At 60.8% G+C, this 115,343-nt stretch carries 85 protein-coding genes and 3 pseudogenes (2 of these 88 cut by a window edge); 40 read left to right on the top strand and 48 right to left on the bottom strand.

The window, feature by feature from the left end; translation table 11 throughout:
* From AABM54_RS07685 to AABM54_RS07675, 3 genes are all read left to right on the top strand, one after another.
* On the top strand, window positions 1–1,278 hold the 3' portion of the coding sequence (locus AABM54_RS07685; protein WP_347904676.1) for a TolC family outer membrane protein. The gene continues 81 nt to the left of window position 1, outside the view; 1,278 of the gene's 1,359 nt are visible here — the last part of the coding sequence; its start codon lies off the left edge, out of view; it ends in the stop codon at window positions 1,276–1,278.
* Window positions 1,279–1,296: 18 nt separating this feature from the next.
* Window positions 1,297–3,456: a type I secretion system permease/ATPase gene (locus tag AABM54_RS07680; protein WP_347904675.1), complete on the top strand. Its 2,160-nt coding sequence runs from the start codon at window positions 1,297–1,299 to the stop codon at window positions 3,454–3,456.
* Window positions 3,457–3,611: 155 nt separating this feature from the next.
* Window positions 3,612–4,970 (top strand): HlyD family type I secretion periplasmic adaptor subunit, encoded by a 1,359-nt coding sequence (locus AABM54_RS07675; protein ID WP_347904674.1) that lies wholly within the window; start codon window positions 3,612–3,614, stop codon window positions 4,968–4,970.
* A gap of 153 nt (window positions 4,971–5,123) precedes the next feature.
* On the opposite strand, the gene AABM54_RS07670 is transcribed toward AABM54_RS07675, so the two are convergent.
* On the bottom strand, window positions 5,124–5,717 hold the full coding sequence (locus AABM54_RS07670) for a DTW domain-containing protein (protein ID WP_347904673.1): 594 nt from the start codon (window positions 5,715–5,717) through the stop codon (window positions 5,124–5,126).
* A gap of 4 nt (window positions 5,718–5,721) precedes the next feature.
* Window positions 5,722–6,615 (bottom strand): LysR family transcriptional regulator, encoded by an 894-nt coding sequence (locus tag AABM54_RS07665; protein ID WP_347904672.1) that lies wholly within the window; start codon window positions 6,613–6,615, stop codon window positions 5,722–5,724.
* 345 nt (window positions 6,616–6,960) lie between these two features.
* Between AABM54_RS07665 and speB the strand changes: the two genes are divergently transcribed.
* From speB to AABM54_RS07650, 3 genes are all read left to right on the top strand, one after another.
* A complete protein-coding gene (gene speB, locus AABM54_RS07660) occupies window positions 6,961–7,911 on the top strand; it encodes an agmatinase (protein WP_347904671.1) in 951 nt (316 codons plus the stop codon).
* A 270-nt stretch (window positions 7,912–8,181) separates the two neighbouring features.
* On the top strand, window positions 8,182–9,561 hold the full coding sequence (locus AABM54_RS07655; RefSeq protein WP_347904670.1) for a sodium:solute symporter: 1,380 nt from the start codon (window positions 8,182–8,184) through the stop codon (window positions 9,559–9,561).
* Between the two features lie 84 nt (window positions 9,562–9,645).
* Window positions 9,646–10,371, top strand: coding sequence for an MBL fold metallo-hydrolase (locus tag AABM54_RS07650; RefSeq protein ID WP_347904669.1), 726 nt, complete (start codon window positions 9,646–9,648; stop codon window positions 10,369–10,371).
* A gap of 113 nt (window positions 10,372–10,484) precedes the next feature.
* Here the strand turns inward: AABM54_RS07650 and AABM54_RS07645 are convergent, their stop codons facing one another.
* The 3 genes from AABM54_RS07645 to AABM54_RS07635 all read right to left on the bottom strand — a co-directional run bounded on the left by AABM54_RS07645 (window position 10,485) and on the right by AABM54_RS07635 (window position 12,852).
* Window positions 10,485–10,613: a PA1414 family protein gene (locus AABM54_RS07645; protein ID WP_009042667.1), complete on the bottom strand. Its 129-nt coding sequence runs from the start codon at window positions 10,611–10,613 to the stop codon at window positions 10,485–10,487.
* 268 nt (window positions 10,614–10,881) lie between these two features.
* Window positions 10,882–11,811, bottom strand: coding sequence for a DMT family transporter (locus AABM54_RS07640; RefSeq protein ID WP_347904668.1), 930 nt, complete (start codon window positions 11,809–11,811; stop codon window positions 10,882–10,884).
* A 204-nt stretch (window positions 11,812–12,015) separates the two neighbouring features.
* The gene (locus tag AABM54_RS07635; RefSeq protein WP_347904667.1) at window positions 12,016–12,852 is read right to left on the bottom strand and encodes a S1-like domain-containing RNA-binding protein; all 837 of its coding nucleotides are present in this window, start codon (window positions 12,850–12,852) and stop codon (window positions 12,016–12,018) included.
* A gap of 349 nt (window positions 12,853–13,201) precedes the next feature.
* Here AABM54_RS07635 and AABM54_RS07630 point away from each other — a divergent pair, with 349 nt between their 5' ends.
* Complete coding sequence (locus tag AABM54_RS07630) at window positions 13,202–13,390, top strand: hypothetical protein (protein ID WP_030131898.1); 189 nt, start codon at window positions 13,202–13,204, stop codon at window positions 13,388–13,390.
* Between the two features lie 197 nt (window positions 13,391–13,587).
* Window positions 13,588–14,457, top strand: a complete 870-nt coding sequence (locus tag AABM54_RS07625; RefSeq protein ID WP_347904666.1) for a DUF6279 family lipoprotein — start codon at window positions 13,588–13,590, stop codon at window positions 14,455–14,457.
* A 13-nt stretch (window positions 14,458–14,470) separates the two neighbouring features.
* Here the strand turns inward: AABM54_RS07625 and AABM54_RS07620 are convergent, their stop codons facing one another.
* Window positions 14,471–14,863 carry a transcriptional regulator gene (locus AABM54_RS07620; RefSeq protein WP_347904665.1) on the bottom strand — a complete coding sequence of 131 codons (393 nt, stop codon included), beginning with the start codon at window positions 14,861–14,863 and terminating at the stop codon, window positions 14,471–14,473.
* Window positions 14,864–15,041: 178 nt separating this feature from the next.
* Between AABM54_RS07620 and AABM54_RS07615 the strand changes: the two genes are divergently transcribed.
* Window positions 15,042–15,779, top strand: coding sequence for a thioredoxin family protein (locus tag AABM54_RS07615; RefSeq protein WP_347904664.1), 738 nt, complete (start codon window positions 15,042–15,044; stop codon window positions 15,777–15,779).
* A 79-nt stretch (window positions 15,780–15,858) separates the two neighbouring features.
* Here the strand turns inward: AABM54_RS07615 and AABM54_RS07610 are convergent, their stop codons facing one another.
* Window positions 15,859–17,565 carry a ShlB/FhaC/HecB family hemolysin secretion/activation protein gene (locus AABM54_RS07610; protein WP_347904663.1) on the bottom strand — a complete coding sequence of 569 codons (1,707 nt, stop codon included), beginning with the start codon at window positions 17,563–17,565 and terminating at the stop codon, window positions 15,859–15,861.
* 235 nt (window positions 17,566–17,800) lie between these two features.
* Here AABM54_RS07610 and AABM54_RS07605 point away from each other — a divergent pair, with 235 nt between their 5' ends.
* Complete coding sequence (locus tag AABM54_RS07605; protein ID WP_347904662.1) at window positions 17,801–18,370, top strand: nucleotidyltransferase family protein; 570 nt, start codon at window positions 17,801–17,803, stop codon at window positions 18,368–18,370.
* Window positions 18,371–18,883: 513 nt separating this feature from the next.
* Entirely contained in the window at window positions 18,884–19,156 is a 273-nt protein-coding gene (locus AABM54_RS07600; protein WP_347904661.1) for a hypothetical protein, read from the top strand.
* A 69-nt stretch (window positions 19,157–19,225) separates the two neighbouring features.
* Here AABM54_RS07600 and AABM54_RS07595 read toward each other — a convergent pair whose 3' ends face one another.
* The 4 genes from AABM54_RS07595 to AABM54_RS07580 all read right to left on the bottom strand — a co-directional run bounded on the left by AABM54_RS07595 (window position 19,226) and on the right by AABM54_RS07580 (window position 44,396).
* Complete coding sequence (locus AABM54_RS07595; RefSeq protein WP_347904660.1) at window positions 19,226–19,780, bottom strand: hypothetical protein; 555 nt, start codon at window positions 19,778–19,780, stop codon at window positions 19,226–19,228.
* A gap of 173 nt (window positions 19,781–19,953) precedes the next feature.
* Window positions 19,954–20,406, bottom strand: a complete 453-nt coding sequence (locus tag AABM54_RS07590; RefSeq protein WP_347904659.1) for a hypothetical protein — start codon at window positions 20,404–20,406, stop codon at window positions 19,954–19,956.
* Window positions 20,403–32,219 carry a filamentous hemagglutinin N-terminal domain-containing protein gene (locus AABM54_RS07585; RefSeq protein ID WP_347904658.1) on the bottom strand — a complete coding sequence of 3,939 codons (11,817 nt, stop codon included), beginning with the start codon at window positions 32,217–32,219 and terminating at the stop codon, window positions 20,403–20,405. The genes AABM54_RS07590 and AABM54_RS07585 overlap by 4 nt, the downstream gene beginning before the upstream one ends.
* A gap of 330 nt (window positions 32,220–32,549) precedes the next feature.
* Window positions 32,550–44,396, bottom strand: coding sequence for a filamentous hemagglutinin N-terminal domain-containing protein (locus AABM54_RS07580; protein ID WP_347904657.1), 11,847 nt, complete (start codon window positions 44,394–44,396; stop codon window positions 32,550–32,552).
* A gap of 627 nt (window positions 44,397–45,023) precedes the next feature.
* On the opposite strand from AABM54_RS07580, the gene AABM54_RS07575 reads away from it, so the two are divergent.
* Together AABM54_RS07575 and AABM54_RS07570 are read left to right on the top strand one after the other, a co-directional pair.
* Window positions 45,024–45,623: a papain-like cysteine protease family protein gene (locus AABM54_RS07575; RefSeq protein ID WP_347904656.1), complete on the top strand. Its 600-nt coding sequence runs from the start codon at window positions 45,024–45,026 to the stop codon at window positions 45,621–45,623.
* 9 nt (window positions 45,624–45,632) lie between these two features.
* Complete coding sequence (locus AABM54_RS07570; RefSeq protein ID WP_347904655.1) at window positions 45,633–46,241, top strand: hypothetical protein; 609 nt, start codon at window positions 45,633–45,635, stop codon at window positions 46,239–46,241.
* Between the two features lie 62 nt (window positions 46,242–46,303).
* Here AABM54_RS07570 and AABM54_RS07565 read toward each other — a convergent pair whose 3' ends face one another.
* Window positions 46,304–47,650 (bottom strand): DEAD/DEAH box helicase, encoded by a 1,347-nt coding sequence (locus tag AABM54_RS07565; RefSeq protein ID WP_347904654.1) that lies wholly within the window; start codon window positions 47,648–47,650, stop codon window positions 46,304–46,306.
* Between the two features lie 193 nt (window positions 47,651–47,843).
* On the opposite strand from AABM54_RS07565, the gene AABM54_RS07560 reads away from it, so the two are divergent.
* Window positions 47,844–49,142, top strand: a complete 1,299-nt coding sequence (locus AABM54_RS07560) for a mechanosensitive ion channel family protein (protein ID WP_347904653.1) — start codon at window positions 47,844–47,846, stop codon at window positions 49,140–49,142.
* Window positions 49,143–49,184: 42 nt separating this feature from the next.
* On the opposite strand, the gene AABM54_RS07555 is transcribed toward AABM54_RS07560, so the two are convergent.
* The 3 genes from AABM54_RS07555 to AABM54_RS07545 form a co-directional block, all read right to left on the bottom strand.
* Window positions 49,185–50,051 (bottom strand): carboxylate/amino acid/amine transporter, encoded by an 867-nt coding sequence (locus tag AABM54_RS07555; protein ID WP_347904652.1) that lies wholly within the window; start codon window positions 50,049–50,051, stop codon window positions 49,185–49,187.
* Between the two features lie 337 nt (window positions 50,052–50,388).
* Entirely contained in the window at window positions 50,389–50,988 is a 600-nt protein-coding gene (locus AABM54_RS07550; RefSeq protein ID WP_347904651.1) for an FMN-dependent NADH-azoreductase, read from the bottom strand.
* Window positions 50,989–51,170: 182 nt separating this feature from the next.
* Window positions 51,171–51,500, bottom strand: a complete 330-nt coding sequence (locus AABM54_RS07545; RefSeq protein ID WP_347904650.1) for a 3-phosphoglycerate kinase — start codon at window positions 51,498–51,500, stop codon at window positions 51,171–51,173.
* A gap of 49 nt (window positions 51,501–51,549) precedes the next feature.
* Here AABM54_RS07545 and AABM54_RS07540 point away from each other — a divergent pair, with 49 nt between their 5' ends.
* From AABM54_RS07540 to aqpZ, 5 genes are all read left to right on the top strand, one after another.
* The gene (locus AABM54_RS07540) at window positions 51,550–52,473 is read left to right on the top strand and encodes a LysR family transcriptional regulator (RefSeq protein ID WP_347904649.1); all 924 of its coding nucleotides are present in this window, start codon (window positions 51,550–51,552) and stop codon (window positions 52,471–52,473) included.
* A gap of 27 nt (window positions 52,474–52,500) precedes the next feature.
* Window positions 52,501–53,304, top strand: a complete 804-nt coding sequence (locus tag AABM54_RS07535; protein ID WP_347904648.1) for an alpha/beta hydrolase — start codon at window positions 52,501–52,503, stop codon at window positions 53,302–53,304.
* A 3-nt stretch (window positions 53,305–53,307) separates the two neighbouring features.
* Window positions 53,308–53,871 (top strand): peptidylprolyl isomerase, encoded by a 564-nt coding sequence (locus tag AABM54_RS07530; RefSeq protein ID WP_347904647.1) that lies wholly within the window; start codon window positions 53,308–53,310, stop codon window positions 53,869–53,871.
* A gap of 80 nt (window positions 53,872–53,951) precedes the next feature.
* Window positions 53,952–55,784 carry an ABC transporter ATP-binding protein gene (locus tag AABM54_RS07525; protein WP_347904646.1) on the top strand — a complete coding sequence of 611 codons (1,833 nt, stop codon included), beginning with the start codon at window positions 53,952–53,954 and terminating at the stop codon, window positions 55,782–55,784.
* Window positions 55,785–55,966: 182 nt separating this feature from the next.
* Entirely contained in the window at window positions 55,967–56,665 is a 699-nt protein-coding gene (aqpZ, locus tag AABM54_RS07520) for an aquaporin Z (RefSeq protein WP_347904645.1), read from the top strand.
* Window positions 56,666–56,683: 18 nt separating this feature from the next.
* Here the strand turns inward: aqpZ and AABM54_RS07515 are convergent, their stop codons facing one another.
* The 7 genes and pseudogenes from AABM54_RS07515 to aceK form a co-directional block, all read right to left on the bottom strand.
* Entirely contained in the window at window positions 56,684–57,808 is a 1,125-nt protein-coding gene (locus tag AABM54_RS07515) for a GNAT family N-acetyltransferase (protein WP_347904644.1), read from the bottom strand.
* 149 nt (window positions 57,809–57,957) lie between these two features.
* Window positions 57,958–59,301, bottom strand: coding sequence for a porin (locus tag AABM54_RS07510; RefSeq protein ID WP_347904643.1), 1,344 nt, complete (start codon window positions 59,299–59,301; stop codon window positions 57,958–57,960).
* A gap of 236 nt (window positions 59,302–59,537) precedes the next feature.
* Window positions 59,538–59,774, bottom strand: a complete 237-nt coding sequence (locus tag AABM54_RS07505; RefSeq protein WP_347904642.1) for a zf-HC2 domain-containing protein — start codon at window positions 59,772–59,774, stop codon at window positions 59,538–59,540.
* Complete coding sequence (locus AABM54_RS07500; protein WP_347904641.1) at window positions 59,768–60,376, bottom strand: RNA polymerase sigma factor; 609 nt, start codon at window positions 60,374–60,376, stop codon at window positions 59,768–59,770. The genes AABM54_RS07505 and AABM54_RS07500 overlap by 7 nt, the downstream gene beginning before the upstream one ends.
* A 162-nt stretch (window positions 60,377–60,538) precedes the next feature.
* Window positions 60,539–61,661: pseudogene (locus AABM54_RS07495) on the bottom strand (beta-ketoacyl-ACP synthase III).
* Between the two features lie 226 nt (window positions 61,662–61,887).
* Window positions 61,888–65,799: an ATP-dependent RNA helicase HrpA gene (hrpA, locus tag AABM54_RS07490; protein ID WP_347904640.1), complete on the bottom strand. Its 3,912-nt coding sequence runs from the start codon at window positions 65,797–65,799 to the stop codon at window positions 61,888–61,890.
* A 221-nt stretch (window positions 65,800–66,020) separates the two neighbouring features.
* Complete coding sequence (gene aceK, locus AABM54_RS07485; RefSeq protein ID WP_347904639.1) at window positions 66,021–67,742, bottom strand: bifunctional isocitrate dehydrogenase kinase/phosphatase; 1,722 nt, start codon at window positions 67,740–67,742, stop codon at window positions 66,021–66,023.
* 129 nt (window positions 67,743–67,871) lie between these two features.
* Here aceK and AABM54_RS07480 point away from each other — a divergent pair, with 129 nt between their 5' ends.
* Window positions 67,872–68,780: a DMT family transporter gene (locus AABM54_RS07480; protein WP_347904638.1), complete on the top strand. Its 909-nt coding sequence runs from the start codon at window positions 67,872–67,874 to the stop codon at window positions 68,778–68,780.
* A 194-nt stretch (window positions 68,781–68,974) separates the two neighbouring features.
* Here the strand turns inward: AABM54_RS07480 and AABM54_RS07475 are convergent, their stop codons facing one another.
* Together AABM54_RS07475 and cysK are read right to left on the bottom strand one after the other, a co-directional pair.
* Window positions 68,975–69,910, bottom strand: a complete 936-nt coding sequence (locus AABM54_RS07475) for an aspartyl/asparaginyl beta-hydroxylase domain-containing protein (protein ID WP_347904637.1) — start codon at window positions 69,908–69,910, stop codon at window positions 68,975–68,977.
* Window positions 69,911–70,191: 281 nt separating this feature from the next.
* Window positions 70,192–71,167: pseudogene (gene cysK / locus AABM54_RS07470) on the bottom strand (cysteine synthase A).
* Between the two features lie 233 nt (window positions 71,168–71,400).
* Here cysK and AABM54_RS07465 point away from each other — a divergent pair.
* A complete protein-coding gene (locus AABM54_RS07465; protein ID WP_347904636.1) occupies window positions 71,401–72,246 on the top strand; it encodes a MoxR family ATPase in 846 nt (281 codons plus the stop codon).
* A 164-nt stretch (window positions 72,247–72,410) separates the two neighbouring features.
* On the top strand, window positions 72,411–73,589 hold the full coding sequence (locus AABM54_RS07460; RefSeq protein WP_347904635.1) for a VWA domain-containing protein: 1,179 nt from the start codon (window positions 72,411–72,413) through the stop codon (window positions 73,587–73,589).
* 120 nt (window positions 73,590–73,709) lie between these two features.
* Here the strand turns inward: AABM54_RS07460 and AABM54_RS07455 are convergent, their stop codons facing one another.
* The 3 genes from AABM54_RS07455 to AABM54_RS07445 are packed head-to-tail and all read right to left on the bottom strand — an operon-like array spanning window position 73,710 to window position 76,083.
* Window positions 73,710–74,633 (bottom strand): biotin-dependent carboxyltransferase family protein, encoded by a 924-nt coding sequence (locus AABM54_RS07455; protein ID WP_347904634.1) that lies wholly within the window; start codon window positions 74,631–74,633, stop codon window positions 73,710–73,712.
* Window positions 74,630–75,334 (bottom strand): 5-oxoprolinase subunit PxpB, encoded by a 705-nt coding sequence (pxpB, locus tag AABM54_RS07450; RefSeq protein WP_347904633.1) that lies wholly within the window; start codon window positions 75,332–75,334, stop codon window positions 74,630–74,632. The genes AABM54_RS07455 and pxpB overlap by 4 nt, the downstream gene beginning before the upstream one ends.
* Complete coding sequence (locus tag AABM54_RS07445; RefSeq protein ID WP_347904632.1) at window positions 75,331–76,083, bottom strand: 5-oxoprolinase subunit PxpA; 753 nt, start codon at window positions 76,081–76,083, stop codon at window positions 75,331–75,333. Before AABM54_RS07445 ends, pxpB begins: the two co-directional genes overlap by 4 nt.
* A 310-nt stretch (window positions 76,084–76,393) precedes the next feature.
* Here AABM54_RS07445 and AABM54_RS07440 point away from each other — a divergent pair, with 310 nt between their 5' ends.
* The 3 genes from AABM54_RS07440 (at window position 76,394) to AABM54_RS07430 (ending at window position 80,984) form a co-directional block, all read left to right on the top strand.
* Complete coding sequence (locus AABM54_RS07440) at window positions 76,394–77,323, top strand: LysR family transcriptional regulator (protein ID WP_347904631.1); 930 nt, start codon at window positions 76,394–76,396, stop codon at window positions 77,321–77,323.
* Between the two features lie 296 nt (window positions 77,324–77,619).
* Window positions 77,620–78,858, top strand: a complete 1,239-nt coding sequence (locus tag AABM54_RS07435) for an MFS transporter (protein WP_347904630.1) — start codon at window positions 77,620–77,622, stop codon at window positions 78,856–78,858.
* 14 nt (window positions 78,859–78,872) lie between these two features.
* Window positions 78,873–80,984, top strand: a complete 2,112-nt coding sequence (locus tag AABM54_RS07430; RefSeq protein WP_347904629.1) for a TonB-dependent receptor — start codon at window positions 78,873–78,875, stop codon at window positions 80,982–80,984.
* A gap of 83 nt (window positions 80,985–81,067) precedes the next feature.
* Here AABM54_RS07430 and AABM54_RS07425 read toward each other — a convergent pair whose 3' ends face one another.
* The 3 genes from AABM54_RS07425 to AABM54_RS07415 are packed head-to-tail and all read right to left on the bottom strand — an operon-like array spanning window position 81,068 to window position 82,929.
* A complete protein-coding gene (locus tag AABM54_RS07425) occupies window positions 81,068–81,610 on the bottom strand; it encodes a DUF2937 family protein (protein WP_347904628.1) in 543 nt (180 codons plus the stop codon).
* Between the two features lie 12 nt (window positions 81,611–81,622).
* The gene (locus AABM54_RS07420) at window positions 81,623–82,399 is read right to left on the bottom strand and encodes a class II glutamine amidotransferase (protein ID WP_347904627.1); all 777 of its coding nucleotides are present in this window, start codon (window positions 82,397–82,399) and stop codon (window positions 81,623–81,625) included.
* Window positions 82,400–82,431: 32 nt separating this feature from the next.
* On the bottom strand, window positions 82,432–82,929 hold the full coding sequence (locus tag AABM54_RS07415; protein WP_347904626.1) for an MFS transporter: 498 nt from the start codon (window positions 82,927–82,929) through the stop codon (window positions 82,432–82,434).
* Between the two features lie 100 nt (window positions 82,930–83,029).
* On the opposite strand from AABM54_RS07415, the gene AABM54_RS07410 reads away from it, so the two are divergent.
* Together AABM54_RS07410 and AABM54_RS07405 are read left to right on the top strand one after the other, a co-directional pair.
* Entirely contained in the window at window positions 83,030–85,084 is a 2,055-nt protein-coding gene (locus AABM54_RS07410) for a S9 family peptidase (protein ID WP_347904625.1), read from the top strand.
* Between the two features lie 130 nt (window positions 85,085–85,214).
* Window positions 85,215–85,688, top strand: coding sequence for a cyclic nucleotide-binding domain-containing protein (locus tag AABM54_RS07405; protein ID WP_347904624.1), 474 nt, complete (start codon window positions 85,215–85,217; stop codon window positions 85,686–85,688).
* Here AABM54_RS07405 and AABM54_RS07400 read toward each other — a convergent pair.
* Window positions 85,685–85,963, bottom strand: coding sequence for a hypothetical protein (locus tag AABM54_RS07400; protein ID WP_347904623.1), 279 nt, complete (start codon window positions 85,961–85,963; stop codon window positions 85,685–85,687). The two genes, AABM54_RS07405 and AABM54_RS07400, sit on opposite strands and share 4 nt — an antisense overlap.
* Window positions 85,964–86,038: 75 nt before the next feature.
* Here AABM54_RS07400 and AABM54_RS07395 point away from each other — a divergent pair, with 75 nt between their 5' ends.
* The 4 genes from AABM54_RS07395 (at window position 86,039) to AABM54_RS07380 (ending at window position 88,310) form a co-directional block, all read left to right on the top strand.
* Entirely contained in the window at window positions 86,039–86,725 is a 687-nt protein-coding gene (locus AABM54_RS07395) for a spermidine synthase (RefSeq protein ID WP_007898703.1), read from the top strand.
* 48 nt (window positions 86,726–86,773) lie between these two features.
* Entirely contained in the window at window positions 86,774–87,148 is a 375-nt protein-coding gene (locus tag AABM54_RS07390; protein WP_347904622.1) for a YajD family HNH nuclease, read from the top strand.
* A gap of 235 nt (window positions 87,149–87,383) precedes the next feature.
* Window positions 87,384–87,854 (top strand): RNA methyltransferase, encoded by a 471-nt coding sequence (locus tag AABM54_RS07385; RefSeq protein WP_123721923.1) that lies wholly within the window; start codon window positions 87,384–87,386, stop codon window positions 87,852–87,854.
* A gap of 78 nt (window positions 87,855–87,932) precedes the next feature.
* Window positions 87,933–88,310 (top strand): DUF2892 domain-containing protein, encoded by a 378-nt coding sequence (locus AABM54_RS07380; RefSeq protein ID WP_347904621.1) that lies wholly within the window; start codon window positions 87,933–87,935, stop codon window positions 88,308–88,310.
* Window positions 88,311–88,454: 144 nt separating this feature from the next.
* Here AABM54_RS07380 and AABM54_RS07375 read toward each other — a convergent pair whose 3' ends face one another.
* Both AABM54_RS07375 and AABM54_RS07370 read right to left on the bottom strand, forming a co-directional pair.
* Window positions 88,455–89,684 carry a hypothetical protein gene (locus tag AABM54_RS07375; protein WP_347904620.1) on the bottom strand — a complete coding sequence of 410 codons (1,230 nt, stop codon included), beginning with the start codon at window positions 89,682–89,684 and terminating at the stop codon, window positions 88,455–88,457.
* Between the two features lie 46 nt (window positions 89,685–89,730).
* Window positions 89,731–90,180: a YcgN family cysteine cluster protein gene (locus AABM54_RS07370; protein ID WP_347904619.1), complete on the bottom strand. Its 450-nt coding sequence runs from the start codon at window positions 90,178–90,180 to the stop codon at window positions 89,731–89,733.
* 273 nt (window positions 90,181–90,453) lie between these two features.
* Here AABM54_RS07370 and AABM54_RS07365 point away from each other — a divergent pair, with 273 nt between their 5' ends.
* Window positions 90,454–91,047 (top strand): nitroreductase family protein, encoded by a 594-nt coding sequence (locus AABM54_RS07365; RefSeq protein ID WP_347904618.1) that lies wholly within the window; start codon window positions 90,454–90,456, stop codon window positions 91,045–91,047.
* A gap of 180 nt (window positions 91,048–91,227) precedes the next feature.
* On the opposite strand, the gene AABM54_RS07360 is transcribed toward AABM54_RS07365, so the two are convergent.
* From AABM54_RS07360 to cynR, 7 genes are all read right to left on the bottom strand, one after another.
* Complete coding sequence (locus tag AABM54_RS07360; protein ID WP_347904617.1) at window positions 91,228–92,160, bottom strand: D-2-hydroxyacid dehydrogenase; 933 nt, start codon at window positions 92,158–92,160, stop codon at window positions 91,228–91,230.
* Between the two features lie 129 nt (window positions 92,161–92,289).
* Window positions 92,290–92,583 (bottom strand): YcgL domain-containing protein, encoded by a 294-nt coding sequence (locus AABM54_RS07355; RefSeq protein WP_347904616.1) that lies wholly within the window; start codon window positions 92,581–92,583, stop codon window positions 92,290–92,292.
* On the bottom strand, window positions 92,580–93,713 hold the full coding sequence (gene rnd, locus AABM54_RS07350) for a ribonuclease D (RefSeq protein WP_347904615.1): 1,134 nt from the start codon (window positions 93,711–93,713) through the stop codon (window positions 92,580–92,582). Before rnd ends, AABM54_RS07355 begins: the two co-directional genes overlap by 4 nt.
* A 122-nt stretch (window positions 93,714–93,835) precedes the next feature.
* Window positions 93,836–94,516, bottom strand: a complete 681-nt coding sequence (locus tag AABM54_RS07345; RefSeq protein WP_347904614.1) for a class I SAM-dependent methyltransferase — start codon at window positions 94,514–94,516, stop codon at window positions 93,836–93,838.
* A gap of 83 nt (window positions 94,517–94,599) precedes the next feature.
* Window positions 94,600–96,249: a phosphoethanolamine--lipid A transferase gene (locus AABM54_RS07340; protein WP_347904613.1), complete on the bottom strand. Its 1,650-nt coding sequence runs from the start codon at window positions 96,247–96,249 to the stop codon at window positions 94,600–94,602.
* 164 nt (window positions 96,250–96,413) lie between these two features.
* Entirely contained in the window at window positions 96,414–97,796 is a 1,383-nt protein-coding gene (locus AABM54_RS07335; protein WP_347904612.1) for a glutamine synthetase family protein, read from the bottom strand.
* A gap of 352 nt (window positions 97,797–98,148) precedes the next feature.
* On the bottom strand, window positions 98,149–99,030 hold the full coding sequence (gene cynR, locus AABM54_RS07330) for a transcriptional regulator CynR (protein WP_347904611.1): 882 nt from the start codon (window positions 99,028–99,030) through the stop codon (window positions 98,149–98,151).
* 109 nt (window positions 99,031–99,139) lie between these two features.
* Here cynR and AABM54_RS07325 point away from each other — a divergent pair, with 109 nt between their 5' ends.
* From AABM54_RS07325 to AABM54_RS07305, 5 genes and pseudogenes are all read left to right on the top strand, one after another.
* The gene (locus AABM54_RS07325) at window positions 99,140–99,799 is read left to right on the top strand and encodes a carbonic anhydrase (protein ID WP_347904610.1); all 660 of its coding nucleotides are present in this window, start codon (window positions 99,140–99,142) and stop codon (window positions 99,797–99,799) included.
* 36 nt (window positions 99,800–99,835) lie between these two features.
* A complete protein-coding gene (cynS, locus tag AABM54_RS07320; protein ID WP_347904609.1) occupies window positions 99,836–100,306 on the top strand; it encodes a cyanase in 471 nt (156 codons plus the stop codon).
* Between the two features lie 206 nt (window positions 100,307–100,512).
* Window positions 100,513–101,699 (top strand): annotated as a pseudogene (locus AABM54_RS07315) (cyanate transporter).
* 13 nt (window positions 101,700–101,712) lie between these two features.
* The gene (locus AABM54_RS07310) at window positions 101,713–102,624 is read left to right on the top strand and encodes a DMT family transporter (RefSeq protein WP_347904608.1); all 912 of its coding nucleotides are present in this window, start codon (window positions 101,713–101,715) and stop codon (window positions 102,622–102,624) included.
* A 153-nt stretch (window positions 102,625–102,777) separates the two neighbouring features.
* Window positions 102,778–103,713 carry a LysR family transcriptional regulator gene (locus AABM54_RS07305; protein WP_347904607.1) on the top strand — a complete coding sequence of 312 codons (936 nt, stop codon included), beginning with the start codon at window positions 102,778–102,780 and terminating at the stop codon, window positions 103,711–103,713.
* An 11-nt stretch (window positions 103,714–103,724) separates the two neighbouring features.
* Here AABM54_RS07305 and AABM54_RS07300 read toward each other — a convergent pair whose 3' ends face one another.
* From AABM54_RS07300 to AABM54_RS07265, 8 genes are all read right to left on the bottom strand, one after another.
* Window positions 103,725–104,090, bottom strand: coding sequence for a 5-carboxymethyl-2-hydroxymuconate Delta-isomerase (locus tag AABM54_RS07300; protein WP_347904606.1), 366 nt, complete (start codon window positions 104,088–104,090; stop codon window positions 103,725–103,727).
* Window positions 104,091–104,164: 74 nt separating this feature from the next.
* Entirely contained in the window at window positions 104,165–105,355 is a 1,191-nt protein-coding gene (locus AABM54_RS07295; protein ID WP_347904605.1) for a low temperature requirement protein A, read from the bottom strand.
* 65 nt (window positions 105,356–105,420) lie between these two features.
* Entirely contained in the window at window positions 105,421–106,356 is a 936-nt protein-coding gene (locus AABM54_RS07290; RefSeq protein WP_347904604.1) for a LysR substrate-binding domain-containing protein, read from the bottom strand.
* Between the two features lie 75 nt (window positions 106,357–106,431).
* Window positions 106,432–108,528 (bottom strand): DUF6311 domain-containing protein, encoded by a 2,097-nt coding sequence (locus AABM54_RS07285; RefSeq protein ID WP_347904603.1) that lies wholly within the window; start codon window positions 108,526–108,528, stop codon window positions 106,432–106,434.
* A gap of 80 nt (window positions 108,529–108,608) precedes the next feature.
* Window positions 108,609–110,714 (bottom strand): DUF6311 domain-containing protein, encoded by a 2,106-nt coding sequence (locus tag AABM54_RS07280; RefSeq protein WP_347904602.1) that lies wholly within the window; start codon window positions 110,712–110,714, stop codon window positions 108,609–108,611.
* Entirely contained in the window at window positions 110,711–111,106 is a 396-nt protein-coding gene (locus tag AABM54_RS07275) for a GtrA family protein (RefSeq protein WP_347904601.1), read from the bottom strand. The genes AABM54_RS07280 and AABM54_RS07275 overlap by 4 nt, the downstream gene beginning before the upstream one ends.
* A gap of 40 nt (window positions 111,107–111,146) precedes the next feature.
* Window positions 111,147–111,857 carry a methyltransferase domain-containing protein gene (locus AABM54_RS07270; RefSeq protein ID WP_347904600.1) on the bottom strand — a complete coding sequence of 237 codons (711 nt, stop codon included), beginning with the start codon at window positions 111,855–111,857 and terminating at the stop codon, window positions 111,147–111,149.
* A 3-nt stretch (window positions 111,858–111,860) separates the two neighbouring features.
* Window positions 111,861–112,811 carry a glycosyltransferase family 2 protein gene (locus AABM54_RS07265; RefSeq protein ID WP_347904599.1) on the bottom strand — a complete coding sequence of 317 codons (951 nt, stop codon included), beginning with the start codon at window positions 112,809–112,811 and terminating at the stop codon, window positions 111,861–111,863.
* Between the two features lie 402 nt (window positions 112,812–113,213).
* On the opposite strand from AABM54_RS07265, the gene AABM54_RS07260 reads away from it, so the two are divergent.
* The 3 genes from AABM54_RS07260 to AABM54_RS07250 form a co-directional block, all read left to right on the top strand.
* Window positions 113,214–113,405 (top strand): DUF1508 domain-containing protein, encoded by a 192-nt coding sequence (locus tag AABM54_RS07260; protein ID WP_347904598.1) that lies wholly within the window; start codon window positions 113,214–113,216, stop codon window positions 113,403–113,405.
* A 167-nt stretch (window positions 113,406–113,572) separates the two neighbouring features.
* Window positions 113,573–115,078, top strand: a complete 1,506-nt coding sequence (locus AABM54_RS07255; RefSeq protein WP_347904597.1) for a toxin-antitoxin system YwqK family antitoxin — start codon at window positions 113,573–113,575, stop codon at window positions 115,076–115,078.
* Window positions 115,079–115,147: 69 nt separating this feature from the next.
* Window positions 115,148–115,343 carry the beginning of a toxin-antitoxin system YwqK family antitoxin gene (locus tag AABM54_RS07250; RefSeq protein WP_347904596.1) on the top strand. It continues 1,133 nt past the right edge of the window, so 196 of the gene's 1,329 nt are visible here — the first part of the coding sequence; it begins with the start codon at window positions 115,148–115,150; its stop codon lies beyond the right edge, outside the window.

The raw sequence follows: 115,343 nt of genomic DNA, 5'->3' as shown, positions 1-115,343 counted from the left end.
GAGGCAATCCAAAGCACCCTGGATAACCACCCGGAGTTGCGCGCAAGCCAGAACAATCGCCTGTCCGCCGATGAAGACGTGAAAGTGGCCAAGGGTGGTTTTTATCCGACCCTTGATTTGAATGCTGGCTACGGCCGTGGCTACAGCGACAACACCACCACCCGCGCGCTGGGCAATCACCACACGGAAACCCAGTGGTACACCCAATCGGAGCTGCGCCTGCGGCAAATGCTCTTCGACGGTTTCAACACGGCCAACGAGGTCGGGCGTACCAAATCGGTTTCCAACTCGCGGGCCTATTACACCCGTGGTACCGCTGAAAGCCTGGCCCTGCGTACTATCGAGGTCTACCTCGAAGTGCTCAAGCGCCGTGAACTGGTGACCCTGGCCACCAATAACCTGCAAGCGCACTTGCGGGTCAACGATCAGATCGGCCTGCGCACCCAGCGTGGCGTGGGCAGCAATGCCGACCTCGATCAATCCAAGGCTCGCCGGGCACTGGCCGAAAACAACCTCGACACCGCCCAGGTCGATCTGGCCGATGCCGAGGCGAATTTCTTCAGCGCCGTAGGCCGCATGCCCGACGAACTGGAAACCCTGCCGTCGATCAAGGGGGAAGTGCCGCCCAGCCTGCCGGATGCCCGCCAGAGCATGCTGGAAAACAACCCCTACCTGAAATCCGCCCAGGCGGACGTGAACGCGGCCGAGAGTCAGTACGAAATTGCCAAATCACCCTTCTACCCTCGCTTCGACGCCGAGGCCGCGGTGGGCGCCAACGACAACGTGCAAGGCGACCTGGGCCACGACAACGAATGGCGCGTGGGCGTGATCATGAACTACAACCTGTTCAAGGGCGGCAGCGACAAGGCGCGCCTGCAATCGGACGCACACAAGATCAACCAGGCGATGGACATCCGCAACAACGCCCTGCGCATGCTCAACGAGAACATCACCCTGGCCTGGAACGCGATGGTCAACGCCAAGAAACAAACCCCGACCGCCCGTGAGTACGCCGAAACCACCACCCGGGTACGCGCCGCCTACCAGGACCAGTTCGGCCTGGGCCAACGGACCCTGCTCGACCTGCTGGACAGCGAAAACGAGCTGTACAACGCCAACCGCCGCTACACCGAAGTGCGCTACACCGAAGAGTTTTCCATGTACCGCGTACTGGCCAACATGGGTGAATTGCTGAACAAGGAAAAAGTCGTCGTGCCGGCCGAAGCCATCGCCCAGACCGAGGTGAAAAGCGAAGCCCGCTTGCCAGATATGAGATAGGCCACTGGAGCGATCAATTTGACCAGCATGGAACCCGGCAATACAGGCGCCGACCCGCGCCTGAGCTTCGATGATCCGCTGTTGGATGGTTTGTTGATCCTCTGCAAGCTGCACGACTGCACCGTCAGCCGCGCCAGCCTGAGCGCCGGGTTACCGCTGGCGCAACAACGCCTGAGCCTGGAACTGCTGCCCCGTGCAGCGGCCCGGGCCAGCCTGCAAGCACGCGTGCTGCGCCGGGACCTGGCGTCGATCTCCGCGCTCAACCTGCCCGTGATGCTGATCCTCAAGCATGGCCGCTGCGCGGTCTTGCGGCGCTGGGGCGACGACGGCAAGGCCCTGATCCTGCCGAGCGAAGCCGAGGGCGGCGAGCAATGGGTCAGTCGCGAAGAACTGGCCGAGGAATACAGCGGCCAGGCCTTGTTCGCCCGGCCACGGCATGAACTCGAAGACTTGCGCTCACCGCTGGTGCCCCGCGTCGAGGCGTGGTTTCGCGACACCTTGAAGCTGTCGCGCTGGCTCTACAGCGACGCGATCCTGGCAAGTTTCCTGATCAACCTGCTGGGGCTGATGGTCCCGCTGTTCGTGATGCAGACCTATGACCGGGTGGTGCCGAACCAAGCCACCTCGACCTTGTGGGTGCTGTCCATCGGGCTGCTGATCGGCACCGGTTTCGAGCTGGTGTTGCGGGTGGTCCGCGCGCACTTGCTGGACACTGCCGGGAAGAAAACCGACGTGATCCTCTCTGCCACGCTGTTCGAGCGCATCACCGGCATGGCGATGAAAGCCCGCCCCGCCACCATCGGCGGTTTTGCCCAGAGCATTCACGACTTCCAGGGGCTGCGCGAATTTCTCACCGCCGTAACCCTGACCAGCCTGATCGACCTGCCGTTCGCCGCGCTGATGCTGGTGGTGATCGGTTTGCTGGGGGGCTGGCTGGTGGTGATTCCGCTGCTGGCGTTCCCGATCACCATTCTCTTCGCGATGATGATCCAGATCCGCCTGCGCGATACCGTGCAAAAAAGCCTGAGCCTGGGCGCCGAACGCCAGGCCCTGCTGATCGAAACCCTTGGCGGCCTGGAAACCCTCAAGGCCTGTAGCGCCGAAAGCGAACGCCAGCACAAATGGGAAAGCACCCACGGCGCCCTCACCCGCCTCGACAGCCATGCGCGCAACCTCTCGGCGCTGGCCACCAACGGCACGTTGTTCATCCAGCAGTTCTCCGGCATGGCAACCATCGTCGCCGGGGTCTACAGCATCATCGCCGGCAACCTCAGCGTCGGCGCGCTGGTGGCGACCTACATGCTCGGCAGCCGCGTGCTCGCGCCGCTGGGGCAAATCGCCGGGCTGATCACGCGCTACCAGCAAGCCCAACTGACCATGCGCAGCACCGATGCCCTGATGAGCCTGCCGCAGGAGCGCGATACCAAGCAGCGGCCGCTGGAACGCACCCAATTGCAGGGCGCGCTGGACGTCAGCGGCGTGACCTTCCACTACGCCGGGCAAAACGCCCCGGCCCTGGCCAACGTCAGTTTCAGCATGAAACCCGGCGAGCGGATCGGCATCATCGGCCGCAGCGGCTCGGGCAAAAGCACCCTGGCCCGACTGCTCATGGGGTTTTACGCGCCGCAAGAAGGCCAACTGCTGCTGGATGGCCTGGACCTGCGGCAACTGGATGTCGCCGACCTGCGCCAACAGATCGGTTACGTGGCCCATGACCTGCCGCTGCTGGCCGGCAGCCTGCGTGACAACCTGACCCTCGGCGCACGCTACATCAGCGACTCGCGCATGCTTGAAGTGGCCGAACTGACCGGTGTCACTGAACTGGCCCGCCAGCACCCGCACGGCTTCGACCGGCCAGTGGGCGAACGCGGCCAACTGCTGTCCGGCGGCCAGCGTCAGGCGGTGCTGCTGGCCCGCGCCTTGCTGCTCGACCCACCGATCATGCTGCTGGACGAACCCACCAGCGCCATGGACAACAGCAGCGAAGACGTCCTGCGCCAGAAGCTGCATGACTGGGTCCAGGGCAAGACCTTGCTGCTGGTGACCCACCGCACCTCGATGCTCAGCCTGGTAGACCGGCTGGTGGTGCTGGACAACGGACGGATCGTCGCCGACGGGCCGAAAGAAGCGGTCATCGATGCACTGCGCAAGGGCCGTGTCGGCTCTGCGACCGTCTAGATGCGTACACATACCCTGTGGCGAGGGAGCTTGCTCCCGCTTGGGTGCGTAGCGCCCACAGAATCTTTGAGGCTGCTTCGCAGCCCAGCGGGAGCAAGCTCCCTCGCCACAAGGTTGTGTTGGCTTGGTTTCTCTTGATTGAGGGGTATCGCCGCATGTCAGCTTCATCTACGAAAGAGCGCGGCTACTTCGGCAGTTTTCGCAAAAGTGCCGAAAGCGAATTCATGCCCGAAACGGCCGGCGCGTCCTTGCAGGACTCGCCGCGTTGGTCGCGGATCACCGTGTGGCTGGCCGCCGGGCTGATTATCAGCGCCCTGCTCTGGGCCAAATTCGCGGTGTTGCAGGAAGTCACCATGGGCGAAGGCAAGGCCATTCCGTCCAGCAAGGTGCAGGTGATCCAGAACCTTGAGGGCGGGATCGTCACCGAGATTTTCGTGCGTGAAGGGCAAATGGTGAACAAGGGCGATACCCTGCTGCGCCTGGATGACACACGGTTTCTGTCGAACAAGGGGGAAAGCGAGGCAGACCGATACGCCTTGACAGCCCAGGTCGAACGCCTGTCCGCCGAGGCGGAAGGGCGACCGTTCAAGCTCTCCGACGAAGTCATCGCCAAGGCGCCGCAAGTGGCTGAAGACGAGCGTTCACTGTACGAACAACGCCAGCGTCGGCTGGCCAGCGAGCAACGAACGCTTACCGAGCAACTTCGACAAAAAACCCAGGAACTGGCGGAGTTCCGCTCCAAACAGGGCCAATACAGTTCAAGCCTGGCGTTGCTGAATCAGGAAATGAACATGTCGGCGCCGCTGGTGGGCACCGGGGCCGTGTCGCCGGTGGAAATCCTGCGACTCAAACGCAGCGCGGTGGAAATTCGCGGTTCGCTGGACGCCACCACCCTGGCCATTCCCCGAGCGGAATCGGCGATCAACGAGATCAAAAGCAAGATTGATGAATCAGTGCAGGGTTTTCGCTCGGACGCCGCCAAGGAGCTCAACGAGAAGCGCACCGACCTGTCGAAGATCACCGCGTCCAGCATTGCCATCGACGATCGGGTCACCCGCACCACCGTGGTGTCGCCGGTTCACGGCATTATCAAAGTGCTGAAGGTCAACACCATCGGCGGCGTGGTTCAACCGGGCAGCGACATGGTGGAAATCGTGCCGCTGGAAGACAACCTGCTGATCGAAGCCAAGGTTCGTCCGCAAGACGTGGCGTTCCTGCATCCGGGCCAGAAAGCCATGGTCAAGTTCAGCGCCTACGACTACACGATCTACGGCGGCCTGAGCGCCAAACTTGAGCTGATCGGCGCCGACACCATCACCGACGACAAGGGCAACAGCTTCTACCTGATCCAGGTGCGCACCGACAAAAACCATTTGGGCGGCGACGTGAAACCGCTGCTGATCATCCCGGGGATGGTCGCCACGGTGGACATCATCACCGGCGAGAAAAGCGTGCTGGATTACCTGCTCAAACCGGTGCTCAAGGCCCGGACCGAAGCGATGCGCGAGCGGTAGTCTTCACTCAACCCCTGTGGCGAGGGAGCTTGCTCGCGCTGGAGTGCGAAGCACTCCCAAAACCGGCCAACGCGACACCCCTGATCCACCGGGGCGAATGGTTTTGGGTCTGCTACGCAGCCCAGCGCGAGCAAGCGCCCTCGCCACAGGTGATCATCCGCCGTGATTCTTCTGGTACGTCTCCTCCCCCATTGCCGCAATCTGCCCCTCGATCAGCGCCTCGAACGGCCGCAATAACGGCTCGAACGAGGTCGGCGCTTCAAGGGTTTGCAACGCCTGCGCAATCGCCTCCACCGTCGACAACGCTCCTGGCCCCGGCGCCTTGCGCAAGCGATAACGCGACACCGCGCCTTCGGCCAGCGTCACGCGGGGCAACGCCGCCAGCAGCGGGTTGAGGTGCAGCATTTTTTTCGCCTTGCGCCAGGTGCCGTCCGGCACCACCAGCAACAGCGGCTCGTCTGACGCAGCGTAAGCCTGCAACGGCTGCGCATCGTCCGCCGGAAACAACAACCGCGCCTGATACCCCGGCTGATTCAACAGCGCCGGCAAATCCTCGAACACCTCGCCCACGATCAACTCGGCATTCTTCAACCCCAACGCCGCCAGCCGGGCCGTGTTCAGTGCATGGTTCACTTCGCTGGGGTGCTGCAACAGCAACACCCGGGTGCGGCTATCGAGGCTCGGGATCAGCGCACACAGGCAGTGGGTTTGTGGGCGCAGGCAGCGCGGGCATTGGGTTCTGGACATGGTCTTAAGCCTGATTGAGCTGTGCTTTGAGCAAATCGCGGAAGGTCTGGATCAGCGGTTCACGGCTGCGGCCACGGCGCACGATCATCGAGAACGGTGCCTGATAGCCGAACGTCGCCGGCAGCAATACGCGCAGGTCGCCCTTGTCGGCCCAGGCCTGGGCGTAATGCTCGGGCAAGTAACCGATGTAGGCGCCGGACAGCACCAGAATCAGCTGGGCTTCCATACTTTCCACGGTGGCGGCGCTGTGTTTGAAACCGTGACGGGCGAGTTCGGCCTGGCTCCAGTAACCACGACCGACCATGCGCTGCTGGGTGATGACTTGCTCTGGGATCCGCCGTTCACTGAACAACGGATGACGGTTGCTGCAATACAGCCAGTGCTGTTCGCGGTACAGCGGCATGTACACCAGACCGCTCATACGCGTGGAAAACGCCCCGATGGCCAGGTCGAGGCGGTTGTCCTGCACGCCCAGTTGCAGCTCGTACGGGCTCATCACCGACAGGTGCAAATGCACCGCCGGGTGTTCCTGACTGTAGGCGCCGATGGCTTCGGCGAACGGCAGGGCCTTGTCGCTGACGGTCGAGTCGATCACCCCCAGGTTCAGCGTGCCGCGCAGTTCGCCCTTGAGGGCAGCGGCGTACTGCTCGAAGCCTTCGAGTTCAGCGAGCAGGCGCAACGTCTCCTGATGGAACAGCTCACCCTTGCTGGTCAGGCTGAAACCACCCCGCCCCCGATGGCAGAGCACCAGCCCCAGCGCCGCTTCGAGCTGGCTCATGTAGGTGCTGATGGCCGACGTCGACAGGTTGAGTTCGTGCTGCGCATTGGCGAACCCCTGATGGCGCACCACGCTGACGAAGATGCGCAACAGTTTCAGGTCGGGTAAAGCGTTGGCCATGAGGCCCCTCCGTGTGTCGCTTTTGTGGCGAGGAAGCTTGCTCCCGCTGGGCTGCAAAGCGGCCCCAAAACCATTTACCTTGCTGTATCAGATGGACCGCATCAGCAGGTTTTACGACTGCTGCGCAGCCGAGCGGGTGCAAGCGCCCTCGCCACAGGGGTTCTGTGCATGTCGGCAAGTCTATCCTCGCCAAATCCATTAGTTCAGAAAAATCTGAACTAAGTATTTGCCCGCAGCGATTCTTCCCGCCGACGACATTTCGCAGAATCGGCCCCAACGGAGCCCGTGCATTCTCGATGCCTGCGCAACCGACATAACTAAAACAATGATGATGAGGCCCTACCCGTGGACAAGATTCTGCACCAACCACTGGGCGGCAATGAAATGCCGCGCTTCGGCGGCATCGCCACCATGATGCGACTTCCCCATTTGCAATCCGCTGCCGGCCTGGACGCTGCGTTCGTCGGCGTGCCGCTGGACATCGGCACCTCGCTGCGGGCCGGCACCCGCTTCGGGCCGCGTGAAATTCGCGCCGAGTCCGTGATGATCCGCCCGTACAACATGGCCACCGGCGCGGCACCGTTCGACTCGCTGTCGGTTGCCGACATCGGTGACGTGGCGATCAACACCTTCAACTTGCTGGACGCCGTGCGGATCATCGAAGAGTCGTACCACGAGATTCTCGAACACGACGTGATCCCCCTGACCCTCGGCGGCGACCACACCATCACCCTGCCGATCCTGCGGGCCATCCATAAAAAGCACGGCAAGGTTGGCCTCGTGCACATCGACGCCCATGCCGATGTGAACGACCACATGTTCGGCGAGAAAATCGCCCACGGCACCACCTTCCGTCGCGCCGTCGAAGAAGGCCTTCTGGACTGCGACCGCGTGGTGCAAATTGGCCTGCGCGCGCAGGGCTACACAGCAGAAGATTTCAACTGGAGCCGCAAACAGGGGTTCCGCGTGGTTCAGGCCGAAGAGTGCTGGCACCAGTCGCTGACGCCGCTGATGGCGCAAGTGCGCGAGAAAGTCGGCGGCGGCCCGGTGTACCTGAGCTTTGACATCGACGGCATCGACCCGGCCTGGGCGCCAGGCACCGGCACTCCGGAAATCGGTGGCCTGACGACCATTCAGGCGATTGAAATCGTCCGTGGCTGCCAGGGCCTCGACCTCGTGGGTTGCGACCTTGTAGAAGTTTCGCCGCCGTACGACACCACCGGCAACACCTCGCTGCTGGGTGCCAATCTGCTTTACGAAATGCTTTGCGTATTGCCGGGCGTGGCCCACCGCTGAGGGTTAAGCATGAGCGCATGTGATCAGGTCCTGAAAACCGCCGCGTCCGCCGAGCTCTACACCCTCAAGCAGCCGTAGCCGCCGGCCTGAGACTGTTTTCCCAGTGGGAGCGAGCCTGCTCGCAAAAACGGCGGCACATCCAACAGCGATGTGACTGACACACCGCTTCCCTCGGTACGCCGCCCAGAACCGGCTCGCCCCCGCAGAAAGCTTCGCTCCAAAGAACCACCCTTGTTTCACCATAAAAAAGACAATCGGAGAAACGCCACCATGGCTTGGGATTTATTCGTCGTCCTCATCTACGCCGCCGGCATGCTGGTGCTCGGCTACTACGGCATGCGCCGGGCCAAGACCCATGAAGACTATCTGGTCGCCGGGCGCAACCTCGGCCCGACCCTGTACATGGGCACCATGGCCGCCACCGTGCTGGGCGGTGCGTCCACCGTCGGCACCGTGCGCCTGGGCTACGTCCACGGGATTTCCGGGTTCTGGCTCTGTGCGGCGCTGGGGTTCGGCATCATTGCGCTGAACCTGTTCCTCGCCAAACCGCTGCTGAAGCTGAAGATCTTCACCGTTACGCAGGTCCTGGAAAAGCGCTACAACCCCATGGCCCGCCAGGCCAGCGCGGTGATCATGCTGGCCTATGCGCTGATGATCGGCGTGACCTCGATCCTGGCCATCGGCACCGTGCTGCAAGTGCTGTTCGGCCTGCCGTTCTGGATCTCGGTGCTGCTGGGCGGTGGCGTGGTGGTGGTCTACTCGACCATCGGCGGCATGTGGTCGCTGACCCTGACCGACATCGTGCAGTTCGTGATCAAGACCGTCGGCCTGATGTTCATCCTCCTGCCGATCTGCCTGTACCGCGTGGGCGGCTGGGATGAGCTGGTGAGCAAGCTGCCGGCCGCGAGCTTCAGCTTCACCACCCTCGGCTGGGACACGATCATCACCTACTTCATGATCTACTTCTTCGGCATCCTGATCGGCCAGGACATCTGGCAACGGGTGTTCACCGCTCGCGATGAAAAAGTCGCCAAATACGCGGGCACCGTCGCCGGGGTCTATTGCATCCTCTACGGCCTGGCCTGCGCCCTGATCGGCATGGCTGCCCATGTGCTGATCCCGGACTTGGCCAACGTCAACAATGCGTTCGCCGCGATCGTCAAAATGTCCCTGCCGGACGGCATTCGTGGCCTGGTCATCGCTGCCGCGCTGGCCGCCATGATGTCCACCGCCAGCGCCGGCCTGCTCGCGGCCTCCACCGTTCTGGCCGAAGACCTGTTGCCGAAACTGCGGGGCGGCAAACAGTCGAGCCTGAACATCAACCGCTTGTTCACCCTGCTCACCGGTATCGCCGTGCTCGGCATCGCGCTGGTGGTCAACGACGTGATCAGCGCCCTGACGCTGGCCTACAACCTGTTGGTGGGCGGCATGCTGATCCCGCTGATCGGCGCGATTTACTGGAAACGGGCGACCACCTCCGGGGCGATCACCAGCATGGCGCTGGGCTTCGTCACGGCGCTGGTGTTCATGTTCAAGGACGGCCTGGATGCCAACACGCCGATCTACTACAGCCTCGGTGTCGGCCTGGTGAGCTTTGTGCTGGTCAGCCTGCTGTCCCGTCGCCCGACGACGGTGGCGAGCGCGATCTAAGCTCAACGCAACGGTTCAACTTTTTCTTCGACGGGTGCGGCGTCGGTTGCCGTACCCGTTTTTTTTCGTCTGGAGAAAACCTGCATGAAGATCGTCAGCCGCGATCAGTGGTTCGAGGTCAAACAGCTGAGTGACGGCATCCGACTGATTCACGAACCGTACATCCGCCCTTTCTACCGCTGCAACCTGTGGCACATTCAGGGTCGCGACAAGGACCTGCTGCTGGACAGCGGTTCCGGGCTGGTCAGCCTACGCGAGCAGTTGCCGTGGCTCACCGAACGCCCGTTGCTGGCGGTGGCCAGTCATTGCCATTTCGATCACATTGCCGGGCATCACGAGTTCCCCGTGCGGCTGGTGCATCCAGCCGAAGCGCAGATCCTCGCCAAACCTGATGGCGACAACACCTTGTCGGCAGCCTGTGTCGGCGACGACATGTTCGAAGCCCACCCGGACTGCCCGCTGTGCTACGCCGAGTATCGGGTCAAGGCTGCACCGGCCACCGGTCTGATCGAGGACGGCGATGTGCTCGACCTGGGTAACCGAGTGTTGCAGGTGCTGCACACACCCGGCCATTCACCGGGCGGCATCAGCCTGTTTGAAGCGGTCACCGGGACGTTGTTCAGCGGCGACATCATCTATGACGGGCCGTTGGTCGAAGACGCCTACCACTCCAACCTCGAGGATTACGCCACCAGCCTGCAACGCTTGCGCACGCTGCCGATCCGCACGGTGCACGGTGGGCATTTCGGAAGTTTTTCGGGGGAATACTTGAGGGCGATGATTGATGCTTGGATGGCTCGGCATCCATGACGCACGTGCTGTCGGGGCGAACACACCGGCAAAAGACACGTTCACAACCGGGCTGCGGGAATGGACCAGAGACGTTGTACCTGGCCGTACACATGAACGGCCAGGGTCATCGCTTAGCGACGGCGTTGCTGCCGGCGACGCTGCTCGTCGTCAGTGCGAATCGGCACAGGCTGCAGAGGCGGTTCGATCAAACCAAGCGCGACACCGAGGTCATGAAGCCAGTTTTGGAGTTTCTCTTTCATGGTGCCCCCTTCAGGGTAATGCTGAGCGACCGGGTTCTGTAGACGCTTCATACAGATAGTAGTCCGAAGTCCTACTCAATGCTCGCTTGAGTTAGCAATGATCTGTTACCGAATCAAACCAAATCCACCCGGCCATTCACACCGCCACCGGGTGCGCCGCCTGTTGCAGCTCGATCCAGGGGGCGTGCTATACGGCACGCCCTTCCTGGCCTGCATGCAACTGGTGATGCAACGCTCGCGGGAGCGGGTGCCCTGTTGCTGCGCCCAGTCAACGCTCCAGGACGTTGCGCAAACGACGGCGCAGCCACTGCTCCGCGCTGACGAACGTGATCCCCAGCAACACCAGCACCGCGCCGACAATGAAGTTGATCGTCAGCGTTTCATTGAGCAGCAACACGCCAAACGTGACGCCGAACAACGGCGTCATGAAGGAGAACACGGCCAGGTTTGCCGCCAAGTAGCGACGCAGCAGCCAGAACCAGATCAGGTAACTGCAGAACGACACCACCAGCCCTTGAAACAGCACGCTGGCCACCGCGACCGGCGTCAGGCTGACATGGGTGATTTGCCCGCTCAGCGCGGCGATCAGCAGCAGCCCGACGAAGCCGACGATCAGTTGGTAAAACAGGGTCAGGGTCACCGGCGCTTCAGACAGACGCGAGGCACGCACCACCACCGTGGTCGCGCCCCACGCCGCGCCGGCCAGCACCCCGAAGGCATCACCGAGCAACATGCGTCGGTCTAGGTTGTCCCACGACACGCCCCCGGCGAACGCCGTCGCGATCCCGATAAACGCCAGGACAATTCCCAACCATTGCAGCGGTCGCAAACGCTCGCTCGGCAACAGCCAATGCACCCCCAACGCGGTGAAGATCGGCGCGGTGTAGAGAAACACCGACATGTGCGCCGCCGTGGTCAGTTGCAGACCCTCGGCGATAAACAGGAACTCGATGGCGAACAGGCTGCCGGCCAGCAAACCGCCGCGCCACGTGTGGCCGACCTGCCCCCAGCCGCCCTTCCAGCAGATCAGCAAGCCGACCAGCAACGCCGAAATACCCGAGCGCCCCGCCGCTTGCATGACCGGCGCGATGTCCGCCGCCGCCCACTTGATCATCACCTGCTGCACGCCCCAGACCAGACACAGGCCGAGCATCACTTGCAGGGCAAAACCATCGGCGCTGCGCCGCGTGGCGCTCACGGCGACACCTCATGAATCGGTAAACACATGGCAGTTTCTCGACAACCTGAAAAAGCCCCGGACGAGGCAAAAATAGGGGTGGCGATTAATCATCATACGGCCGGATGCGTCGGCGCCAGCCAAAGACCGTCCGGCCGTAAAAACGCGAGCCATGTCAGGCAACACGCGTTTTTTCATGCCGGCCGGTCCTTGTGGGAAGCGAAGTCAGCTCAGTTCAATGCGGTCGGCATGAATGACAATCTGGCCGTTCTTGTAGAGCGCGCCGATGGCCTTCTTGAAGTTGCCCTTACTGACGCCGAACATACTGCTGATCAGCGCCGGATCGCTCTTGTCGCTGATCGGCAGGGTGCCGTTGTTATCACGCAACTTGGCGAGGATCTTCGAGTTCAGGCTGGAGGACGCTTCTTCACCCACCGGTTGCAGGCTCAGGCTGATCTTGCCGTCGGCACGCACTTCCTTGATGAAGCCTTTCTCTTCCTTGCCGGCGCGCATGAACTTGAAGATTTCGTTCTTGTGGATCAGGCCCCAGTGCTTGTTGTTGATGATCGCCTTGAAGCCCATGTCGGTCGCTTCGGCCACCAGCAAATCCACTTCCTGGCCAGGCTTGTAGTTGGCCGGAGTCTTGTCCAGGTAACGGTCCAGACGTGCGGTCGCGGTGATACGGCGGGTGTGCTTGTCGAGGTAGACGTGCACCACGCAGTATTCACCGGCGGTCATCTGGCGCTTTTCTTCGGAATACGGCAACAGCAGGTCTTTTGGCAGGCCCCAATCGAGGAACACGCCGATGCTGTTGACTTCAACGACTTTAAGGCTGGCGAATTCACCGACCTGAACTTTTGGTTTTTCGGTAGTTGCGATGAGTTTGTCATCGCTGTCCAAATAAACAAAAACGTTCAGCCAGTCTTCATCTTCACTGGGAATATCTTTTGGAATATATCGGTTAGGCAGCAGAATTTCGCCATCCGCACCGCCATCCAGATACAAACCAAAGTTAGTGTGTTTAACCACTTGCAAACTGTTGTAACGCCCGACTAAAGCCATTTCCAATACCCTCATTGCGTGGGCGGCATTCTACCCGTTTTTACCGACGCCGTTGGGTCACCGGCCAGGTGGCGCGGGAAAATCCACTGCGAGGCTCATTTTCCGTGGGTTTTGACCGCACAGCGCCCCGCTCGTCAGACCAATCCGGGCATTTGCCCTGAGATCATTCGCCCGTCCGGGAAACTATTGATGCCCAGGTTCTTATTTAAAACAGCAGGTTAGACGGTTATTTCAAACAACAATCCAGAATTAACCAGCCCCCGCACCGATAATTTCAGGGGGATATTTACCAAGCAATTGTCAAGTAATTCCTGTACGATGCCTGGCCAAGTTAATTTTCTACAGGTTAATGGCCGCCATGCGTGTAAAAGCATCCAACAGCAAAGCAAAGCCAGCTCCAGCCGTTGAAACCAGCGAATCGATCAACGACCAGATTGCTGCTTTCCTCAAGTCCGGCGGCGAGATCCAGCAAATTGCCAAAGGCGTCAGCGGCCAGACATTCGGCCCGTCCAAGCAGATCACGCTGGGCAAAAAGTAACACCCCTCGCGTCACCCTGGTCCCTAAGCGTTTCGTGCCTCGAAACGCTAGGACTGGAACCCTCCCGCACCACCCTCGCTTACCCTCTTGCATCACGTTCGACAAAAGCCCCCTATCCTTCAAGACCGAGATCGTCTGAACCGTCAGGCTCTTCCTGCGTTCAGATTCAGGACCTACGCCTTCGGAAGGACTTGTCCATGTCGCGCCGGTTGAAACGCCTCGTCTTCCTCGCCACGCTCAGCCTCACACTGTGCGCGTGCAACCGCGTCGGCCTGGCCTACCGCAACCTCGACGTCATCATCCCGTGGTCGCTCAGTGACTACCTGGACATGACCCGCGAGCAAAAAGGCTGGTTCAACGACCGCCTCAAGGAACACCTCAGTTGGCACTGCACCACTCAACTCCCCGGTTACCTCGCCTGGCTGGATCGCTTGCAGCACATGGTCGAAACCCACCAGATCAACGACGCCGCCCTGCAATTGCGCACCCAGGAAGCCAAACAGGCGATTGCCCAGACCGCCCGGCAGATCACGCCGTCCACCGTCGAGTTGCTGCAAGGGCTCAACGATCAGCAAGTCGATGAGATGAACCAGGCGTTTGCCAAAGACCTGCAAGAACGCCAGGACCAGTACGTCAAACCGCCACTCGCGCAGCAAATCGCGCAACGGGGTGAGCGCATGGAAAAGCGCCTGAGCGACTGGCTGGGTCCATTGTCTGCATCCCAACGCGAACGCGTGGTGACATGGTCCAACGCCCTCGGCGACCAGAATCAGCAATGGATCGCCAACCGCGCCCACTGGCAGGCGCAGTTCAGCGCAGCCGTGGCGCAACGCCAGGCCAGCGACTTCCCGCAGCGCATCGAAACCCTGCTGGTGAACCGCGAAACCCTGTGGACGCCGGCCTATCGCCAAGCCTATGCCAACACCGAAACCCAGGCTCGCAGCCTGATAGTGGACGTGATGGCCGACAGCACGCCGGTGCAGCGCCAACGGTTGCTGAAGAAAATCGACAAAGTGCGCAGCGACTTCAGCGCCTTGAAGTGCCTCAAGACGGCCCAACGCACCTGATCAATCTCCCGACTCAAGCGATCTGCACGGTCGACGCCACTTCATCAAACGTCGCTTCATCCAGCGCATCCACCTGCTCGTCCAGCACTTGCCGCGGGTGATCGTGGCCCGGAATGCTGCTGTCCAGCAGGCTCAGCAAACTGGCCCCACGGGGCGTCAGGACAAAATTCTCGCCATTGCCGCCCTCATCCTCGGGTCGCGGGGCAATGAAACCACGGTCCAGCAAAAGCTTTTCGTACTCGGTGGCCGTGACTTTCAAGTCGTCCAGATTGCCGATCGGTTCACCCTCAGCCGCCATCGCCGCCGCGTGTTGCTCGGCATAGGGACGCGGGGTAAAGCTGTGACCGGCGCCGTTCTGCACTTCGTGCAGCAGTCGCTCAATCAAATCCCAGTTGTAAGTCGTCATCCTGATTCAACCTCCACACAGAATGAGATGCCTTCATAGGGTGTGACAGGGACTGTGGACAGGCGTTCAGCGAAGTTTTCGGGGGCGCCGTGACCGACCAGCGGCGTGTCGATTGGCCGCCCGGCCAAACGACTAGGCTGTGTAGACACTCATGGCAACCATCGCAGGAGGGAACATCATGAACAGCGCCGAACAGCACCCGGTCGTGTCCCGAGAGGAATGGCTCGCGGCCCGCCAGCAGCATTTGCTCCACGAAAAGGCCTTCACCCGGGAACGGGACAAACTCAGCGCCGAACGTCGCGCATTGCCCTGGGTAAAAATCGACAAGCCCTACCGCTTCCAGGGCCCGAACGGTGTGTTGTCGCTGGCCGACCTGTTTGGCGGCAACAGCCAACTGATCGTCTATCACTTCATGTTTGGTGAAGGCTGGGACGAAGGCTGCCCTGGCTGCTCATTCCTGTCCGACCACATCGACGGCGCCAACCAGCATCTGGCCCATCACGACATCGCGCTGGTGGCGGTTTCCCACGCGCCGTTCGAACAGTTCCAGGCCTTCAAACGGCGCATGGGCTGGCAGTTTGAATGGGTGTCATCGGCCGGGGACGACTTCAACCACGACTTCGGCGTGCTGGCCTCGGCGGCTGAAGTCGCCGCCGGCACCGCCACCTACAACTACGAAAAAACCGACGGCGCCGAAGAAGAACTCCCCGGCCTCAGCGTGTTTTCTCGCAACCCTGCCGGCGAAATTTTCCACACTTATTCCACGTACGCCCGAGGCCTGGACCTGCTGGTCGGCGCCTATAACTTCCTGGACCTGACGCCCAAGGGCCGCAACGAAGAACAGATCATGGAATGGGTGCGGCACCACGACCGCTACGACGCCCAACCGGCTGACAAACAATGCGGCTGTGAATGAGGCACACCGTGAAAGTGCTTTAACGCAAAAGGCCAGCCCTCGATAAATCATCGAGGGCTGGCCTTTTTTTGTTCGCAACCTAGATCAGCAGATCCAGACGGAAGTAGATCGGGGTTTCGCGCTCGGGCAGCGCATCCGGGCGCTCCAGAGAATGAGCAAACGTCACACTGGCGGTCACGTGCTCGCCACGGGCAAACAGCTCCAGCGAGTTGCTGGAGACGCGCCCATGTTGATCATCGTTGTAGCGGTTGTTACGAATCACGCCTTGGTCGTAACCCAGGCTGGTGCCATATTCCGCGAACACCGGGCGCAGCCATTCCAGGGTCACCGGACGGCTCCAGCGCAGATCGTTGCGCCAGTATCCACCGCTGTCACCCGACAGCGACTGATCCTTGTAACCCCGAATCGACGACTGCCCGCCGAGGCTCATGCGCTGCGGACTGAACAACACGTCCTCGCTGCGCTGACCGGTCATCAGGCTGCTGAAACTCAAGGACTCGCCCCACAGCTTGAACGGCTGCAAGTAGCTGAGGGTGGCCGTGTATTTGCGGTAGCGTGCGTCGGATTTGCCAGGTTTTGGATGACCGTTGCCCTGAGCATCGAACGCGCCAATGCCGTTCTGCGTGCCAAGATCAAGGTTGACGAACGCCCCGCCGATGCGTCGCCCGTGGTTAATGCCGAACTGCGATTCACTCAGCCGGTTGCTGCTCAGGTCGAGCTTGCTGTCTTCGACAAAGTTGTTGGTGCGCAGGTACGTCAGGCCGGTGCTCAACGACGTCTTGCTGACAGCATCGCGGTGGATGACCCGCTCGGCACGTAACGAATGGATTTCGCTGTCGCCGGTCAGCTTGAAGTTGTAACCGTTGGACGGCGTCTGGGAGCGGTATTCGCTCTGGTTGTAGCTGTAACTGAAATTCCACCAGCCCCACGGCACGTTGTAGGCGAGCATCGCGTTGTTGGAGGTGTGCTGGTGATCGGTCATCGCATCGTGACCGCCGCGCAGCGACAACTGATCCGCCAGCCCCAACGGGCTGTCCCAGTCCAGGGTGGTGCCCCACTGCTGCTCGCCGGTGCTGCGCTGGCCATCGTTGTTGCGCGACAGGCTGGCGCGCCAGGGCTTTTGCGGGGTGTTCTTGACCAGCACTTCGCTGCCACCCACATTCTTGCCCGGCGACAACTCCATCTGCGCCTGATTGGACGGCAAGCGGTTCAACTGGTCCACAAGCTGCTCGATTTCCCGCAGGTTGACCAACTCACCGGTTTTGCCGGGAAACGCCATGGCCAACTCCCGGTCCGAGAGCTTGCTGCCCTCGACACCCTTAAGGCCTTCGAGCTTGCCCTCGACCACCATCACACTCAAATGCCCCGAGGACAGGTCCTGCTGTGGCAAGTACGCACGGCTGGTGACCAGGCCCTTTTCGAGGTAGTAATCGGTGATGACCTTGAGCAAATCATTGAGCTGGGTCACGCCCAGGCACTGACCGATGTAAGGCTTGATCAGCCGCTCGCGCTCACCGGCCGACAAGCTGTCGGCACCCTTGAGTTCGATGTCCGTGATCGGAAAACAACGCGTATCGGCAGGCCCCGCAGGCTCCGTGGGCACCGCCTGTTTGCCAGGCAATTCCTTGAGTTCTTCGAGCCGTCGACGCTGCTCTTCGAGCAAGCGGTCCTGGCGGTCACGAATCAGATCCTGCTCGCCAGGCGTCGGTGCGGCGTAGGCCTGCAAGGCAAGCAACAGACAGGGTAAAGCGACACACAGCCTCTTCCCGAGGGTGAGTAAATACATGTTCGATCCCTCGAGACGACAAGTGATATCAATATAGTGGCGCGATGGTATGTTGCCGTCATATTGGCGTCAATAAGCTGTTTTGGCGCCGGGGGATGGAAGGCTCTGGGGCGGGGTTTACGGCAAGTTGGCCAAGCCGTACATGAGACAAAACAACCGCCTGAAACGATGCCCTGGCATCAGTCGCCCCCCATCAGGCCTGTTGCCTTAAGCACCCGGGCTCTTAGAATGAGGGATGAACGAGATTTCACGCATCCAGGCCCTTCTCTTGATTGACCCGGTGAGGTGGCCCCTTCTGGAGGTGGTCCGCGCCTTGAACCTCCCCGATTGCTGGGTCGGTGCCGGGTTTGTCAGGAACGCCGTGTGGGACCACCTGCATGGCCGCGCGGTGTCGCCGCTGACGGGCGACGTCGATGTCCTGTGGTTTGATCCCGCCCGAGCCACCCCCGACGAAGACCGCCGACTCGAAGCCATCCTCCACACCTTGCACCCAGCAGTTAAATGGTCGGTAAAAAACCAGGCCAGGATGCACACCCGCAACGGCAACGCCCCCTACCGCTCGGCCACTGACGCCATGCGCCACTGGCCCGAAACCGCCACCGCCGTCGCCGTCAGGCGCACCGCACAAGACACCTGTGAAGTCAGCGCACCGCTGGGCCTTGAAGACCTGTTCGACCTGATCCTCAGACCGACCCCACGCTTCGAAGTGGAAAAACGCGACATCTATGAGTCTCGCATCGCCTCCAAACACTGGCTCACGACCTGGCCGTTGTTGAGGTGCGAGAAGGGAAGTGGTTGTACTTGATACAAACGCGGCAAAACGAAATCTGCCCAACTCATCGAACACTACTGACTGGAGATCCGGTAATTACCCAGCCTCACCCGTTGTTGGCCTAGACCATGCGGAACACCGGCACCAGGACTTTTTCGCCGCTGACCACGGCTTCTTCGAGCCAGACGATGGGCCAAGGTCGCGACTTTATGTGGACTATCCGTCGTTCGGCAGGCTCCTACGCAAACTTAGGAAACCGAACCTCAACCATGCCTTGCACCGCTAGAACCATGAGGCTTATAGTCCGCCCGTCGCCCACATGGCGACCGGGTTTGGCGACCTGATTAACGAGTGCGAGAGCTGTCTGCTTATTTGCAGGCGCCTCCGCATCTGCAAAGCTGCTTCTATCATGGCGGCTGTGCGCGGGAGACCTTCGGGTCTGCCGGTTACTCGTTTCCGGTTCGCCAACCTGCGTACAGCTGCCACCCTAATTTCGTTTGGCGACGATCTGCTGGCAGTCTCAGCAAACTAAACGAGGCTTCAACTATGGATAGATACATGCCCCTCACCGGAATCGACCTGATCCCGGCATCTCTGCTTATTGATACCCAAGCGCCACTTGACGTCCTGCAAGCGATGGCGGATTACCGCATTCGCACGGTCACTCAAGTGCTGGAGAACATCGCCTTTCGTGCCGAGATTGATTGCGACACGGTGGTGCTTTCTGACTTCTCCAAATTGCTAGTCATACCGTTGCGCGATGGCTGTGATTTGATGGATGTGATTGGTCGGCGGTTGCGGGCACAGGCTGCGGAGTGAATGAAAATGGGCGACCTGTGGGTCGCCCGTTTCACATTGCACATTCAACTAAAACTCCCCATCACACCTTCACTTAGGAATGATGATTGGAATGATCATCGGTGTCGCAGGCGCGGGCGGGTTCATCATGCCTTCGCTTTTTACCACGAGAACCCCCTTGCGCTTGATCGCGTCGAACAAACGCTCAGTGGCCGAAGTATCGACATACCCGCCCTCATCAATGGTGGCACTCAACGCCATCTGACGTCGATCCTCTGTTAACTGGAGCTGGTTGGTCCGTAAGAACGAGTAAAGGGAGATTTTTTTGAGCCTCGACAAATCAACGTGCACGATCTCGACATACTGCAGCGCCTTAGCATCCCACCCCTGCACATAAAGCCCGTTCGCCGTCAGCGCATAGGTACAGAAATAGTAAGTTCCAGTGTTCGAACCGGGCGTAGCAATAATCAGCGAGCAACGTCCGTGCTGAAGAATGGGATCACTCAATGACGGATAGTCTTTGACGATTTGCGCGGGGAACTGCGCTCGATCGTAGTAAATCGTCGCCTTGTCGTAGGGGGTTGTATTGCAGCCTGATAGCAGTGCCACTAAGCCCAAAAGGAGCCAGAAAAAAGAGAAACGCATCGAAAAGTCCCTTACCGTAGAAAAGCTAAGTATTAAGTGACAGCGTTTATCTATTCACTCAAAAAGCCTGCCAGATTTACATGAACAGTTAAAACTACAGCACGAAAAGACTTTTAATTTGTACTCGAAATCGGCTAATGGGAGTCCCTTTCCGCTCTAACAGCTTCAACATTTCATTCAGGCAAGAAAAAGCGCGCTGCCAACCAGCAGGTAGCGGTTGATGCTACAAAAACCATGAACATTTCAATAATATAATCTGAGAACTGAGCACCCTCCACACTGCGCACTACAACTGTAATAAACAACAATGCCCACAATGTGGTAAGGCAGCCCCCCACCAAGGAAAGAACCACACAGTTGCGCGGACTCCTGTTGACTTTCAGCCACGCGACCACCAGTGCAAACCCCAGAAATGGCAGGAAAAACGCCACCTGTGCAATGAGCGGAGCCACTACCGGCATCAACAGTAGTTCCGCCCCCCTTACCTCGCCCAATAGCCGTGGGTTACTCGCCAAATGGGCGATCAGTGTAACGAATTTGAAAATACCAGCAAAAAAACCCAGCACCAAGGGGCAAAGGAAGAAAGCCATAAAAACTTTACGACGTGGGTAATTTATTTCACTCATGGTGTACAGCCCTGACCTTTGGAGTATCCCAGCAACTTACAACCAAACTCCACTCTAGACTTATAATCCAAAACATTCACTCCACCAACAACACCTTGTTTTCTTTCAAACATAGAATTTGGCCAAGCCGAAACATTAGTCATGACTTTGGAAATCGACAGAAAGCCGCGACGCCCCTCCAAGTACTGTTGATGAATGGGCTGCAAGATAGCCTGTTCATCCTTCAATTGTTTGATATCCCAGGCAACAGGATCAGTGACAGTCTTATTGTATAGATTCTTGAAGTTATTAAAACCGCCAGTAATCAGCGCATCCCCAGCAGCTTTACGCCAGTCATAAACCGGAGCTAAGAACCAGCCTAAACCAAAGGATACATAAGACGCGTTACCGTCGGCTCCCAACCCAGTCCCAAATGCTCTGGAAACCATCTCTGCACCACCAAACCACCTGCTACCGATACCCATTTTTTGTTCGTACATGTTGCTAGCCCCGAAGAAATTGGCTCGATTGTCGATGGTGTTCATATAGGTTACCAGACGTTCGGACGCACCGTCCGTATTGTAGAGATAGTTGAACGTATTTTGCGAAGAACGCGCCAAATCCTTATGCATTACATTCCAAGCATCCTGCATGGCAACATATTTTATCGCTGTGTTAACCGCCACTCGGCAGCCGTCACTCTGCGGGGCTTTGTCACAGATGCTATGCATCTGCGAGTCCAGCCATTCGCTGGTCTCCTCCGCCTTCGCTATCGCCGCGTCTTTCTGCTCCTGAGTGGAGCAAGTTTTGCCCGACAGGCAATTATCGACCTCATCAAACGCTTGGTGAGTCAGGTAATTATACTGCGTTGCATTCGCAGCTACCGCAGCGCCAACGCCGACATCTCCACCGGAAACTGCTGCGCCTAATACACCGACAACTTGCGAAAGCGCGAGCAGATTAGCCTGGGCCTGGTTATATTCCGCAGAGCCCGGCACTAGGTTTGGGGGTAAAAGTTTGTCGCCCAGCAATCCGACCAACACTTCATTGGCGCCGCCTGCGAGCGCTCCGCTGCGAAAATCACCACCCATTGCTTCAGCCAGCAAGCCTCCCAAGCCCGCATGCAGGGCGATTTTCTGCCAACTACCTTCCGGAATGGTCAGATCGCCAATGGCTCCTGCTCCGACGGCACCGCCCACTGCAACGGCTTCCCCGACGGCAGCGCTGGCGAGATGGCTGGTAAAGCTCCCCCCGTAAACCGCAGTTTTGATAGCCGCATCGGCGGTGACCTTGACTGCCACGGTGCCAATGCTTTTTGCATCAAAACCCAACTTACCCGGGTTGTAGTTGAGCTGGTGCGCGACACCTGCTGTTGCGGCAGCGACTACGTAGCCCTTGATGCTTTCCTTGGACGTTACGTCCTTCATAACCGCGCCGAGATTTCCTCGATTGTTAACAAAACTAACGGCGGCATTCGTCGCCGCACTGGTCGCTATAGCACTAGCAGCGCCAGCGACAAGCGTCCCACCGCCACTCGCAGCAGCCAGTGCCGCTGGGCCTACGAACGCCGCCATCAGGATTGCAATAATCAACTGAGCCGCCGGCCCTAACCCCGAGTTTTGATATTTGAAGGACTTGTGAATCTCCTTCACCTGCCGCCAATCCACATCGCCGCGTTTCTCGGCTTCTTTGAGCCAGGCCAGTTGTGGGTCGGCCTGGACCATCGCGTCGATGGTCTCGCTGACGGTTTTCTTGTTGATGTGTTTGATGTCGATGTTCAAACCATCGACGGCTTTTATGACCAGATTGCCCTTGGCGACCAACTGGCTCTGGCGCAGGGTTTCGTCAGTCTTGCCTTTGCCTTTGGAGGAGTTCCAGAACGCGTCGTTATCGCTTTTGGTATGGCTCTCATCATGCAGATCCTTCACCCCTTCAAAGGTGATCGCTCCACCGCTGTCCAGCGTCAGGTCCTTGCCGCTTTCCAGTTTCGCCACCTGGTACTTCTGGTCTCCACCGCTGGCCAGCAGCAGGTCGCCGCCAGTTTTGATTTCGGTGCCGACGTTGGTGACCTGGGTGACTTCGTCGCGTTGGGTTTTCTTGGCACCCCAGCCGCCCTTTTTCTTCATATCGTACAACGAGTAGTCGTTGTCTTGCGCAGCGAGCAGTTCCAGTTGTTCGCCCGCGACCAGGTAGGCGTCCTGGCCGGCGTCCAGTTTGCTGGCGACCAGCGTGAGGTTTTCGCCCGCAGCGATGTTCAGGCCGTTGCCGGCGCGCAGCACGGAGGCCTGTTGTTCGACGTGGTCGGTCTGGCGTTTGGCGACGTGGCCTTTCTCGTAGAAGTGGTTTTCGTTGGCCGCCGCCGTGATCAGCACGTTGGCGCCTGCCGACAGGTCCATGCCCAGGCCCGCGCTCAGGTCGCTGGCGGCCACCAGCAGGTTGCGGGCCGTGTCGATGCGCAGGTCGCGGCCGGCCGTGAGTTGTGAGCTGAGCTGTTCGATGGACGAACTGCGGTGGTCGCGGCCGTCGGTTATGCTGTTCAGGGATTCAACCGCGCCGATGTTCACGTCACGACCGGCGTTGATGGTCAGGTCCGCCCGGCTGCTCATCACGCCGCCCAGGCTGTTGACGTCGCGCCCGGCCTGAATGTTCAGGTTGTTCGCGGACTCAATGCGCGCGGCGTTGTCGACAAAGCTGTCGGTCCAGGTCCACTTGCCGTTCTTACCGTCGACATGGGTGACATTGCGCTGGTTGACGACGTCGCCCATCACGGCCGACAGGTTCACGTCGGCGGCGTTAATGATCCCGCCATTGCGGTTGACGATGTCGTTGCCGGCCAGCACGTCGAGGCGGTTACCGGCTTCCATCAGCCCGGTGTTAACCACGTCGTTCACCGCGTTGACGGTGAGGTTTCGAGTGGCGCGCAGGGTGCCCGAGTTGTTCAGGTCCTTGCCGGCAATGATCGAGACGTCCTGCCCCAGAATCAGTGCCCCGATCGGGCCCAAACGGTTGTTGGCCTGGGCCATGTAGAACACCGGCACCAGGACTTTTTCACCGCTGACCACGGCTTCTTCGAGCCAGACGATGTCATGGGTCAGGGCCGCGACCTGCTGGGAAGTGAGGTTCACGCCGACCGAAAGGTTGAGTTCGTTTTTGCTGGCGATGGCGTTGTCCATCAGGTGCCGCAGCATGTCCTCGTTGTTGGTCATGCCGTCGAGGAAACGCTGGCCCGTGCGGGCAACCACCGCTTGTTGCACCAGGCGCTGTTCGAAGAAACCGTCGCCCAGGCGTTTGACGGCTTTGTCCGGGTCGTAGCCGAGGTTGGACAGCAGGTAGTCCGAACCCATGAACTGCTTGAGGTCGGTGATGACCGGGTTGGTTTCGATCAGGTAGTTGTGGGATTTGACCGGCACGTGAGTGTCGGGCAAACCGGTGACGCGGGCGATGCTCTGATCGTGCGGCGGCAGGGTCACGCCCACAGTGGGCTGGCCGGTGGTGTCGGCAGCGCGGGGGTGGGTGGGCAACACCGGGCCGGTCGAGGGCAGATCGGGCGCGACCGGGGTGAGCACCGACGGGGCCGCGTCGATGCCGGCAGCCGTACGAATGGTCGGGGTCAGTTGCCGATCACTGGCCGCTACGGTTGCGACCTTATCGATCTCGATAGGCCGCACCAGCGTGGCGGGCAGGTCCTGCTGGCGCTGGATCGGGCCCAGCGTTGCACTGCCGAGGGTCCAGTTTTGCGGAACCGTGGTGGTCGCCGTTGCGGAGCCGGTGTTGGCGGTTTTTTCGCTGAGGCGGAACAGGCCGTTCTGGCCTTGCGGAATGACGAAGCCTGGCAGTGTCAGGGGGTCGACGCGCTGGTGGGCCCGGTCAGGGGGGAGCTGGCTGTTGATCACGAAAGCAACAGGCGTTATCGCGCGGGTGACACCCGTCGCATCGACCTGACGGTTACGGCTGACGATCTTGACTTTCTCTGTCTTGAGGCCCGTGTTGAGCACCGTTGTCGCAGCAATGCTGATGTTGCCACCGGCTTGCATGACAGCGGCGATGTTGCTCCCTGTGGTCCCTGTATACTTGTATGGCTTGAACAAACCATATTTGGTTACAGCTCTTGGCGCCGGAAGGATCTGCGCCGGGTTGTAATTCGGGTTGAGCTCCCCGGTCCTGAGGCCCGGATTGTTATGGAAAGGTTCGCCATTAGCCATGCGCTCTTGCGTGAGGTATTTCGAGTTGTACTTGTTGTACTCGTAGACCGCGCCCCCCGGAGCCGTCAGGTTCAGGTAAATACGACCAGGCTCTCGATTATCCGGGTTTTTGTAGTGATTGACGTACTCCGTCATGAGGAGGTTCGCCCCCTCATTGCTGAACGAGTCGACGGCAACATTGATGTTCTTCACCGCAGACACAGAACCGTAGCGATTCAGGAAGCTACTTCCCTTGACCTCCAGATTGCCGCCCGCCGTCAGAAAGGCGATAGGCGAATCGGTGTCGACGGCCTGCCTATGAATTTCGTGGATGTAATACCAAACATTCCACTCATCCTCGCAATGGGTGCACTGGTGGTCGATGTAGCTGTCTACTGGCTCGTCCTTCAGTGTCAGCACATCCTTGCGATTGGTAATCGAGGTGGCCAACAAACGCATATCCCCGGCACTCTCAATCGTGCCGGATATGTTTTCGACTACATCCGCCCTTGCACCTGCTGCATTTTGAGCGACCGTTAAACCACCGAAACTGTATATGTCGCCAAAACGGTTGGTCATCCGGTTGGTGCTCAACTGCATGTCGGCGCCGCTGAAGATCAGGCCGTTCTGATTGAGCAGTTCAGGGGTATTGAGAGTAAGTTTCTCGCCGCTGCCAACGGTGCCGAAGTTGCTCAGCGAGGCGCTGGTGATCTGCAGGTTGTCGTCTGAAGTGATACGGCCGTAGTTGATGATCGGGCCGTTGATGTTGAGGCTGCTCGGGCCACCGCCCGCAATGGCAGCGTCTTTGGTGAGGTTCAGGCTAGCGGCGCTGAAGGTCAGTTTGTCGACGCTGTTGACCCGACCGTTACCGCTATAGGCACCGCTGAGGTTGATGCGCAGGTCACCGTCACTGGCGAGCAAACCATCGTTGGTCCAGTTCACGCCACGGCCTTCGAACAAGGTCGAAGCCAGCAGTTGCCCGGTGGACGTCTGGACAAAGTTGTCGACGTTGACGTACAGGCGCCCGGCCTGGATGACGCTGGTGTTGGTCCAGCTGTCGGCGTTGAGGGTCAGGCCACCACGGGTGACGATACTGCCGCCAGCCCCCGTGACATTCGCCAGGGAAAGGCCAAAGTTACCTTCGCCCAAGTGCAGCAGCTGCCCCCCTGCGTTAATAAAACCACCCACCGCCAGCGTCAAGTCGCTGTTGCCCGTTTCCAACGAGCCGTTCCGGTTATCAAACACCCCACCAATCTGAAACTCGGTTTTGCCCGTCGCCCCCAGAGAACGCAGTGTGCCGTCCTGGTTATCGACGCTCGCCGCGTTGACCGCCAAGGTGCCGTCGCTTTCGATCAGGCCGTTGCGGTTGTTGAGGGCACCGCTCAGGCCCAGTTCGATGCGGTTGCCGCCGACCTGGCCGTCGCGGTTGTCGAACGTGCCCGCAGTAACCTTGGTCAGGCCCGTGGCGTAGAGGCTGCCGTTGCGGTTGTCGACGTCAGCGCTGCTGATGACGCTGTCGCCGGCCTGCGCCGAGAGGCGCCCGCCTGCGTTGTCCAGACGGGTCAGGGCTTGCAGGCTCAGGCGCTGGGCTTGAATGAGGCCGCCCTGGCGGGTGTTGGTTTCATAGCCGTTACGCAACACGCCGACGGTGCGCGCCTCAAGGGCACCCTTGAGGCTGGTGAGCACCCCGCCGCGGTTGTCGATGTTGGCGGCTTTGACGCTGACGTCGCCGGCTTGAGCGATCACCTTGCCGAGCTGGTTGTTGAAGTCGCCGCTGATGTCGAGGGTCAGGCCACTTTGGCTCTGGATCGCGCCGCCGTTGTTGAGCAGGCTGGCCGCTTCGATGCTGACGTCTGCGTTTTGGCTGTGGATCAGGCCTTTGGCGCTGTTCTGCACAGTGCCCGAGGCCTTGAGAATCAGGGCATCGTTTGCCGCGAGGGTGCCGCCGCTGTTGTCCAGGCTGAGGGTGCGCAGGGTCAGTGCTTTTTTACTGCCCAGTTCGCCAATGCGGTTTTTGACCTCGGTTGCGCCGCTGATCAGCAGCGGACCTTCGCTGGCAACTTTGCCTTCGTTGTTGTCGAGCGCGCCGTGCAGCGCCAGGGTCATGGCGCCATTGCCGAGCAGTTTGCCGAGGCTGTTGTCCAGGTCGCCGGCATTGAGGGTGATCGCCTGCTGGGCGTTGATTGTGGCGTTGGCGTTGGTCAGGGTGTGGGTGTTGATGACCAGCCCCGCGCCACTGCTGATCAGGCCTTCCTGGCTGTTGTTGATGCCTGTGCTCAGGTCGAACTTCTGTCCACCGCCGCTGCTCAGGACGCCTTTGTTACTGTTGTCCAGTAACGCGCCAGAGACGTTGAGGTTGCCTTGAGCGGCCAAGCCGCCACCATCGTTGTTGAGCAGGTTGCCGCTCAGGTCCACGCCCAGGTTGCCGTTGCGGCTGGAGAGCGAACCGCTGTAGCTGTTGTCGAGGCTGGCGCCGGTTACCGTCAGCCCTTTCAAGCCGGACATCAGTCCGCCCCGGTTGATCAACTGCGTACCGTTGAGGGTCAGTTGCTCGTTGCTGATCAGCGAGCCGCCCGTGTTGTCCAGCATCTGGCCAGCCACGGTGAAGCTCTGCTGGCTGGAGATTTCGCCGCCCTGATTACGCAGGTCATGCAGGCGCTTGAGGGTCAGCGGGCCTTTGGCGTTGAGCAGGCCGTTGCGGTTGTCGAAGTCGTTGTCGGCGAGGTCCAGGGTGACGGCTTTTTCACCGAGCACGCGGCCACCGTTTTGCACCAGCGACTTGAGGTCCAGACGAATGTCGCCCTTGGCCGACACTTCGCCGCGGTCGCTGGAGTCCAGTCCATTGGCCGTGATGTTCAACGTGCCCAGGCTGTTGATCAGGCCCTGGGTGCTGTTGTCGACGTGGGACGCGTTCAGGGTCAGGTTGTTGCCCGCCAGCACGCGGCTGTTGTGGTTGTTCAGCCGCAATGCGTTGAGGGTGAGGTCTTGCGCGGCGCTGATCTGGCCCTGATTGAGGTTGTTCAGTTCCTGGACGACGCCCACGTCCAGGTCGCTGCGGCTGGTCAGGGTGCCGCCATCGTTGTTCAGGTTGGCGGCGTGAATGTCCAGTTTGGCGGCGCCGATCAGGCCTTTGGTGTTGGTCAGCAGTTCGGCAATGCGCAGGGTCAGGCCCTGATTGTTCAGCAGTTTGCCGTTGCTGTTGTCGAAGTTTTTGGCGGCCAGGGTGAAGGCCTCGGCACTGGAGATTTCACCGCCGTCGTTGTTCACACCGTTGAGGTTGGTCAGCAGCAGGCTGCCGGGGGCGTTGATCAAACCGTTCTGGTTGTTCAACTGGCCATGATTCAAATCCAGGCTCAGGGTGCTCAGGCTGAACAGCTTGCCGCCCTGTTGATCGAGGCCGGAAACCTTGGCGGTCAACGTGCCATCGCTGCCGATCCGCCCGCCGTCCTGGTTAGTCACCTGAGCGGCGTTGAGGTCCAGGGTGTTGCTGCTGTTGAGTTGACCTTTCTGGCTGTTGTCGAACGCGCCGGTGGTGACGATGACCGGGCCTTTGCCGCTGATGCTGCCTTGCTGACGGTTGTCGAGGCTGGCGCTGTCGAGTTTCAACATGCCGTTGGTGACCAGTTCGCCGCCCTGGTTATCGACACGCCCCACGCTGTTGAGCGTCAGGTCACCGGCGCTGGAGAGGCTGCCCTTGGCGTTGAACAGTTGCGCGGCGTCGACCTTCAATGTGCCTTCGCTGCTGAGCCGTCCTTCACGGTTGTCCAGCTCACCACTGAGTTGAACGCGCGTGTTCTTCAAGCTGGAGAGGTGGCCCGCACGGTTGTCGAAGGTCTTGCCGATGACGTTCAGGTCGGCATGGCTGGAGAGCTCACCACCACGGTTGTCGAGCGCATCAACGTTCAGGGTCAGCGCCTGGGTTGCCCCCAACAGACCACCCTGACGGTTGTCCACAGAAGCCGCCGTCAGGTTGAATGCGCCGGTGCTGATAAGTTTGCCGTGCTGGTTGTCCAGGTGTTTGAGGGTGGCGATGATGTCAGCCTGGCTGGAAATATCGCCACTACTGTTATCCAGAGTGCCTGTGTTCAACAGCAAGGCGCCGTCGCCGATGAGGCTGCCGCGCTGGTTGGTGAGGGCGTTGTCGACCACCAGTTCGAGGCGGCCGTGGCTGCTGATCAGGCCGTCCGTGTTGTCCAGCGTCTGGCTGCGACTGTCCAGTGCGGCCGCGCTGATCACACCCTTGAGGTTGTCCAGTTTCTGGTTGATGCGCAGAGTCAGGGCGTGATCGCTGAGCAGTGTGCCACCGCTGTTGTCGAGCTGTTGCGCGGCCAGGGTAAAGGCCTGCTGGCTGGAGATTTCACCCTTCTGGTTGTTCACACCGTTAAGGTTTTTCAGCAGCAGGTTGCCCGAGGCGTTGATCAAACCGCCTTGGGTGTTCAACTGGCCGTGGTTCAAGTCCAGGCTCAACCCGGACTTGCTGAACAGCTCCCCACCCTGCTGATCCAGCCCCGTCACCGAGGCCGTCAACGCCAGATCGCTGGCGATGCGGCCGGTGGCGTTGTCGACCTGGCCTGCGATGAGGTTGAGAGTCCCGGTACTGGTAAGACGCCCTTCGTGGCTGTTGTCGAAATGTCCGGTGGTGACCTGATTCGCGGTTTTGCCCGAGATCAGGCCTTTCTGGCGGTTATCGAGGCTGGCGCTGTTGAGCGTCAGTACGCCATTGGTGCTGATCGAACCACTCTGATTGAGCACCACGCCACGGCTGGTGAGCGACAACGCGCCCGCGCTGCTCAAACGACCGGCGTTGTTGTTCAGGCTGCTGGCATTGACAGTCAGCAGGCCTTCGCTGCTGATCAGGCCTTGGCCGTTGTCCAGCGCGTCGTCGAGGGTGATGTCCAGTGCACTCAGGCTGTCGAACTTGCCGCCGAGGTTGTCCAGCCGGGTGCCCTTGAGGCTGGCAATGCCGTTGGCGTGGATCAGGCCTTTGCTCTGGTTGATCACCTGCGCGACCTTCAGCTCCAGGTCGGTGGTGCCGAGCACCTTGCCGCCGTCGCTGTTGTCCAGGCGCTGGCCTTTCACGTTCAGGCCAAGGCTGGAGGAGATTTCGCCGCCCCGGTTGTCGATGTCACCGACGGTGAGTTTCAGCGCTTTTGTGGCGCCTACCAAACCGCCCTTGCCGTTATCCAGGCTGGCGCCGGTCAGCGTCAGGTTGCCGCTGGCAAACAGCGAGCCGCCCTGTTGTTTCAGGGCGGTGATTTCAGCGTTCAGGTCGCTCAGGCTGGAGATGCGGCCCTGGCCGTTGTTGACTTCGGCCGCGTTGAGGGTCATCAGCCCGGCGCCGGTGAACTGCCCCTGCTGGTTATCCAGACGCTTGCCGATGAAGTCGACGCGCGCCTTGCCGCTGACCAGACCTTTGTCAGCGTTGTTCAGGTGCCCGACCGCCAGGTGCAAGTCCTTGTCGGCGCGGATCTCGCCGCCACGGTTGTCCACCGAGTCGCTGGTGAGGGTCAGCAGGTCCTTGCCGGTCAATTGACCGCCACGGTTGTCGACGCTGCCGGCGTGCAGGTCGACGACGCCCTTGGCGATCACTTCGCCCTTGTTGCGGTTATCCAGCAGGCCACTGATGTGCGTGGTCAGGCGGTTGTCGCTGACCAGGCTGGCGCCGTCGCGGTTGTCGAGGCTGGCGGCGGTGATGTCCACCTGTTTGCCAGACCCGAGCAGCCCGTTGCGGTTGTCCAGTGCGCCGCTGAGGTTGATGTTCAGTGCGTTATCGCCGCTCACCTGGCCATCGCGGTTGTTCAGCGTGCTGCCGGTGAGCCGGGTAGTGCCAGCGCTGGAAATGTTGCCGTCGACGTTGGTCAAGGCGCCTGAGACCTTCAACGTCAGGTCGGTGTCGCTGCCCAGCGTGGCGTCGCTGTTGTCGAGGCTGCCTGCGGTGATCTGCGACGCGCCTTTGGCTTCCAGGCGACCCTTTTGCTGGTTGTTCAGGTGACCGCTGACGGTGACGTCCAGCGCGCCCTGGCTCTTGATCGAACCTCGCTGGCGGTTGTCCAGGTGTGCGGCATTGAGCCGGATGCGCGGGGCGGTCAGTTGTCCGCTCTGGTTGTTCAGCAGGCCGCTGGCGGTGATGTCCAGCAACTCACCAGCATTGATCAGACCCGCAACGTTATCCAGCGAGGCCACGCGCAACGTGGCAGTGGTCAGGCTGTTGAGCTCGCCGCTGTTGTTGTTCAAGTGGCCGAGGGTCGCATTGAGCGCGCCGTTGCTGGTGATCTGGCCCTGGTTATTGAGCAGTTGATTGGCGTTGATCGCCAGGCCGGCGGCGCTGAGCACCCGGCCTTTGTTCTGGTTGTTGAGGGTTGCGGCCGTGAGGTTGAGGTGCTCTTGCGCGCTCAGGGTGCCGCCCTGGTTATCCAGGGTTTGCGCGGTGTTGACCGTCAGGTTGCGGCTGGCGAGCACGCTGTTGCGGTTGCTCAGGTTTTGCGTGTCGAGGCTGACATCGCCGCTGGCGTTGCGGCTGGTGTCGGCGTTCACACCGGCTTCGATGACGCCGTTGTTGGTCAGTTGTCCGCCGCTGCTCAGCGTGATGCTGTCACGGGCCGCGAGGGTGTTGTGGTTGGTCACATCGCCGTGGGCCGTGACGTCCAGCGCGGTGCCGTAGACCCGTCCCTTAACCTCAAGGCTGGCGGCGTTCACCTTGACCGCCGCGCTGGCCGAGGTGTCGGCCATGCGCAAGTGACCGTTGGCATCGAGCTGGATGTCACCGCCGCTGGCGATCAATTTGCCGTCGAGCTTCACGCCCACGCCGGCCTCGGTGCCGACCAGTTTGATCGCCCCCGCGTACATGCCACCCAGTGCCGAGGAGTCGATGGCCAGTTGCGGTTTCGCGCTGCCGTCATTGGCCCGCGCCGTCGCCTTGAGGGTTTGGTCATCGACGTCGTTGCGACCGGCAATGATGCTCAGGTCTTTGGCCTGGATCTCGGCGTTGATTTTGGCGCTGCGGGTGATGATTTCAAAACGGTCGACATTGGTGGCGTTCAGCATCGGACCATCAACGGTGACACTGCCCTGATCGACCTGGAAATGATCGAGGCGGCCGCCGTCCAGCACCGGTTTGCCGGTGGTCAGCGTGACGCGCGGGGTGTTGATGAAACCGCAACCGTTGCAGCTGATACCGTACGGGTTGGCGACGATGACGCGGGCCGATTTCCCGGCTACTTCGGTGTAGCCGCGCAACTGGCTGGGGCTGCCGCCGTTGACTTCGTTGAGGATGGTTTGCGCCGCGCCGCTATGCTTGAGGTTCGGGTTGCCAACGATGATTCCGCCCAGTTGGGTTGACTGGGTCTGGGTCGAGGCGTTGTTGAGAATGAGCCCGTTGGCGCCAACGTTGTAGTCATGGAACTTGTTGTGCGAAAGACCACTGGCATTCGGTGTGGCGATGTTGACGATCGGCACGCCGTTGCCCGACTGCCCCACGCTGGTCCCCGGCGCGCTGACCACGATTCCGCCCGCCTGGGCCCATGTCGGCTGCCAGAACATGACGTTGGCCAGCAAGAATGCCAGCCCCCGCTTGGGCATGCCCAGAAAGCGTTCACGGTTTTTCACGGCCGCAGCAGGTTGACCGGCCAGAAAGGTCAGGTGGCGCACATCCATGTTCAAGGTCTCGAAATCGCGGAAATCAGAAGAAAAAATCCGCGCACGAGCAAAGGGCTGCTAAGCCTGCGCGGTCAGCACGTCCGGTCTTTCAGGTAATGGCATAGGGCACGCTGGCGGCCAGGGAAGGGCCAGAGTCGTACGACAGCACGAGAGGCAGGAGGTGATATCAAAATAGTGGCGCAATATTAAGTTGCCACTATTCTGACGTCAATCTTTGAGTGTGGTTTTGTTCGGAAACGAACAGGTTTTCCTGAAAGTTGAGAACCGGCCGAGGTGACACCCCCACGCTCCCGCTCAAGGGGTCTTGAGCAGGAGCGTGAGTCGCCGTCAGTTTCTCGCTTCGCGTTTGGTCTGTTCGATCAGTGGCCGGAACTTGTCATACAGCGCACCGTAGTTGACCACCAGCGCCGGCGGCATGGTGCCGAGGTTTTCGAACAGGGTCATGTCGGGCTTCAGACCAATAGAACCTGCAGCCTTCCATTCCACCAACTTGTTGAGAATGACCTTGTTCATCCAGGTGTCATGCAGCGTGGCAAAAGCGTTCATGCCTGGCACCTGGTTGGCGATATCGCTGATCAACGTCCCGTGACACACCGCCAGCATCGCTTCGCAGACTTTGTTCAGGCCAATGTTCTTGCCCTCGCGCAGCACACCGTCAATCCATTCCCTGGGGACCAACCCGCCAAGAAGTTCGGTAAACTCAGCACCACCCGCACGGTCCACACCCGGCCGAATGTCCGGACCGCGCCCCGTCGAGTACTCATAGAATTCCCCCAGCGCACCGGTACCCGCGATGGTCAGCCACGACTTGGCGCCGTCATCACCCGTGAGCAACCCCTTGAGGGCGGTGTTGACCGCGTAGGCCTTGAGTCGGTCGTTGACGCTGGTAGTGACCCAATTGCCTTCCGCCGTCAGGGTCCGGCCCCAGTCGCTGGTGTAGGAACCGGCGCCAGCAAGAACCGCCGAGGTGATGTAGCCCTTGAGGTTTTCCGGGGAGAGAACCTCCTTGAGCACATCGCCCAGGTTGCCTTTGTTGTTGATCGCGCTGACCGCTGCGGTACTGGCCATGGACGTGATCGCTGCGGTGAGCGCCAGGTTAGCGAAGCCGGCGCTCACCCCGGCCGTTGCCGTGCCTGCGACTCCGGCTGCCGCCATCGCCGAACCCGAGCCTGCCGTCGCGCTCGCCATGCCACCCACCCACGCGCTCGCGGCACCCGCAGTCAACACCGTGACGACAACCGCCACTACAATCGCCGCGCCCATCCCCATGCCAGAGCTTTCATAGTTGAACTGGTCATGCACCTCCTTGACCATGCGCCAGTCGATGTCGCCCCTGGCCTGCATGTCCTTGAGCCACGCCAGTTGCGGGTCGGCCTTGACCATGGCATCAATGCTCTGGGCGACCGTTTGCTGATTGACCTCCTTCACGTCGATCTGAATCTTGCCGGCGGCCTTGATGACCATGTCGCCCGCTGCCACCAGATGACTCTGGCGCACGGTCTCATCGGTCGTGCCAGCGCCCTTGGCCTCATTCCAGGCCAGGCTGCTTTTGCTCTTCTCGTGGCTTTCCTGACGCAGGTCGGTGACGCTTTCAAACGTCAGGTCGCCACCGCTGCTGATGGTCAGGTCCTTGCCGGCGTTGAGGTTGGCGACCTGATAACGCTGATCACCCCCGCTGACCAGCGTCAGGTCGCCGCCACTGCTGATGCTGCTGCCGATGTGGGTGATTTTGGTGACCTCGTCGCGACGGGTTTCCTTGCGCCCCAGGCTGCCCTTTTTCTTCTTGTCGTAGAGTGAGTAGTCATAGTCTTCGGCCGCCAGTACGTTCAGGTCATCGCCTGCCACCAGATAGGCTTCATCGCCCGCACTGATACGGCTCGACACCACCGTCAGATCGTTGCCCGAGGTGAACCCGGCCTTGCCGCCTGCGGTGATCGAACTGCCGACCTGCTTGATGTGATCTTCCTGGGCCGTGACTTTCTTCGACTTGTAGTAGGAGTGGCTTTCATCGGCGCCGGAGGAAATGAGCAGATCCTGTGTCGCGCTCATTTCCACGTTGCGCCGGGCGTCGATCTGGCTGGCCACGACGGTCACGTCGCGCCCGGCATTGACCACGAAATCGCGCCCCGACGTCACGGTCGACCCGCCCTGGACCACGCTGTTGCTGCGAGTGCCGTTGAAATCGGCGTTGTGTTGCTCCACCGCCACGATGCTCGCATCGCGTCCGGCTTCGATGCGCATGTCGGTGCCACTGGTCAGCACGCTGCCAATGTTTTTGAAGTCGCGTCCAGCATCGAAGCCCAACTCCTTGCTGGCCTCGATGCGTGACGCGCTGTCCAGGTATTCACGGCTCTGGGTATAGCCACGATTGGAGAAGCCGCCCTCGGTGACCGTGCGTTCATTACGAATGTCACCGTTGACCGACACCAGGTACACATCGCGCCCGCTGATGATCCCGCCCGACTTGTTGACGATGTCATTGCCGGCCAGCAAGTCGAGGCGGTTACCCGCTTCGATCAGGCCACTGTTGACCAGGTTGTTGCCCGCGGCCGCCGTGAGGTTGTTGCTGGCACGCAGGGTGCCGGCGTTCTGCAGGTCTTCGCCGGCGATCAACTTGACGTCGGTGCCCTCGATCAATGCGCCGTTGGGGGCCAGGCGGTTGTTGGTCTGGGCCAGGTACAACACCGGCACCAGCACTTTCTCGCCGTTCACTTCGTGCTCTTCAAGCCAGACGATGTCGTGCGTCAGCGCCGCGACTTGCTGCGCGCTCAAGGTCACGCCAACGGACAAATTGAGCGAGTCCTTGCTGGCGATGGCGTTGTTCATCAGGTGCTTGAACAGGTCCTCATTGGAGGTCTGGCCGTCAATGAAGCGCTTGCCGGTGCGTTCGACCACGGCTTGCTGAATCAGGCGCTGCTCATAGAAGCCATCGCCCAGGCGTTTGGTGGCCTTGTCCGGGTCGTAACCGAGTTTGCCCAACAGGTAATCCGAACTCATGAACTGCTTGAGGTCGGTCAGCACCGGGTTGGTTTCGATCAGGTACTTGTGCGGATTGGAGCGCACGCTGCTGTCGGGCAGGCCTTGCACGCGAGTCAGGGTTTGCACGGGCGGCACACTGCCCGGCACCGACGTCGACGGCGCAACGCTGACCGCAGGTTTGGCGGCGATAGAACCGGTCGCGCTGTTATGACCAGGCAATTGAACGCCCGAGCCAACGTCTGCCGGCGCACCGACATTGATGGCCGAGGCGCTGGCGTCGACACCGCTGCCCTGACGCGCTTGCTGCGTCAGCTGACGGTCCGTGCCGACAACCAAATCGACTGGCGCCACTTCAATTGTCCGCCCGCCAATGCCCGGCACGTCCACCTGACGCTGCAACGGGCTGACCGTCGCACCGCCCAGCGTCCAGCTTTGCGGGCCACTGGTGGCCGGCGTCATGCCCCCCGAACTGGTGCCCTGGCCGCTGAGGCGGAATAGGCCATTCTGCCCACTCGGCAGGCTGAAGCCCGGCAAGGCCAACGGGTTGACCTGCTGCTGCGCGAGGTCCGGCGGCAGTTGGCGATTGAGGTTGATGATGGTCGGCTTGGCCGACGCCGTGGCGCGGGTGTCGGCCCCACGCGGCGCTCCGGTGGCGGCCGGACTGAAGGAACGTTCGACGCCGTTGGTGATTTTGCTGGTCGCGGTGATCGTGACGTTACCGCCCGCCTGCACGATGGCCGGCACAAAACGGCTGGCCGCTGCGGCAACGATTTTCTCGTCGAACGGTGTCGCGTTCAGGACGACGGCCGGAGCCTGGGTGCGAATCCCCGTTGCGTATTGGGATTCACCAAATTTCATATACCCGCCCTGCCCGGTGTTCAGGATGTAGGTGCCCATCATCTGTTCCCAGATTTCACCGACGTGAGGGTTGGACTTGGTCCAGGGCGTCTCCATCGACTCCTGCCCGCCGGCGTTCCAGAAGTGCAGGTTTTTGTTGTACGCCGCGTCGTTGTAGCGGTTGTACTCCATGATCTGCGCCCAGACCTCCAGCGACGGCGTGGCGTTGATGTATTTGAGGCTGGAGTAACCGCCCAATGCGGTCCCGGTGTTGTTGAACGAGTCCACATTGATGGTGATGTTGCCCGCCGCCGACACGGTGGAGTTGGAGTTGGCGAACTCCGAACCGGTCACGCTCAGGTTCTTGCCGGCAATGATGTTGGAGGCGTCTGCATCACCGTCGACAGCCACATCGAAGGTCTGCTGCCACACCAGGTGTGAATTGACTCTGTCCAGACGCTTGGGCCTGGCCGTGTCGCAGTTGAAGCAGCGCACGCCAATGGCCGCCGAGCTCACGGCGGTGGTCTTGACCTTGAAGTTCTCCATTTTGTTGCTGACCACCGCCGATTTCAGCGACATGTCCCCGGTGGACTCGATAGTGCCCGAGAGGTTGTCCACGCGGTTGGCCCGATCGGCACCGTTGTAGCCCAGGACGCTGATGCCGCCCAGGCTGTAGATGTCGCTGTAGGTGTTGTTCAGCGTGCCGACCTGGAATTTCATGTCGCCGCCACTGAACAGCAACGCGCCCTGATTCAGGCGAATCCGGTTGTTGGTCATTGCCTGCGCATTGATCAGCATGTTCTGGGCGCTGGCCAGTGTGCCGAAGTTGTTCAGTACACCGGCATTGACCTCAAGACCACTGTTGGACGTCAGGCGCCCAAGGTTGGTCAACTGCCCACCGACGTTGACCTTGGTCAGGCCGCCGCCCGCGACGCTACCGGCCTCGTTGATGGTCATCTGCGCCGCACCGAACGTGAGATCGCCAATGCTGCTGACCCGGCCATTGCCGCTGTAACCGCCCCACAATTGCACGTCCATGCTGCCGTCACTGGCGATCAGGCCTTCGTTGGCCCAATGGCCGCCGCGCCCTTCCAGGCGTGTCGACGCCAGGAGTTGGCCGCCCGCGGCCTGACTGAAATTGTTGACGTTGACGTACAGACGCCCGGCCTGAATCACGCTGGTGTTGGTCCAGCTGTCGGCGTTGAGCGTAAGGCCGCCACGGGTGACGATGCTGCCGCCCGCGCCGGTGACGTTGGCGGTGGCAATGTCGAAGGTGCCGTCGCCCAGGTGCAGCAGTTGCCCGCCGGCATTGAGGAAACCGCCGACCGCCAGGGTCAGGTCGCTGTTGCCGGTTTCCAGAATGCCGTTGCGGTTGTCGAGCAGGCCGCCGATCTGGAAGTCGGTTTTGCCGCTGCCGCCCAGAGCACGAAGTCTGCCGCCCTGGTTGTCGAGGCTCGCCGCCCTGACCGCCAACGTGCTGTCGCTTTCAAGAATGCCGCTGCGGTTATTAAGCGCGCCGCCGAGGCTGAAGTCGATGCGATGGGCGGCGACCTGCCCGGTGCTGTTATCGAACGCATTACCGCTGACGCTGACCAGCCCTTTGGCATAGAGGCCGCCATTGCGGTTGTCCAGGTCGGTGGTGCGGATGATCGCGTCGCCACTTTGCGCCGAGACTCGCCCGCCGTTGTTACCGAAACCGCCCAGCGCTTGCAGGTTCAGGCGTTGACCTTGAAGGATGCCGCCCTTGTTGTTCAGGTCATAGCCATTACGCAGAACGCCCACGGCACGCGCTTCAAGGGCGCCCTTGAGGCTGGCGAGCACCCCGCCACGGTTGTCGATGTTCGCGGCAGAGACGCTAACGTCGCCGGTCTGCGCGATGATCTTGCCGTTCTGGTTATCGAATTCACCGGCAATGGCCAGCAGCATCGCGTTCTGGGCCTGGATCGCACCGTTGCGGTTGGCGAGGTTGGCGGCGCGCAGTTGCACGTCACCGTTCTGGCTATGAATCAGCCCGGTGCCGGCGTTGTTCAGCGTGCCCGTGGCGTTGACCCGCAGCGTCTCTTTAGCGGCAATAGTGCCGCCATTGCTGTTGTCCAGTTCACCGGTCAGCAGCGTCAACTGATCCTGACTGACGATCTGCCCGCGCTGGTTCTGAATCTCGGTCGCGTCCTTGACCAGCAACGGCCCGGCGCTGGCCAGTTTGCCGTCGCTGTTCTCGAGCACACCCTTGAGGTTGACGGTCAGCGCGCCATTACCTGCCAGTTTGCCGAGGCTGTTGTACAGGTCGCCGGCATTGAGGGTGATCGCCTGCTGGGCATTGATCGTGGCGTTGGAGTTGGCCAGGGTGTTGGTGTTGATCACCAGCCCCGCGCCGCTGTCGATCAGGCCTTCCTGGCTGTTGTTGATACTCGTGCTCAGGTCGAGCTTCTGCCCGCCGCCGCTGCTGATGATGCCTTTGTTGCCGTTGTCGAGGAACTGGCCGGTGACGCTGAGGTTGCCCTGGCTGACCAGTGCGCCGTTGTCGTTGTTGAGCAGGTTGCCGCTCAGGCTCACACCAAGGTTGCCGTTACGGCTGGACAGCGTACCGCTGAAGCGGTTGTCGAGGCTGGCGCCGGTCACGTTCAAACCTTCCCAACCGGACATCAGCCCGCCGAGGTTGGTCAACTCTGCACCGTTGAGGCTCAGTTGCTGACGGCTGATGAGGTTGCCGCCGTTGTTGTCCAGGGTTCGGCCGTTGAGGGTGAAACCCTGGTCGCTGGAAATCTCGCCGCCACGGTTGTTCAGGTCACGCAGGTTGTTGAAGGTCAACGGGCCTTTGGTATTGAGCACCCCCTTACGGTTATCAAAGTCGCCATCGGCCAGGTTCAGGGTCACGGCTTTGTCACCGAGCAGGCGCCCGCCTTCTTGCAGAAACGCTTTCAGATTGAGGCTGATGTCGCCCTTGGCCGAGACTTCGCCGCCGTCGTTGGAATTCAGTCGGTCGGAGGTAATGCTCAAATCGCCCTGACTGTTGATCAGGCCCTTGGCGTTGTTGCCGATGGCCATCGCGTTCAGGGTCATGGCGTTGCCTGCGAGCAGGCTGCTGTTCTGGTTGTTGAGCAAAACGGTGTTGAGCGTGAGATTGTGCGTCGCTCGGATCAGGCCCTGATCCTGGTTGTTCAACTGGCGGTCAACCTGCAATTCAAGGTCACCGCTGCTGGTCAGCGTGCCGCCGTTGTTGTTCAGGTTATCGGCGTGAACATCGAGGTGCGTCGCGCCAATCATGCCTTGGGTGTTGTCCAGCAGCTCCGCGACGCGCAGGGTCAGGCCCTGATTGCTCAGCAGTTTGCCGCGGGTGTTATTGAGGCTTTGCGCCAATAGCGTGAACGCCTGGGCGCTGGAGATTTCACCGCCCTGGTTGTCCACGCCCTTGAGGTTGGTCAGCAGCAGGCTGCCGGGAGCGTTGATCAAACCGTCCTGGTTGTTCAGTTGGCCGTGATTCAAATCCAGGCTCAGGGTGCTGTTGCTGAACAGCTTGCCACCCTGCTGATCGAGACCGGAAACCTTCGCGGTCAACGCACCCACGCTGCCGATCCGCCCGCCCTCCTGGTTCGTCACCTGACCAGCGTTGAGGTTCAGGGTGCTGCCACTGTTGAGGCGGCCGTTCTGGCTGTTGTCGAACGCACCGGTGCTGACAGTCACCGGACCTTTGCCGCTGATGCTGCCCTGCTCGCGGTTGTCGAGGCTGGCGCTGTCGAGTTTCAAGGCGCCATCGGTGAGCAGTTCACCGCCCTGGTTGTCGAGGCGGCCATCGCTGGCAAGTGTCAGGTTGCCGGCACTGGAGAGGCTGCCCTTGGTGTTGTTCAGTTCAGTGGTTTTAACACTCAGTGCGCCTTCGCTGCTGACCTTGCCGGCGCGGTTGTCGAACGCACCGGTCAGGTTGAGCCGCGTGCCCTGTAGGCTGACGAGGTTACCGCCACTGTTGTCGAGCCGTCGCGCATCGACACCCAGTATGGTGCGGGCATCGATCAGGCCTTTGTTGCGGTTGAGCAACTGGTCCAGCGTCAGGCTCAACGCCTTGCCGGCAAACACCTGGCCGCCGTCGCTGTTGTCGAGTGAGTTGCCGACCAGCGTCAGGTCGGTGTTGGTGGTCAATTCACCGCCCCGATTGTCGAGCGCGCCGACGTTCAGATTCAGGGCTTTGCTGGAACCCAGCAAACCGCTCTGGCGGTTGTCCACGCTGTTCGCGCTCAGGCTGAGGGTCTCGGTGCTGATGAGTTTGCCTTGCTGGTTATCCAGTTGTTTGAGCGTCGCGGTGACGTCAGCCTTGCCGGCGATTTCACCGCTGTGGTTGTCGAGGGTGTCGGCGGTCAGCAGCAACGCGCCGTCGGCGATCACACTGCCACGCTGGTTGGTAAGGGTGCTGTCGACCAGCAGATCGAGACGACCGCGACTGCTGAGCAGGCCGTCGCTGTTGTCCAGCATCTGGCTGCGGCTATCGACAGAGGCGGCGGAAACCAAGCCCTTGATGTTGTTCAATGCCTGCGCGATGCGCAGGGTCAGGCCCTGATTGCTCAGCAGTTTGCCGCCACTGTTGTCAAACTCGCGCGCGGCCACGGTGAAGGCTTGCTGACTGGAAATCTCACCCTTCTGGTTGTTCACGCCGTTGAGGTTTTTCAGCAACAAGGCACCGGGGGCGTTGATCAAACCGCCCTGGTTGTTCAACTGGCCGTGATTGAGGTCCAGGCTCAGGCTGGTTTTGCTGAACAGCTCACCGCCCTGCTGGTCGAGACCGGTGACCTTCGCGGTCAACGCCTGATCGCTGGCGATGCGGCCCTTGGCGTTGTTGACCTGAGTCGCCGTGAGCGCCAGGGTGCTGCCGCTGATCAAGTGCCCGCCCTGGCTGTTGTCGACCAGAGCGGTCGTGACTTGTGTCGCGCCTTTACCGGACACCTGGCCTTTTTGGCTGTTGTCCAGGCTGGCACTGTTGAGGGTCAGCGTGCCGTCGGTGCTGATCGACCCGCCCTGATTGAGCACCGCGCCACGGCTGGTCAGCGCCAGGTTATCGGCGCTGCCAAGGTTGCCACCGGTGTTGTCGAGGCTGCCGACGTTGACGTTCAAGCGGCCTTCGCTGCTGATCAAGCCTTTGCCGTTGTCCAGCGCGTCGTCGAGGGTGATGTCCAACCCTTTCAGGCTGTCGAGGGTGCCTTGGGCGTTGTCCAGACGACTGCCGGTCAGCGTGGTGTTGCCCTTGGCCTGAATCAGGCCCTTGTTCTGATTGATCAGTCGCGCAACCTGCAAGGACAGGTCAGCGCCGGCCAGCAACTTGCCGCCCTCGCTGTTATCCAGGCGCTGGCCGGTGACACTCACGCCTTCGCTGGCGGACAGTTCGCCCGCACGGTTGTCGATCTCGCCGACGTTCAGCGTCAGCGCTTTGGTCGTGCCCACCAGGCCACTATCACGGTTGTCGAGGTGGCTACCGGTCAGGCTCAGGTTGCCCTGGGCAACCAGCGCGCCACCCTGTTGCCGCAAGGTGTCGATGCTGGCCGTGAGGTCACTCTGGCTGGCGATCCGGCCTAATGCGTTCTGCACCTCTTTGGCCTGCAACGTCAGTGGGCCGACGCCCGTGAGCAAGCCGCCACGGTTGTCGAAACCGGTGCCCTTGAGGTCGATGGCGGCCTTGCCGTTGATCACGCCTTTGTCGCGGTTATCCAGTTGCCCGATGGCCAGTTTCAGGTCCTTGTCGGCACGCATCAGGCCGCCACGGTTGTCCGCCGAATCGCTGCGCAAGGTCAGCAGGTCCTGGCCGGTCACCCGACCGCCACGGTTATCCAGGCTGCCGGTGCTCAGGTCGATGAGGCCTTTGGCGAGCAGTTCGCCCTCATGCTGGTTGTCCAGCAAACCGGTGATGCGGGCCGTCAGGCTGCCGTCACTGACCAGACTGCCGGCGTCGCGGTTGTCGAGGCTGGCGGCGTTGATGTCCACCTGCTTGCCCGAACCGAGCACGCCGTTGCGGTTATCCAGTGCGCCCGTGAGGTCGATGTTCAACGCCTTGTCACCCAGCACTTCGGCGTTGCGGTTGACCAGGCTGGCAGCGGTCAGGCGAGTGTTGGCGGCGCTGGAGATTTCGCCGTCGGTGTTGGTCACCACACCGTCGGCGCGAAGCGTCAGGTCGGCGTCACTGCTTAACGTGCCGTCGGTGTTGTTGAGGCTGCCGACCTGCGCATCCACGCCGAGCGCGGAAATCCGGCCATTGTGGTTGTTCAGGTCCTGCGTGATGCGCAGGGTCAGCGCTTGCTGGCTCAGGACCTTGCCAGCGCTGTTATCCAGGCTGATGGCCGCGAGCGTGAAGGCGTGCAGGCTGGAAATCTCGCCGCCCTGGTTGGCGACGCCGTTGAGATTTTTCAACACCAACTGGCCGGGGGCGTTGATCAAGGCGTTCTGGTTGTTCAACTGACCATGATTGAGGTCCAGGCTCAGGTCGGTGTTGCTGTAGAGCTGGCCTTTGTCGTGTTGATCGAGGCCAGTGACGCTGGCGGTCAGTGTCTGGGCGCTGGCAATTTTGCCGCCCTCGCTGTTGTTCACCTGGCCCGCTGTAAGGTTCAGGGTGTTGCTGCTGGTGAGGCTCGCCCCTTGTTGATTGTCGAGGCTGCCGACGGTCAGGCGTGCCGCACCGTTGGCTTCGATCTTGCCTTGTTGCTGGTTGGCCAGTTTGCCGCTGACGGTCACGTCCAGCGTGCCCTGACTGACGATCGAACCTTGCTGGCTGTTGTCCAGGCTGGCGGCGCCGAGGGTGATTTGCCGCGCGGCGGCCAGGCGGCCGCTCTGGTTATTCAGTGCGCCGCTGGCGTTGATGTCCAGCCGTTCACCGGCACTGATCAGACCCGCGACGTTATCCAGCGAGGCCACGCGCAACGTGGCGGTAGTCAGGCTGTTGAGTTCACCACGGGTGTTGTTCAAATGGCCGAGGGTCGCATTGAGTGCGCCGTTGCTGGTGATCTGGCCCTGGCTGTTGAGCAGTTGATTGGCATTGATCGCCAGACCGCCAGCGCTGAGCACCCGGCCCTTGTTTTGGTTGTCGAGGGTTGCGACCGTGAGGTTGAGGCTCTGCTGCGCATTGAGGGTTCCGCCCTGGTTGTCCAGGGTTTGCGCGGTGTTGACCGTCAGGTTGCGGCTGGCAATCACGCTGTTGCGGTTGCTCAGGTTCTGCGCGCCGAGGCTGACATCGCCGCTGGCGTTGCGGCTGGTGTCGGCGTTGACACCTGCCTCGATGACGCCGTTGTTGGTCAGTTGTCCGCCGCTGCTCAGCGTGATGCTGTCACGGGCCGCGAGGGTCTTCTGGTTGGTCAACGCGCCTTGGGTGTTGACGTTCAGCGCCGTGCCGTAGACCGGTCCCTGGGCCTCCAGGCTGTTGGCGGCGATGTTGACGGCGCCACTGGCCGAGGTGTCGGCCATGCGCAGATGACCGTTGGCATCGAGCTGGATATCGCCACCGCTGGCGATCAGTTTGCCGTCGAGCTTCACGCCCACGCCGGCCTCGGTGCCCACCAGCCGGATCGCGCCGGCGTACATGCCGCCCAGCACCGAAGAGTCGATGGCCAGTTCCGGTTTCGCGCTGCTGTCATTGGCCCGTGCAGTGGCATTGAGTGTGTGTGCATCGACGTCGTTGCGACCGGCAACGAGGGTCAGGTTTTTCGCCTGGATCTCGGCGTTGATTTTCGCGCTGCGGGTGATGATTTCGAAACGCTCGACGTTGGTCGCATTCAACCCGGCGCCGTCGATGGACACGCTGCCCTGGTCAACCTGAAAACGCTCGAGCCGGCCGCCGTCCACAATCGGTTTGCCGGTGGTCAGCGTCACACGTGGCGTATTGATGAAGCCGCAGCCGTTGCAACTGATGCCGTACGGGTTGGCGACGATGACGCGGGCCGACTGCCCCGCCACTTCGGTGTAGCCGCGCAACTGGCTGGGGCTGCCGCCGTTGACCTCGTTGAGGATGGTTTGCGCCGAGCCACTGGCCTTCAGGTGCGGGTTGCCGACGATGTTCGCGCCCAACTGGGTGGCGACAGTCTGGGTCGCGGCGTTGTTGAGGATGATCCCGTTGGTGCCGACGTTGTAGTCATGAAATTTGTTGTGGGACAGCCCGCTGGCGTTGGGCGTCGCGATGTTGACGATCGGCACACCGTTGCCCGCGTGATCCAGCGTGGTCCCCGGCGCACTCACCACGATCCCGTCCGCCTGGGCCCACATTGGCTGCCAGAACATGACGTTGGCCAGCAAGAATGCCACCCCCCGTTTCGGCAAGCCCAGGAAGTGTTCCCGGGAAATGAGGGCAATAGAAGGCTGGCGAGCCAGTAAGGCAAGTTGGCGGACATCCATGTCGGGGGATCTCGTTGGCAAGAGTGCGAATTAGTTAAATAGAAAAATCCAAGGCAAAAACGGTCGGGCTACTGGAAGCACACAGGGCATCAGCAGGGCGTAATACTTCAAAGGAGTGGGGTGCGAAACGACGCAAGAGCGAGGCCAGGAAGCGGCCCAAATGCGCGGCCCATCAGTGACAAACACCCCGGCGCACGTTGGCCATGGGGGTGAGTTCGATCCTTCGAAACGACAACTGATATCAATATGATGGCTTGATGCTAAGGCGCCATCATTCTGGCGTCAACAAGCTGATTTTGACTTTTTCAGCGATGGCTCTAGACCGCACGTTTGCGGCCATAGGTTGATCTTTTCCAGACGTTCGCCCCTCAACCCAAAGACATCGCGGCCCTGAAAATCAGGTTTGCGTATGCGTATCCGGCTGAAATTTTCACAATATTGCATAAATGCATTTATTTATTTGCGCTAACGCATATCAACTCCTAAGGTTACATCGAGACCCGATCGGAGCCCGCCCTCTAACAGGGCAACCCGCATAAGCCGATCTCTCACCCAATGCAAACGCGTTATGACAACAGGCTGCACGTATTCAAACGCACTACTGACTTTCACTCAGGGAAGATGAACATGTTAAACACAGAAGAAACACAACTTGGCAGTACGGCCACTGGTGAAGCACTCCCGCATTGCTTGTCCAGTGATCTTGTAACCCTTGAACTTGATGACGTTGACAGCTCGGTAGAACAGGCAAGTTTTGCCTCTGCCAATCTCAACTTCACCATGCAAAAGCAAACGCAAACCAACTGGTGCTGGGCGGCTGTTTCGGCGTCTGTCGGCAACTATTACGGCACCGGGTCGTGGACTCAGTGCGGTGTCGCCAATGCGGAACAGGGTCGAAACTCGTGCTGCAACCAGCCAGGTCCCTGCAATAATTATGGCTATCTGGATTCGTCCCTCAGGACCACTCGCAGCTTTGCCAGCATGAGCCAGGGGACCCTCCAACTGTCGGCGATCGAGAACCAGATCAACCAGGGCAAGCCCATTGGTGTGCGCGTGGCCTGGTATGGCGGCGGCGCTCACTTCCTGACGTTTTATGGCACTAATGGCAACTATGTTTCCGTGGCAGATTCCATCTATGGCTACTCCACACGGGCACTTAATTCCTTCCCCGGTTCGTACAACGGCGGTGGCAACTGGACAACCACTTACTTCACCCGGAAAAACTAGGAGGGCATCATGCAACTTACTTACCCTATGGCGCCTTCCCATGGCGTGCACACACTGCGTCCTGCACTTCAAGCAGCCCTGCAAACCAAAGGCTTCGGTATCAATAGCCAGTTTGCCAAGGCGACTGCCAGCAACGTCAGTCTCTCCAGACCTTATCGGGGTTATTCACTGAGCCTGGAGGACCTGACCCAAGGTAAAGGCCTGAACCATGCGGCCCTGGGTAACTGGCATTACCTGGTCGTTTCAAACGGCAAGACCATTGCCGATGCGGAACTGGCCGAAGTGCCCGGCAACGTAGAGTTCTCGGCGCTGAACCATGGCGTCATGGCCGCCGCCACGGCCAGCGCGCTGAAACTGGCGGAAAACGCAGCGAGCCTGAAGGGCAAAACCTATGAGCTGCGCGTGCTGTTTGTGTCAGCACTGCATTTTGTAGGGATCTGGCTGCATGCTGTCGATGCCGCCGATGAGGACGTCATTATCCCGATCGAACCGACGCCCAAGAGCCTGGCAAGCACGCAGTTGTACAGTGCGGCAAAGATCTTCGCCTTGCTGACTCCTGCCGCCCAACAGGCTAAAGCGCTGTTTGATGCGGACACCCGCGGCCTGTCGGGGAATTGACACCGCTGAAATAAAAAAACCCGGACACTGTCCGGGTTTTTTCATGGGATCGCTACGGCGCGTTATTCAGCAGCCGGGGCTTCTGGCTTGCGGCGCTTGAGCGGGGCCATGCCGTCCTTGCTGACCAGCGACAGGGCGTCGGTCTTCGGGCGGTTGGCGATCTTGCGCTTGGTCGGTGCCTTGGCGCCGGTTTTTTTCTTGTCGCCCTTGGCGTCGGTTTTTTTCTTCTTCACGCCTACGGCTTTGCCCGAAGCCTTGACCTTTTTCGGTCCGCCGTAGGTGCCTTTGACTTCCTTGATGGTGCGACGCTCGAAGCTCTGCTTGAGGTAGCGCTCGATGCTCGACATCAGGTTCCAGTCACCGTGGCAGATCAGCGAGATCGCCAGGCCATCGTTGCCGGCACGGCCGGTACGACCGATGCGGTGAACGTATTCGTCGCCGCTGCGCGGCATGTCGAAGTTGATCACCAGGTCCAGGCCTTCCACGTCCAGGCCGCGAGCGGCGACGTCGGTGGCCACCAGGATCTTCACGCCGCCCTGCTTCAGACGGTCGATGGCCAGTTTGCGGTCCTTCTGGTCTTTCTCACCGTGCAAGACAAACGCCTTGTACTCCTGCGCCACCAAGCGGCCGTAGATACGGTCGGCCATGGCACGGGTGTTGGTGAAGACGATGGCCTTCTGGTAGGTCTCGTTGGCCAGCAACCAGTTAACGATCTGCTCTTTATGCTGGTTGTGGTCAGCGGTGATGATTTGCTGACGGGTGGTGGCGTTCAGGTCGCTGACGTTGTTGAGCTGCAAGTGCTCAGGGTTGTTCAGGACCTTGGCGACCATCTCGCGCAAGCCCGAACCGCCGGTGGTGGCAGAGAACAGCATGGTTTGCTGACGGTTGGTGCACTCGTCGACCAGACGCTGAACGTCTTCGGCAAAGCCCATGTCGAGCATGCGGTCGGCTTCGTCGAGTACCAGCACTTCAACTTCTTTCAAGTCGAGGTTGCCGGCGTTCAGTTGCTCGATCATCCGCCCTGGCGTACCGATCAGGATGTCCGGCACCTTGCGCAGCATGGCCGCCTGGACCTTGAAGTCTTCACCGCCGGTGATCAGGCCGGACTTGATGAAGGTGAACTGCGCAAAGCGTTCAACTTCCTTGATGGTCTGCTGGGCCAGTTCGCGGGTCGGCAGCAAGATCAGGGTCTTGATGCTGACGCGGACTTTGGCCGGGCCGATCAGACGGTGGAGAATCGGCAAAACGAAGGCAGCGGTTTTGCCGCTACCGGTTTGCGCAGTCACCCGCAGGTCACGCCCTTGGAGCGCGAGCGGGATAGCCGCTGCTTGCACTGGCGTTGGCTCGACAAATTTAAGCTCGGCCACGGCTTTGAGCAGGCGTTCGTGCAGGGCGAATTGGGAAAACACGGGTGCTACCTCGAAGAAATACAAAAAATCAGCTGCATAGGGTAACGGTTTCGAGCGCCGAGGCCGAGTTTCTTTATGCAATCGGGCGCAAACAGTGGCTTTTTTGTTAGCTGATTTGTCTTCAAGACTGACCTAAGGTGTCTTGAATGCTCTAATCACCCCCATTCGTCCTACAGAAGAATCGTTTTAGCCCATGGATCTCAAACAGCTCTGGCTCAACCTCCAAGACCTCTGGGGTGCGCTCGATCAGCATCCGCTGCTGCATTCGAGCCTCGCGCTGTTGCTGCTGCTGGGCGTCGCACTGGTCCTCGGACGAGTGGCACGCTACCTGGTGCTGCACACCGCCAAGTTGCTCGGCCGACAACCGGCGCTGCACTGGATCAAGGATTTGCGACACAACAAGGTGTTTCATCGCCTGGCGCAGATGACGCCGTCGCTGGTGATTCAGTTCGGCCTGAACCTGGTGCCGGACCTGAGCAAGACCAGCCTGGTGTTCCTGGGCAATGTCGCGCTGGCCTTCAGCATTCTGTTCCTGGTGCTGGCCCTGAGCGCCCTGCTCAATGCCTTGCTGGACATCTACGCGCGCACCGAACACGCCCGCACCCGCTCGATCAAAGGCTATGTGCAACTGGCGAAGATGGTGTTGTTCGTGTTCGGCGCGATCATCATCGTCGCGACCCTGATCGACCGTTCGCCGCTGTTGCTGCTCTCGGGTCTGGGCGCCATGTCGGCGGTGATCTTGTTGGTCTACAAGGACACCCTGCTGTCATTCGTCGCCAGCGTGCAGCTGACCAGCAACGACATGCTGCGGGTTGGCGACTGGATCGAAATGCCGCAAGTGGGCGCCGACGGTGATGTGGTGGACATCACCCTGCACACGGTCAAGGTGCAGAACTTTGACAAGACCATCGTCTCGATTCCGACCTGGCGGCTGATGTCCGAATCCTTCAAGAACTGGCGCGGCATGCAGCAATCGGGCGGGCGACGGATCAAGCGCAGCCTGTTTATCGACGCCAGCGGCGTGCGGTTCATCCGCGATGACGAAGAACTGAAGCTGTCGCAAGTGCACCTGCTGACCGATTACATCAACCGCAAGCAGGCTGAACTCAAGGCCTGGAACGAGGCTCAGGGCAACGTCGCGGCGATGTCGGCCAACCGTCGCCGGATGACCAACATCGGGACCTTTCGTGCCTATGCCCTGGCGTATCTGAAGAGTCACGCAGAGATCCAGCCGAACATGACCTGCATGGTCCGCCAGATGCAGACCACCGCTCAGGGCGTGCCGCTGGAAATCTACTGCTTCACCCGCACCACCGCGTGGGCCGATTACGAGCGGATTCAGGGCGATATCTTCGATTACCTGCTGGCGGTGTTGCCGGAGTTCGGTTTGATCCTGTATCAGCAGCCGAGCGGCAATGATCTGCGCTCGGGGATGTTGCCTGCGCTACTGGGCGCCAGCCATCTTCCCGAACAGGAAAAACGCGCCCTCTGACACCCCATCCCCCTGTGGGTGCGAGCCTGCTCCCACAGGAGTTTAGTGTGCAACCGCGGGTGAGCGCACACCCAACCGGCTGATCCACACTGCCGCCAGAATCACCATCCCTCCAAACATCAGCCGTCCCAGTTCTTCATGCTGATTCCAGATCAGCAGGTTGAGCAGCAGCCCCACCGGCACATGCAGGTTGTTCATCACCGCCAGTGTCCCGCCATTCACCAGGCACGCGCCCTTGTTCCACCAGTACAAACCCAACGCCGTGGAGACCAGCCCGAGGAACACCAGCACGCCCCACTGCAACGGCGCTTCAGGCAAGAAGTTCTGTTTGCCGAACAGCAGAAACGCCGGCAACGCCACTGCCAGCGCCCCCAGGTAGAAATAGCCGAAACGCCGGTAATGCGGCAGGTCACTCGGGTGCTTCGCCACCAGGTGTTTGTACAACACCTGCCCGGCGGCATAGGTGAAGTTGGCCAGTTGCAGCAGCACAAAGCCCATGAAGAAATCCGGGCTGATGCGGTCATAACGAATCACCGCCGCCCCCAGCACGGCGACCAATGCCGCCACCAGTGCCCAAGGATTGAAACGCCGATTCAGAGCGTCTTCGATCAACGTCACGTGCAGCGGCGTAAGGATGGTGAACAACAAGACCTCCGGCACCGTCAGCACCCGGAAGCTCAGGTACAGGCAGACATAGGTCACGCCAAACTGCAACGCGCCGATCAGCAACATGCCACGCATGAACGCCGGCTCGACCTGACGCCAGCGGGTCAGCGGAATGAACACCAGCCCCGCCAGCACCACCCGCACCAGCACCGCAAAATAGCTGTCGACATGCCCGGCCAGGTACTCGCCGATCAAACTGAAGGAAAACGCCTGGATCAGCGTGACAAATAGTAGATAGCCCATGCTCGCCTCGTCTTGAATGGCGGCGACGATAGCGGGTTTTGCCCGTTATCGCGAACAGTCAGCCAACACCTGTGGGAGCGGGCTTGCTCGCGAAGAGGGAGTGTCAGTCGACATCATTGTTGAATGACGCACCGCTATCGCGAGCAAGCTCGCTCCCACTGGTCCGTACCCGGCCACAAAATCCCAGGCAAAAAAAAGCCCGATCTCGCTAAAGCGTTCAATCGGGCTACAGCACTCAGGAGCAACAAGTGCAAAGGGAGGTTCGATGCGCGAACCGGCTTGAAGGGGGTGCGCAGGCGCTACTTAATCATCAGGTGATTATCTGGCGATTAACGGCTCAGGCCACTTGCGCCAGCTTGGCGTTGGCCTGGTTCAGGCCCTTCTCGTGGAAGTCCCCGCCCAGGTTCATGCCTTCGGCGTGAATGAACGTGACGTCATGGATACCGATGAACGCCATGACCTGACGCAGGTACGGTTCCTGATGATCGGAAGTGCTGCCGGCATAGATGCCACCGCGAGCGGTCAGCACATAGGCACGTTTGCCACTGAGCAAACCTTGCGGGCCGGTGTCGGTGTACTTGAAGGTCACACCGGCACGCAGTACGTGGTCGAGCCAGGCCTTGAGGGTGCTCGGGATCGCGAAGTTGTACATCGGCGCGGCCATGACCAGCACATCGGCGGCCAGCAATTCATCGGTCAACTGGTTGGAACGTGCCAGCGATGCCTGTTCGGTTTCGTTGCGCTGCTCGGCGGGTTTCATCCAGCCGCCCAGCAAGTTGGCATCCAGGTGCGGCACCGGGTCGGTGGCCAGGTCACGGACGGTGATCTGGTCGGCCGGGTGAGCGGCTTTCCACTGGTTGATGAAGGTCTGGGTCAGTTGACGCGATACCGAGTCTTGCTGGCGGGCGCTGCTTTCGATGATCAGAACGCGGGACATGGGATGTAGCCTCCATCGGTGAATGCTGTAAGTCGATGGAGTGAAGGTTAAACAGAGTCATATCGATGAAAAAGCGCAAATAACTGCTATAAACCATCAATAAATTCGTTTATAAGCGGAGCATGTCCTGTGGGAGCGGCGATGCGGCGATCCGACTTGCTCGCTCCCACAGGAGCTTGATGCTATTTCGGGGTGCAGCTCAGGTTGATACGCAGCTTGATAATAGTGCGGGTGAACTTGGCGGTAGCACTTTTGTGCGTGCCGGCGGGTATGTCGAGCTTGCGGGTACGCGGTGCTTCCGGGCCGTTATTGAACACCACCTTGCACGCCACATCGACGGGGCCGTAGTTGTTCACCTGAAGGGAGCCGATGTCGTTATCGGTGTCATACGCGTTGTAGTCGACCTTCAGCCCGTTGAGCTCTTTGTGAACCTCAATCGGATAGGCAAACGCCGTCAACGGCAACATCGCCAGCACCGCACAACCCGCCATCACACAACACAGTTTTTTCATTCGGCAGTCTCCAATAAGAACTGCCAGCTTAGGACAAGAGGAGCTCATCATGAAAGCGCCCCGCGTGACCCTGGATCAATGGCGAACGCTGCAAGCGGTGGTCGACCATGGCGGTTTTGCCCAGGCAGCCGAAGCGCTGCACCGCTCCCAGTCCTCCGTGAGCTACACCGTGGCCCGCATGCAGGACCAGCTCGGCGTGCCGTTGCTGCGCATCGACGGGCGCAAGGCTGTGCTCACCGAGGCGGGCGGCGTGCTGCTGCGCCGCTCCCGGCAACTGGTGAAACAGGCCAGCCAGCTCGAAGACCTCGCGCACCACATGGAACAAGGCTGGGAAGCCGAAGTGCGGCTGGTGGTCGATGCCGCGTACCCCAACGCCCGGCTGGTGCGCGCCTTGACCGCGTTCATGCCGCAGAGCCGTGGCTGCCGCGTGCGCCTGCGCGAAGAAGTGCTGTCGGGCGTCGAGGAAGTGCTGCTCGAAGGCGTGGCCGACCTGGCCATCAGCGGTTTCAGCATTCCGGGTTACCTGGGTGCCGAGTTGAGCGATGTCGAATTCGTCGCGGTCGCCCACCCCGAACATGCCCTGCACCGGCTCAACCGGGAGCTGAACTTCCAGGACCTCGAAAGCCAACTGCAAGTGGTGATCCGCGACTCCGGCCGCCAACAGCCACGGGATGTCGGCTGGCTCGGCGCGGAACAACGCTGGACCGTCGGCAGCCTGGCCACCGCCGCGACTTTCGTCGGCAGCGGCCTGGGGTTTGCCTGGCTGCCCCGGCACATGATTGAACGCGAACTCAAGGAAGGCGTGCTCAAGCTGCTACCGTTGGACCAGGGCGGGAGCCGGCACCCGACGTTTTATCTGTATTCGAACAAGGACAAACCGCTCGGCCCGGCCACGCAAATTCTTGTCGAGCTGTTGCGTACCTTTGACACCGCGCCGCTGGATGCGCCTTTCGCCGCGCCCCAGCAAGCCTGACACCACCGGCCTGAAAGGAGTTCAGCCATGGCCTATTTCGAACATGAAGGTTGCACCCTGCACTACGAAGAATATGGTCACGGCACCCCGCTGATTCTGGTGCATGGCCTGGGCTCCAGCACACTGGATTGGGAAATGCAGATTGCCGATTTATCGGCGCGTTATCGGCTGATCCTTCCCGATGTGCGCGGCCATGGCCGCTCCGACAAACCCCGCGAACGCTACAGCATCGCCAGTTTCAGCGCCGACCTGATCGCGCTGATCGAGCATTTGAAACTGGGGCCGGTACACGTGGTCGGCCTGTCGATGGGCGGCATGATCGGCTTTCAACTGGCGGTCGATCAGCCGGCGCTGCTCAAGAGCCTGTGCATCGTCAACAGCGCCCCGGAAGTCAAAGTGCGCACCGCCAATGATGCCTGGCAATGGTTCAAGCGCTGGAGCCTGATGCGCCTGCTCAGCCTCGCCACCATTGGCAAGGCACTGGGCGCCAGGCTGTTCCCCAAACCGGAGCAGACTGACCTGCGGCAAAAAATGGCCGAACGCTGGGCAAAAAACGACAAACGTGCTTATCTCGCCAGCTTCGATGCCATCGTTGGCTGGGGGGTTCAGGAACGACTTTCACGGGTCACCTGTCCAACCCTGATCATCAGCGCCGACCGTGACTACACGCCCGTCGCGCTGAAAGAAACCTATGTAAAACTGCTGCCCGATGCGCGGCTGGTGGTGATCGACGATTCGCGTCACGCCACCCCGCTGGATCAGCCGCACCGCTTCAACCAAACCCTGCTGCACTTTCTAACCACAGTCGACACTACTACCCAGGATCACTGAACCATGCTGAAAAAAATCGCCCTCGTCACAGGCGCAGTCCTGTTCGCCACCAACCTGATGGCTGCCACGCCCGCCAAGGCGCCACACGTGTTGCTGGACACCACCAATGGCCAGATCGAAATCGAACTGGACCCGGTCAAGGCGCCGATCAGTACCAAAAACTTCCTTGAGTACGTCGACAAGGGCTTTTACACCAACACCATTTTCCACCGTGTGATCCCGGGGTTCATGGTTCAGGGCGGTGGTTTCACCCAGCAAATGCAGCAAAAAGACACCAACCCACCGATCAAGAACGAAGCCAGCAACGGTCTGCATAACGTACGCGGCACCCTGTCGATGGCCCGTACCTCGAACCCGGACTCGGCCACCAGCCAGTTCTTCATCAACGTAGCGGACAACGCGTTCCTCGACCCGGGTCGTGATGCCGGTTACGCAGTATTCGCCAAAGTGGTCAAAGGCATGGACGTGGTGGACATCATCGTCAACTCCCAGACCACCACCAAACAAGGCATGCAGAATGTGCCTGTCGACCCGGTGCTGATAAAGTCGGCCAAGCGCATCGACTAATGCGTGGGTAGTTTTGAGCGACGCCGCGTTCGGACGTCGCTCACATCCATAAGGAGAGCCCGTACACGGGCGTTTATCTGATGCTCTATCGTCGTTTCGAAAAACTGATCGATATTTTCCGTGACGCCCCGACCGCCGCTCCGCCGGATCGGGTTCTTCCTTTCTATACCTACTACCTGCGCCAGGTCTGGCCAAGCTTTGCCGCCCTGCTGGTGGTCGGGCTGTTTGCCGCCCTCATTGAAGTGGCGCTGTTCAGCTACCTGAGCCGCATCATCGACCTCGCACAGGGCACGCCCAATCCCGATTTTTTCAAGGTCCATGCCGTCGAACTGGCGTGGATGGCCGTGGTGGCGTTGATCCTGCGGCCAGTGTTCTTCGGCCTGCATGACCTGCTGGTGCATCAAACATTGAGCCCCGGCATGACCAGCATGATTCGCTGGCAAAACCACAGTTACGTGCTCAAACAGAGCCTCAATTTCTTCCAGAATGATTTCGCCGGGCGCATCGCCCAGCGCATCATGCAAACTGGCAACTCCCTGCGCGATTCCGCGGTACAAGCGGTCGACGCGCTGTGGCACGTGGTGATCTATGCCATCAGTTCGCTGGTGCTGTTCGCCGAAGCCGACTGGCGCCTGATGATCCCGCTGCTGGTCTGGATCGCCTGCTACATCGGCGCCTTGAGCTACTTCGTGCCCAGGGTCAAGGAACGCTCGGTGGTGTCTTCCGATGCGCGCTCCAAACTGATGGGGCGCATCGTCGACGGCTACACCAACATCACCACGCTGAAGTTGTTCGCCCACACCCACTACGAGCAGCAGTACGCCCGCGAAGCCATCGAAGAACAGACCGAGAAGACCCAACTGGCCGGCCGCGTCGTCACCAGCATGGACGTGGTCATCACCAGCATGAACGGCTTGCTGATCGTCGCCACCACGGCCCTCGCCCTGTGGCTGTGGAGCCAGTCGCTGATCTCAGTCGGCGCGATAGCGCTGGCGACCGGCCTGGTGATCCGCATCGTCAACATGTCGGGCTGGATCATGTGGGTGGTGAACGGCATTTTCGAAAACATCGGCATGGTCCAGGACGGCCTGCAAACCATTGCCCAACCGGTCAGCGTCACCGACCTCGAACAGGCACCGCGCCTGCAAGTACCTCGTGGCGAAGTGCGCTTCGAGCACGTGGCGTTCCACTACGGCAAGAAAAGCGGAATCATCAGCGACCTCAACCTGACCATCAAAGCCGGTGAAAAGATTGGCTTGATCGGTCCGTCGGGCGCAGGCAAATCGACCCTGGTCAACCTGCTGCTGCGCCTCTATGACGTGCAGGAAGGGCAGATCCTGATCGATGGCCAGAACATCGCCGAGGTGGCCCAGGAAAGCCTGCGCGAGCGCATCGGCATGATCACCCAGGACACCTCGCTGCTGCACCGCTCGATCCGTGACAACCTGCTTTACGGCAAGCCCGACGCCTCCGATGAAGAGCTTTGGGAGGCGGTGCGCAAGGCCCGCGCCGACGAGTTCATCCCGCAGCTGTCGGACGCCCAGGGCCGCACCGGTTTCGACGCCCATGTCGGTGAACGCGGCGTGAAGCTCTCCGGCGGCCAGCGCCAGCGGATCGCTATCGCCCGGGTGCTGCTCAAGGACGCGCCGATCCTGATCATGGACGAAGCCACCTCGGCGCTGGACTCGGAAGTCGAAGCCGCGATCCAGGAAAGCCTGGAAACCCTGATGCAAGGCAAGACCGTGATCGCCATCGCGCACCGGCTCTCGACCATCGCCCGCATGGATCGCCTGGTCGTGCTGGAGAAAGGCCGGATTGCCGAAAGCGGCAGCCACGCCGAACTGCTGGCCCATGGCGGTTTGTATGCACGACTGTGGCAACACCAGACCGGAGGATTTGTCGGGATCGATTGATCAACACCACTCCCTCATTAGATCAGCGATACACGCCAGAGCCTCTTGATCAGGGGCTCTGGCGTTTTTGTTCGACTGGAATTCCAGAAAATCCCTGCTGTACTCAGGCTAGGTTCTGGAGATGGTTCTGTAGTCCATCTGCTGGATGCACAACGGCAGCGTTAACTTGACAGGACACGTTCATGTCTTTATTCAAACGTTCGGCTACAGAATTGTTGGGCACGTTTTGGCTGGTGTTGGGCGGTTGCGGCAGTGCGGTGCTGGCGGCGGCGTTCCCCAATGTGGGGATCGGCCTGCTCGGGGTGTCCCTGGCCTTCGGCCTGACGGTGCTGACCATGGCCTTCGCCATTGGCCACATCTCGGGCTGCCATCTCAACCCGGCGGTTTCGGTCGGGTTGGTGGTCGGCGGACGGTTCCCGGCCAAGGAGTTGCCGGCCTACATCGTCGCCCAAGTGCTGGGCGGGGTGATTGCTGCCGCGCTGCTGTACTTCATCGCCAGTGAAAAACCCGGCTTCGCACTGGCCGGTGGGCTGGCGTCCAACGGCTACGGCGAACACTCGCCCGGCGGCTACTCGATGGCGGCGGGGTTTGTCACTGAGTTGGTGATGACTGCGATGTTCATCCTGATCATCCTCGGGGCCACCGACAAACGTGCGCCGGCCGGCCTGGCGCCGATTGCCATTGGCCTGACGCTGACGCTGATCCACCTGATCTCGATTCCGGTCACCAACACCTCGGTCAACCCGGCCCGCAGCACCGGCCCGGCGCTGATCGTCGGTGGGTGGGCGATCCAGCAATTGTGGCTGTTCTGGCTCGCGCCGATTCTCGGAGCAGTCATCGGCGGGATCACCTACCGCTGGCTGGGCAAGGAAGACAGCTAAAGCCTGAGGCGGCGAGGATCAGTCCTGCCGATACGGCAAGGCGGTCCTCGCTTCTTCGGCGTACGCCAGCACCCCGGCACGCTCCTGGGTGAGAAAGTCATTCACCGCCGCCTTCAGCCCGGCATGCCGCAAGTAGTGCCAGGAATGGGTGATCACCGGCTCAAAACCACGGATCAACTTGTGTTCGCCCTGGGCACCGGCATCGAAACGCTGGAAGTCGTTGGCGATGGCGTAGTCCATGCCCTGGTAAAAACAGGTTTCGAAATGCAGGCGATCGAACTCCGCCACACAGCCCCAGTAGCGCCCGTAAAAACACTCGCCTCCCACCAGGCTGAAGGCCATGGCCACCGGGCGTGAACCTTGTTTGGCCAGGACCACCCGAATCGCTTCCGGCATGCGCTCGGCCAACAGGCTGAAAAATTCCCGCGTCAGGTACGGCGTTTGCCTGCGCACCGCGTAGGTATTGGCGTAGCAGGCGTAGACAAAATCCCACTGCGCCTGATCAAGTTGATGCCCCTCAAGCCATTCGAAGTCGATGCCCTGTCCCATCACTTGCTCACGCTCCTTGCGCATCTGCTTGCGCTTGCGCGAACTCAAGGCATCGAGGAAGTCCTGAAAATCCCGGTAACCGCGATTCTGCCAGTGATACTGGCAACCGACACGTTGCAGCCACCCCGGTTGCCCGGCCAACGCGGCATCGGTGAACGGGTCGGTGAAGTTGACGTGGGCGCTGGACAGCCCTTCGATCTCCAGGTATCCGGGCACACTCTTGAGCAGTTCCATCCCGTCCTGCCCCGCTGCCACCAACAAGCGCGGCCCGCTGACGGGACTGAACGGCACGGCGCTCAGCAGCTTGGGGTAATAGTCGATCCCGGCACGCTCACAGGCATCGGCCCAGGCATGGTCGAAGACGTACTCACCATAGGAATGCCATTTGCGGTAGCTGGGCAATGCCGCCAGCACTTGACCGTTTTCAATATGCAGCAGGTGCTCGGGCCGCCAGCCGGAATGTGCGCCCAGGCTGCCACTGTCTTCCAGCGCACTCAGGAACGCATGGCGTAGAAACGGCTGAGCCTGGGGCACCAATGCATCCCATTCATGAGGCGCGATGGCGGACAGACTGTCCAGAACGTGTAGCGGCATCGTGATCCTCGACGGTTGTTGCCCACAGACCCGCCGAGTATCGCCGATCCTCAGGCCTTGCCGAAATAAAAAAACCCCGCCGGGGCGGGGTCAAAAACGAGGGAGCTTTAACGGATGAAGAAAGAGCTCTTGGTGCTTTAACGCGGTGCTTAGAACACGTACTGAGCGCGGACGACGAAACCGTCACCGCTGTCATCACCGGTGCGACGCGCCGGAGTGGTACCGCTCGCTGCCGTGGCGTTGGTCACGTTGTCAGTCTTGGCCTTGAGGTACGCCGCGGAGATTTTCACCGCTTCGTTGGCATACCAGTTGACGCCCAGGGTGTGGACCTTGGCTTCGGCATCGCCGACATCACGGGTCAGGCTGGCGGTGGTGATGTTGTCGTCTTCGACCGTCAGGCTGTCGTAACGGTAAAACAGCTCCCAGGCGCCAAGGGCTTTGTTGGCCGGCTTGATGGCGTCGAACTTGCCGACTTTGTAGCCGCGCGATTCGCCGGTCAGGGTGTAAGCGCCTTGAACGTAGAAGCCGTGGCCTTTGATATCGTCCACATTCTTGGCGTCTGCCTTGGTGGTGCGAGTGATGTACTCACCCTGGATCGAAGCCGGGCCCATGGCGAATGCCGCCTCCAGGCCCAACGCCGTGTCACGGTCATAGGAACCTGCCGGCGAGGCAGAGCTGCCGCCCAGCACCGGGCGGTTGCCGTTGGTGCCAGCATCGTTGCCGCCCAGGGTGTCGACGCCGCGCATGCCCATCCGGGTGCGGTAACGCGAGTCGAACGCCGTGTCGGACACATCGCGGGAAGCGACGTTCACACCAAAGTGCAGGACGTTGCCGGCATCGTGCATCGGGGCGAAGACGAAGCGGCCGTTGACCTGCTTGACGCTGTTGCCATCGGTGTCGTCGGTGTCCTTGCTGAACACGCCTGCGGAAGCATAGAACGAGTCCGCGAACGTGCCGGAAGCCTGCAAGCCCAGACCGTTCTGGTGACTGTTGGCCCAGTCGACCATGTCGTAGGCCATGTTACGTTCCGGCGCGGTGACCCACTTGGAACTGGTGGCTTTTTCCAGGCCGAAGTCCGGGTCGAAACGACCGACCTTGATCGATACCGGTTTGAAACCGTTGTAGGCCAGCGACGCTTCGTCGAAGTAGCCGTTGTCGGAGTCGCCAGTGTTGTGGGAGAAGTCGTAGTTGATGGTGTAGGCCCAATCCGTGTACAGCACGCCGGACAATTCCAGGAACGCACGACGGAAGTAAGCGGCGTCAGCGGTATCGCCATTCTTGGTGTAGACACCATCGAACTGGCTGTAGTCCGCCTGCAAGCGACCACCCAGTTTGAAGCTGAATTCTTTGTCGGTGGTTGCGACTTCGAGGCCGCCCTTGGTTTTGACTACGATATCGGCGCCATCAGTGGTGACGGTGCCAGCGAAAGCCTGGGCGGTCACTGCCATTGCCAGTGCGCTGGCAACAAAACCGGCGAAGTGCTTACGGATCATCGAAGAGTTCCCCTAATTGGTGGTCTGTAGCGTTCAAAACACGCGGGGCTGGCCCGCTGGTGTTGGGAGGGAATCTTGGCGACGGGTTATTTCAGAGGGGTTGCTGTCAGATAAAGATTTTATGACAGCGGAACTTTTTACTTCGAATGGAAATAAGAGGGAAGCAGCCGCAAGCTTCAGGCTGAAAGCCTCAAGCCAGAGCGACTGCGTTATTTCGGGTGACGTGTGGTTTGAGGCTAATCGCGGCTCTTCTGGCGTTCGGTAGCCAAACGCTCAGCAAGCTCATCGAGGTTAGGCACCGACTTGTCGGGCAGGGCGCGCAAGGTCGCCTGCATCAGGCGCATTTGCCGGATGAAACGACGGCAATTGGGGCAAAACATCAAGTGATGCCGCACCATCAGCCGCTCCCGAAAGCTCAATTGGCCATCGAGGTAATCACTGGAGCGCGCCACCTGTTCCTTACACGTCAGCATTGACCGGACTCCTCAAAGTGCTCGACGGTCGCGAAGACCTTCAGCCGTGCCCTGTGCAGCAGCACCCGAACATTGGAGAGCGAGATCTCCAGAAGGTTACAGATCTCTTCCAGCTCCAGTCCCTGGCGGTCACGTAATACCAGCACACTGCTTTGCAACTCGGGCAGGCTGAGCAGGGTTTTTTCCAGGCATTCGCGCAGTTCATCCTCGGTCAGCAAGGCGTCAGGCGTGTCCTGGTGCCAGGCAAACGGCGCTACCAGCCAGTGACCATCGCCGGGCGAGAAACGATCGTCATCGATGGTCCCGTGGGGCGACGGCAAGTCGTCCATCAGCACTTCCCGACGGTTTTGCTTGTAGCGGTTTTTCGCCGCGTTGGCGGTGATGGTCAACAGCCAGGTCTTGAGGCTCGAACGCCCCTGAAAGCCCGCCAGATTGCGCACCACTGAAAGCCAGGCATCCTGCACCACTTCATCGGCGTTGCGGCTGCCGACGATGGCATACGCCACCGCCCGCATGGCGCTCTGGTAGGTACTGACCAATTCCTTGTAAGCCCGTTGCTCGCCCGCCAACAGGCGTTCGAGCAATTGCATGTCGTCAGTCATCAACACTGATTTCCTGTGGCGAGCGAGCTTGCTCGCGCTGGAGCGCGAAGCGGTCCCAAAATCGGCAACCGCGGTTTATCAGGTAGAACACTGCGACCCTGTACGACTGCTGCGCAGCCGAGCGGGAGCAAGCTCCCTCGCCACAAGGGATTCACACTGCGATCAACGTTTGCGCAGGATCACGCTGCCAATCGAATACCCGGCCCCAAAGGAGCTGAGTACCGCCAGCGCGCCAGAGGGCAAATCGTCCTGATTTTTGTGAAACGCGATCACCGAACCGGCCGAACTGGTGTTGGCGTAAGTGTCGAGAATCACCGGGGCTTCTTCTTCGGTAGCTTCGCGGCCCAGCAGTTTCTTGACGATCAGGTGGTTCATGCTGAGGTTGGCCTGGTGCAGCCAGAAACGCTTCACGTCGCTGACGTTGAGCGCGTTTTCTTCCAGGTGCGTGCCGATCAGTTCTGCAACCATCGGGCAGACGTCACGGAACACTTTGCGGCCTTCCTGGACGAACAGTTTGTCACGGGCACCGATGCCCTCTTCTGCAGCACGGTTGAGGAAGCCGAAGTTGTTGCGGATGTTGTTGGAGAACTTGGTCAGCAGTTTGGTGCTGACGATGTCGAACTGGTGCTGGGACGTTGCCAGGTCGGCACGTTCGATGATCACCGCAGTCGCGGCGTCGCCGAAGATGAAGTGGCTGTCGCGGTCGCGGAAGTTCAGGTGCCCGGTGCAGACTTCCGGGTTGACCATCAGGATGGCCCGGGCCCTGGCCCAGTTGCACGCTGTTGGAGGCGGCCTGAATACCAAACGTCGCCGAGGAGCAGGCAACGTTCATGTCAAAACCGAAACCTGCGATGCCCAGGGCTTCCTGGACTTCGATGGCGATGGCCGGATAGGCGCGTTGCAGGTTGGAGCAGGCGACGATCACACCGTCGATGTCCGCTGCGGTCTTGCCGGCGCGTTGCAGGGCTTGTTCGGCCGCACCGATGGCCATCTGGCACAGCACCGACCATTCGTCGTTCGAACGCTCCGGCAGGCGTGGCGCCATGCGTTGCGGGTCGAGGATGCCCTTCTTGTCCATGACAAAGCGGCTTTTGATCCCGGACGCCTTTTCGATGAAGGCTGCGCTGGACTCGGTCAGCGCCTGCACGTCGCCGCGCTCGATAGCGTCGGCGTTGTCGGCATTGAACTGGCCGACGTAAGCATTGAAAGACTGCACCAGCTCTTCGTTGGAGATGCTGTTGGCCGGGGTGTACAGGCCGGTGCCGCTGATGACGACGTTATGCATGGTCGTTTCTCTAATCTGTTCAGGCAGAAAGCGCTGGCACCGTAGTACCAACACATAAAGGGTCTTATTCCGTCAGGGAAACCGACCAGGCATCGCTTTGTTCCGATCCGCCCAGGCCGCTAAGGCTCTAATCTGCGGGGCCGATGTTTATAACCGCGAAGTTTGCCATAAACATTGGCGTTTGGCCCTATTTGCTGGATCAAACACATGCCCGCTCCCACAGGGGTCAGGGTTCGACTTGGGTCCACTGCTTGTTCAGGCGCTTGTCGGAGATCGGCACCTTGGTCCCCAATTGCTGCGCGAACAGCGAGACCCGGTATTCCTCCAGCCACCAACGATAGAGTTCCAACTGCGGATCGCGCTTGCCTTCCTGGGCGTGTTTGTTGGCGCGGGTCTGGTATTGCGTCCAGAGGCCGGACAATTCGCCGCTCCAGACCCGATCCCGCTGCACCTGAGCGCCGATTTTCTCGAAGCGTTGCTCGACCGCTTTCAGATAACGCGGCAACTCCTTGAGCCATTGCATCGGGGTTTCACGGACAAAACCCGGATAAACCAAGTGGCTGAGCTGCTGCTTGATGTCGTTCAAGGCCACGGCTTGCGCCAGGTCGATCTTGCCCTTGAAGCGTTTCTGCAAACCGTGCCAGAACTTGAGAATCTCCAGCGTCAGTTTCGCCAGGCGCTCGGCATGTTCCGTCCACGCCCCGCGCTTGCGCTCGGCCAACGAGGCCAGCCCGGCGCCATCGCGGGGCAGACTGGCTTCGCCGTCGAGGATGCAGCTGTCGAGGCTGGCCAGCAGAATGTCTTCCACCAGACTCTCGATGCGCCCCAGTTCGCGGTACATCAGGCCCAGCTCGGTAAGCCCCGGTAACTTGCCGCGCAGGAATTTCGCCGGTTCCGCCAGTTGCTGCATGAGCAACCGCTGCAAGGCCCGACGGTGCTGGAACTCGGCCTCGGCCAGCGTCGAAAAACGCCCTTCCTTGACCGTGCCCGCCTCTTCCACCAACGCCGGATAGACCGTCATCGACAGCCCGGCAATCTTCTGCTGGGTTTTTTCAGCAACGGCCGCAAAGACTTTCGGCTCCACCGGTTGCTGGTTTTTCGCGGTTTGCGGCACGGCCAATGCCGCTTGGCTGGCCTCGGCAAAGCGAGCAGTCAATTCGGCTAGATCACGCCCTTCGCCAAGAAACTTGCCCTGGCCATCGACGATTTCCAGGTTCATCCGCAGGTGACTTTCGACCTGCTGCGAAGCTTCGGCCCAAGCCTCGTCGCTGACCCGCGCGCCGGTCATGCGCAGCAACTCACGGCCCAACGCCTGAGGCAACGAGCCCTCGGCGAACGTGATGCGTTGCAACGCGGCTTTGACGAAGTCCGGCACCGGCACGAAATTCTTGCGCAGGGCCTTGGGCAGGTTACGCACCAGCGCGATGCACTTGGCCTCGATCACCCCCGGCACCAGCCATTCCAGACGCTCGGCCGGCAATGCCGGCAACAACGGCGCCGGTACGCGCAGGGTCACGCCATCGCGGGGATGGTTGGGTTCGAAGTGGTAACTCAACGGCAGGGTCAGGTCGCCCAGGCGCAGGGTGTCCGGGTAATGTGCGGCGGTGACTTCACTGGCCTCGCGGGCCAGCACGTCTTCCTCGCGCATGATCAGCAACTGCGGGTCTTTCTGACTGTTGACCCGATACCAGCTGTCGAAGGTCGCGGTCTGATGAATCTCGGCCGGCAGTCGCGCATCGTAGAAGGCGAACAGGGTTTCTTCGTCCGCCAGAATGTCCCGACGGCGGGCCTTGGCCTCCAGTTCGTCGAGTTGTTCCAGCAACTGCGTATTGGCCGTCAGGCACTTGGCTTTGGATTGAATCTCGCCGCGCACCAGCGCTTCGCGGATAAACAGCTCGCGGGAAGTGGTGGGGTCGATGGGCCCGTAATGCACCGGTCGACGACCGACCACAATCAGCCCGAACAGGGTGATCTGCTCGTAGGCCACGACCTGCCCGCGCTTCTTCTCCCAATGGGGTTCGAAGTGGTTTTTCTTGATCAGGTGCCCGGCCAACGGTTCGATCCAGTCCGGTTCGATCTTGGCCACCATGCGCGCATAGAGCTTGGTGGTTTCCACCAGCTCGGCGGTCATCAGCCATTGCGGACGCTTCTTGCCCAGGCCCGATGACGGATGAATCCAGAAACGCCGCTGACGCGCGCCCAGGTAGTCGCCATCCTCGGTTTTCTGACCGATCTGGCTGAGCAACCCGGACAGCACGGCTTTGTGCAGTTTCGGGTAATCCGCAGGCTCCTTGTTCAGGCTCAACTGCATGTCGCGGCAGATCAGGCTCAACTGGCGATGGGAGTCACGCCACTCACGCAGACGCAGGTAATTCAGGAAATTCTTGCGGCACCAGTTACGCAGCGGGCTGGCGGTCAGGGCCTGGCGCTGTTCTTCAAAACCACGCCACAGATTGACCAGCCCGGCGAAATCCGAGTCCACGTCTTTCCATTGGGCGTGGGCCTGATCGGCCGCTTGCTGGCGCTCCGGCGGACGCTCGCGCGGGTCCTGGATCGACATGGCACTGGCGACGATCAGCACTTCCTGCAAGCTGCCGAGTTTCGCCGCTTCCAGCAACATCCGGCCCATGCGCGGGTCCACCGGCAACCGCGCCAGTTGCCGGCCCAGCGGCGTCAGCTGACTGTTGCGGTCCACCGCAGAGAGTTCTTGCAGCAGGTTGAAACCGTCGCTGATGGCCTTGCCATCCGGCGGCTCGATAAACGGGAAATCGGTGATTTCGCCGAGGCGCAGATGGAGCATCTGCAAAATCACCGCCGCAAGGTTGGTGCGCAGGATTTCCGGGTCGGTAAATTCCGGCCGTCCGATAAAATCTTCTTCGCTGTACAAGCGAATGCAAATGCCCGGCTCGACCCGCCCGCAACGACCTTTACGCTGGTTGGCGCTGGCCTGGGAGATTGCCTCGATCGGCAAACGCTGAACCTTGGCGCGGTAGCTGTAGCGGCTGATGCGCGCGGTGCCGCTGTCGATCACGTAGCGAATGCCCGGCACGGTCAGCGAGGTTTCCGCGACGTTGGTCGCCAGCACCACGCGACGCCCCGGATGGGACTGGAAAATCCGCTGCTGTTCGGCCGGTGAAAGGCGTGCGTACAGCGGCAGAATTTCGGTGTGCTTGAGCTGGGCCTTGCGCAGCATGTCCGCCGCGTCGCGAATCTCGCGCTCTCCCGGCAAGAACACCAGCACGTCACCCGGACTGCGGCGCTCGCTGCGTTCAAACGCGGCGATTTCATCGAGGGTCGCGATAATCGCCTGATCCACGGTCAGGTCGTCCTCGACGCGGTTGCCCTCTTCGTCCTGTTCCAGGGTCAGCGGGCGATACCAAGTGTCCACCGGGAAGGTCCGGCCGGAGACCTCGACAATCGGCGCATCATCGAAGTGCTTCGAAAAACGCTCCAGGTCGATGGTCGCCGACGTGATGATGACTTTCAGGTCCGGGCGACGCGGCAGCAGGGTTTTCAGGTAGCCGAGCAGGAAGTCGATGTTCAGGCTGCGTTCATGGGCTTCGTCGACGATGATCGTGTCGTAGCGTTCGAGGTAGCGGTCGTTCTGGGTTTCCGCCAGCAGAATGCCGTCGGTCATCAGTTTGATCAGGGTGTTGGAGTCACTCTGGTCCTCGAACCGCACCTGATAGCCGACCAGTGCACCCAGCGGTGTGGCCAGTTCTTCGGCCACCCTGCTGGCGACACTGCGCGCGGCGATCCGGCGCGGCTGGGTGTGGCCGATCAGGCCATGCTGGCCACGACCGATTTCCAGACAGATTTTCGGCAACTGGGTGGTTTTACCCGAACCGGTTTCGCCCGCGATGATCAGCACCTGATGCTTGAGCAGCGCGTCCTTGATTTCGTCACGCTTGGCGGCGATGGGCAGGCTGTCGTCGTAACGAATCACCGGCAGGCTGGCGCGCCGCGCCAACACCTGATCGCAGGACGCCTGCATGCGCGTCACCCACACGGCCAGCTTGGCTTCGTCAGGTTTCTTGCGCAGCTCAAGCAACTGGCGCCGCAGCCGGTGGCGGTCGGCGAGCATGGCGTGATCGAGGTTTTTCAGCAGTTTGTCGATGGAAGGCGATTCGTCAGTCATCAGGTACGCAAAGGTCGTCTAGTGGCGCAGGGGACGGATTGTCGCAGATTTGGGCTGCCGAGTGACGCGCTTTTGTGGCGAGGGAGCTGCTCCTGCTCGGTTGCGAAGCAGTCGCAAGGCGGCTACTGCGGTTATTCAGACAAACTGCGCACGCCGATCTGGGAGTGCCTCGCACTCCAGCGGGAGCAAGCTCCCTCGCCACAGGTGTTTACTCAGGAACCTCATTCGTTGTCGAGGCCCTTGCGCCGATACGGAAACACATCAATCACCTTCCCCGCCCGAATCGCTGCTTGCAGGCTCTTCCAGTAGTCGGCGTTGTACAGCTCGCCATGCAGTTGATCGAACAACTTGCGCTGCCCCGAATCGGCGAACAGGAACGGCGGGAATTCCTCGGGGAACACATCCAGCGGTCCAATCGAATACCAGGGCTCGGAGGCCATTTCATCTTCCGGGGTGCGCGGCTGCGGGATGTGCCGGAAGTTGGCTTCGGTGAGATAGCAGATTTCGTCGTAATCGTAGAACACCACACGGCCGTGACGGGTGACGCCGAAGTTTTTCAGCAGCATGTCACCGGGGAAAATATTCGCCGCCGCCAGTTGCTTGATCGCCAGCCCATAGTCTTCCAGCGCCTCGCGGACCTGTGCTTCGTTGGCGTTTTCCAGGTAGAGGTTCAGGGGCGTCATCCGGCGCTCGGTCCAGCAGTGGCGGATCAGCACCGTGTCCCCTTCCACCGAGACCGTGGACGCGGCCACCTCCAGCAGTTCGGCCAGGCACGCCGGTTCGAACTTGCTCAAGGGAAAACGAAAATCGGCGAACTCCTGGGTGTCGGCCATGCGCCCGACCCGGTCGACACTTTTCACCAACCGGTACTTCTCGATCACCGTGGCGCGGTCGACGTTTTTCGAAGGCGAGAATCGGTCCTTGATGATTTTGAACACGGTGTTGAAACCCGGCAGGGTAAACACGCTCATGACCATCCCGCGCACGCCGGGGGCCATGATGAATTGGTCGTCGGTGTTGGCCAGGTGATTGATCAGCGCCCGGTAGAACTCGGACTTGCCATGCTTGTAGAAACCGATCGAGGTGTACAGCTCGGCGATGTGCTTGCCCGGCAGGATGCGCTTGAGAAAACCGATGAACTCGGCCGGCACCGGCACGTCGACCATGAAATACGATCGGGTGAACGAGAAGATGATCGACACCTCTGCCTCGTCGGTGATCAGCGCATCGATCTGAATCCCCCGGCCCTCGCGATGCAGCAGCGGGATCACCAGCGGCCACTGTTCGTCGGCGGTAAAAATGCGCCCGACCAGGTAGGCGCCCTTGTTGCGGTAGAGCACCGAGGAGAACAGTTCGACACTCAGCGCCGGGTCCTTGCAGACCCAGTCCGGCAGGTTCTCGCGCAGTTGTGCCTCGAGGCGCCGCAGGTCGCCGGCGAGGTCCGCGTAGTCTTCGCTGAAGCGGTAGTCGGCAAAAATGCTCGCCAGCATGTCCGGCAACTGGCCCTGCGGCTTGTAGATCCGGGTTTGAGCGGCACGGGCGCGGCGCAGGCTCGGGCGAGTGGTGTGGATGAACATGCTGCCGTCGCTGATCAGGTCATGGCTGAACAACCCGCAGAACGTCGAGTTGTACCAGGTCTCGGACAATTCATCGTCGAAACGCAGGTCGATCAGGCTGATGTAGGCGCTTTTGACCAGCGGCCAGAACGAGACATCCAGCAACGCATCGGCGGCGAAGGTTTCGCGCAACCGGCCCACCACTTCACTGACCTTTTCTTCGTAGAGGTTGATCCGCGCCGCCGACGCCACCTGTGCCTGCTGCCACTGCGCCTGCTCGAAGCGCCCCCGTGCGCCATCGGTGATCTGGCGGAAATGCTCGCGGTAATCGTCGAAGCCATCGAGGATCGTTCGAGCGATTTCGGCGGCGGGCCATGGCTGCGGCATGTGAAGACCTCTAGGGATGGTTCTTGTCGTTGGAGCCTGAGCTTAGAGGCCAATTGTTACGCAACGCAACCATTGCCTTGGGCCCGGGAGACGGCGACACTTGCGCCCTGATTAAGGAAGGAACGAGCCGTGAACCCCGTCGATATTCTGCGTTTGTTGTCATTGGCCGCCATTTGGGGTGCGAGCTTTCTGTTCATGCGCATCATCGCCCCAGTGATTGGCACAATCCCCACTGCTTTTTTTCGCGTGTCGATTGCGGCTGTCGGCTTGCTGGTGATTCTTGGACTGATGCGCATCAGTTGGGATTTCAAAGGCAAGCTCAAAACCGTGATGCTGCTGGGGGTGATCAATTCCGGGATTCCGGCGACCCTGTATTCGGTGGCCGCCCAAGTGCTGCCGGCCGGTTACTCGGCGATTTTCAACGCCACCACGCCGCTGATGGGCGTGTTGATCGGCGGCCTGTTCTTCAGTGAAAAGCTCACCGGCGCCAAGCTCGGCGGAGTGTTCCTCGGCCTGTTTGGCGTGGGCGTCCTGACCCGCGCCGGCCCTGTGGCCTTCGACATGGAATTGCTGATGGGCGCTGTCTCTTGCCTGCTGGCGACCACCTGCTACGGTTTTGCCGGGTTCCTGGCACGCCGCTGGCTGGACCAGCAAGGCGGCCTGGACAGTCGCCTCTCGGCACTGGGCAGCATGCTCGGCGCGACGCTGTTTCTGCTGCCGCTGTTTGGCTACAGCGCACTCACTCATCCACCCGCCAGTTGGGGTGGCTGGAATGTCTGGTTGTCGTTACTGGGGTTGGGGCTGGCGTGCACTGCGTTTGCCTACATTCTGTACTTCCGCCTGCTCAGCTCCATCGGCCCGGTCAAATCGATGACCGTGACCTTCATGATTCCGCCGTTCGGTGTGTTGTGGGGCGCGTTGTTTCTCGACGAGCCGCTGTCCATGGCGCACATCTATGGCGGCGTGCTGATTGCGGCGGCGTTGTGGCTGGTGTTGAAGCCCACGGCGATGCCGAAGGCGTCAACGGCCAGCAACTAACGGCTGCTACGGAACACAAACGCCAGCCCGATGCTGATCAGCAGCATGCCCGGATCATCGGCTGTCAATTTATCGAAGCCACCCTGCTGGGTACCCAGACTGAAGAACCAAACGTCCTCGCTGGGCGTCGGCAACCTTTCAACCGCTCAAAAAAACCGCTCACAAGGAGCGGTTTTTTCATTCAAGCGTCAGCCTCAGAACAACCAACGCCACAGCAATACCAACACCACCACCGCCAGCACCGGGCGCAGGACGCGGTAGGCCTTGGGGTTGCGGCGTTTCCACTGTTTGATCACGCCGCTGAATCTATCGCTGAAGCTCTTGCTCCAGGCATAAGCCCGGTTGATCCCGCCCACACGCTCGTCGTCGAGGTTCTGCGGCGCAGTGGCGCGGCCCAGCAGGCGACTGACCCAACGGTTGATGCGGGTCATCAGGCGATTGGTCAGCGGGCGTTCGACGTCGCAGAACAGAATCACCCGGGTCTTTTCGGTTTCGTTCTTGACCCAGTGCACATAGGTTTCATCGAACATCACGTCTTCGCCATCACGCCAGGCGTAAACCTGACCGTCGACGAAGATGCGGCAATCATCCGAGTTCGGCGTCGACAGGCCCAGGTGATAACGCAGGGAACCGGCAAACGGGTCGCGGTGCGGGTTCAGATGGCTACCGCCCGGCAACAGGGCGAACATCGCACCTTTGACATTGGGAATGCTGCTCACCAGTGCCACGGTCTTCGGGCACAGGGCCTCGGCCGAAGGCAGCGGCTTGTCGTACCACTTGAGGTAGAAGCGCTTCCAGCCTTTCTTGAAGAACGAACCGAAACCGGCGTCGTTGTTCTTCTCGGCGGCGCGGATGTAGCCCTCGTCGAACAGGTGCATGGCTTCGTCGCGAATGACTTCCCAGTTGTCCTTGAGCACATCCAGCTCCGGGAACTTGCTGCGGTCCAGGTACGGCTTGGACGGCACGCCCGAGAACAGGTACATCAGCGCGTTGTAGGGCGCGAACAGCGCCGAATGGTTGACGAACTGGCGCAAGACCGGCAAACGCGCCTTGCCGCGCAAATGCACATACAACGTGCTGCCGATGAACAGCAGCAACAGCGACGCCTTGGCGGCAAAGGAAAAGGTCATTGAGCAACTCCTTGAAAATAGGCAACGCTGCACGTCATTTACCCGACGTGGCAGCCGGCCATGATAAACACTCAAGGCCTTGGGAAAAACCCGCATGAGACAACAATCAGTATTAAGGATTGCGCAACAAAGCATTAATTAACATAAGGCGCCTGAACGCTGGCTGATCTGAGTCAGCCTATCGATCATCGAGACTGCCGCGCGGTCTATCACGGGCAAGAACCTGGCGCCCCGGCTCCTGCCCGCGATGGCGTCGGAACAGACGCCACACACGCCAAGCGTTACTGCTGGGTTTCCTGGTCGGTGAACAGGTCGCTGAACAACATGCTCGACAGATAACGCTCACCGGAGTCCGGGAGGATCACGACGATGGTCTTGCCCTGCATTTCCGGGGTCTCGGCCAGTCGAACGGCAACCGCCATGGCCGCGCCGCAGGAAATTCCGGAAAGAATCCCTTCTTCCTGCATCAGCCGCAGGGCCATGGCCTTGGATTCCTCATCGGAAACCAGCTCAACCCGGTCGACCATCGACAGATCGAGGTTCTTCGGCACAAAACCGGCGCCGATGCCCTGGATCTTGTGTGGGCTCGGCTTGATTTCTTCGCCAGCCCGCGCCTGGGTGATCACCGGCGAAGACACTGGCTCAACGGCCACCGACAGAATCGGCTTGCCCCGGGTGTTCTTGATGTAGCGCGACACGCCCGTGATGGTGCCGCCGGTGCCGACACCCGCCACCAGCACATCGATTGCGCCGTCGGTGTCGTTCCAGATTTCCGGACCAGTGGTTTTTTCATGGATGGCCGGGTTGGCCGGGTTGTCGAACTGCGACGGCATAAAGTACGTGGCCGGGTCGCTGGCAAGTATTTCGGCAGCTTTCTCGATCGCGCCTTTCATGCCCTTGGCCGGTTCGGTCAACACCAGTTCGGCCCCCAGCGCTTTCAGCACCTTGCGCCGCTCGATGCTCATGGACGCCGGCATGGTCAGCATCAGCTTGTAGCCACGCGCAGCGGCCACGAACGCCAGGGCCGATCCCGGTATTGCCGGACGTCGGCTCGATGATGGTCATGCCCGGCTTGAGTTTGCCGCTGCTTTCGGCGTCCCAGATCATGCTCGCGCCGATCCGGCATTTGACCGAATAACCGGGGTTGCGCCCTTCGATCTTGGCCAGGATGGTCACGCCGCGCGGGCCGATGCGGTTGATCTTCACCAGCGGTGTATTGCCGATGGAATGGGCGTTGTCAGCAAAAATGCGGCTCATGGCTGGGTCCTTATGCAGCGTTGATGAAGCCTTCAAGGGTATGCCTCGCACCCGTGGGCGTCCAGTACGGCCACGCCCTGCGGCTGACCGGGTCACCCTGTGACGCCCCATTCAGAGACTGAATGGGGCGTCTGCGTTCACAGTCGACCGGGCGCCGCGTTATAGTCGGGCATGACATTTATCTCGCCCGCCCTGCCCCGCGCAGGTCGGCGTTACCGTTCGAGGATTTGCAGATGAAGTTTGAAGGCACCAGCGCTTATGTCGCCACCGATGACCTGAAGCTGGCGGTCAACGCCGCCATCACCCTGGAGCGGCCATTGCTGGTCAAGGGCGAACCGGGCACCGGCAAGACCATGCTCGCCGAACAACTGGCCGAGTCCTTTGGCGCACGCCTGATTACCTGGCACATCAAATCCACCACCAAGGCCCATCAGGGCCTCTATGAGTACGACGCCGTCAGCCGCCTGCGTGACTCGCAACTGGGTAACGAGAAGGTCCACGACATCCGCAACTACCTGAAGAAAGGCAAGCTGTGGGAAGCCTTCGAGTCGGATGAACGGGTGATTCTGCTGATCGACGAAATCGACAAGGCCGACATCGAGTTCCCGAACGACCTGCTGCAAGAACTCGACAAGATGGAGTTCTACGTCTACGAGATCGACGAGACCATCAAGGCCAAGCAACGGCCGATCATCATCATTACCTCCAACAACGAGAAAGAGCTGCCGGACGCCTTCCTGCGCCGCTGCTTCTTCCACTACATCGCTTTCCCGGACCGCACCACCCTGCAGAAAATCGTCGACGTGCACTACCCGAACATCAAGAAAGACCTGGTCAGCGAAGCGCTGGACGTGTTCTTCGACGTGCGCAAAGTCCCGGGCCTGAAGAAAAAACCGTCCACCTCCGAACTGGTGGACTGGCTCAAGCTGCTGATGGCCGACAATATCGGTGAAGCCGTGCTGCGTGAACGCGATCCAACCAAGGCCATCCCGCCACTGGCCGGCGCCCTGGTGAAGAACGAGCAGGACGTGCAGTTGCTCGAACGCCTGGCGTTCATGAGCCGTCGCGGCACTCGCTAGGCTCTGTACGAAAACTGCCTGCGCATCGATCAGACTTCGTTAAAAACAGGCTCGGAATGCTCATTTAGTAAACTAAACTCCGCTGCCTCGCCTGTTTTTGCCTTGCCTGATCGCAGCTCGGCGAGCTTTCGAACAGACCCAAAGATTACTTAAGGGCGATAGCCATGCTGCTCAACCTGTTCAATGAAATGCGCGCCGCCAAGGTGCCGGTCTCGGTGCGCGAGCTGCTGGACCTGATCAACGCGCTGAAACAGCGCGTGACCTTCGCCGACATGGACGAGTTTTACTACTTGTCGCGGGCGATCCTGGTGAAGGATGAACGGCACTTCGACAAATTCGACCGTGCGTTCGGGGCCTACTTCAATGGCCTGGAAAAACTCGACGATCACCTTCAGGCGCTGATTCCCGAAGACTGGCTGCGCAAGGAGTTCGAGCGCTCGCTGAGCGACGAAGAGCGGGCGCAGATCCAGTCCCTGGGTGGCCTCGACAAGCTGATCGAAGAGTTCAAGAAACGCCTGGAAGAACAGAAAGAACGCCATGCCGGCGGCAATAAATGGATCGGCACCGGTGGCACCAGCCCGTTCGGCTCCGGCGGTTTCAACCCGGAAGGCATTCGGGTCGGCGATGCCGGCAAACGCCAGGGCAAAGCGGTCAAGGTCTGGGACCAGCGCGAGTACAAGAACCTCGACGATCAGGTCGAGCTGGGCACGCGCAACATCAAGGTTGCCCTGCGGCGCCTGCGCAAATTTGCGCGCCAGGGTGCGGCGGAAGAGCTGGACATCGACGGCACCATCGATCACACCGCCCGTGACGCCGGCCTGCTGAACATCCAGATGCGCCCGGAGCGCCGCAACAACATCAAGCTGCTGCTGCTGTTCGACATCGGCGGTTCGATGGACGCCCATGTGAAGATCTGCGAAGAACTGTTCTCGGCCTGCAAGACCGAGTTCAAGCACCTGGAGTACTTCTACTTCCACAACTTCATTTATGAATCGGTGTGGAAGAACAACATGCGCCGTGGCTCGGAACGAACCTCCACCCAGGACCTGCTGCACAAGTACGGTGCCGACTACAAAGTGATCTTCGTCGGTGACGCCGCCATGGCGCCTTACGAAATCACCCAGCCGGGCGGCAGCGTCGAGCACTGGAACGAAGAGGCCGGTTACGTGTGGATGCAGCGCTTCATGGAGAAATACAAGAAGCTCATCTGGATCAACCCGTACCCGAAAGACACCTGGGGCTACACCTCATCGACCAACATTGTGCGCGATCTGATCGATGACCAGATGTTCCCGCTGACCTTGCTCGGGCTGGAAGAAGGGATGCGGTTTCTTTCCAAGTAATCTTCGCAGGCTGTTAGGGCCCTATCGCGAGCAAGCTCGCTCCCACATTTGATCTCCAGCGGACATATTATCTGTGTACGACTATGATCCACTGTGGGAGCGAGCTTGCTCGCGATGCTTTTAGCGGTTGATGAATCGCTGTAAATACTCAACCTGCTGCCGGTGCGCCGTCTCCTGCACCACCGGCGCCAAACGAATCTGCTGCCCTGGCAAACACTGCGCCAGACGTGCCAGCGCCAACGGTGTCAACGCCCCCAGCCGTGGATAGCCGCCAATGGTTTGCCGGTCATTGAGCAACACGATCGGCTGCCCGTCCGGTGGCACCTGCACCGCGCCCAGCGGGATGCCTTCGGAAATCATCGGTTGGCCTTGGTACTGCAACGCCGGCCCCAGCAAGCGGATACCCATGCGGTCGGCGCGGGTGTCGAGGGTCCAGGCACAGTTGAACACATCAAACAGACTCTGCCCGCTGAACTCGCCATGTTGCGCGCCCAGCACCAGGTCCAACGGCAGGTTCTGTTTGAAGTCCGGCACCTGCTCCCGAGACAGTTCCCGCACGGCACTTACCACCCCGGAAAACGTCAGTTCAGCGCCTCTGGCCAAGGCCCGGCCAAAACCGTCCAACCCACCGAGTTCTTCACGCACCACCGTCGCACAACTGCCCAGCACCTCGGGGGCATTGAAACCACCCGGTGCCGCCAGATAAGTGCGAGCACCGAGTACAGGCTGAGTGAATTGCAGGCGCTGGCCCTTTCTGAAACTGAAACTGCGCCACGGCGCCAAGGGCTGACCGTCCAGCAGCGCCCCCAGGTCGGCACCCGCCAACGCCAGACAACCATCGTCCCGCGCTTCCAGAATCAAACCACCCAGGGTCACTTCGATGACTGCCGCGTCCAGGTCATTGCCCAGCAGCCAATTGGCCCAGGACATCGACAGCCAGTCCGCCGCCCCGCCCTGGGTCACGCCCAAGTGCCGCACGCCAAACCGCCCGGCATCCTGCAACAGGCACAACGGCGTGCTGGCCTCAATCGTCAAACGGCTCATGATTGCGCCCCCAATGGCGTGTCATCACCGCCCAGATTGATGAATTCGGCATGGCCGATCGCGGCAAAGCGCACCGTGTCGCCCGGTTGCATCAGGCTGTAGCCATCACGCTCGCGGTCGAACAGTTTGGCGGGCGTGCGGCCGATCAGGTTCCAGCCGCCCGGCGACACCACTGGGTAAGCGGCGGTTTGCCGCTCGGCGATGCCGACACTGCCGGCCGCCACGCGCTTGCGCGGCGTGCTCAACCGAGGCGCGGCCAGCACTTCTTCAACCAGCCCCATAAAAGCAAACCCCGGCGCAAACCCCAGGGCGAACACCTGATACTCGCGCTCGCTGTGGCGGCGGATCACCTCCTCCACCGTCAGGCCGCTGCGTTGCGACAACAGGCTCAGCTCCGGGCCGACACTCAGGTCGTACCACACCGGCAACACATGGCACTGGCCACGGGTTTGCGGATTGGGTGTCAGGTCGGCCAAGGCTTCGGCGATCAGTTCCCGCGCCTGAGCCGGGTTCAACACCTGCAAATCGTAATGCACCATCAGCGTCGTGTATGACGGCACGAGGTCAATCAAGTGCCCGGCGAACCCTGCGCGCAAGCGCTCGCTGGCGGCGAGCATCCACGGCATGTTGGCTTCGGCAATTTCATCGAACAGACGCACCATCAGGCAATCAATCGCAACCACTTCAACCCGTGGCTTCATGGTGCACTCTGCTGGTTCAAGGCCTCGCGGATACGCTGCACGGCCGCCACCGAACTCGCATTGTCACCATGCACGCACAAGGTATCGGCCTGCAAATGCAGGGCGCTGCCGTCACTGGCGACCAGGTTGCCGCCACGGGCGATGGTCAGCGCCTGCTCAATGATTTTTTCCGGATCGTGATGCACCGCGCCCGGCAACTGCCGCGACACCAAGTGCCCGGCGCTGTCGTAGGCGCGGTCGGCGAACGCTTCAAACCACAGCGTCACGCCATATTCCTCGCCCATGAGCCGGGCGGCACTGTTGTCGCGGGTCGCCATCAGCATCAACGGCAGTTGCCGGTCATACGCCGCAACGGCTTGAATCACCGCCCGTAGCTGCGCGGGGTTGGCCATCATGTCGTTGTACATCGCGCCGTGAGGTTTGACGTAACTCACATGGGTGCCCTGAGCGCGGCAAATACCGTCCAGCGCGCCGATCTGATAGTGCAGAAGATCCTCAAGCTCTTGCGCGGTGTAGGCCATGGAGCGACGGCCAAACCCGGCCAGGTCCTGATAAGCCGGATGCGCGCCGATCTTCACGCCATGGCTGAGCGCCAGGCTGACCGTCTTGCGCATGATGCTCGGGTCACCGGCATGGAAACCGCAGGCAACGTTGGCGCAATCAATGAACGGCATCACCTCGGCGTCCAGACCCAGGGTCCAGTTGCCAAAGCTTTCGCCGATGTCACAGTTCAATAACAGGCGGCTCACGGTGAGTACTCCTGTGGGCGTTGATCATTTCAGCTGTGGGACACATGCCCGCAGACTATCAGTTACCGCGCTTCGCGTTATGTGCCACGGGCATGTGGCGCGAGCAAGCGCCCCAGGGCAAAGGAACGGGGCAGCGTTTGGCAACGTCGAAGAGGTCGGGCGTACTCATGGCAATCTCCGCATGTATTTTATTGGTATTGTTCTGAACCACGACGATGCCTATCGTGGCGATGGATGCATTTTTCGACGACAGCACCCTGCCCGTCCAACTAATAAAAGCCCTGCCAACGCATAAGAAAAAGTTGATCCCATGAACCTCAAGTTTCTTGAAACCTTTGTCTGGGTCGCCCGGCTGAAAAGCTTTCGCCTGACCGCCGACAAACTCTTCACCACCCAGGCCTCGATCTCCAGCCGCATCGCGGTGCTCGAAAGCGAATTGGGGGTGAAGCTGTTTTTGCGCGACTCCCGTGGCGTGAGCCTGACACCCGAAGGGTTGAAGGTGCTCGATTACGCCGAGCAAATGATGGACACCATGCAGGCGCTCAAGCAGTCGATCGAAACCCGTTCCAGCAAGGTCGGACGCATACGCATCGGCGTGATGGACACGGTGATCCACACCTGGCTCAGCTCGCTGGTGGCACAGATGATGGATTGTTACCCGCTGGTAGAAATCGAGCTGGTGGCCGATACGGCGCTTAACCTCTGCGATCAACTGCAAAAAGGCTTTCTCGATCTGATTCTGCAAACTGACCTGCTGCGCCAGGAAAGCGTGCGCAGCCTGGAATTGGCCAGCCACCCCATGGGCTGGATCGTCGCCAGCCAGTCGATTTACAACCGCGACTATGCAAGCGTCGCCGACCTCGCCCGGGAACGGATCATCACCTACTCGAAAAACTCCCACCCCCATCAGGACGTACTGAGCCTGATGCAGGCCAACGACGCACTCGCGCCTAGGCTCAACTGCGTGAACTCGGTGTCGGCGATCACCCGTTTGCTGCGTGACGGGTTTGGCATTGGCGCCCTGCCGCCGGTGCTGGTCAGCGAAGAACTGGCGAGTGGCGAACTGATCCTGCTGAACATTGAGCAGCGCCTGCCGAACCTGCAAGTGGTGGTGTCATGGCGAGTGGGTGTGGAGTGGGTCGAGGAAGTGGTGGCGCTGTGTCAGAAGGTGGTTGAAGAGTACGCGCAGAAAGTGGGTGAGGCCTACATGGTGCTGAGTCGGCCCTCAGCCAAAAGCTGAAATCCATTTCCCACCCACCTGACAGCCTGAAACCTGCATCACCTGATCCCGAATCATCAGCCCGCCCCGGGCTGATGTGATTTGACCCGACTTTTTCCCACAAAACGGTCGGACAACGTCGGTAGAGATCCGAGGATTCTGTCCGACTTGTACGATTCAGCCTCCTGATTTATCAAAAATGCGCAAAAGACATTGCCCATGCTGGTCGTGAGAACATTTATCATTTGCATGATTTTTTTTAGCCGGTAATCTCGGCGCGTTTCCACCCGTCAACGGTCCACAGGGAATCGGACGTGATGCGCGCTCAGCCACACAAACAACAGCCATTACCTGCTGACCGCGCACTGCGGCTGTTAGTCCTGATTCAGTTCCTCTCCATGGGTGCCATGGAGATGAGCGGACCTTTCTGGCCGTTGCAGATTCAGCGCCTGCTTGGACCAGAAGGTGCTGGTTACATCGGGTTGTTGTCGACAATGGTCTATGCCGGTCCAATGCTCACCGCCATGCTGCTGACACCACTCTGGGGCCGATTGGGCGATCGAACCGGGCACAAGCCGATGATCGTTCGGGCGCTGCTGGCACTGGCGCTGTGCCAAGGGCTGGCGGCCATCACCCTCGATCCGTGGTTGCTGGTGACCATCCGGGTGATGCAAGGCGCGCTGGCCGGCTTCCTCGCAGCGGCTCAAGCCTATGCCCTGGCCTGTTGCGACCGCTCACGTGGCGGTCACACCCTCGCCCGCCTGCAATCGGCAACCGCCATCGGCTCATTGATCGGCCCGGTGCTGGGCGGCTGGCTGATGGATGTCTCGGGGTTCGCGCTGCTCTGTTATGGCGCGACAGCGATTTGCCTGCTGTGCGCACTGGGAAGTTTTGGCCTGCCAGCCGACAAGGCTCGAGCCTCGAAGAGAAAACCTGCTGCACCGGTGGTCCTGCCCAAAGGCTGGCTCGGCGCAATCCTGCTGGTGATCGTATTGATTCAGGCCGCGAAAATGATGCCGCAGCCGTTCTATGCGCTGTACGTCGCCAACATCCTGCACGCCCCGAGTTGGCTGATTGGCGCCACCTATGCGGCGAGCGCCGCCACCCTGGCCATGTCCGCGCCACTCTGGGGGCGGATGTTCGACCGCTGGCAACCCGCCCACACCTTGCGCGTCATCGAAGGCGTGGCCTGGCTGTGCGCCCTGACCCTGGCGGCCACGGCATTGGCCAACGAATGGCTGGGGTTTCTCGCCAGCCGGCTGGTCTGGGGGATCTGGCAAGGTGCCCTGCTGCCCGTTGCCTATGCACTGATCGCCAACACTGTTTCCACCCGCCAGCAAGGTTTTGCCCTTGGCCTGGGCAATAGCGCGGCCAAGGCTGGCGCTCTGCTCGGTGCCGTGTTCGGCGGGATCGGCATGGGGCTGGTCGGCCTGGCCCACAGTTTCTGGCTGGTGGCGTTGACCTACGCACTGGCCGCCATCGGGATCCGCTGGGTGCGGTCATTCACCTCCACGCCCGGCCCCTCGACCCTATCTACCCACACTTATCACAACTAGAAAAAGACCCCGTCATGACCCGAACCAAACTCTCCCTGCTGATTCCGCTGCTCGGTTCCATCAGTGCCCAGGCCTGGGCCAAGGACACCGATCAGCAACCCGGCACGTTGAACATGCAAGCCACCGTCGTCTCCGCGACTCGCAGCGAAGCCAGCATTGCTTCGATTCCAGGCTCGGTCCAGGTGATCGACGAACAGCAGGTCCGCGAACAAAGCGGCGCCGGTCGACGCGTCTCCGATATCCTCGGGCAACTGGTGCCTGGCCTGGCGCCCTCCAGCGGCGGGATGAGCAACTTCGGCCAGACCTTGCGCGGCCGCAACATGCTGGTGTTGATCGACGGCGTGTCGCAGAACGCCACCCGAGACAACTTCCGCCAACTCAACAGTATCGCGCCGGCCAGTATCGAGCGTATCGAAGTGATTTCCGGCGCCAGCAGTATTTACGGTGCCGGTGCTTCGGGCGGCATCATCAACATCATCACCAAGCGCAACCTGGGCCAGGACATTGCCTACAGCAGCAAACTGGGCCTGGGCAGCGGCAACAACCTCGACAGCAAAGGCTTTGCCTACGAGGTCTTCCAGAGTGCAACCGGTCGCAAGGACGCCCTGGACTGGTATGTGTCAGCCGACCTGACCCAGCGCAACGACCAGTTCGATGGCAACGGCAACCGCATCCCCCAGGACACGTCCCAAGGCAGCAACATGGACACCGAAACCTATGACCTGCAAGGTCGTTTCGGTTACGAACTCGATGCCGACAAAAAGCTCAGCCTGTCGCTGCAGGACTACAAGGACCAGCAGGACACCGACTACACCAAGAACCCGAAAAACTTGCAGCACGCGGTGGCGGTCAAGGGCCTGAAGCTCGACGACCAGCCCTACACCCACAACCAGGCTGCCAACCTCAACTACGCCGACAAGGACTTCTACGGCCAGGGCCTGCAACTGGAAAGCTACTGGCGCCGCGCCGATGCACTGTTCTTTCCCGATCTGTCGCGGGGCAAGGCCGGGATTGCCGACAACAATAGCGTGCAGGATGTGTATGGCCTGCGCGCGGCCATCGACACGCCGTTGCCAGCCATCGGCAGTGCCACGGGTAACCTTGTCTGGGGCGCCGATTATGATCACGAGCGCTCTCGCCAGCGCGGTGACCGGTATACCCTCAAGGGCCTGACCTACACCAAGACAGGGACCACCTACGAGATGGGCCCGGATATCGAAACCACCACCAAGGCATTGTTCGGGCAGATGTCCTGGGACATCGGTGACTGGACCTTGCGTGGCGGTGTGCGCCGCGAGTGGATCGAAAGTGACGTCTCCGACAGCATCGCCTATGGTCAGATCGTCCAGACCGGTGTCCGCGCAACGCTTCCTGGCGATACCCTCAAATACGACGCCACACTCTATAACCTCGGCGCGGTCTATCACCTGAGTGAGAACCAGGACATTTTCGCCAACTACAGCCAGGGCTTTTCGCTGCCGGATATCCAGCGTTTCCTGCGTGACGTAAACAGCACCTTCGACATCCAGAGCCTCAATGCCCAGGCCATCAAGGTCGACAGCTACGAGCTGGGCTGGCGTGGTAACTGGGACCAGTGGCAGGCTGACGTCACCGTGTATGAAAACACTTCGGACGTGACTCAGTTCTACGATGCCAATGACCGTGTCTTGCGCCTGATCAATCAGAAAGAGCGAGTGCGCGGCATCGAAAACAGCCTGACCTACCGCGCGACCGATCACTGGTCGGTCGGTGGCACTTACGCCTGGGCCAAGGGTGAGACCGAGCAGAAGGGCAAATGGATCGACTTGCCGGCGACACGTATCTCACCGGCCAAAACCACACTGTTCGTCGGCTACACCGAGGATGACTACACCCTGCGCCTGCAAGGAATGCGGCTGGCCAGTTACGACGCCGCCGCCAAGGACAACAACGGGCGTGACATCGAAGGCTATACGCTGGTGGACCTGCTCGGCTCCGTGCAACTGCCGGTCGGTCGTCTTGAAGGCGGGGTGTACAACCTGACCAATCGCACGTACGTAAACCTGTTCGCTCAGGCCAACGCAAAAGCGCCGTACGCCAATGCCCAGGGCCGCACGTTGAGCATGAGCTACTCGATCGACTGGTAAAGTGAGGTGAGCGCGCCGTTCTGGCGTGCCGATGAAACCGGCAAGCGGGTTGCCCGCTTGCCGCGATACTCAGTACCTGGCGTCTACAAGCCGCGCAAATCGCGCTCTTCAATCGGCCGGCTCTGGCGCAGGCGTTTGCCGCCCAGTACCACCCAGTCGATCAGACGGAACAGGCATTCCAGGCCAAACGACAGCAGCATCGCCCCGCCCAGTCCCCAGCCCATGGCTTCGGGGGTCAGCAGGAGCTGGTAGCTGTAGCCGTTCCAGGTTTCCTTGCGGATGTCCGGGTCGGCGGCCAGCGCCACTTGCAGCACGCGGATGTACCACGGGCCTTGCATGGCCTGGAACTGTTTATCCAGTGCCAGTTGGCGCGTGAGCAAAGTGCTCAGGCTGTCGGCATCACTGCGAAACACCGGGTCTTCGCTGGCGCGGTAATGGGCAACCAACGCCTGCAAGTCGCCCTTGAAGAACTGCTGCGCGGTGTTCTGGAACCCTTGAAGGCCGGTCTGCGCCTCGATCAGGTGCGCCTCGACCCGCTTGCCATAATCATTGATGAAACCTGGCACCTGCACACCGACCAACAGGCCGATTGCAAACAACACCAGCCGCAAATAACTGAGCAACATAGAGGGTGTTCCTTATTCGGTCTTGCCCTGGCGCACGCATTCACCGCGGCGCCACAGGCTCCATTGGCCCGGTTCGTAGCGGGTCCAGGTTTCGTTTTCGGTCAGAGGTTCAGTGGCGATCACCGTGACCACGTCGTTGGGCGTGGTTTCGGCCTGGAAGTCGACAATCACGTCCACATCCTTCAAGCGGGCCGGGCCGAACGGAGCACGACGGGTGATGTGTGCCAGTTTGGTCGAGCAATAGCAGAACAGCCAGTCACCGTCGCTGAGCAGGCAATTGAACACGCCCTTGCTGCGGTACTCGGCGCACGCCGCCACCAGGTCCGGCAGCAACGCCTCCACGTCTACCGGCTCCGGGAAAGCCGACCGCACGCGGTTGAGCACATCACAGAACGCCGCTTCACTGTCCGTGTCGCCAATGGGCCGGTAAAAACTGGCGGCAGGCTGGAAGTCCGCGAGTTGGCCGTTGTGGGCGAAACACCAGTTGCGCCCCCACAGTTCACGCACGAACGGGTGCGTGTTGGACAGGCAGACCTTGCCGACGTTGGCCTGGCGGATGTGGCCGATCACCACTTCGCTTTTGATGGGGTAACGCTGAACCAGGTTCGCGACCTCGGACTCGCAGCTCGCCGCCGGGTCCTGGAACAAACGCAGGCCACGGCCTTCATAAAACGCAATGCCCCAACCGTCGCGGTGCGGGCCGGTCCGACCGCCGCGCTGCATCAACCCGGTAAAGCTGAACACGATATCGGTCGGTACATTGGCGCTCATGCCCAATAACTCACACATGCCGGGACTCTCGCTTCAATGTGCGGATAACGTCAAAGACGCGGTTCGACTCGCGAACGCTGGGGGTTGCTGGGGACCGGTGGGCGACCGTAACGGTCATCGCCAGCGCCGCCGAAGGACTGATCGTCGTCAGGCTCGGCAGCCTTGGCCGCTGCCTTCGCCGCTTCAGCACGTTCCTTGCGTGCGGCAGAAGCACGCTCGATTGGCCAGCGGATCAACGCGAAAATCACATAAATGCCAAAGGCGATCATGCTGTACATGAACAGGTCGGAGACCGCACGCCAGATGTTGTCGCCAACCTTGAACAGCAGGTCCAACGCCACCATGGCCACCGCCGGGGCATATTTTTCCTTCGCCAGGTCGATGATCGTCGGCGTAAACAGCAGCACCGCCATCAGCAGACGCAGCGGCTCACGCAGCCAGCGCCACATCCAGCGGGTCATGCGCATCCACACCAACAGGCAGCCTATGGCGGCAAAGGCGTAGAGGCCCCAGGCGATCAGATAGTCGTTCTCGGTCATGGTGTCCATGGCAAGGCAGGCAAAGAGGCGCTTATGATAACGACTTTTCGCACATCAAGCTGCCCCGCTGTCTGCGAAGCCTTTTTTGTACAACGCCCGAGAGTACCTCATGCCCCTATCCGCCCACGTTTGCAGCGCCCCGATTGCCCACAAGGCCGAAGGCGACGACCCGTACGCCTGGCTGCAGGAGCGCGACAGCGCGCAGGTGCTCGACTACCTCAAGGCCGAAAACCGCTACCAGGAAGCGCAACTGGCCGACCAGGCCGAACTGCGCGAAACCCTGTTCGAAGAGATCAAGGGCCGGATTCTAGAAACCGACCTGTCGCTGCCCTCACCTTGGGGCCCGTACCTGTATTACACCCGCACCACGGCCGGTGACGAATACGCCCGGCACTACCGCTGCCCGCGTCCGGCCGATGACAGCCAACACGTCGACGAGAGCGCCGAAGAACTGCTGCTCGACCCGAACGTGCTCGCCAACGGCGGTTTCTTCTCCCTCGGTGCGTTCAGCATCAGCCCGGACCACCAACGCCTGGCCTACAGCCTGGACACCAGCGGCGAAGAGGTTTACACGCTGTTCGTCAAGGAACTGTCTGACGGGCGGGTCAGCGAACTCGCGTTCGAGAACTGCGACGGCAGCATGACCTGGGCCAACGACAGCCTGACGCTGTTTTTCGGCGAGCTGGACGAGACCCATCGCCCGCACAGGCTGTTTCGCTATCGCCTGGATGGCACCGCCGCCGAAGAAGTCTTCCACGAGACGGACGGCCGCTTCTTCCTGCATTGCTACCGCTCAAGCTCCGAGCGGCAACTGGTACTGTCGCTGGGCAGCAAGACCACCAGCGAAGTCTGGGTGCTCAACGCCTCAACACCGCAGCAGCCCTTCACGTGTATCGCGGCACGGGTCGAAGACCATGAGTACGATGTCGATCACGGCAAGCTCGACGATCAATGGACCTGGCTGATCCGCAGCAACCGCGATGGCATCAACTTCGCGCTGTACGGTGCGGCGGATACCGGAGCGGTGCCGAGCGAAGCCGATTGGCAAAACCTGATTCCCCACAGCGACACGGTAATGCTCGAAGGCATGAGCCTGAATGCGCAGGCCATGACCCTGAGCCTGCGCGAAGGCGGGTTGCCGATCATTGAAGTCCACCCGCAAGGCCTGCCCGCTTACCGGGTGCAATTGCCGGACGCGGCCTACAGCCTGCATGTGCAAAACAGCCTGGAGTTCGCCAGCGACAAGATTCGCCTGCGTTACGAAGCACTGAACCGCCCGGCACAAATCCGTCAGCTGGAACTGGCCACCGGCACGCAAAAAGTCCTCAAGGAAACGCCCGTGCTTGGCCCGTTCGACCCGGACGCCTACGTCAGCCAGCGCCTGTGGGCCACCGCAGCCGACGGTACACAGGTGCCGATCAGCCTGGTGATCAAACGCGAAAACCTCGGCCAGCCGACCCCGCTGTACCTCTACGGCTACGGCGCCTATGGCGAAAGCCTCGACCCGTGGTTCTCCCATGCGCGCCTGAGCCTGCTCGACCGTGGCGTGGCGTTCGCTATCGCTCATGTACGCGGCGGCGGCGAACTGGGCGAAGCCTGGTACCGCGCCGGCAAGCAGGAGCACAAGCAAAACACGTTCAGCGACTTCATCAGCTGCGCCGAACACTTGATCGCCAACGGTTTCACCAGCGCCAATCAACTGGCAATCAGTGGTGGCAGCGCCGGTGGTTTGCTGATGGGCGCAGTCCTCAACCAGCGCCCGGACCTGTTCAAGGCAGCGATTGCCGAAGTGCCGTTCGTTGACGTGCTCAACACCATGCTCGACCCGGACCTGCCACTGACCGTCACCGAATACGACGAGTGGGGCAACCCTGAAGAACTTGAGGTGTATGAGCGAATCAAGGCTTATGCGCCGTATGAAAACGTCAGCGCCCAGGCGTACCCGGCGACGCTGGTGATCGCCGGCTACAACGACAGCCGCGTGCAGTACTGGGAAGCGGCCAAATGGGTGGCGAAGCTGCGGGCGACCAAATCCGACAACAACCTGCTGCTGCTCAAGACCGAACTCGGTGCCGGGCATGGCGGCATGAGCGGTCGTTATCAGGGATTGCGTGACGTAGCCCTCGAATACGCATTTGTTTTGAACGTATTGGGCATTGCCTGAGGAACTTGGTCCGGTGGTCGGGTCTTAACACCTGACACCGGGTCGGACACAAGACCATTTCCCTTTCACGGGATTTGCGGTGGCTTCAATTTCGAACCCGCAACCGCCACAAGAAAAAGACCGTAACGACATGTCAGAACCGACCTTATTGAACAATGAAATCCGCGACTGGTTGATGGACTGCGGCCTGTTCGACCAACTGCAACTGGCCGACTTCGCGGCGGCTGCCGGTTATTTCAGCCTCAGCACCATCGCCGGGGGCGAAGAAATTTTCCACGAGGGCGATGCCGGCAGTTTCATGTGCATCATCCACACCGGCCAGGTAGCCGTGCAAAAAACCAACAGCGACGGCCAGCGCGTGACCATCGCCACCCTGCGCAGTGGCCGGGCGTTCGGTGAGATGGCCGTGCTTGATGGCGAACGGCGTTCAGCCAGTTGCGTGGCAGCAACTCATTGCCAGCTCCTGAACCTGGGCAAGGATTCCCTGGAAAAAATGCTCAACGACGCGCCGAAAATCGCCGCCAAGATCATCCGTGCCATCGCGGTTTCGCTCTCCAGGCGCCTGCGCATGGCTGACGGCCAACTGCTCTCGCAGCAGGTTTAACCGCCCGGCGTCTTGGCCTTTTCCAGCGCCGGCAATGTTTGATCCTTCGGCGGGCTGGGCATTTCGATGGGCGGCAACAGCGGGACGCTGCCGTTGCCATTGCCCGCCTTGGGCACGGCGGTGGGTGTCACTTGCGGGTAAGGCGTAGGCGTTGCGGTGCCCGGCGAGCCGATGGCGGGCGTGGGGGTGACCGGCACGCTGAGCAAGTCCTCGGCCTGCGCCATGCCGATCGAGAACACGCCCAGCACAATGACCGTTAGAATGGTGCGCTTCATCTATGGCTCCGTGGCAGTTATCAGGCCTCAGGCTACTCCAACCGCGGCGCTTTGCCCTCCCCCATTGAGATTTCCATGAAACGTTTCGTTCTGCTCGACACCACCCCGATCCCGGAAAACGGCGGTGCCTTGTGCCTGTTCGAGTACGGCGAAGACTTCGTCATCAAAATCCAGGGCGGTGACGGCGGGCAACTGATGAACACCCGCATGCATGGCTCCGAGGATGCCTTGGCCGAGATTCCCTGCCGCAAGGTCGCCGGCCGGCCGAACTCCCGGGTGCTGATCGGTGGCCTGGGCATGGGGTTCACCCTCGCTTCGGCACTCAAGCATCTGGGCAAGACCGCCGAAGTGGTGGTTGCCGAACTGGTGCCAGGGGTCGTCGAATGGAACCGTGGGCCGCTGGGAGAGAAAGCCGGAAACCCACTGCTCGACCCACGCACGGTGATCCGCATGGAAGACGTGGCCAAGGTCCTGCAAGCCGAACCGCAAGGCTTTGACGCGATCATGCTGGATGTCGACAACGGCCCCGAAGGCCTGACCCAGAAGGCCAACAGCTGGCTGTATTCCGCCGGTGGCTTGAGTGCATGCGCCAAGGCCCTGCGCCCCAAAGGCGTGCTGGCGGTATGGTCGGCCAGCGCCGACCGTCAGTTCTCCGACAAATTGAAGAAGGCCGGTTTCAAGGCCGAGGAAGTGCAGGTCTTCGCCCACGGAAACAAGGGCACCCGCCACACGATCTGGATTGCCGAGAAGCTCAAGGGCTGAGCTAAACTGCGTTTATAACCGTCATTAGTCTTTTACAAAGGTGAACCCATGAGTTCGTCAACACCGCCGTCCAACACCGCCAAACTGGACCGCATCCTCGCCGACGCCCAGCGCGACCGCGAAATGGGCTACCGCGACAAAGCCCTGAAAATGTACCCGCACGTGTGCGGGCGCTGTGCCCGTGAGTTCGCCGGCAAACGCCTGAGCGAGTTGACCGTGCACCACCGCGACCACAACCACGACAACAACCCGCAGGACGGTTCCAACTGGGAGCTGTTGTGCCTGTATTGTCACGACAACGAACACTCGCGCTACACCGACCAGCAATATTTCGGCGATGGCTCCCTGAGCACCCCGACCATCGCCAAGGCCACCCACAACCCGTTTGCGGCGTTGGCTGGCCTGATGAAAAAAGACGAGTAAGGCCTCGCCCTGGCCCCTGTGGCGAGGGAGCTTGCTCCCGCTGGGCTGCGAAGCGGCCCCAAAACCTGCAACCGCGGTTTGTCAGATAACACGCGTCAGCCGTCTTACGACTGCTTCGCAGCCGAGCGGGAGCAAGCTCCCTCGCCACAACAGCCCACCACACCAAATTGCCCTTATCTGACCGGCATGCCAACAAACCCGTATAATCGCGCTTTTTTCCGAAGGCACCCCGCTCGTGGCAGATAAACGGTACAGCTGCATTGGTTTGTATAACCCCAAATCACCCGAGAACGTTGGTTCGGTGATGCGCGCCGCTGGCTGTTATGGCGTGGCGTCCGTGTTCTATACCGGCAAGCGTTATGAACGCGCCGCCGACTTCGTCACCGACACCAAGAAAGTCCACTGCGACATTCCGCTGATCGGCATCGACGACCTGAAGAAAATCCTGCCCCTGGGTTGCGTCCCGGTCGCCGTGGAACTGGTCGACGGCGCCCGCTCTCTGCCGGAATACACACACCCGGACCGCGCGCTGTACATCTTCGGCCCGGAAGACGGCTCGCTCGACAAAGAGATCCGCGACTGGTGCGAGGACGTGGTGTACATCCCGACCACCGGCTGCATGAACCTCGCCGCCACCGTCAACGTGGTGCTTTACGACCGCATGGCCAAGGGCAACAACACCCGCTCCGGCCCCAAATTCCGCTGATACGCTGAACACCGGATGGAACAAGTCGGCCGCCTGCGCAGTCAGCCTTCTATCCATTGCCCCCTGAGGAAACAGATCATGAGCGAGATCAAACGCGTAGAACCCATCGACGCCACGCCGTTTCAGACACACGCGACACAGAACGTCGAGGGTTGGGAACGCATCGGCTCACTGGCCGGTGGCGTGGTGATGGTGGGCAAGGGCCTGCGCCGTGGCGGCGTGTTCGGTTTGATTCAGGTGGCGCTGGGTGGCGCAGCCCTGGCCCGTGGCATTACTGGCCATAGCTCGGCGAAAAGCTTCCTGGAGAAGAGTCGTCGGGACATGGACAACGTGCGTTCGAGAATCGAACGGGCCGGGCAAGAACTCAAAGACCTCAAGGCCAATGCCGAAGCGGCTACACGTACCGCGACAGTGACGGGCAATGATTCACTGAGTTCGACCAAGACCGAGGTTTGATTCGGAAGAAGTGGTGAGGCTAACGGCCTCTTCGTCGGATCGCCTTCGCGAGCAAGCCCGCTCCCACACTAGATCATCTGCGTACACAAACCTTGTGAACGACCGGGATCACGTGTGGGAGCGGGTTTACTCGCGAAGCTGGTGTTAGCGAAGCAACCCGGTATCGAGGACCTTGGACGGCTCGCCAATGATGCTCTCGGCCAGGGCCACGAACTCCTTCGTGCTGACCTGCTCCAGGTGCATCGCGCCGCGCAACATATCATCGAGCGAACGCTTGTTGCGGGTCTTCAGGCGAATCTCGCGGTCCAGTTCCTGCAACAGCAACACCGCTTTGGCCACGGCGGCCGGGCTTAACGTGTCACCGCGCAAGGTGCTGACCTTTTGGCTGACCTTGGCCAGTTTGCTTTCCAGGGTCTGATAGCGTTCGTCGCTCATGCCACCGGCACGGCGCAGTAGTTCAATGGCGTAATACTCGGCAAACCCTTCGCTGATCCAGTCGCTGCGGTCACGGTCATTGATGCGCCCGAACACCTGGGCCAGCTCGCGCAACAACGGGCTGCTGCCGCTTTCGCTGACCAGCGGCAAACGGCTGTGCAGGTAAATCGATTCGTGCCCCGCCAGGCTGCCACGCCACATCGGGTCGCCCGCCCCGACAATCAGTAGCTTGTTCGGATGACGAGGAAAAACCGCCTGCATTTGCGGCCAGACAAACGTCAGCAGCGTCAGCACGTCCATGCGGTGCATGCCCTGCCCTTGCGGCGAAGCGACCGTGACTTCTGTTTCCCCCAGACGCGTGCGACGGCTGCCCAGGTTCCCGGCGAGCATCCAGCCGGTTGGCCGGTCGAACAGTCGCGACACGTTGTCGATGCGAAAACGGTTCTTGCCGATGCGCGGCCACGCCGTTTCGACGCTTTTCCAGCCGGCCGGTAATTCGAATTCCAGGCGCGACACCAGTTCAGTGCCATCCTGCTGATCCAGGCGCGCCGACGGCACCAGATCATCGCCGCGCATCAACGCCCAGTTCGGGGTCATGCGCGTATTGAAGCTGCCGTTTTTCGGGGAATGGCTGATGCGTACGCGGTAAGTCAGGCTCGCCTTGTCGGCGGCCGGGCGCCAGACACCGCGTGCTGCCTTGCCCGGCGTGAGTTGCCACTGGCCGTCGGCCTTGAAGTCGCTGTAATGGCTGCCGTCACCCAGATCGAAATCCAGGCTGCGCACCGCCGTGCCTTGCGCCAGCGTCAGGCGGACTTCGGCCTGATCACTTTGCGGCAACAGACGCACGTGGTAATCCAGATCGACTTTTTTCGCCGCCCACACGGGCGAACTCAGCGCCAACAGCCAAACGGCCAACGGCAGCCTCAACCCCACAGCCATACACACTCCTTCGTGATTCGTTTTCTACAACACTGCGTATGCGCGCTTAACCCGCGCGAAAAATCAGATGATCTTCCCAGTCATCCTCGGCCACGCTGCCTTCGGCCAGCATGCGCCCGGATTGGGAAATCCGCTCATGGTGCACCGCATCCCGGTCACCGCAGACCAGGTGGTGCCAGAGCGGCAAGTCCTTGCTCTCGCTGACCAGGCGATAGCCACAGGTCGGCGGCAGCCATTTGAACTGGTCAGCCTTGCCCGGCGTGAGCTGGATGCAGTCCGGGACCGAGTCGCGGCGATTCGGATAATCGGTGCACTGGCAGGTTTTCAGGTCCAGCAGTTTGCAGGCGATGCGCGTGTAGTAAACGCTGTTGTCCTCTTCATCCTCGAGCTTTTGCAGGCAGCACAGGCCACAGCCATCGCACAACGACTCCCACTCCTGTTGGTCGAGTTGGTCGAGGGTTTTGCGTATCCAGAAGGGTTCAACTTTGGCGGCCATGGTTCCAGCATCAACATCAGGAAGTGAAAAGGCCGCCAGTCTAGTGCCCCAGGCCCCGTGGGCCAAGCGCTGGCGACTGCCGGTGTAACAGGACTTGTCAGTTATCACGGCGCACAGTAGCGTGGCGGGTCGCAATGGGCCCTGCTGCATGCCATTAACGCGCAACCGCGTTGCATTCAGGTGAAGGTCGGAAAACCCTCACCGCTCAGCCCTACTGCGCCCGCAGGCTTTCATTCAACCGTTCATTCATCAAACGTCGTCAGGAATCTCTCCATGAGCGCCAATCCCCGCGTTGCCGAATATGCCATCCACCCTCAGTTCACCGACCGCTGGTCGCCGCGGGCGTTCACGGGCGAAAGCATCCCCGAAGAAACCCTGCTGAGCTTTTTCGAAGCAGCACGCTGGGCGCCGTCGGCCTACAACTCGCAGCCGTGGCGTTTTCTCTATGCACGCCGTGACACGCCGAACTGGGAGCGTTTCCTGGGCCTGCTGAATGAGTTCAACCGTGGCTGGGCGCAACACGCGTCGGCACTGGTGATCGTGATTTCGAAAACCACCTTTGCCGTCCCCGGCGCCGAAGAAGAAACCCCGGCCCTGTGGCACACCTTCGACACCGGCTCGGCCTGGGGCCATCTGGCCCTGCAAGCATCCATCAGCGGCTGGCACACCCACGGCATGGCCGGTTTCGATCAGGAACTGACCCGCAAGGAACTGAACATCCCTGAAGGTTATGCACTGCACGCAGCTATTGCCGTCGGCAAACTGGGCGACAAGGCCACGCTGGCGGACTACCTGCAAGCCCGAGAAGAACCGAGCCCGCGCCGCCCGTTGAGCGAACTGGCGGCGGAAGGTGATTTCAGCCTCTAAGCCACACTGAAATCCCTGTGGCGAGGGAGCTTGCTCCCGCTGGGTTGCGAAGCAATCCCAAGATTCGCGACCGCGTTAATTTGAAAAAACGCATCCGCGGGTTTACGACTGCTTCGCGGCCGAGCGGGAGCAAGCTCCCTCGCCACAATAAGCCCGCTCCCACAGTTGTTCTGTGTGGTTTCAATAACCGCGATTGAAGTCCACTTCCCCGCGCAATGCCCCACCTGCCTGATACGCCCGCAGGTTTTCGACAAACAGCTGCACCATCATCGACGGCGACGTCGGTGCCGAGCTGTGGCCGGTCAGCAGCAGGCCCCAGGCGGTCCAGAACGGATGACGTTGCGGCAACGGTTCCTGACGGCAGACGTCGATGACCGCGCCTGCCAAATGCCCGTCCTTGAGTGCTTGCACCAAGTCCGCATCGACCACTGCCACGCCGCGGCCGACGTTGATGAACAGACCGGTCGACTTGAACTGCTTGAACAGCGCGGCGTTGTACAGGTCATGCGTTACCGGCGTGTTCGGCAACAGGTTGACCACGTAATCGACCTCGCCCACCAGCCGACCCAACTCGCTCAGCGGCGCGACTTCAATGAACGGCGCCTGCTCCCGCGCTTCGCTGGCAATACCGTACAGGTGAACGCCAAACGGCAGCAGAAACTGCGCCACGCTCTGGCCGATGTCACCGGCACCGACGATCAGCACCTTGCGCCCGGCCAGGCTCTGGCCCAGGCGGTTGTCCCACTTGCGCTCGACCTGGCTGACCAGCCGCGCCAGCACTTCGCGCTCGTGGCCGAGCAGGTAAGTCAGTACGTATTCGGCCATCACCTGACCGAAAATACCCACGGCGCGGGTCAACCGGTAGTTGCGGGTCAACCCCTCGGCGAGCAGCGGCGTGATGCCCGCCCACGTCGATTGCAGCCATTGTGGCTGGTGGCCCTGACGCAGCAGGGTTGCGAGCAAATCCGGCTGGCCAAGCCAGACCGGGCAGTCGGCGGCCAGGCTGGCCAGTTCCGCGGAGTCGCCGCTGGTCATGACCTGCAAATCAGGTGCAGCCTGGCGCAGCAGTTGGGCGTAGTGAGCGTGGTCGTGCTCGGCAATCAGAACGCGCATGGTTCAAACCTTCAAAAAACTGTGCAGAAGACCGCCGAAGGAGTGTGACTCCCTCGTTCGCGGCCATCGCCAAAATATTCAAATCCATTGTTTCAACGGTGCTCTGGACAGAGCACCGGCGGGTATCCGTCAGATCGGATCATTACGTCGCAGCAGCTCTTCAGGCAAGTGCTCGATGTACTCGTCTTCAGCGGGCGGCATTTGCAGGTGATAGCCCTGCTTGTCGAGGTTTTCCAACACGACGGTGATGTCTTCGCGCGAGAGCTTGCGCTCGGGGCTCAGCACCAGGTCGAAGGCGTGGTGCGGTTTGCCGAAGGCCAGCAGCAGGTTTTCCGGAACGCGCTCCAGTGCATCGCTTTTGAGCACGTAGAGGTACATCTCGTTTTTCTTCAGGCTTCGGTAGATCGAGCAAATACGTTTCAAGGCTGTTCTCCGGCGGTGGCCAGGCTGTCGAGCAGCGCCTGGCCCATCAACTCGCGGCGCCAGCCACGCAGCGACTCAGGCAATTGGTAGGGACCATTGGGGAAGCCGCTCTTGAGCAGGGCTTCCAGGGTTTTCTTGCGCAGCATCAATTCCGGGGCGATATTCAGTCGCTCGGCTTCGGCCTGGCCGAGCGCACGCAGGCGCTTGATCAGCCCCGCCGCGTCCACCGGCAACGGCTCCGGCACGGCCGACGGCCATTGGTCGGGCGACACACTGCCGGCGCGCTTGATCAGGTCGAGCAGAAACTCGCCGTCCTGACGCACGGTACGCGGGTGCATGTCTTCGATTTTTGCCAGTGCGCCGAGGTTGTCCGGCTGGGTGCGGGCCAGCGGCCACAGGGAATGCTCGCGCACGATACGGTTGCGCGGCAGGTCACGGGCACGGGCCTCATGTTCGCGCCAGGCGCACAGTTCACGCAGCACGGCGAGTTGGGCACGGGACAGTTTCCAGGCCAGCTTGGCCTCGCGGTACACCTCGTACGGGTCGACTTCGCGGCGCAGGTTGGCCACCAGTTCGGCGCCATCCTCCAGGACCCAGGCGTACTTGTCGTCCGACAGTTTCGGCCGCAGGCGTACGAAGACTTCCGCCAGGTGCAGCGCATCTTCGGCGGCGTAGCTGATCTGGGTGTCCGAGAGCGGGCGTTGCAGCCAGTCCGAGCGGGTTTCGCCCTTGGGCAGGTCGATGCCGAGCACTTCCTGCACCAGACGCGAGTAACCCATGGAGAAACCCAGGTTCAGGTAGGCGGCGGCCAGTTGGGTGTCGAACAACGGCACGGGCAGGCTGCCGGTCAGGCGCAACAACACTTCGAGGTCTTCGCTGCAGGCATGCACGACTTTGACCACGGCCGGGTTTTCCAGCAACGCGGCCAGGGGTTGCCAGTTGTCGATCGTCAAAGGATCAATCAGGTAAGCGCGTACGCCATCGCCAATCTGCAACAGGCCGGCTATCGGGTAAAAGGTGTCGACCCGCATGAATTCGGTGTCGAGGGCGACGAAGGGCAACTGCTGCCATTGGGCGCAAAACTGACCGAGGCTATCGTTGTCGCGAATCCAGTGAATATCGATGGCCACACGGCTCTCCCTTGAAGAATGGCGCGCAGTATATATCGCCCCCGCGATTTTCGAGCGTCCACTGAGCGAGAGCGAGGGCGAAATCATCACCAGAATGAAAGAAATAGTGACGGTTGACCGGGTTAGCTGGTTTTTCGCAGCACATAAACCCGCGTCAGGGCAAAACCGGGCACGAAGTCCCGATGGTTGAGCACCTCGAATCCGGCCTCGCGGAACTCGGCTTCCACCTGGGATTTGCTCGTCGCCCGCGGGGCTTGAGCCCCCACAAACGACAGGTTGTCGGCTTCCAGGCGCGGCCCCACCTTGATCGATCGCTCAAGGCGTACCGAGACAATCACCGTGTCACGGCTGACCCGGTGAAACTCCTGCAGCATGGCCAGCCGGTGTTCACTGCTGTCGACATGCTGAAACAAACGCATGCAGAAAATGCAGTCCACGGCATTTTCCGAGAGGCCGATGCTGAAGGCCGAACTCTGGAAGGTCTTGACCCGTTTGAGCAGCGCCGCCGGGTGGTGGGTCTGGGCGTGGTTGAGCATGTCCTGGGATTGATCGGCCGCCAGGATCACCCGGTTACCGTGCTCGGCCAGTACCGGCCAGAAGCTCCCGGCCCCACAGGCCACGTCCAGCACCAGCCCGGGTTCGCCCGCCACCTTGAGCGCATGGCGCATCAGTTGCTCGCCACGCCACTGCGACAACCGCGCCGCCAAGCCACGAGGCCGCGGCTGGAGGCAGACTCTGGCATGCTCCTGGTCGTAGCGCCGGGCGAACTCGAGTTCGACGGCTGAGGGTGGTTGGGCTGACATGGCGGGCGGCTCTTGTTGGAAGTAACTACTGGCGACAGGTTAACGACTGGCGCGTGAAAAAAAGGTCGAAAACGGCATCGATTTCACTGAGCGGCCAGCACGCCGTCAGCCGAACTGCCCGGGCACACGGCAAAAAGGTCCTGGCGAACGTTGTACACACTGCTGTTGATTTTCAGCAGCCCCAGCATCGAGTGAAACAGGTTGTCCTGGCTCAACGGCTTGTTGCGGTTACGCTGCAAACACTGGGTATCGAGCGAAAACGCCTTTTGATAGCTGTCGGAGAACCAGGCGAACATCGCCACGTGCTTCTGTTGTTCCGGCGCCAGCATGTAGGGCGTCCCGTGCAGGTACAGGTTGTATTCGCCCAGGGATTCGCCGTGATCGGACAGGTAGAGCATCGCGGTGTCGACTTTCTCCTGATTGCTGCGCAGCAAGTCGATCAGCATCGACAACACATGATCGGTGTACAGCAAAGTGTTGTCGTAGCCATTGACGATGCTGTCGCGGCTGCAATTGTTCAGCGCATTGCTTTCGCAGACCGGGGTAAAGCGCTCGAAGGCCTTGGGGTAACGCTTGAAGTACTCCGGGCCATGGCTGCCCATCTGATGCAGCACCAGCACGGTGTCCTTGTCGAGCGTGTCGATAAAGTGCTGCAAACCCTGCAAGAGGATTTCGTCGCGGCACTCGCTGTTGGCACACAGGGCCGGGTCCTTGAGGTTGCTCACATCTTCAACGGTCACCCGGTCGCACGTGCCTTTGCAGCCCGACTGGTTATCGCGCCAGATCACTTGCAGCCCGGCACGCTGGAGCACGTCGAGCAGGCCTTCCTGGTTTTTCGCCTTGCTGGCGTTGTAGTCCTTGCGACCCATGTTGGAGAACATGCACGGCACCGAAACAGCCGTCTCCGTGCCGCAGGAATGCACGTCGGTGAAGGCGATCAGGCCATTTTCCTGGCTCAGTTGCGGGGTGGTATCGCGGTCGTAGCCCAGGATGCCGAAGTTCTGCGCCCGGGCGCTTTCGCCGACCACCAGCACCGTCAACGATTTACGCGTGTGGGCCTGCCAGTCCGGGTTCTTCTTCGCGTCCTCGCCAATCTTGACGAACGGCTGTCGGGCAGAAACCACTTGCTCGCTCACATAGCCGATCGATGCCCCGATGTAATTGCTGGGCACGACCATCAAGTGCAGTTCATGGTGATTGCGAAACAATGAGGCCAACCCTTGGTAATTAATCAGCGCTACAGCGCCAATCGCGCTCACCGAGACGATCCCCACCAACAGCTTGCTTAACAGTTCACGGTACCAACGACGATAGTTAATGGGTGTTTTCCAAACTAACCACGACGGCAGAACCCCCAATAAAACAATGTAAGCCAGCAACTTCAGCGACAACAAGTCACGTACTTCGGTGGTGTTGGTTTCGGCGAAGTTGCGAAACATTCCGGCATCGATCAACACACCGTACTGACTCATGAAATACGCCACGCCTGCGCTGATCAAAAACATCAGCATCAACAGCGGTTTGAGCACAGGTCGAAAGGCCAGCAGGGTCAACACAATGTTGAACGCACAGAACACCATCACCCCGAAGGCCACGCGCATGGCGATACCGGGAGCGTCCGACGCGGTGATTTCAAAGAGGTGTTGCCACAGAACAGAGTTGAAGCCGATTAATAGGAAGGCGCTGGCAATCAACGTCACCCACTCGGGGCGTACGGCTTTAACGTTCAACATGGGGGATCTGCTTGTTCCTTGAAGTAAGTACCGACGCAGAAATAATGAAAAAATATTCACCTTCCACGCCGGCACGAACCTTAAGCAGCCAACCATCAATGTTTCGTGAAAAAGAAGCCAACAAAAGATTTAAGCAGCACCGTTCATGCGTGCCGCGCTCCCCCTCAAGCCGTATGCAAATACCAGCGCCAGTCCTGCTCGCCCACTTCGCCCATGAACTGACGGTACTCGGCGCGCTTGACCGCCAGGTACACCCCTAGAAATTCAGCGCCGAAGGCCTCCCGCGCCCAGGCTGAACCTTCAAGCGCTCGCAACGTGGTCAGCCAGTCGGTGGGCAGTAACTCCTTGGCCTGGGCATAGCCATTGCCTGTCACCGGCGCGCCGGGGTCGCGCTGCTCGCGGATACCGCGATGAATCCCTGCCAGAATGGCAGCCGCCGCCAGATAAGGGTTGGCGTCTGCACCGCAAATGCGATGTTCGATGTGCCGCGAAAACGCCGGGCCGCCCGGCACTCTCAGGCTCACCGTGCGGTTGTCGACACCCCAGGTGGCAGCCAGCGGTGCGTAGCTGTTGGTCTGGAAGCGCCGATAGGAGTTGGCGTTGGGGCAGAACATCAACAGCGAGTCGAGCAAGGTGCTGAGCATCCCGCCCACCGCTTGCCTGAGCAGCGGCGTGCCGTCCGGTGCTTCGCTGGCGAACAGGTTGTTGCCGTCCTTGTCGGCCAGGCTGACGTGCATGTGCAGGCCGGTGCCTGCCAAGTCATCAAAGGGTTTGGCCATGAAACAGGCCGCCATCGCGTGCTGGTGGGCCACGCCCTTGACCAGCCTTTTGTAGCGCACCGCTTCGTCCATGGCTTGCAGGGCATCCGTGCGGTGTTCGAGGGTGATCTCCACCTGCCCAGGTGCGTATTCGGAAATCGCCGTGCGCGCCGCAATGCCCTGGAGTTTGCAGGCCGCGTAGAGGTCGGCGAGGAAGGGTTCGATCTGCTCCAGCTCACGCAAACCGTACACCTGCGTAGAGCGTGGCCGGCCACCGTCGGCATCCCGCGCCGGTTGCGGACGACCGTTGCTGTCGCGCTGCTGGTCGATCAGGTAGAACTCCAGCTCCGCCGCCATCACCGGGTAATAGCCATCGGCCTTGAGCCCTTCGATCACCTTGTTCAGCACGTGTCGCGGGTCGGCGACCGTGGCCGGCATTCCCTCCTGCGGGTGCATGCTCACCTGTACCGCCGCCGTTGGCATCTTGCGCCACGGCATGCGCTGCAAACTGCCGCTCAAGGGGTAAGCGCGACAATCGATGTCGCCGACTTCCCACACCAGGCCGGAGTTTTCCACGTCATCGCCGTTGATGGTCAGCCCGAGGATGGTGCTCGGCAGCGGCCGGCCGCTTTCATAGACCGCCAGCAGTTCATCGCGATGGAGCAATTTGCCCCGTGGCACACCGTTGTTGTCGAGGATGAACAACTCGAACATCTCGATATCCGGGTTCAGTTCCAGAAACGTCAGGGCTTGTTGTTTTGAGGCAAAAGAGGTCGTGGCACAACTCATGGGAACGCTCGCACTTCACGTCAGGCAGACGCGCAGGCGCCGCCGGTCAGGCCCTTGCACGCAAGGCAAGGACCGTTCAGAACACTCAACAAGAAAGTCAGGCGTCCGGTGGGCGCGCATGGCGACAATGCCACAGCGCCCAGAAGGCCAGTTCAGAAGGGAGTGCAACGACGCAAGGCGCGAATCGACGGCAAGGCTGATGGCATGACGCAGGGGCGCCCGGCAAAGCCTCGGGGGAAGTGTCGACTGACCAACCGTCCATAAAGAAAACCGCAGAACACAGGAGCCCGCAGCGTCACACGGCCCGTTGCGCCGTTAAATCCACACTTGAAGAACCTTGGTTGCAGACTCGCTAAACATTCCCCAGCGCTGCCACTAATTCTATAAACGCCTGACACGCCGCGCTGCGGTAAGCGCCCTTGCGGCTGAGCAGCGCCACCCGCCGCTGTGGCAAGCCCGGATGCACCGCCAGCGGGCGCAGCCCCGGCAGCTCGCGGGCAATGGCTTCGGGGAGGATGGTGGCGAGCAACCCACGGCGGACGATTTCAACAATCGCACTGATTGAATTGGCTTCGATGGCGATGCGTGGCGCGATGTTGTGCTGACGGCAATATTGGTCGATGTGCTGGCGGGTCGCAAAATCACCGCTGAGCAACACCAGCGACTGCTGCCCCAAAGCCTCGGCATTCAGGGACTGGCGATCAAGAAACCCCGGATGGTTCTGGCTCACCACCAGGCTCAGGGTTTCGCTGAACAATGGCTGGCTGTCGATGTCGCTCAGGTGGTTGCCGGTAAAGGCGATGCCGATGTCCAGCAGGTCCTCGGCGAGCGCCGACTCGATACGGTCCTGGGTCATCTCCTCGACGCTCACGCTGACGCCCGGGTACAGGCTGTTGAAACGCGCCAGCAACGGGCCGATCAGGTACGCGGTGAACGTCGGCGTCATGGCCAGCCGCAGTGAACCGCGCGTCAGGTCCTGCACGTCATGCATCGCTCGCTTGGCGGCCTCCAGGTCCTGCAACGCCAACCGTGCAAAACGTACGTACGCCTCACCGGCATCGGTCAAGCGCACCGTGCGCCCGGAACGGTCGAACAGCGGCGCACCCAGCACATCTTCAAGCTGCTTGATCTGCTGCGACAGCGTCGGCTGCGAGACATGCAAGGCCTCGGCGGCCCGGGTGAAGTTGCGGTGCTCGGCAACCGCGAGCAGGTAACGAATATGACGTAGCAGCATGGCGGCTCAACTATAGGTGTGGCTTATAGAAACCATAATAAGCCGGTCTTGGACGCTATAGCTGAAAACTTTCATCCTTGCCCCATCAACGACGCAAGGAGAACACGCCATGCAAGACATCATCGACGGCTTCCTGAAGTTTCAACGCGATGCGTTCCCGGAACGCAGCGAATTGTTCAAACAACTCGCCACCACCCAAAGCCCCGGCACATTGTTCGTTACCTGTTCCGACAGCCGCGTAGTCCCGGAGCTGCTGACCCAGCAAGAACCCGGCGACATGTTTGTCATCCGCAACGCCGGCAACATCGTGCCGTCCTACGGCCCGGAACCGGGCGGCGTCTCGGCCACGGTCGAATACGCGGTTGCCGTGCTCGGCGTCAGCGACATTGTGATCTGCGGTCACTCCGACTGCGGTGCAATGACCGCCATCTCCACCTGCAAATGCCTGGACCACCTGCCTGCCGTCGCCAACTGGCTGCGCCACGCCGAGTCGGCCAAGGTGGTCAACGCCGCCCGCATTCACGCTTCACCCGAAGCTCGCCTGGATTCGCTGGTCCGCGAAAACGTGGTCGCCCAACTGGCTAACCTCAAGACTCATCCTTCGGTGGCGCTGGCCCTGGAACAGGGGCGCCTGAACCTGCACGGCTGGGTCTACGACATCGAAAGTGGTTCGATCGTCGCCCTCGACGGCGATACCCAGCGCTTCGTCTCGCTGGCCGATCACCCGACAACCTGCGCGCTGACCCGCAAACAGCCGCACGCTGCCTGAAACCCAATTGCCTACATAACGAAAGAGGAAATCACCATGCTGCAATCTCAATTCGCTCAAGCCCCACGCCTGGCCCTCGCCGACACCATCATCGACCTCAAGGCCCGCAAAAACCTGTCGTGGCAGGACCTCACCGACGGCACCGGCCTGAGCCTGGCGTTCGTCACCGCCGCCCTGCTCGGCCAGCACCCGCTGCCAGTGGAGGCCGCCGACGTGGTCTGCGCCAAACTCGACCTGGACCAGGACGCCAGCCGCCTGCTGCAAAGCGTACCCCTGCGCGGCAGTATTCAGGGCGGCATCCCGACCGATCCGACCGTATACCGCTTCTATGAAATGCTTCAGGTTTACGGTTCGACCTTGAAAGCACTGGTCCACGAACAGTTCGGCGACGGCATCATCAGCGCCATCAACTTCAAACTGGACATCAAGAAAGTCGAAGACCCGGACGGTGGTTCCCGTGCGGTGATCACCCTGGATGGCAAGTACCTGCCGACCAAGCCATTCTGATTGAACGACTGAACGTTCTGCGAACCTGATCGCGGACGAGCCTCGCGCATGGAGCGAGGCTCGCCCGCGATTGTTTTCAGCCGTGCCCGGATAACAAGCCATGACCAGGCCAGGTATTTAATTTTTAAATACCACCCCTCTACTTTCTGATTTGCCGCTTCATGCTGCGCACCGCCTAATCACGCCTTGTCCCACAAGGTCCGGTTATGGAAAACGTTCGCACAACAACCCGCCCCGCTACCTGGCTCATGCTCGGTGTCATTCTCGTCGCCTTGAACCTGCGCCCTTCAATGGCCGCTGTCGGTCCGTTGCTGTCGGCGATTCGTGGGGACATCCCCCTCAGTTTCAGCCTGGCATCGCTGCTGACCATGCTGCCCGTCATGGCCATGGGGCTGGCGATGTTCTTCGGCATGGCCGTCAGCCAACGCCTGGGTGAACACCGCACTGTGGTGGTGTCGCTGCTGATCATTGGCCTGGCCACCGTGTCGCGACTGTTCCTCGACTCGGCGCTCGGGCTGATCCTCAGCGCCATGCTCGCGGGAGTCGGGATCGCCCTGATTCAGGCGTTGATGCCCGCGCTGATCAAATCCCGGTTCAGCAACAACGTCTCGTTGTTCATGGGGGTGTATGTCACCTCGATCATGGGCGGCGCGGCGATTGCCGCCTCCTTCGCCCCGCTGGTGATGAGCCGCACCGGCAGTTGGCGCCTGGGCCTGGCGATCTGGGCGGTACTGGCGGTACTGGCCCTGGCGATCTGGTATGCCCAGCGCTCGGCGATGCCTGCCCTGACCGCCAGCCCGGCGCGCAAAACCTCGTTCATCGGTAACCGCCGTGCCTGGTTGCTGGCGATCTTCTTTGGCTTGGGCACGGCGTCCTACACCTGTGTGCTGGCGTGGTTGGCGCCGTACTACGTCGAGAAGGGGTGGAGTGAGCAGAACGCCGGTCTGTTGTTGGGTTTTCTGACAGCCATGGAAGTCATTTCCGGCCTGGTCACGCCGGCCATCGCCAACCGCAGTCGCGACAGACGCCAAGTGCTGGTGGTGTTGCTGGCACTGATCATCGCCGGTTTCTGTGGCCTGATTCTCAGCCCGCAGCATCTGAGCCTGTTGTGGCCCTGCCTGTTGGGACTGGGTATCGGCGGGCTGTTCCCAATGAGCCTGATTGTCTCGCTCGATCACCTGGACAACCCGCAACGCGCCGGGCACCTCACCGCGTTCGTACAAGGCATCGGCTACCTGATCGCCGGTCTCTCGCCGTTGATCGCCGGGATGATCCGCGATCAACTGGGCAGCTTCGAGTGGGGCCCTGGTGGTCGCTCACCGGGGTCATGGCCGTGATGATCCTGATAGTGCTGCGCTTCGATCCACGGCACTACGCCAGACACATTCAATGAGCGAGTACACACGATGAAACACGCAGGTTTCGCCACCGCCCACGGTGGCATGCTGCTCTGGGCACTGTTGATCGCCGCGTCGTTTTTCGCCGCCGCACAAGTCAGCCAGGCCATCGACCCGGTCCTGCTGACCGGCCTGCGGCTGTTGTTTTCAGCGCTGGTGTTCCTGCCGATGCTGCTGCTCAAAGGCACCACGCCCATGACCGCCCGAGGCCTGTTCGGCCACGCGTTGCTGGGGCTGTTGCTGGCGGTGTACTTCGGCTCGTTGTTTGAGGCACTGCGTTACACCTCGGCGGTCAACACCGGGACGCTGTTCACGTTGGTGCCGCTGATGACCTTGCTGTTCGAAGCGGTCCTGATCCCCGAAAGCCGCTCGAAAAGTCGTCTGTTGCCAATGCTGGTTGCCGCGTCCGGCGCGCTGCTGTTGATCCTCAAGGGCGGTGGGCACGGTGAATGGCCGTCACTCTATGCGGTGGCCGTGTACGGGAGCGGATGCCTGTCGATGGCGCTCTACTCGCCCCTGAGCCAGCGGCTCAAACAACACAGCCTCAAGGGACGGGGCCCGGTGGCGATGACGTTCTGGAACATGCTGTTCGGCGCGCTGTTTCTGTTCGGGTATTGCCTGTTCAGCGGCGGCTGGCGCACTGGCGCCCTGCTGTCGACAACGGACGTGTTGTGGCTGGTCTACCTGGCATTGTTTGCCACCCTGGCCACGTTCTGGTTGTTGCATCGGGCGATCGGCGTGATTGCACCGTCCACGGTCATTTCCTACATCTACCTGAGCACGTTGTTCGTAACCCTGTTCCATTGGTTCACGCTGCGTCAGTCACCGCAACCCCAGGAAATCGCCGGAGCGCTGCTGGTGGGCCTCGGTATGCTGGCGCTGGTGGTCTCGAGTCGACGTTCGCACAGCGTGGTCGCCTAGGCCCAAAAGCCAAAGGTCGTGTTCGTTACAGTTTCTGTCCCACACTTGTCCGTGAAAGGTCCTACGGGGCATTCTCCTGGGACCATCGTTCCGTTAGCATCGTTCGCACACGTTTGCGCACAACCTGCGCAAGGAGTCATCGAGACGGAACGGATGCTGAACAGTAACTTGCTTAGAAAGCTCGACATGCAGGACTTAATGGTGTTTATCGCCGTGTATCAGCAAAGTAGCGTTACCGGCGTGTCGGAAGCGCTCTTTGTCAGCCAGTCCACCGTGAGTTACTGCCTGAAGAAACTGCGCACCAGTTTCGAGGACGATCTGTTCATCAATACCCGCACGGGTATGCGTCCCACGCACAAAGCCTGCACCATGTACGCCCATGTGCTGAAGATTCTGGAAAGCATCAACCTGTGCCACGCCGGCCCCGCCACTTTCGACCCGACCCGTCAGGCCGTGACGTTCAACATTTGCGCGCCGGAGTATTTCGAGCACCTGATCCTGCCGAGGCTGCTGAAGAATTTCGACTTTGCCGACCTGCCGGTGATCGTCAACATGCACAAACTCGAAACCGACATCCCGGCCGATGAACTGCGCGATGGCAGCCTCGACCTGGTGATCTGTTTCGGGCCGAACTTTCATCGCAGCCACCCCGATTTCAAATCACAGGTGTTGGTCGAGGACGACCTTGTGTGTGTCTTTGATAAACGCGCGACGCCGCTTGAACCGCGCTTCAGCCTGCAAGCCTTTGTCGAGCGGCGCCATGTGTTCCCGACGCCATGGACGTCCACTACCAACATGGTCGATGGCTGGCTTGCACGCCAGGCGTACAAACGGCAGATCGTGGCGCGCGCCAACAGCTACAGCGCGGCCCTGAAGATGATCACCGGCACCGATTTCATCCTCACTTTGCCGCGGCGCATCCAGAAGCTGCTGGCCAAAGACACGATTTTCAACCATTGCGAAGCCCCCAATGGCTTGCCTGGCTTCACCCTCAACATGCAGTGGAGCCAGAACAGCGACCCGGACAGCGCTAACACCTGGCTACGCGATCAGGTACTCAAGGCCTGCGCCGAACAGGGCTTGAGCTGATCCGGTCGGGATTATTGGCCGAGGAAGATCTTGCTGTAAGACGCTCGCTCGATGTCCTTGATCTCCACGCATAACTGCAACTCAACACCGGCCGGCCATTCGCACAACTCCTGCACGACCGCCAACAGGCTGTCCGACAGTTGCTTCTTGACCTCTGGCGAACGCCCGCTCAGCAGCGCCAGTTTCACGTGCACAAAGCCTCGTTCCCCAAGCCCGGTGCCCACCCGAAAACGGGCGACCTGCACCGCTCGGCTCTTGATTTCGTACTCCGCAGAAAACTGCCCCGAGGCCACCAGCGCCTGGTTGAGGCGCAGCAATGCCACGTCTGGATTGAGCGTCGGCAGGTTGTCGGTGTATTCCATGTGCAGGTGAGGCATTGCAAAGCTCCTGGGTGGGTGTACGAATAGTTGTCGCTATAACACAGAAAAATCGCGGTTCAGCCCGGTACTGTTCAGTGCCCCGGCAAGGTAACCTTCTCATGCAGCGCGAGGGTTTCCCACGCGGCCACCAGTATCAGAATCGCGGTGGTCAGCGCGCCGAGCAGCAGCGCCGAAAACAGCTGGTTGAGCGCAAACGGCAGCAGCACCAGCAACAATGCCAGCCCTACCAGATGGGACAGCGGCGGCAGGATACGGTCGGCCATCACAAACTTGAACAGCGCATTGCCGAGCAGAAACAGCCAGGGGCCGGCGATGATGGCGATGATCCCGGCGTCCGAGGCATGGCCCGGGTGCACCAGCACCAGTTCATCGGCCACGGCGCTGACAATGACCCCGGCCACGATCAACACGTGCAAGTAGGTGTAGGCAATCCGCGCCTGACGCCCGGGGTCGTCGGAATGGGCGATGCGGTGGTGAGCGCGCTCGGCGCCGGTGTCGAAATACACCCACCACATCGCCACGCTGCCGAGTACGGCAATCAGGAACGCACTGAGCGACTGCCCGTCCAGGGTCAGCTCGGCGAAGGTCGCGCCGGTCACCAGCAGCGACTCCCCAAGGGCGATGATGACGAACAGGCCACAGCGCTCGGCCATGTGATTGCCTTCGACGTTCCAGTCCGTCAACGTCGAACGCCCCAGGCCCGGCACCCAGAAGTACAGCGAGGGGGAAATCAGTTCGATCAGCAACGCCACGGCCCAACAGGCCAGGCGCCGATCACCTTCCAGCAGCGCGCCACCGATCCAGAACACCCCGGACAGCACCATCCAGGCGAGGATGCGCTGGAAGTTGCGGGTCATGTTCAGCGGCTCGCCACGCACCGCCCAGATCGCGAACACCGTGCGCCCCACCTGCATGAACACGAACGCACCGGCAAACAACAACCCCTTGTCGGTAAACGCCTTGGGGATCGACGACGACAGCAGCAGCCCTGCCACCATCAGCCCGAACAGGCCCAGACGGATCGGCAGTTTTTCCGGGTCGAGCCAGTTGGTGACCCAGGACGTGAAGATCCACACCCACCACACCGCCACCATCATCAACGCCACCTGCACCGCGCCGGTGATCGACAGCTGCGCGAGCAGGGAATGGGAGAGTTGGGTCACCGCGAACACGAACACCAGGTCGAAAAACAATTCGACCATGCCGACCTTGCCACTGTCGTGGCTGCCGCGCCCACGCAGTAAAGAACGGGAACTGCTCATGGAAAAGGTCTCCGGACAATGGCTGAGAGAGAACGCTGACAGCAAAGCAGCCCCACCCCGAACGATCAAGCGCCCGCTGCGAGCACTGCCGATTCGCCGCGCTCACTCATGAACGCTTCGAGCCGCGAACGCAACCAGCGCTCGGCCGGGTCGTTGTCGACGTGGCTCAACCAGACCATGGACAAGTCCAGGGTCGGCGTCTTGAAGGGGAACGGCTCGGTGAACAATAACCCGGACGCCGCCATGGCCGTGGCGGCGTAGTCCGGCAGGCTGGCGATCAGGTCGGTGCCGGCAAGCAATGCCGGCAAGGCGCTGTATTGCGGCACGGACAACACCACCTGACGCTTGCGCCCGATCTCGGCCAGCCACTCATCGGCGAACCCGCTGACGTTGGCCGTGTGCGACACCAGCACGTGGGGGCGCGCGCAGTACTCGTCCAGGGTCAGCGGGGTGTCCGAGGCGTCGGCGCGCAACACGCTGGGCTGGATATGGCGCAGCAACTTGCGCTTGGCATTGGCCGGCAGGCCACGGGTCTGGCTGATGCCCACGGTGATGTCGCCGGAGGCCAACAGGTCGGGGATGCGCCAGTAATCGACATGCTGGACCACAAACACCACCTGCGGCGCCTCCTGACGCAAGGCTCGCAAGAGCGGCGGTAACAGGCCGAATTCAACATCGTCCGACAGGCCGATGCGAAAGGTCATGGTGCTGCTGGCCGGGTCAAAATCGTGGGTCCGGCTCAGGGCCGCCGACAGCGAATCCAGCGCCGGCGACAAGTACTGAATGATTTCCTCGGCCCGCGCCGTCGGTTCCATCCGGTGGCCAACGCGAATGAACAACGGGTCGTTGAACATCGTACGCAAGCGGTTGAGCGCCGAGCTGATGGTCGGCTGGCCGAGAAACAGCTTCTCGGCGACCCGGGTCACGTTGCGCTCCAGCATCAGCGTCTCGAACACGACCATCAGGTTGATGTCGGTCTTGCGTAGTTCATTGCGATTCATCAGCTGCCCTCGTCCACGTCTGCGGGCAGTGTAGAAAGGCCTGCCGGCTGGCGTCTACAGCCGGGAGCATTGGCATTACTGCACGGTCAGGGCCTTGAGCCCCAGCCCCAATCGCCGATCATCGCCGCCCATGCCCAATGCCTTGGGGCTGATCGCATTCGGCAGCTGCAAACGGATGCGCATCATGCCGTCAGCGGCAATGGCTTGCTGCAACGCCGGGGTGAGGGGGATTTCGATGGGATTGCCATCAGCCTTGATCAGGCGGGCCGACAACGCCTGTACGTTGTTGATGGTGACAATCAGGTCCTGGGTCGGGTGATTGGGCTGCACGAAGACAATCGCGTCGAGGGTCAGGGAATGCACCGGGGCGGACACCCGCAGGGCAATCTCGGCCTCGGTCTGGTTGCTCCAGGTGCCCCACGCTTCCGGCACGGACCAACCGCTGACCAACTGAGTGCTCACCTGATTGAACAGTTGCCGCTCACCCGGCGTGACCGGTGCAAGCAACGCCAGCGGGTTGTCCACGCCCTGCACTGCCAGGCAGTCGGCACACTGTTTCCAGCCCGGCGCCAGGACGATGAAGCCGTCGATTCTGGCGAGCAGGTCAGTCTGGGTATTGATGTGCTGGCCACCCTGCTGCAATGCGCGGGTATCAAGAATGTACAAGGCGTCAGCCGCGTACTGGCCGGAGTCCAGCACTTGCGTGGCCGTGCGGCGCGCCTGTTTCAGCGCCTTGTTACCCATGCGTCCCAGATAGGCTGCGTCGGTTGGCAGACCATGCAGGCTGGCGTAGGTCGCTATCGCACTCCAGCCGGCAGGTTGGTTCTGCGGCTGTAGCGAACGGATCTTCTGGTAGTGCGCCGCCGCACTCGCCCAGAACGGGTCGTGCATCGGCGTCGCCCAGGCCGACGCGGGCGCCATCATCCGGTTGTGGCGCAAGCCGAGCCAGCCGCCACGGGTGTCCAGCACCTGCGCCACCAGCGCCACGGCCAGCAAGCACACGGCCGCACGCGGCGAATTGCCCCGCACCACCAGGAAAAATATCGCAAAGAGAATCACGTAGAACACCGGCCAGAACATCCGCCCCGAGGCGCGGAACACGTTGGCCGCCGAGATCACCACGGAAGGCAGCGGATAGTGGAACTCAAACAGGCCAAAGCCGATCTGGTTCGACATCGCGAAGAGCGTCAGCCCCACCAGCGCCAGCAGCAACATCGGTCGACGGCGCACCGCGGCAACAAAACCGCTGCGCCCCTGCAACAGGATCACCAGTGCGCAAATCGCCAGGAAGATCGCCCCCAACCCCAGAAAATTGAGCCCCTCGTAGTCATCCGGCGCACCGGGAATGTCCTGCAACACGTACGACCAGCCGTTGGAATCAACCAGTGCCGACAGGTTCATCCGGTAAGCGCCAAAACCACCGGAGATGGTCCCGGCGCCAACGCTGAAATACCCGGCCTGCCAACAACAGAGGCCGACCACCCCAAACAGCAGGAGGCCTTCTGTCACGGCAGTACGTCGGGGCAGCTTGCCCAGCAGGTATTTGCCGAACAGGTCGGCCAGCCAGATCAACGCGACCATCGCCAACAGATAGGCATGCACCAGCGCAGTCACTGACAACAACAGGCCCCACACCCCTCGACGCCGTTGCAGTTGCGGATGCAGGGCCAGGTACAGCGCAGCCAGAATCAGGAAGTGCCCGGCCAGGGAAAGGTGCGCGCCCATGCGCAGCATCATCGGTGGGGAAAACAGAAACAGCCCGATACCCAGCATGCGCAGCACGATGCTGTCGGTCACCAGCCCCAGCAACTTCCAGGCAAACCAGGCTTGCATGACGAAACAGGCCAACAGCCAAAACCCGAAATACTGGAACGGCTGAGGCAGCCACGCCGCAAACGGTTTGAACAACAACGCCAGCAACGGATTGGAGTCCGAGAAGATGATCGCGTTGCCCAACTCCATTCCATAGGAGGGGTTCAAGCCAAGGGGAAAGGTCCACGGCGACTGCCGGAAGAAGGCCCAGCCCAGGTAGTGGGTGGCCGGATCGCCGTTTTCCAGCCAGGCAATGTTTTGCGGGTCCAGCACCCTGGGGCCGATCACCATGAAGAAGGCCAATACACCCATCAACACAGGGATCAGGGCAATCGCCCGTTGCTTGCCTGATTCTGTCATCGGTACGTCCGTCAGTTATGCAATACAACCATCACGCCGGGCGCGATTGACCACCCGGCACCACGCGTTCACCGGGCACATCAATGCACGGTCAACGCCCTCAGCCCCATGGCCATCTGACGATCATCAACACTCATGCCCAACTCCTGCGGGCTGGCGGCATCGGCAAACTGCAAACGCATGCGCACATACCCCTGACGCGCGATGGCAGCTTGCGCCTGCGGCGTCAGGACGATCTCAAGGGTGCTCACGTCCGTCTCCGTGAGACGGGTCGACAGCACTGGCACATCATTGAGGCTGATAACCACGCGCTGCTGCGGGTGCATCGCCCCCACCAGCGCCGAGGCCTCCAGCACCAGCGAGTGCACAATGGCGGACGGTCGGAAAATGATTTCCGCCTCGTGTCCCAACGACCAGGTGCCCCACGGTTCGTTGCCCGACCAGCCAGTGGCCAGGGTAACCGTCGCTGGGCTGCCGAGTTCGAACGACTGGCGCTCACCGTGCTTGAACTCGGTAATCAGTTGCAGCGGGTCAATGGCGTTCGCGACTGCCGGGCAGTCGGCGCACTGCTTCCAGCCCGGCGCCAAGACATTCAATCCGTCGATTTTGGCCAGTACATGAGCCGAGCGATCAAGGCTGGCCGCCACTTGCGGCACCAGCCGTTCCTCCAGCACGTAAAGGGTGTTGGCATCATAGATGCCCGACGTGATCGTACGCTGTGCCTCCGCTTGTGCGGCCATCTGCGCCTGATTGTCGACCCGTCCCAGGTACACCGCGTTCGTCGCCAGGCCATGGGTGCCGGCGTAATCCGCCAGCGTCAGCCAATGGGCCGAATAGTTCTGCGGCGAGAGCCAGCGAACGTTCTGATACCGCAACGCCGCCTGCTGCCAGAACGGATCTTTCATCGGGCTTTTCCACTTCGACTCAGGCGAAACCATCAGCAGCTTGCGCGTCAGGTCCCAGCCCACGCGAGAATCGCCGACCTGAATCACCAGCGCCAGCGCCAGCAGGTAAATCGCCGTGCGCGGACGGTGACCGCGAACCACCACGTACAGCACGACGAAGGTCGCCATGTACATCATCGGCCAGATCATCCGCCCCGACGCCCGGAACACGTTCGCCAGGGCCAGTGCCCACTCGGGTAGCGGATAGGTGAATTCGTAGGGACCGACACCAACCTTGTTGGACAGCGAAAACGCCATCAGCCCCACCAGTACCAGCAACAGCATCGGGCGCTTGCGCACCGTGCCCAGTACCTGACGGTCGCCTTGCAGCAGCACGACCAGGGCGCATATGGCCAGGAACATCACCCCCAACCCCAGGAAGGCGAAACCGTCACCGTCGCCCACCACTCCGGGGATGTCCTGCAACACGCAAGACCAGGTGTTCACGTCGATAAAGGACAACATGTTGGCCCGGTACACCCCGAAACCAAACGACATGACCCCACTGCCCACACTGAAGTAACCCGCCTGCCAACAGCACACGCCAACCAGCAGCACCAACAGCAGCCATTCGACTCCCGCCGCTATCGGCGTCAGCTTGCGCTGAAGGGTCCGGCCCAGCAGGTCCCCCATCCAGATCAGCGCCGCCATCGCCAACAGATAGGCATGAATCAGCGCGGCGCTGGTCAGCAACAGCCCCCAATACAGACGTCGCCGGTCGGTACCCGGCCGCAATGCCAGGTACAACGCCGCCAGAATCAGGAAGTGCCCCGCCAACGCCAGGTGCATGCCCATTCGCACAATCATGGCCGGTGAAAACAGGAAGAACCCGACGCCCAGCAGGCGCAATGCGACGTTGCTGGTGAGCAGGCCCATCAACTTCCAGGCAAACCAGGCTTGCAGCACAAAACACGTCAGCAGCCACAGGCCGAAGTACTGGAACGGCTCGGGCAGCCACGCGGAAAACGGTTTGAACAACAGCGCGAACAACGGATTGGAATCGGAAAACACAATCGCATTGCCCAACTCCAGCCCATAACTTGGGTTCAAGCCAAGGGGAAACGACCAGGGGGCGTGCCGAAAGAACACCCAGCCCAGGTAATGGGTCGCCGGGTCGCCGTTATCCAGCCAGGCAATATTCATAGGGTTCAGCGCCCGAGGGCCGACCACGATGAGAAATGCCAGAACGCCCATCAACAGAGGCAACAGTGTGACCGCCAGACGCTTGCCTGCTTGGTTCATCGATACGTCCAGAAGTTATGCAGTACAAAGGTGAATACCGGGAGAGTCAGCGCCACGGCGACAATACCCAGTCGATAGTCGAGCCCGGCGACCTGAGCGATCCAGGCCACCAGCATCGCCAGGAAAAAACCCACGACCGACACCGTGACAAACCGCGCCAGCGTCCGCCCGTGTAAACGGCTGGAGAAACTCCAAGTGGTATTCACCACGTAGGACACCACGGTGGCGACGATGAACGCGACGCCGTTGGCCAGTGGTGGCAATGCCTGCACGTGTTCAATGAACAGCACCGCGACCAGCGCATGGAGTGCCGTGACGGCGATCCCGGTCAGACCGAACCGCAAGGCGCGCCGGATCAGCACCGAGCGCTCGGAGGTGGCCGGCGGGTTCATGCCTGGCAACTCACGCGTTTAGCCCGGCAGCGCGCAGGCGTCATCGTTTTTCCGCCAGGCAGAACACCGTCAGGCCCGCCACGCGATTGGCCCGCATAAAGGGCCGCTCAAGCGTGCACAAGGTGTTCAGCAACGAGTTGACCAGTGGGTGATGTCGCTTGAGTTGCGAGCGCGGTGGCGAAGGTTGCGCGCCTTTGGGCAACAGCCGCAGCCCCGCCGCCAACGGGAACACCAGGCCAAAGTAGTAGGCGCCCTGGCGTACGTGCAAACCGGCATCGCGCACCACCGACTCGAGGTGTTTTAGGGTGTAGCGGCGTTTGTGTTCGAGAAAGTCGTCGTGCCCGCTCCACAGGAACTGGAACGCCGGTACGGTGATCAGGAAACGGCTGCCCACCGGGACTTTGTCGACGTAGGTTTTCAGCAGCCCGACATCGTCATCGACATGCTCGAGTACATCCATCAACAACACCAGATCGGCATCGACCGAGTCAATCGCGCGACGATAGTGCACCGGTTTTCCGGCGGTGGTGGCATCAGAGTCGGCGTCGTAGCTGATGTCCACGCACCAGGCCCGAGACGCGCTGGAGTGGGTCAGCAGGTGATGGGAGAAAAACCCCGAACCGGCGCCGACGTCCAGCAAGGATGTGGCGACATAGCCATCCAGCATACGGATCATGGCGGCGGCTTTGGAACGGTAGTACCAGTGTTGCGCGATACCGTCGCCGAGAATATCGGTTTCCTTGAGATCCATGCTTTAGTCCTTGGCGTTGTAGACCCGGCGTACCAGAAAAACCGGCCGACGCTTCGATTCGATGTAGGTCCTGCCCAAGTATTCGCCCAGCACGCCGATCCCGATCAGTTGCAGGCCACCCAGGAAGGTCACCGCGACCATCAACGAGGCGTAACCCGGCACGTCGATCCCGTGGATGATTGCCCGCAGGATGATGAAGGTGGCAAATGCAAACGATATCAGCGAGACGAACGCCCCGAGGTATGTCCAGATGCGCAAGGGCTCAGTGCTGAAACTGGTGATGCCCTCAAGGGCGAAATTCCATAACCGCCAGCCGTTGAACTTGGTCTCCCCGGCCACCCTGGCAGGTCGGACGTAATCGACGTAGGCCGTACGAAAGCCGACCCAGGCGAACAGGCCTTTCATGAAACGCCGCGATTCGGGCAGGGAGTCCAGCGCATCGACCACGCAGCGGTCCATCAGCCGGAAGTCGCCGACGTTTTCCGGCAACCGCTGTTCGGCAATCTTGTTGTGCAGGCGATAGAACCAATTGGCCGAGACTTGCTTGGCCCAAGAGTCGGAATCACGATTGACCCGCCGCCCGAGCACCACTTCGTAGCCTTCGCGCCAGCGCTCGACCATCTGGAGAATGACCTCCGGCGGGTCTTGAAGGTCGACATCGATCGGCACCACCACCTGCCCCGTGGCCGCTTGCAAGCCAGCGGTCAATGCCGCTTCCTTGCCGAAATTGCGGCTCAGGTCGACGATCCGCACGCGTGGATCGGTCTTCTGTCGTTCAAGCAGCAGCGCAAGCGTGGCATCGGTACTGCCGTCGTTCACGAACACGATGTCGAGCATGATCTGCGGTTCATTGGCGAAGACCGCAGAAATCCGGGCCAGAAACAGATCAACGGTGGCGGCTTCATTGAACACAGGGACAACCAGCGATAGCTGCAGGATGTCTGTCGGATCCATTCCGTGCTGATAAGTCAATTGATTGCTCTTTTTTATTGAGTTTTGACAATCTGCTTGCTCTATCGCCCACGTCCTGCAACCCGCGAGGAAGACTATCCTCGCCAAAAAACGATGACCGGAACGATCAGGCGGTTCGTATTAAGCAGCAGTCACCCAGGCGATGCAAGGGTAAACAAGACGCTGATTCAGCAGGTTTTCAGGCTTTTTCGACGTAGGATCCATTACCTTCCCGGCAAATGAAAAACGCATGGAATCGACTGCCGAAGCACTATGCCGCGTATGCCGTAATACTTTCTAACCATTGGAAACATAAGATTTATAGCCAATTTTTTCCGTACCGCTAACCTGCGCGGGCAGGTCATGGAACCTGTCGTAATTGAGCCATCGCATGGAGCGAGCCGTATGTATTTTGAAATCTACAGACAAACCCGAGGCACCCTGGTCACCGGAAAAGGTCAATGGCGCTGGCGCTTGAGAGCCGCCAACCACGAAACCATTGCCAGCGGTGAGTCCTACGTCAACAAGGCCGATTGCCTGCATGCAATCGGGCTGATCAAAAGCACCGACACCGAGACGCTCGTCAAAGAGATCTAGGCGTACGTTTAACGAAGCGGCTCACCGGCGCGTGAGTCGCTCCAGCCACAGCCTTCGGGCAACCGGCAAAAACGCCCTTCTCAGGTAACTTTTCCTACCCGTCTCGCCCCATCCTGACTCGACCTCTATATGATTCGCCCTCTGGAAAATCACATGGAAGATGCAGGATGCCGTTCAAACACTGGAAGTCACTGGGTTTAGCCTTACTGACGTTCACATCTCCCCTCCTCACCCACGCAGAAACCCGCCCTGCTCACCCGACGGTGATCATCGGCATGGACACCGACGCCAGCTACGTCGCAAAAGGGCCCTCGATTCAGGGCGTGCCTCAGGCAGAGCTGCGTCGCGCCGTGTTGTTGCAGCTCTCCAACCCGCATGCCTGCGGGAGCGACGAGGTCTACCTCACCCCTGAATCGGTGGGCGTTCCCAATGAGTCTTTTGGCCGGCTCCTGGATGAAGTCCAGCAACTGATCGACGATGAAACCCCGCTGCTGCTCACGCTGTCCGCCTGCGACGGCAAGCGCGCCTTCTTCGAGAAAGTCAGAGCCTGTACACCAGAAGAGTGCGCCGAGCTGACGGCCACACTGGTCGACGGCAAGCAGTACCTCGACGAGCAATACCAGGCGACTGGCAGAAGCCAGGCGACGTACTTCATCGCGATGCCCATGCCTTACGACAAAAAGCTCAAGGCCTGGCACGCCAAGGTCTTTTACGTTGAATCGAAAACCCTGCGCCGGGACTACTTCGTCGACGCCAAGGATTTCGTTTCCGGCAAGCCTGTCTACGGCTCAAAAACCTACTACCCGAACGGAAAGCTCGGTCAGAGTTTTCAGAACGACGTCCACGGCAAACGTCAGGGCGAAGTGGTCACCTATTCCGAGACCGGTATCGTCACCCAGCGTGCGACCTACCTGAACGATGAACTCGAAGGCCTGCAAACCACCTACCACGACAACGGCAAAGTCGAAGAAGCCTACACACTTCACGACGGCAAGCGGGTGGACGGCGAGTCCCTGACCTACGACGAAGACGGCAAGCTCGCCGAGCGCACCCCGTACCGTAATGGCGTAATCGATGGCCCCTACACGGCGTACTACCCGAGCGGAAAACTGCGGCACAGCAGCACATTCGTTGCAGGTGATGCTCAGGGACCGGCGATCACCTACTTTGAGGACGGTTCCGTCCAGACTGAACGCCAAAACGTCAACGGCCACCCGGATGGCTGGTTGATCACCTATTACGCTGGTGGAAAAGTCGCAGAGAAAGAGTTCTACGAGCATGAAAAGCAACGCAGTCTCGCTCGCTGGAACGAACAAGGCGTCCAGACCCTGCAATCCCAATGGGACGAACAACGCCGCGAGCAAGGCGACTTCAAGCAGTGGTATGGCAACGGCCAGCTCAAGGAGCACACGGCCTACAAGGATGGAAAAATCATCGGTGAGGCAAGCAGCTGGTACGAAAACGGCCAGCTCAAAGAGCAGAAGATCTACAAGGATGGGCAGCGCCAGGGTGAATCTCGCGACTGGTATGAAAGCGGCCAGTTGAACGCATCTGCCCACTACGTCGACGACCAGCGGGACGGCAAGACCCAGTACTGGGACATGGAAGGCAAGCTGTCCAGCGAGTGCACCTACAAGGCCGGCGAGCGGATTGGCGACTGCACTCAGCTTTAAACCGTTTTTTTTGGATCGCCCGCCTGCGCAATTCCGCGTTCGGGCGATCACCGACAGGGAAGCAGCACGATGTACTTGAAACACTGGAAGATGTACCTGGCCATCACCGCCTCCGGGCTGGCCGTATTGCCGGGCACGGCGGCGGCCAGCAGCACGCTGAACGCCTATTTCACTGAAGTCGACAGCAAAGTGACGAACCTGCCTGAAGTGGCGCCGGTCCCGTTGATCCTGATGACGCTCTCCACACCCAATGCCTGTGGCAACA

Source organism: Pseudomonas purpurea (genome assembly GCF_039908635.1).
GTDB classification, from domain to species: Bacteria; Pseudomonadota; Gammaproteobacteria; order Pseudomonadales; family Pseudomonadaceae; genus Aquipseudomonas; species Aquipseudomonas purpurea.
Note: the sequence above shows the minus strand (reverse complement) of the source record. Positions and strands in the feature narration are given on the sequence as shown.

Coding starts and splice junctions, on each gene's coding strand:
- AABM54_RS07605 (WP_347904662.1), top strand. CDS start 17,801: ATGAACGAGATTTCACGCATCCAGGCCCTTCTCTTGATTGACCCGGTG.
- AABM54_RS07335 (WP_347904612.1), bottom strand. CDS start 97,796: ATGAGTTGTGCCACGACCTCTTTTGCCTCAAAACAACAAGCCCTGACG.
- AABM54_RS07525 (WP_347904646.1), top strand. CDS start 53,952: ATGCTCTATCGTCGTTTCGAAAAACTGATCGATATTTTCCGTGACGCC.
- AABM54_RS07665 (WP_347904672.1), bottom strand. CDS start 6,615: ATGGCCAACGCTTTACCCGACCTGAAACTGTTGCGCATCTTCGTCAGC.
- AABM54_RS07540 (WP_347904649.1), top strand. CDS start 51,550: ATGAAAGCGCCCCGCGTGACCCTGGATCAATGGCGAACGCTGCAAGCG.
- AABM54_RS07475 (WP_347904637.1), bottom strand. CDS start 69,910: ATGACCTTTTCCTTTGCCGCCAAGGCGTCGCTGTTGCTGCTGTTCATC.
- AABM54_RS07515 (WP_347904644.1), bottom strand. CDS start 57,808: ATGCCGCTACACGTTCTGGACAGTCTGTCCGCCATCGCGCCTCATGAA.
- AABM54_RS07345 (WP_347904614.1), bottom strand. CDS start 94,516: ATGTCAGCCCAACCACCCTCAGCCGTCGAACTCGAGTTCGCCCGGCGC.
- AABM54_RS07310 (WP_347904608.1), top strand. CDS start 101,713: ATGAAACACGCAGGTTTCGCCACCGCCCACGGTGGCATGCTGCTCTGG.
- cynR (WP_347904611.1), bottom strand. CDS start 99,030: ATGCTGCTACGTCATATTCGTTACCTGCTCGCGGTTGCCGAGCACCGC.
- AABM54_RS07650 (WP_347904669.1), top strand. CDS start 9,646: ATGAAGATCGTCAGCCGCGATCAGTGGTTCGAGGTCAAACAGCTGAGT.
- AABM54_RS07405 (WP_347904624.1), top strand. CDS start 85,215: ATGTCAGAACCGACCTTATTGAACAATGAAATCCGCGACTGGTTGATG.
- AABM54_RS07590 (WP_347904659.1), bottom strand. CDS start 20,406: ATGAGTGAAATAAATTACCCACGTCGTAAAGTTTTTATGGCTTTCTTC.
- AABM54_RS07440 (WP_347904631.1), top strand. CDS start 76,394: ATGAACCTCAAGTTTCTTGAAACCTTTGTCTGGGTCGCCCGGCTGAAA.
- AABM54_RS07370 (WP_347904619.1), bottom strand. CDS start 90,180: ATGGCCGCCAAAGTTGAACCCTTCTGGATACGCAAAACCCTCGACCAA.
- AABM54_RS07560 (WP_347904653.1), top strand. CDS start 47,844: ATGGATCTCAAACAGCTCTGGCTCAACCTCCAAGACCTCTGGGGTGCG.
- AABM54_RS07290 (WP_347904604.1), bottom strand. CDS start 106,356: ATGAATCGCAATGAACTACGCAAGACCGACATCAACCTGATGGTCGTG.
- AABM54_RS07340 (WP_347904613.1), bottom strand. CDS start 96,249: ATGTTGAACGTTAAAGCCGTACGCCCCGAGTGGGTGACGTTGATTGCC.
- AABM54_RS07425 (WP_347904628.1), bottom strand. CDS start 81,610: ATGTTGCTCAGTTATTTGCGGCTGGTGTTGTTTGCAATCGGCCTGTTG.
- AABM54_RS07465 (WP_347904636.1), top strand. CDS start 71,401: ATGAAGTTTGAAGGCACCAGCGCTTATGTCGCCACCGATGACCTGAAG.
- AABM54_RS07265 (WP_347904599.1), bottom strand. CDS start 112,811: ATGGATCCGACAGACATCCTGCAGCTATCGCTGGTTGTCCCTGTGTTC.
- AABM54_RS07555 (WP_347904652.1), bottom strand. CDS start 50,051: ATGGGCTATCTACTATTTGTCACGCTGATCCAGGCGTTTTCCTTCAGT.
- AABM54_RS07535 (WP_347904648.1), top strand. CDS start 52,501: ATGGCCTATTTCGAACATGAAGGTTGCACCCTGCACTACGAAGAATAT.
- AABM54_RS07435 (WP_347904630.1), top strand. CDS start 77,620: ATGCGCGCTCAGCCACACAAACAACAGCCATTACCTGCTGACCGCGCA.
- AABM54_RS07375 (WP_347904620.1), bottom strand. CDS start 89,684: ATGGCTGTGGGGTTGAGGCTGCCGTTGGCCGTTTGGCTGTTGGCGCTG.
- AABM54_RS07550 (WP_347904651.1), bottom strand. CDS start 50,988: ATGTCCCGCGTTCTGATCATCGAAAGCAGCGCCCGCCAGCAAGACTCG.
- AABM54_RS07635 (WP_347904667.1), bottom strand. CDS start 12,852: ATGGCTTTAGTCGGGCGTTACAACAGTTTGCAAGTGGTTAAACACACT.
- AABM54_RS07365 (WP_347904618.1), top strand. CDS start 90,454: ATGAGCGCCAATCCCCGCGTTGCCGAATATGCCATCCACCCTCAGTTC.
- cynS (WP_347904609.1), top strand. CDS start 99,836: ATGCTGCAATCTCAATTCGCTCAAGCCCCACGCCTGGCCCTCGCCGAC.
- AABM54_RS07575 (WP_347904656.1), top strand. CDS start 45,024: ATGTTAAACACAGAAGAAACACAACTTGGCAGTACGGCCACTGGTGAA.
- pxpB (WP_347904633.1), bottom strand. CDS start 75,334: ATGAAGCCACGGGTTGAAGTGGTTGCGATTGATTGCCTGATGGTGCGT.
- AABM54_RS07390 (WP_347904622.1), top strand. CDS start 86,774: ATGAGTTCGTCAACACCGCCGTCCAACACCGCCAAACTGGACCGCATC.
- AABM54_RS07260 (WP_347904598.1), top strand. CDS start 113,214: ATGTATTTTGAAATCTACAGACAAACCCGAGGCACCCTGGTCACCGGA.
- AABM54_RS07325 (WP_347904610.1), top strand. CDS start 99,140: ATGCAAGACATCATCGACGGCTTCCTGAAGTTTCAACGCGATGCGTTC.
- AABM54_RS07580 (WP_347904657.1), bottom strand. CDS start 44,396: ATGGATGTCCGCCAACTTGCCTTACTGGCTCGCCAGCCTTCTATTGCC.
- AABM54_RS07420 (WP_347904627.1), bottom strand. CDS start 82,399: ATGTGTGAGTTATTGGGCATGAGCGCCAATGTACCGACCGATATCGTG.
- AABM54_RS07270 (WP_347904600.1), bottom strand. CDS start 111,857: ATGGATCTCAAGGAAACCGATATTCTCGGCGACGGTATCGCGCAACAC.
- AABM54_RS07280 (WP_347904602.1), bottom strand. CDS start 110,714: ATGAACCAAGCAGGCAAGCGTCTGGCGGTCACACTGTTGCCTCTGTTG.
- AABM54_RS07655 (WP_347904670.1), top strand. CDS start 8,182: ATGGCTTGGGATTTATTCGTCGTCCTCATCTACGCCGCCGGCATGCTG.
- AABM54_RS07460 (WP_347904635.1), top strand. CDS start 72,411: ATGCTGCTCAACCTGTTCAATGAAATGCGCGCCGCCAAGGTGCCGGTC.
- aqpZ (WP_347904645.1), top strand. CDS start 55,967: ATGTCTTTATTCAAACGTTCGGCTACAGAATTGTTGGGCACGTTTTGG.
- AABM54_RS07630 (WP_030131898.1), top strand. CDS start 13,202: ATGGCCGCCATGCGTGTAAAAGCATCCAACAGCAAAGCAAAGCCAGCT.
- AABM54_RS07275 (WP_347904601.1), bottom strand. CDS start 111,106: ATGAACCCGCCGGCCACCTCCGAGCGCTCGGTGCTGATCCGGCGCGCC.
- AABM54_RS07295 (WP_347904605.1), bottom strand. CDS start 105,355: ATGAGCAGTTCCCGTTCTTTACTGCGTGGGCGCGGCAGCCACGACAGT.
- AABM54_RS07610 (WP_347904663.1), bottom strand. CDS start 17,565: ATGTATTTACTCACCCTCGGGAAGAGGCTGTGTGTCGCTTTACCCTGT.
- AABM54_RS07530 (WP_347904647.1), top strand. CDS start 53,308: ATGCTGAAAAAAATCGCCCTCGTCACAGGCGCAGTCCTGTTCGCCACC.
- AABM54_RS07415 (WP_347904626.1), bottom strand. CDS start 82,929: ATGGACACCATGACCGAGAACGACTATCTGATCGCCTGGGGCCTCTAC.
- hrpA (WP_347904640.1), bottom strand. CDS start 65,799: ATGACTGACGAATCGCCTTCCATCGACAAACTGCTGAAAAACCTCGAT.
- AABM54_RS07645 (WP_009042667.1), bottom strand. CDS start 10,613: ATGAAAGAGAAACTCCAAAACTGGCTTCATGACCTCGGTGTCGCGCTT.
- AABM54_RS07510 (WP_347904643.1), bottom strand. CDS start 59,301: ATGATCCGTAAGCACTTCGCCGGTTTTGTTGCCAGCGCACTGGCAATG.
- AABM54_RS07285 (WP_347904603.1), bottom strand. CDS start 108,528: ATGACAGAATCAGGCAAGCAACGGGCGATTGCCCTGATCCCTGTGTTG.
- AABM54_RS07305 (WP_347904607.1), top strand. CDS start 102,778: ATGCTGAACAGTAACTTGCTTAGAAAGCTCGACATGCAGGACTTAATG.
- AABM54_RS07360 (WP_347904617.1), bottom strand. CDS start 92,160: ATGCGCGTTCTGATTGCCGAGCACGACCACGCTCACTACGCCCAACTG.
- AABM54_RS07400 (WP_347904623.1), bottom strand. CDS start 85,963: ATGAAGCGCACCATTCTAACGGTCATTGTGCTGGGCGTGTTCTCGATC.
- AABM54_RS07595 (WP_347904660.1), bottom strand. CDS start 19,780: ATGCGTTTCTCTTTTTTCTGGCTCCTTTTGGGCTTAGTGGCACTGCTA.
- AABM54_RS07380 (WP_347904621.1), top strand. CDS start 87,933: ATGAGCGAGATCAAACGCGTAGAACCCATCGACGCCACGCCGTTTCAG.
- AABM54_RS07585 (WP_347904658.1), bottom strand. CDS start 32,219: ATGGATGTGCGCCACCTGACCTTTCTGGCCGGTCAACCTGCTGCGGCC.
- AABM54_RS07675 (WP_347904674.1), top strand. CDS start 3,612: ATGTCAGCTTCATCTACGAAAGAGCGCGGCTACTTCGGCAGTTTTCGC.
- AABM54_RS07255 (WP_347904597.1), top strand. CDS start 113,573: ATGCCGTTCAAACACTGGAAGTCACTGGGTTTAGCCTTACTGACGTTC.
- AABM54_RS07300 (WP_347904606.1), bottom strand. CDS start 104,090: ATGCCTCACCTGCACATGGAATACACCGACAACCTGCCGACGCTCAAT.
- AABM54_RS07500 (WP_347904641.1), bottom strand. CDS start 60,376: ATGACTGACGACATGCAATTGCTCGAACGCCTGTTGGCGGGCGAGCAA.
- AABM54_RS07430 (WP_347904629.1), top strand. CDS start 78,873: ATGACCCGAACCAAACTCTCCCTGCTGATTCCGCTGCTCGGTTCCATC.
- AABM54_RS07395 (WP_007898703.1), top strand. CDS start 86,039: ATGAAACGTTTCGTTCTGCTCGACACCACCCCGATCCCGGAAAACGGC.
- AABM54_RS07670 (WP_347904673.1), bottom strand. CDS start 5,717: ATGTCCAGAACCCAATGCCCGCGCTGCCTGCGCCCACAAACCCACTGC.
- AABM54_RS07455 (WP_347904634.1), bottom strand. CDS start 74,633: ATGAGCCGTTTGACGATTGAGGCCAGCACGCCGTTGTGCCTGTTGCAG.
- AABM54_RS07625 (WP_347904666.1), top strand. CDS start 13,588: ATGTCGCGCCGGTTGAAACGCCTCGTCTTCCTCGCCACGCTCAGCCTC.
- AABM54_RS07615 (WP_347904664.1), top strand. CDS start 15,042: ATGAACAGCGCCGAACAGCACCCGGTCGTGTCCCGAGAGGAATGGCTC.
- aceK (WP_347904639.1), bottom strand. CDS start 67,742: ATGCCGCAGCCATGGCCCGCCGCCGAAATCGCTCGAACGATCCTCGAT.
- AABM54_RS07620 (WP_347904665.1), bottom strand. CDS start 14,863: ATGACGACTTACAACTGGGATTTGATTGAGCGACTGCTGCACGAAGTG.
- AABM54_RS07545 (WP_347904650.1), bottom strand. CDS start 51,500: ATGAAAAAACTGTGTTGTGTGATGGCGGGTTGTGCGGTGCTGGCGATG.
- AABM54_RS07600 (WP_347904661.1), top strand. CDS start 18,884: ATGGATAGATACATGCCCCTCACCGGAATCGACCTGATCCCGGCATCT.
- AABM54_RS07505 (WP_347904642.1), bottom strand. CDS start 59,774: ATGCTGACGTGTAAGGAACAGGTGGCGCGCTCCAGTGATTACCTCGAT.
- AABM54_RS07570 (WP_347904655.1), top strand. CDS start 45,633: ATGCAACTTACTTACCCTATGGCGCCTTCCCATGGCGTGCACACACTG.
- AABM54_RS07410 (WP_347904625.1), top strand. CDS start 83,030: ATGCCCCTATCCGCCCACGTTTGCAGCGCCCCGATTGCCCACAAGGCC.